The organism is Methylotenera sp., from assembly GCF_029945535.1.
In the GTDB taxonomy this organism is placed as follows: Bacteria; Pseudomonadota; Gammaproteobacteria; order Burkholderiales; family Methylophilaceae; genus Methylotenera.
Map to the genome: position 1 here is coordinate 12,776 of NZ_JAQSCU010000018.1, position 115,343 is coordinate 128,118.

General features: G+C 43.3%; 111 protein-coding genes (1 of these 111 cut by a window edge). 54 read left to right on the forward strand and 57 right to left on the reverse strand.

Features of this window, described 5'->3' with window-relative positions:
- The first annotated feature begins 263 nt into the window (after positions 1-263).
- Complete coding sequence (locus tag PSU72_RS11705; RefSeq protein ID WP_300432730.1) at positions 264-623, forward strand: pilin; 360 nt, start codon at positions 264-266, stop codon at positions 621-623.
- A 107-nt stretch (positions 624-730) separates the two neighbouring features.
- Here PSU72_RS11705 and PSU72_RS11710 read toward each other — a convergent pair whose 3' ends face one another.
- Together PSU72_RS11710 and PSU72_RS11715 are read right to left on the reverse strand one after the other, a co-directional pair.
- Positions 731-1,804 (reverse strand): cyclic nucleotide-binding domain-containing protein, encoded by a 1,074-nt coding sequence (locus PSU72_RS11710; RefSeq protein WP_300432731.1) that lies wholly within the window; start codon positions 1,802-1,804, stop codon positions 731-733.
- Between the two features lie 61 nt (positions 1,805-1,865).
- Positions 1,866-2,645, reverse strand: coding sequence for a 3',5'-cyclic-nucleotide phosphodiesterase (locus tag PSU72_RS11715; RefSeq protein ID WP_300432732.1), 780 nt, complete (start codon positions 2,643-2,645; stop codon positions 1,866-1,868).
- 162 nt (positions 2,646-2,807) lie between these two features.
- On the opposite strand from PSU72_RS11715, the gene PSU72_RS11720 reads away from it, so the two are divergent.
- From PSU72_RS11720 to folE2, 5 genes are all read left to right on the forward strand, one after another.
- Positions 2,808-3,479 (forward strand): alpha/beta fold hydrolase, encoded by a 672-nt coding sequence (locus tag PSU72_RS11720; protein ID WP_300432733.1) that lies wholly within the window; start codon positions 2,808-2,810, stop codon positions 3,477-3,479.
- A gap of 41 nt (positions 3,480-3,520) precedes the next feature.
- Complete coding sequence (locus PSU72_RS11725; RefSeq protein WP_300432735.1) at positions 3,521-3,787, forward strand: exodeoxyribonuclease VII small subunit; 267 nt, start codon at positions 3,521-3,523, stop codon at positions 3,785-3,787.
- Entirely contained in the window at positions 3,777-4,691 is a 915-nt protein-coding gene (locus tag PSU72_RS11730) for a polyprenyl synthetase family protein (RefSeq protein ID WP_300432736.1), read from the forward strand. Before PSU72_RS11725 ends, PSU72_RS11730 begins: the two co-directional genes overlap by 11 nt.
- A gap of 62 nt (positions 4,692-4,753) precedes the next feature.
- A complete protein-coding gene (gene dxs / locus PSU72_RS11735) occupies positions 4,754-6,637 on the forward strand; it encodes a 1-deoxy-D-xylulose-5-phosphate synthase (RefSeq protein ID WP_300432738.1) in 1,884 nt (627 codons plus the stop codon).
- Positions 6,638-6,710: 73 nt separating this feature from the next.
- On the forward strand, positions 6,711-7,514 hold the full coding sequence (gene folE2, locus PSU72_RS11740) for a GTP cyclohydrolase FolE2 (protein ID WP_300432739.1): 804 nt from the start codon (positions 6,711-6,713) through the stop codon (positions 7,512-7,514).
- 102 nt (positions 7,515-7,616) lie between these two features.
- Here folE2 and PSU72_RS11745 read toward each other — a convergent pair whose 3' ends face one another.
- Together PSU72_RS11745 and PSU72_RS11750 are read right to left on the reverse strand one after the other, a co-directional pair.
- On the reverse strand, positions 7,617-9,020 hold the full coding sequence (locus PSU72_RS11745; RefSeq protein ID WP_300432740.1) for a sensor histidine kinase N-terminal domain-containing protein: 1,404 nt from the start codon (positions 9,018-9,020) through the stop codon (positions 7,617-7,619).
- 18 nt (positions 9,021-9,038) lie between these two features.
- Positions 9,039-9,719: a response regulator transcription factor gene (locus PSU72_RS11750; protein ID WP_300432741.1), complete on the reverse strand. Its 681-nt coding sequence runs from the start codon at positions 9,717-9,719 to the stop codon at positions 9,039-9,041.
- A gap of 229 nt (positions 9,720-9,948) precedes the next feature.
- On the opposite strand from PSU72_RS11750, the gene PSU72_RS11755 reads away from it, so the two are divergent.
- The gene (locus PSU72_RS11755) at positions 9,949-10,173 is read left to right on the forward strand and encodes a hypothetical protein (protein ID WP_300432742.1); all 225 of its coding nucleotides are present in this window, start codon (positions 9,949-9,951) and stop codon (positions 10,171-10,173) included.
- A gap of 145 nt (positions 10,174-10,318) precedes the next feature.
- Here PSU72_RS11755 and PSU72_RS11760 read toward each other — a convergent pair whose 3' ends face one another.
- From PSU72_RS11760 to PSU72_RS11780, 5 genes are all read right to left on the reverse strand, one after another.
- The gene (locus tag PSU72_RS11760; RefSeq protein ID WP_300432744.1) at positions 10,319-10,978 is read right to left on the reverse strand and encodes a TIGR02281 family clan AA aspartic protease; all 660 of its coding nucleotides are present in this window, start codon (positions 10,976-10,978) and stop codon (positions 10,319-10,321) included.
- Positions 10,975-12,159 carry an MFS transporter gene (locus PSU72_RS11765; RefSeq protein WP_300432746.1) on the reverse strand — a complete coding sequence of 395 codons (1,185 nt, stop codon included), beginning with the start codon at positions 12,157-12,159 and terminating at the stop codon, positions 10,975-10,977. The genes PSU72_RS11760 and PSU72_RS11765 overlap by 4 nt, the downstream gene beginning before the upstream one ends.
- Positions 12,160-12,279: 120 nt before the next feature.
- Positions 12,280-13,374, reverse strand: coding sequence for a chorismate synthase (aroC, locus tag PSU72_RS11770; RefSeq protein ID WP_300432747.1), 1,095 nt, complete (start codon positions 13,372-13,374; stop codon positions 12,280-12,282).
- A 50-nt stretch (positions 13,375-13,424) separates the two neighbouring features.
- Positions 13,425-14,132 (reverse strand): type 1 glutamine amidotransferase, encoded by a 708-nt coding sequence (locus PSU72_RS11775; protein ID WP_300433297.1) that lies wholly within the window; start codon positions 14,130-14,132, stop codon positions 13,425-13,427.
- 44 nt (positions 14,133-14,176) lie between these two features.
- Positions 14,177-14,728 carry a pseudouridine synthase gene (locus tag PSU72_RS11780; protein ID WP_300432748.1) on the reverse strand — a complete coding sequence of 184 codons (552 nt, stop codon included), beginning with the start codon at positions 14,726-14,728 and terminating at the stop codon, positions 14,177-14,179.
- 45 nt (positions 14,729-14,773) lie between these two features.
- Here PSU72_RS11780 and icd point away from each other — a divergent pair, with 45 nt between their 5' ends.
- Complete coding sequence (gene icd / locus PSU72_RS11785) at positions 14,774-16,030, forward strand: NADP-dependent isocitrate dehydrogenase (RefSeq protein WP_300432750.1); 1,257 nt, start codon at positions 14,774-14,776, stop codon at positions 16,028-16,030.
- Positions 16,031-16,138: 108 nt separating this feature from the next.
- Here the strand turns inward: icd and PSU72_RS11790 are convergent, their stop codons facing one another.
- Complete coding sequence (locus tag PSU72_RS11790) at positions 16,139-16,342, reverse strand: cold-shock protein (RefSeq protein WP_013147304.1); 204 nt, start codon at positions 16,340-16,342, stop codon at positions 16,139-16,141.
- A 336-nt stretch (positions 16,343-16,678) separates the two neighbouring features.
- Between PSU72_RS11790 and pilB the strand changes: the two genes are divergently transcribed.
- On the forward strand, positions 16,679-18,397 hold the full coding sequence (gene pilB, locus PSU72_RS11795; protein WP_300432751.1) for a type IV-A pilus assembly ATPase PilB: 1,719 nt from the start codon (positions 16,679-16,681) through the stop codon (positions 18,395-18,397).
- A 14-nt stretch (positions 18,398-18,411) separates the two neighbouring features.
- Positions 18,412-19,635 (forward strand): type II secretion system F family protein, encoded by a 1,224-nt coding sequence (locus tag PSU72_RS11800; protein WP_300432752.1) that lies wholly within the window; start codon positions 18,412-18,414, stop codon positions 19,633-19,635.
- Positions 19,636-19,744: 109 nt separating this feature from the next.
- Here PSU72_RS11800 and PSU72_RS11805 read toward each other — a convergent pair whose 3' ends face one another.
- The 6 genes from PSU72_RS11805 to PSU72_RS11830 form a co-directional block, all read right to left on the reverse strand.
- Positions 19,745-20,473 carry a DsbC family protein gene (locus PSU72_RS11805; protein WP_300432753.1) on the reverse strand — a complete coding sequence of 243 codons (729 nt, stop codon included), beginning with the start codon at positions 20,471-20,473 and terminating at the stop codon, positions 19,745-19,747.
- Between the two features lie 73 nt (positions 20,474-20,546).
- Positions 20,547-21,755, reverse strand: a complete 1,209-nt coding sequence (locus PSU72_RS11810; RefSeq protein WP_300432755.1) for an FAD-dependent monooxygenase — start codon at positions 21,753-21,755, stop codon at positions 20,547-20,549.
- On the reverse strand, positions 21,752-22,921 hold the full coding sequence (locus tag PSU72_RS11815; protein ID WP_300432756.1) for an FAD-dependent oxidoreductase: 1,170 nt from the start codon (positions 22,919-22,921) through the stop codon (positions 21,752-21,754). The genes PSU72_RS11810 and PSU72_RS11815 overlap by 4 nt, the downstream gene beginning before the upstream one ends.
- Positions 22,922-22,934: 13 nt before the next feature.
- On the reverse strand, positions 22,935-24,257 hold the full coding sequence (locus tag PSU72_RS11820; protein WP_300432757.1) for an aminopeptidase P N-terminal domain-containing protein: 1,323 nt from the start codon (positions 24,255-24,257) through the stop codon (positions 22,935-22,937).
- Positions 24,258-24,280: 23 nt separating this feature from the next.
- Positions 24,281-24,958 carry an N-acetylmuramate alpha-1-phosphate uridylyltransferase MurU gene (murU, locus tag PSU72_RS11825; protein ID WP_300432759.1) on the reverse strand — a complete coding sequence of 226 codons (678 nt, stop codon included), beginning with the start codon at positions 24,956-24,958 and terminating at the stop codon, positions 24,281-24,283.
- A 10-nt stretch (positions 24,959-24,968) separates the two neighbouring features.
- On the reverse strand, positions 24,969-25,982 hold the full coding sequence (locus tag PSU72_RS11830) for a phosphotransferase (protein WP_300432761.1): 1,014 nt from the start codon (positions 25,980-25,982) through the stop codon (positions 24,969-24,971).
- A gap of 194 nt (positions 25,983-26,176) precedes the next feature.
- On the opposite strand from PSU72_RS11830, the gene PSU72_RS11835 reads away from it, so the two are divergent.
- From PSU72_RS11835 to PSU72_RS11895, 13 genes are all read left to right on the forward strand, one after another.
- Positions 26,177-28,633, forward strand: coding sequence for an LPS-assembly protein LptD (locus PSU72_RS11835; protein WP_300432762.1), 2,457 nt, complete (start codon positions 26,177-26,179; stop codon positions 28,631-28,633).
- 28 nt (positions 28,634-28,661) lie between these two features.
- Positions 28,662-29,999, forward strand: coding sequence for a peptidylprolyl isomerase (locus PSU72_RS11840; RefSeq protein ID WP_300432763.1), 1,338 nt, complete (start codon positions 28,662-28,664; stop codon positions 29,997-29,999).
- A 28-nt stretch (positions 30,000-30,027) separates the two neighbouring features.
- Complete coding sequence (gene pdxA, locus PSU72_RS11845) at positions 30,028-31,035, forward strand: 4-hydroxythreonine-4-phosphate dehydrogenase PdxA (protein WP_300432764.1); 1,008 nt, start codon at positions 30,028-30,030, stop codon at positions 31,033-31,035.
- A 14-nt stretch (positions 31,036-31,049) separates the two neighbouring features.
- The gene (rsmA, locus tag PSU72_RS11850) at positions 31,050-31,847 is read left to right on the forward strand and encodes a 16S rRNA (adenine(1518)-N(6)/adenine(1519)-N(6))-dimethyltransferase RsmA (protein WP_300432765.1); all 798 of its coding nucleotides are present in this window, start codon (positions 31,050-31,052) and stop codon (positions 31,845-31,847) included.
- Positions 31,848-32,062: 215 nt separating this feature from the next.
- Entirely contained in the window at positions 32,063-32,716 is a 654-nt protein-coding gene (adk, locus tag PSU72_RS11855; protein ID WP_300432766.1) for an adenylate kinase, read from the forward strand.
- A gap of 50 nt (positions 32,717-32,766) precedes the next feature.
- On the forward strand, positions 32,767-33,270 hold the full coding sequence (locus tag PSU72_RS11860) for a hypothetical protein (protein ID WP_300432767.1): 504 nt from the start codon (positions 32,767-32,769) through the stop codon (positions 33,268-33,270).
- A 568-nt stretch (positions 33,271-33,838) separates the two neighbouring features.
- The gene (gene leuS, locus PSU72_RS11865; protein ID WP_300432768.1) at positions 33,839-36,280 is read left to right on the forward strand and encodes a leucine--tRNA ligase; all 2,442 of its coding nucleotides are present in this window, start codon (positions 33,839-33,841) and stop codon (positions 36,278-36,280) included.
- Between the two features lie 3 nt (positions 36,281-36,283).
- Positions 36,284-36,784, forward strand: coding sequence for an LPS assembly lipoprotein LptE (gene lptE / locus PSU72_RS11870; protein ID WP_300432770.1), 501 nt, complete (start codon positions 36,284-36,286; stop codon positions 36,782-36,784).
- Positions 36,785-36,790: 6 nt separating this feature from the next.
- Positions 36,791-37,819 carry a DNA polymerase III subunit delta gene (holA, locus tag PSU72_RS11875; protein ID WP_300432771.1) on the forward strand — a complete coding sequence of 343 codons (1,029 nt, stop codon included), beginning with the start codon at positions 36,791-36,793 and terminating at the stop codon, positions 37,817-37,819.
- Positions 37,820-37,836: 17 nt separating this feature from the next.
- Positions 37,837-38,205 carry a DUF5329 domain-containing protein gene (locus PSU72_RS11880; RefSeq protein WP_300432772.1) on the forward strand — a complete coding sequence of 123 codons (369 nt, stop codon included), beginning with the start codon at positions 37,837-37,839 and terminating at the stop codon, positions 38,203-38,205.
- Positions 38,198-39,460 (forward strand): glutamate-5-semialdehyde dehydrogenase, encoded by a 1,263-nt coding sequence (locus PSU72_RS11885; protein WP_300432774.1) that lies wholly within the window; start codon positions 38,198-38,200, stop codon positions 39,458-39,460. The genes PSU72_RS11880 and PSU72_RS11885 overlap by 8 nt, the downstream gene beginning before the upstream one ends.
- Positions 39,461-39,471: 11 nt before the next feature.
- Positions 39,472-40,125: a nicotinate-nucleotide adenylyltransferase gene (nadD, locus tag PSU72_RS11890; RefSeq protein ID WP_300432775.1), complete on the forward strand. Its 654-nt coding sequence runs from the start codon at positions 39,472-39,474 to the stop codon at positions 40,123-40,125.
- A gap of 103 nt (positions 40,126-40,228) precedes the next feature.
- Positions 40,229-41,803, forward strand: a complete 1,575-nt coding sequence (locus PSU72_RS11895) for a M48 family metalloprotease (protein WP_300432776.1) — start codon at positions 40,229-40,231, stop codon at positions 41,801-41,803.
- A 205-nt stretch (positions 41,804-42,008) separates the two neighbouring features.
- Here the strand turns inward: PSU72_RS11895 and bioD are convergent, their stop codons facing one another.
- The 5 genes from bioD to bioB are packed head-to-tail and all read right to left on the reverse strand — an operon-like array spanning position 42,009 to position 46,596.
- Positions 42,009-42,665 (reverse strand): dethiobiotin synthase, encoded by a 657-nt coding sequence (bioD, locus tag PSU72_RS11900; RefSeq protein WP_300432778.1) that lies wholly within the window; start codon positions 42,663-42,665, stop codon positions 42,009-42,011.
- Positions 42,666-42,682: 17 nt separating this feature from the next.
- On the reverse strand, positions 42,683-43,591 hold the full coding sequence (gene bioC / locus PSU72_RS11905; protein ID WP_300432779.1) for a malonyl-ACP O-methyltransferase BioC: 909 nt from the start codon (positions 43,589-43,591) through the stop codon (positions 42,683-42,685).
- A gap of 4 nt (positions 43,592-43,595) precedes the next feature.
- The gene (gene bioH, locus PSU72_RS11910; protein ID WP_300432780.1) at positions 43,596-44,402 is read right to left on the reverse strand and encodes a pimeloyl-ACP methyl ester esterase BioH; all 807 of its coding nucleotides are present in this window, start codon (positions 44,400-44,402) and stop codon (positions 43,596-43,598) included.
- Complete coding sequence (gene bioF / locus PSU72_RS11915; RefSeq protein ID WP_300432781.1) at positions 44,399-45,556, reverse strand: 8-amino-7-oxononanoate synthase; 1,158 nt, start codon at positions 45,554-45,556, stop codon at positions 44,399-44,401. Before bioF ends, bioH begins: the two co-directional genes overlap by 4 nt.
- Positions 45,557-45,570: 14 nt before the next feature.
- Positions 45,571-46,596: a biotin synthase BioB gene (gene bioB / locus PSU72_RS11920; protein ID WP_300432782.1), complete on the reverse strand. Its 1,026-nt coding sequence runs from the start codon at positions 46,594-46,596 to the stop codon at positions 45,571-45,573.
- Between the two features lie 77 nt (positions 46,597-46,673).
- Between bioB and PSU72_RS11925 the strand changes: the two genes are divergently transcribed.
- Complete coding sequence (locus PSU72_RS11925; protein ID WP_300432784.1) at positions 46,674-47,390, forward strand: ComF family protein; 717 nt, start codon at positions 46,674-46,676, stop codon at positions 47,388-47,390.
- A gap of 60 nt (positions 47,391-47,450) precedes the next feature.
- Positions 47,451-47,915 (forward strand): tRNA (uridine(34)/cytosine(34)/5-carboxymethylaminomethyluridine(34)-2'-O)-methyltransferase TrmL, encoded by a 465-nt coding sequence (trmL, locus tag PSU72_RS11930; RefSeq protein WP_300432785.1) that lies wholly within the window; start codon positions 47,451-47,453, stop codon positions 47,913-47,915.
- Between the two features lies 1 nt (position 47,916).
- Here the strand turns inward: trmL and PSU72_RS11935 are convergent, their stop codons facing one another.
- From PSU72_RS11935 to PSU72_RS11960, 6 genes are all read right to left on the reverse strand, one after another.
- On the reverse strand, positions 47,917-48,435 hold the full coding sequence (locus tag PSU72_RS11935) for a metal-dependent hydrolase (RefSeq protein WP_300432787.1): 519 nt from the start codon (positions 48,433-48,435) through the stop codon (positions 47,917-47,919).
- Positions 48,435-49,427 carry an NAD(P)H-dependent glycerol-3-phosphate dehydrogenase gene (locus PSU72_RS11940; protein ID WP_300432788.1) on the reverse strand — a complete coding sequence of 331 codons (993 nt, stop codon included), beginning with the start codon at positions 49,425-49,427 and terminating at the stop codon, positions 48,435-48,437. Before PSU72_RS11940 ends, PSU72_RS11935 begins: the two co-directional genes overlap by 1 nt.
- The gene (locus PSU72_RS11945; RefSeq protein WP_300432790.1) at positions 49,428-49,886 is read right to left on the reverse strand and encodes an SH3 domain-containing protein; all 459 of its coding nucleotides are present in this window, start codon (positions 49,884-49,886) and stop codon (positions 49,428-49,430) included. It abuts the gene before it with no gap.
- 32 nt (positions 49,887-49,918) lie between these two features.
- Positions 49,919-50,398 carry a protein-export chaperone SecB gene (secB, locus tag PSU72_RS11950; RefSeq protein ID WP_013147273.1) on the reverse strand — a complete coding sequence of 160 codons (480 nt, stop codon included), beginning with the start codon at positions 50,396-50,398 and terminating at the stop codon, positions 49,919-49,921.
- Positions 50,399-50,503: 105 nt separating this feature from the next.
- Complete coding sequence (grxC, locus tag PSU72_RS11955; protein ID WP_300432792.1) at positions 50,504-50,761, reverse strand: glutaredoxin 3; 258 nt, start codon at positions 50,759-50,761, stop codon at positions 50,504-50,506.
- A gap of 1 nt (position 50,762) precedes the next feature.
- On the reverse strand, positions 50,763-51,257 hold the full coding sequence (locus PSU72_RS11960) for a rhodanese-like domain-containing protein (protein WP_300432793.1): 495 nt from the start codon (positions 51,255-51,257) through the stop codon (positions 50,763-50,765).
- A 209-nt stretch (positions 51,258-51,466) separates the two neighbouring features.
- On the opposite strand from PSU72_RS11960, the gene gpmI reads away from it, so the two are divergent.
- Complete coding sequence (gene gpmI / locus PSU72_RS11965; RefSeq protein ID WP_300432794.1) at positions 51,467-53,023, forward strand: 2,3-bisphosphoglycerate-independent phosphoglycerate mutase; 1,557 nt, start codon at positions 51,467-51,469, stop codon at positions 53,021-53,023.
- Position 53,024: 1 nt separating this feature from the next.
- Positions 53,025-54,296 carry a peptidoglycan DD-metalloendopeptidase family protein gene (locus PSU72_RS11970; protein ID WP_300432796.1) on the forward strand — a complete coding sequence of 424 codons (1,272 nt, stop codon included), beginning with the start codon at positions 53,025-53,027 and terminating at the stop codon, positions 54,294-54,296.
- Positions 54,297-54,380: 84 nt separating this feature from the next.
- Here PSU72_RS11970 and PSU72_RS11975 read toward each other — a convergent pair whose 3' ends face one another.
- The 7 genes from PSU72_RS11975 to clpB form a co-directional block, all read right to left on the reverse strand.
- Entirely contained in the window at positions 54,381-54,680 is a 300-nt protein-coding gene (locus tag PSU72_RS11975) for a hypothetical protein (protein WP_300432798.1), read from the reverse strand.
- Between the two features lie 154 nt (positions 54,681-54,834).
- A complete protein-coding gene (gene lysM, locus PSU72_RS11980) occupies positions 54,835-55,332 on the reverse strand; it encodes a peptidoglycan-binding protein LysM (RefSeq protein ID WP_300432800.1) in 498 nt (165 codons plus the stop codon).
- 144 nt (positions 55,333-55,476) lie between these two features.
- Positions 55,477-55,851 (reverse strand): DUF4157 domain-containing protein, encoded by a 375-nt coding sequence (locus tag PSU72_RS11985; RefSeq protein WP_300432802.1) that lies wholly within the window; start codon positions 55,849-55,851, stop codon positions 55,477-55,479.
- Positions 55,852-55,854: 3 nt separating this feature from the next.
- The gene (locus PSU72_RS11990) at positions 55,855-56,274 is read right to left on the reverse strand and encodes a secondary thiamine-phosphate synthase enzyme YjbQ (protein ID WP_300432803.1); all 420 of its coding nucleotides are present in this window, start codon (positions 56,272-56,274) and stop codon (positions 55,855-55,857) included.
- Between the two features lie 51 nt (positions 56,275-56,325).
- The gene (locus PSU72_RS11995; protein WP_300432804.1) at positions 56,326-56,901 is read right to left on the reverse strand and encodes a hypothetical protein; all 576 of its coding nucleotides are present in this window, start codon (positions 56,899-56,901) and stop codon (positions 56,326-56,328) included.
- A gap of 13 nt (positions 56,902-56,914) precedes the next feature.
- Complete coding sequence (locus tag PSU72_RS12000) at positions 56,915-57,814, reverse strand: lytic transglycosylase domain-containing protein (RefSeq protein ID WP_300432806.1); 900 nt, start codon at positions 57,812-57,814, stop codon at positions 56,915-56,917.
- 81 nt (positions 57,815-57,895) lie between these two features.
- Positions 57,896-60,487: an ATP-dependent chaperone ClpB gene (gene clpB / locus PSU72_RS12005; protein ID WP_300432807.1), complete on the reverse strand. Its 2,592-nt coding sequence runs from the start codon at positions 60,485-60,487 to the stop codon at positions 57,896-57,898.
- A gap of 182 nt (positions 60,488-60,669) precedes the next feature.
- Between clpB and PSU72_RS12010 the strand changes: the two genes are divergently transcribed.
- The 3 genes from PSU72_RS12010 (at position 60,670) to PSU72_RS12020 (ending at position 63,883) form a co-directional block, all read left to right on the forward strand.
- Positions 60,670-62,991: a cation-translocating P-type ATPase gene (locus PSU72_RS12010; protein WP_300432808.1), complete on the forward strand. Its 2,322-nt coding sequence runs from the start codon at positions 60,670-60,672 to the stop codon at positions 62,989-62,991.
- The gene (gene ccoS, locus PSU72_RS12015; protein WP_013147258.1) at positions 62,991-63,134 is read left to right on the forward strand and encodes a cbb3-type cytochrome oxidase assembly protein CcoS; all 144 of its coding nucleotides are present in this window, start codon (positions 62,991-62,993) and stop codon (positions 63,132-63,134) included. Before PSU72_RS12010 ends, ccoS begins: the two co-directional genes overlap by 1 nt.
- Before the next feature lie 89 nt (positions 63,135-63,223).
- Positions 63,224-63,883, forward strand: a complete 660-nt coding sequence (locus PSU72_RS12020) for a sulfite exporter TauE/SafE family protein (RefSeq protein ID WP_300432810.1) — start codon at positions 63,224-63,226, stop codon at positions 63,881-63,883.
- Positions 63,884-64,069: 186 nt separating this feature from the next.
- On the opposite strand, the gene PSU72_RS12025 is transcribed toward PSU72_RS12020, so the two are convergent.
- On the reverse strand, positions 64,070-64,606 hold the full coding sequence (locus PSU72_RS12025) for a hypothetical protein (protein ID WP_300432812.1): 537 nt from the start codon (positions 64,604-64,606) through the stop codon (positions 64,070-64,072).
- 496 nt (positions 64,607-65,102) lie between these two features.
- Positions 65,103-66,311 carry an exo-alpha-sialidase gene (locus PSU72_RS12030; protein WP_300432813.1) on the reverse strand — a complete coding sequence of 403 codons (1,209 nt, stop codon included), beginning with the start codon at positions 66,309-66,311 and terminating at the stop codon, positions 65,103-65,105.
- 181 nt (positions 66,312-66,492) lie between these two features.
- Between PSU72_RS12030 and PSU72_RS12035 the strand changes: the two genes are divergently transcribed.
- The 4 genes from PSU72_RS12035 to PSU72_RS12050 all read left to right on the forward strand — a co-directional run bounded on the left by PSU72_RS12035 (position 66,493) and on the right by PSU72_RS12050 (position 69,055).
- A complete protein-coding gene (locus PSU72_RS12035; protein ID WP_300432814.1) occupies positions 66,493-67,458 on the forward strand; it encodes a TonB-dependent receptor in 966 nt (321 codons plus the stop codon).
- Positions 67,459-67,712: 254 nt separating this feature from the next.
- Positions 67,713-68,054, forward strand: coding sequence for a metalloregulator ArsR/SmtB family transcription factor (locus PSU72_RS12040; protein WP_300432816.1), 342 nt, complete (start codon positions 67,713-67,715; stop codon positions 68,052-68,054).
- Positions 68,051-68,515 carry an ArsI/CadI family heavy metal resistance metalloenzyme gene (locus PSU72_RS12045; RefSeq protein WP_300432817.1) on the forward strand — a complete coding sequence of 155 codons (465 nt, stop codon included), beginning with the start codon at positions 68,051-68,053 and terminating at the stop codon, positions 68,513-68,515. Before PSU72_RS12040 ends, PSU72_RS12045 begins: the two co-directional genes overlap by 4 nt.
- Before the next feature lie 39 nt (positions 68,516-68,554).
- A complete protein-coding gene (locus PSU72_RS12050) occupies positions 68,555-69,055 on the forward strand; it encodes an arsenate reductase ArsC (RefSeq protein WP_300432819.1) in 501 nt (166 codons plus the stop codon).
- Between the two features lie 82 nt (positions 69,056-69,137).
- Here PSU72_RS12050 and PSU72_RS12055 read toward each other — a convergent pair whose 3' ends face one another.
- Positions 69,138-69,638, reverse strand: coding sequence for a TlpA disulfide reductase family protein (locus PSU72_RS12055; protein WP_300432820.1), 501 nt, complete (start codon positions 69,636-69,638; stop codon positions 69,138-69,140).
- Between the two features lie 307 nt (positions 69,639-69,945).
- Between PSU72_RS12055 and PSU72_RS12060 the strand changes: the two genes are divergently transcribed.
- Both PSU72_RS12060 and PSU72_RS12065 read left to right on the forward strand, forming a co-directional pair.
- Positions 69,946-72,972, forward strand: coding sequence for an EAL domain-containing protein (locus PSU72_RS12060; protein WP_300432821.1), 3,027 nt, complete (start codon positions 69,946-69,948; stop codon positions 72,970-72,972).
- Between the two features lie 25 nt (positions 72,973-72,997).
- Entirely contained in the window at positions 72,998-74,281 is a 1,284-nt protein-coding gene (locus PSU72_RS12065; RefSeq protein WP_300432823.1) for an HD domain-containing phosphohydrolase, read from the forward strand.
- Between the two features lie 21 nt (positions 74,282-74,302).
- Here PSU72_RS12065 and PSU72_RS12070 read toward each other — a convergent pair whose 3' ends face one another.
- Positions 74,303-76,675, reverse strand: coding sequence for a TonB-dependent receptor (locus PSU72_RS12070; RefSeq protein WP_300432824.1), 2,373 nt, complete (start codon positions 76,673-76,675; stop codon positions 74,303-74,305).
- Positions 76,676-76,850: 175 nt separating this feature from the next.
- Here PSU72_RS12070 and PSU72_RS12075 point away from each other — a divergent pair, with 175 nt between their 5' ends.
- The 6 genes from PSU72_RS12075 to PSU72_RS12100 all read left to right on the forward strand — a co-directional run bounded on the left by PSU72_RS12075 (position 76,851) and on the right by PSU72_RS12100 (position 85,533).
- Positions 76,851-78,134 (forward strand): ATP-binding protein, encoded by a 1,284-nt coding sequence (locus PSU72_RS12075; RefSeq protein WP_300432825.1) that lies wholly within the window; start codon positions 76,851-76,853, stop codon positions 78,132-78,134.
- Positions 78,135-78,181: 47 nt separating this feature from the next.
- On the forward strand, positions 78,182-78,754 hold the full coding sequence (locus PSU72_RS12080; RefSeq protein WP_300433298.1) for a response regulator transcription factor: 573 nt from the start codon (positions 78,182-78,184) through the stop codon (positions 78,752-78,754).
- Between the two features lie 56 nt (positions 78,755-78,810).
- Complete coding sequence (locus tag PSU72_RS12085; protein ID WP_300432827.1) at positions 78,811-79,767, forward strand: DUF808 domain-containing protein; 957 nt, start codon at positions 78,811-78,813, stop codon at positions 79,765-79,767.
- A gap of 302 nt (positions 79,768-80,069) precedes the next feature.
- Entirely contained in the window at positions 80,070-82,997 is a 2,928-nt protein-coding gene (locus tag PSU72_RS12090) for a transporter substrate-binding domain-containing protein (RefSeq protein ID WP_300432828.1), read from the forward strand.
- A complete protein-coding gene (locus tag PSU72_RS12095) occupies positions 82,994-83,359 on the forward strand; it encodes a response regulator (protein WP_300432829.1) in 366 nt (121 codons plus the stop codon). The genes PSU72_RS12090 and PSU72_RS12095 overlap by 4 nt, the downstream gene beginning before the upstream one ends.
- A gap of 29 nt (positions 83,360-83,388) precedes the next feature.
- Complete coding sequence (locus PSU72_RS12100; RefSeq protein WP_300432830.1) at positions 83,389-85,533, forward strand: EAL domain-containing protein; 2,145 nt, start codon at positions 83,389-83,391, stop codon at positions 85,531-85,533.
- An 11-nt stretch (positions 85,534-85,544) separates the two neighbouring features.
- Here the strand turns inward: PSU72_RS12100 and PSU72_RS12105 are convergent, their stop codons facing one another.
- From PSU72_RS12105 to murJ, 5 genes are all read right to left on the reverse strand, one after another.
- Positions 85,545-85,856 (reverse strand): DUF1905 domain-containing protein, encoded by a 312-nt coding sequence (locus PSU72_RS12105; protein WP_300432831.1) that lies wholly within the window; start codon positions 85,854-85,856, stop codon positions 85,545-85,547.
- A 39-nt stretch (positions 85,857-85,895) separates the two neighbouring features.
- Complete coding sequence (lspA, locus tag PSU72_RS12110) at positions 85,896-86,360, reverse strand: signal peptidase II (RefSeq protein ID WP_300432832.1); 465 nt, start codon at positions 86,358-86,360, stop codon at positions 85,896-85,898.
- Positions 86,361-86,495: 135 nt separating this feature from the next.
- Positions 86,496-89,324: an isoleucine--tRNA ligase gene (gene ileS / locus PSU72_RS12115; protein WP_300432833.1), complete on the reverse strand. Its 2,829-nt coding sequence runs from the start codon at positions 89,322-89,324 to the stop codon at positions 86,496-86,498.
- A gap of 32 nt (positions 89,325-89,356) precedes the next feature.
- Positions 89,357-90,253 carry a bifunctional riboflavin kinase/FAD synthetase gene (locus PSU72_RS12120; protein WP_300432834.1) on the reverse strand — a complete coding sequence of 299 codons (897 nt, stop codon included), beginning with the start codon at positions 90,251-90,253 and terminating at the stop codon, positions 89,357-89,359.
- Positions 90,254-91,798: a murein biosynthesis integral membrane protein MurJ gene (murJ, locus tag PSU72_RS12125; protein ID WP_300432836.1), complete on the reverse strand. Its 1,545-nt coding sequence runs from the start codon at positions 91,796-91,798 to the stop codon at positions 90,254-90,256.
- A 186-nt stretch (positions 91,799-91,984) separates the two neighbouring features.
- On the opposite strand from murJ, the gene rpsT reads away from it, so the two are divergent.
- Complete coding sequence (gene rpsT / locus PSU72_RS12130) at positions 91,985-92,320, forward strand: 30S ribosomal protein S20 (protein WP_300432837.1); 336 nt, start codon at positions 91,985-91,987, stop codon at positions 92,318-92,320.
- Positions 92,321-92,428: 108 nt separating this feature from the next.
- Here the strand turns inward: rpsT and PSU72_RS12135 are convergent, their stop codons facing one another.
- The 6 genes from PSU72_RS12135 to rplU all read right to left on the reverse strand — a co-directional run bounded on the left by PSU72_RS12135 (position 92,429) and on the right by rplU (position 97,321).
- Complete coding sequence (locus PSU72_RS12135; RefSeq protein ID WP_300432838.1) at positions 92,429-93,592, reverse strand: 5-(carboxyamino)imidazole ribonucleotide synthase; 1,164 nt, start codon at positions 93,590-93,592, stop codon at positions 92,429-92,431.
- Between the two features lie 56 nt (positions 93,593-93,648).
- A complete protein-coding gene (gene purE, locus PSU72_RS12140; RefSeq protein WP_300432839.1) occupies positions 93,649-94,146 on the reverse strand; it encodes a 5-(carboxyamino)imidazole ribonucleotide mutase in 498 nt (165 codons plus the stop codon).
- Between the two features lie 72 nt (positions 94,147-94,218).
- Positions 94,219-95,382 carry a glutamate 5-kinase gene (gene proB, locus PSU72_RS12145; RefSeq protein WP_300432840.1) on the reverse strand — a complete coding sequence of 388 codons (1,164 nt, stop codon included), beginning with the start codon at positions 95,380-95,382 and terminating at the stop codon, positions 94,219-94,221.
- 1 nt (position 95,383) lies between these two features.
- Positions 95,384-96,472 carry an Obg family GTPase CgtA gene (gene cgtA / locus PSU72_RS12150; protein ID WP_300432841.1) on the reverse strand — a complete coding sequence of 363 codons (1,089 nt, stop codon included), beginning with the start codon at positions 96,470-96,472 and terminating at the stop codon, positions 95,384-95,386.
- Between the two features lie 189 nt (positions 96,473-96,661).
- A complete protein-coding gene (rpmA, locus tag PSU72_RS12155) occupies positions 96,662-96,922 on the reverse strand; it encodes a 50S ribosomal protein L27 (protein ID WP_300388398.1) in 261 nt (86 codons plus the stop codon).
- A 33-nt stretch (positions 96,923-96,955) separates the two neighbouring features.
- The gene (gene rplU / locus PSU72_RS12160; protein WP_300388396.1) at positions 96,956-97,321 is read right to left on the reverse strand and encodes a 50S ribosomal protein L21; all 366 of its coding nucleotides are present in this window, start codon (positions 97,319-97,321) and stop codon (positions 96,956-96,958) included.
- Positions 97,322-97,543: 222 nt separating this feature from the next.
- Here rplU and PSU72_RS12165 point away from each other — a divergent pair, with 222 nt between their 5' ends.
- Complete coding sequence (locus PSU72_RS12165; protein WP_300432843.1) at positions 97,544-98,542, forward strand: polyprenyl synthetase family protein; 999 nt, start codon at positions 97,544-97,546, stop codon at positions 98,540-98,542.
- Between the two features lie 40 nt (positions 98,543-98,582).
- Here PSU72_RS12165 and PSU72_RS12170 read toward each other — a convergent pair whose 3' ends face one another.
- Positions 98,583-98,963 (reverse strand): hypothetical protein, encoded by a 381-nt coding sequence (locus PSU72_RS12170; RefSeq protein WP_013147228.1) that lies wholly within the window; start codon positions 98,961-98,963, stop codon positions 98,583-98,585.
- A gap of 231 nt (positions 98,964-99,194) precedes the next feature.
- On the opposite strand from PSU72_RS12170, the gene PSU72_RS12175 reads away from it, so the two are divergent.
- The 5 genes from PSU72_RS12175 to PSU72_RS12195 all read left to right on the forward strand — a co-directional run bounded on the left by PSU72_RS12175 (position 99,195) and on the right by PSU72_RS12195 (position 102,393).
- On the forward strand, positions 99,195-100,067 hold the full coding sequence (locus PSU72_RS12175) for an A24 family peptidase (RefSeq protein ID WP_300432845.1): 873 nt from the start codon (positions 99,195-99,197) through the stop codon (positions 100,065-100,067).
- 4 nt (positions 100,068-100,071) lie between these two features.
- Positions 100,072-100,686 carry a dephospho-CoA kinase gene (gene coaE, locus PSU72_RS12180; protein ID WP_300432846.1) on the forward strand — a complete coding sequence of 205 codons (615 nt, stop codon included), beginning with the start codon at positions 100,072-100,074 and terminating at the stop codon, positions 100,684-100,686.
- A gap of 98 nt (positions 100,687-100,784) precedes the next feature.
- A complete protein-coding gene (zapD, locus tag PSU72_RS12185; RefSeq protein ID WP_013147225.1) occupies positions 100,785-101,543 on the forward strand; it encodes a cell division protein ZapD in 759 nt (252 codons plus the stop codon).
- A 121-nt stretch (positions 101,544-101,664) separates the two neighbouring features.
- Positions 101,665-101,877: a DNA gyrase inhibitor YacG gene (locus PSU72_RS12190; RefSeq protein WP_300432847.1), complete on the forward strand. Its 213-nt coding sequence runs from the start codon at positions 101,665-101,667 to the stop codon at positions 101,875-101,877.
- A gap of 6 nt (positions 101,878-101,883) precedes the next feature.
- Positions 101,884-102,393, forward strand: coding sequence for a copper chaperone PCu(A)C (locus PSU72_RS12195; RefSeq protein WP_300432848.1), 510 nt, complete (start codon positions 101,884-101,886; stop codon positions 102,391-102,393).
- Here the strand turns inward: PSU72_RS12195 and PSU72_RS12200 are convergent.
- The 5 genes from PSU72_RS12200 to cysS form a co-directional block, all read right to left on the reverse strand.
- Positions 102,383-103,375, reverse strand: a complete 993-nt coding sequence (locus PSU72_RS12200; RefSeq protein ID WP_300432850.1) for a Nudix family hydrolase — start codon at positions 103,373-103,375, stop codon at positions 102,383-102,385. The genes PSU72_RS12195 and PSU72_RS12200 overlap by 11 nt on opposite strands.
- A gap of 12 nt (positions 103,376-103,387) precedes the next feature.
- Positions 103,388-104,263, reverse strand: coding sequence for an ATP-binding protein (locus PSU72_RS12205; protein WP_300432852.1), 876 nt, complete (start codon positions 104,261-104,263; stop codon positions 103,388-103,390).
- Entirely contained in the window at positions 104,264-105,490 is a 1,227-nt protein-coding gene (gene argJ, locus PSU72_RS12210) for a bifunctional glutamate N-acetyltransferase/amino-acid acetyltransferase ArgJ (protein ID WP_300432853.1), read from the reverse strand.
- Between the two features lie 105 nt (positions 105,491-105,595).
- Positions 105,596-107,248, reverse strand: a complete 1,653-nt coding sequence (locus PSU72_RS12215) for a diguanylate cyclase (RefSeq protein WP_300432855.1) — start codon at positions 107,246-107,248, stop codon at positions 105,596-105,598.
- Between the two features lie 100 nt (positions 107,249-107,348).
- Positions 107,349-108,737 carry a cysteine--tRNA ligase gene (gene cysS, locus PSU72_RS12220; RefSeq protein ID WP_300432856.1) on the reverse strand — a complete coding sequence of 463 codons (1,389 nt, stop codon included), beginning with the start codon at positions 108,735-108,737 and terminating at the stop codon, positions 107,349-107,351.
- A 175-nt stretch (positions 108,738-108,912) separates the two neighbouring features.
- Here cysS and PSU72_RS12225 point away from each other — a divergent pair, with 175 nt between their 5' ends.
- The 5 genes from PSU72_RS12225 (at position 108,913) to PSU72_RS12245 (ending at position 113,304) form a co-directional block, all read left to right on the forward strand.
- Positions 108,913-109,947: a tetratricopeptide repeat protein gene (locus tag PSU72_RS12225; protein ID WP_300432857.1), complete on the forward strand. Its 1,035-nt coding sequence runs from the start codon at positions 108,913-108,915 to the stop codon at positions 109,945-109,947.
- A gap of 115 nt (positions 109,948-110,062) precedes the next feature.
- On the forward strand, positions 110,063-111,289 hold the full coding sequence (locus PSU72_RS12230) for a L,D-transpeptidase family protein (RefSeq protein ID WP_300432858.1): 1,227 nt from the start codon (positions 110,063-110,065) through the stop codon (positions 111,287-111,289).
- A gap of 49 nt (positions 111,290-111,338) precedes the next feature.
- Entirely contained in the window at positions 111,339-111,932 is a 594-nt protein-coding gene (locus PSU72_RS12235; RefSeq protein WP_300432859.1) for a peptidylprolyl isomerase, read from the forward strand.
- 43 nt (positions 111,933-111,975) lie between these two features.
- Positions 111,976-112,467: a peptidylprolyl isomerase gene (locus PSU72_RS12240; protein WP_300432860.1), complete on the forward strand. Its 492-nt coding sequence runs from the start codon at positions 111,976-111,978 to the stop codon at positions 112,465-112,467.
- A 54-nt stretch (positions 112,468-112,521) separates the two neighbouring features.
- Positions 112,522-113,304 carry a UDP-2,3-diacylglucosamine diphosphatase gene (locus PSU72_RS12245; protein WP_300432862.1) on the forward strand — a complete coding sequence of 261 codons (783 nt, stop codon included), beginning with the start codon at positions 112,522-112,524 and terminating at the stop codon, positions 113,302-113,304.
- A gap of 6 nt (positions 113,305-113,310) precedes the next feature.
- Here PSU72_RS12245 and PSU72_RS12250 read toward each other — a convergent pair whose 3' ends face one another.
- A complete protein-coding gene (locus PSU72_RS12250) occupies positions 113,311-114,942 on the reverse strand; it encodes an HD family phosphohydrolase (RefSeq protein WP_300432863.1) in 1,632 nt (543 codons plus the stop codon).
- A gap of 59 nt (positions 114,943-115,001) precedes the next feature.
- Positions 115,002-115,343: the 3' end of an FHA domain-containing protein gene (locus tag PSU72_RS12255; protein ID WP_300432864.1), read on the reverse strand. It continues 393 nt past the right edge of the window; the window shows 342 of its 735 coding nt (coding positions 394-735); the start codon falls outside the window, past its right edge; the stop codon is at positions 115,002-115,004.

The window sequence follows — 115,343 nt, forward strand, 5'->3', positions numbered from 1 at the left end:
CTACTTTCACGTGGACTCCAGTAAAACCAGGTGTTAAAACGACAACTTGTACTGTCGATACTGGTAACTGTGTAATAAACTAATTTTTAAAAGAGCTTTAAGCCTCGTTGAAATATTATTTCATCGAGGCAATACAACAAGGCCCTTGCATGTCGTGAGGGTTTTTTTCGCCTAATTAATCATAGATGCTCAATAAAAAAGAATAAGTTAACTAATATTTAAGTTAAATTGCGTAAATTTTAATTTTTTTAAAGGATATAAAAGTGAAAAAAATTCAAAAAGGTTTTACATTAATCGAGTTGATGATTGTTATTGCAATTATCGGTATTTTGGCTGCTGTTGCATTGCCACAATATAAAAACTACACCATCAAGTCTGCTGAAACCGCATGCCTTGCAGAAGCAACAGGTACAGCCCGTGGAGTTAGCGCTGCGGCTTCCGCCGCAGATCCTAGTTTAATACCAGTAATTACATTAAAAGCATGTACTGGAACAATTCCTGCAGCAGCTACTGCAGCAGCTGCTGCTGCTTTACAAGGTACTACTTTCACGTGGACTCCAGTAAAACCAGGTGTTAAAACGACAACTTGTACTGTTGATACAGGTAATTGTAAAGTAAATTAAACAACTTTAGTTTCAGTAAAGTAAGGTTTAATCAAGGCACTATAATAACATCTCGAAATATCGATATATCTTTCTGCACCTACTCTAAACACTATATAAGTTAGTAATCATTGTCTTCGTGTTCCGCCCATTAGCACAAATGCCTTTACACTTCCCTGTGCCAACACAAACGCCGCAGCCGAACTACGTCTACCAGTTTGGCAGTAGAGTACATACTCTTTGCCTTTATCTAGACTACTGGCTAATTGACGGATTTCATTGAGTGGTAAATTGATTGCACCGTGAATATGGTCGTATTTATATTCTGAGGGTAATCGTACGTCGGCCCACACTGCGCCAGCATTCACTCTACCCTGCGCTTCTGACATGCTGATTTGGTTAATGATGGGCGCCTTTAATAGCTCTACGAAGTCTTTTTTGTTGAGTCGCAATAATTCACCATCAGTTTTCATGGTGACTGTGGCATTGCGTTTATTATCTGACACTAGCGCTTCTTCGCCAAATGCTCCGCCTTCATTGAGCTCAGCCAAAATAAGCGCTGGTTGGCTTGCATCTACAATTCGCGTTACTTGCGCACAACCGCTTTGAATTAGGTAATAGTAATCGCCTTCGCCGCCTTGCTGAATGATAATCTGCCCTGCGGTGACAGTAATGCTGGTCATACGTTTAAACATCTCTTCTACATTAGCAGCTGGCAGACGGCTAAATATTCCACTTTGTAGATTGAAGGCGCTAAATACGCCAGTTTCATTCATCCAATCGCCTACGCTGCGTGCGGCTTTTTCTGTGATGCTGGGTTGAGCAGTTTTGGCAGGATTGTCGATATTGGAAAGCTGATCCCAAGTCATCATGATATCGAGTAGATCCATGTCTATTCGAAGTATCTCAATATCGGTCAGTGCAATGGTGTCCATAATTTTGGGATCTGCATTGACTGGATGCTTAGTGACCTCATTACCACCACGCAGTCTGACTTTTCTACCATCTTCGTAGCGCAGACCTAAATCACCCTTAATTAAGTACATAGCTTGTGCGGCTTTAGCCATATTCATACGCATCGGGTCGATGTCTTGATTGACCTTCTCAATAAAACATAGCGCAGCAAGCTCTTTTCTGCGGCCTACTGACAACCTAGCAATCGGCTCTAGATGCTCTAATAATGATAAGTCAGCGATTGCCATAATTAAAACCTTAATGGGTACTTTTAAATAAATACTGTGAAATTGATATCACGCTAAAAAACTACAAATGAAACTCTTGCTGTTGTTTAAGCGCCTGAATTGGGTACGCTAAATGACTTTCTGCGACTTCCTGCATGATACTTTCACCCTCACCTGGCTTTAGGTGAGTGATATAAATTTCAACAACATGCTGAGTATGATGCATAGTCAGGTGAGCAAGTTCACTGATTAGTAAAGATGGACATAGATGCTTGGAAAGCTGCGCTAAAGCTAGCTCGCTATTGCTGAATGCGGTTTCAATAATCAAGTACTTAAGATTTTTGATTTTATTAACTTCAACCCATAAATCATCACACACAGTGGTGTCGCCAGTAAATACGAGACTCGCGTCACCACTATCAACATGATAGCCAATAGCAGGAATGACATGATTAGCAGGCAATGGTGTGAATTTCCGACCGCTTAACTCAAGTGTTTCTCCGATTTTAACTTCGTTGTAGCGTAAGAATGGATTGTCCGCACTGGGAATCGCATTGAAATCTGGCCATACTTTCCAGTTAAAAATATGGAGGCGCAATGTTTCTAGGGTTTCTTTATTAGCATGTACGGTGATAGGCTCTGCGCGTATGCCCATGACGGTATCGAGCAAAAAGGGAATAAATGCGATATGGTCTAAGTGTGAATGTGTTACTAAAATATGGTCGATTTTCAGCAGCTCGTCCATAGACAAATCACCCACGCCCGTACCCGCGTCGATCAATATATCTTGATCAACAAGCATGGACGTCGTACGCAGTTCAGCGCCAATTCCACCACTGCAACCTAATATTTTTATTTGCATATAATTTTTTATAGTTATATTTAATACAATGCTATGATTTCACAGCTTATTAACAGCATATAACAGATATTATTTTTTTAATAGCAATCTTATTTTAACCAAACATAACTTCAAGTTTTACCTAAATTGATTGCACTCTTACTTAACGACAAAGCTCCCAAGATGATCTATAAAACGCCTCTAGAATTAGTCAGCAACCATCATGAAAGCAACCTCAAGGTAAATGCCAGCGTCATTTGGTTACATGGCTTAGGTTCGGACGGTCATGACTTTGAGCCTGTCGTACAAAAGCTCAATATTCCCAATGTGCGATTTATATTGCCCCACGCGCCAGAAATGGCAGTCACTCGCAATAGTGGTTATATTATGCCGGCTTGGTATGATTTATATGGAGTGACAGGCAGCAGTAAAGAGGACGAAGATGGTATAAAAAATAGCCAACAATACGTTAACACTCTTATTCAAAAAGAGTTGGATAGAGGCATTGCTGCAGAGCGCATCGTGATTGCTGGCTTTTCACAAGGTGGCGCGATTGCTTTATATACGGCGCTTCGCTACCCAAAGAAATTAGGTGGTGTGATGGCCTTATCTACCTATTTACCAGTTAAAGCCAAGCTGGCAACTGAAGCCAACCCGGCCAATGCAGCAACACCAATCTTTATGGCGCACGGCGTGTTTGATGACGTGATCACGCTGGATATGTGCAAAATATCACTTCAAACATTACAGAGTAATCACTATTCTGTCAGTTGGCATGAATACAATATGGCGCATTCCGTATGCATGGAAGAGATTAGCGATATTCATGGATTTTTAAAGCAGCGTTTGCCATAGGATTTGGTAGAATATCGCCTTAACGCCATTTAAATTTTGCCATGACCGTACCTAAATCCAAAACTGCAGCATCCCTAGAAAACAACACCGTAGCACCAGAGACTTTTGAACTGGCATACGCTGAGTTAGAAAGCATAGTCGCGCGCATGGAATCCGGGCAAATGACTTTAGAGTCCTCATTGGCTGCGTATCAGCGTGGCAACAGCCTACTACAATTCTGCCAAAAATCACTAGCTGACGTTGAACAACAAGTTCAAATTCTGAATGAGCGCAATCAGTTAATACCATTTAAGTCTGATGATGAATAATAGTAATTCATCTGAAACAGCATTGCTGGATTTCATAGCTTGGGCGGCGTCAAAGCAAGGCCGAATTGAAAATGTGCTAAATCACACGTTACCTTCCGCCAACTCAACGCCGCAAACACTAAACAGCGCGATGCGTTACAGCGCTCTAGAAGGTGGCAAACGTGTACGCGCCCTTCTATGCTATGCCGCGTCTGAACTGTGCAACACAGATGCTAAAGTGGCTGACGCTGCGGCCTGTGCCGTTGAACTCATCCATGCATATTCGTTGGTGCATGACGATATGCCCTGCATGGACGATGACGACTTACGTCGTGGTAAGCCTAGCTGTCACAAACAATATGATGACGCTACAGCATTATTAGTCGGCGACGCTTTGCAAAGCTTGGCGTTTGAGGTGCTATCGCAGCCTCAATTATGCTCTCAAACCAATCATCAAATAAGCATGCTCAATATCCTAGCCAAAGCTTCAGGTTCTACAGGCATGGCGGGCGGCCAAGCCATAGATTTAGCTTCGGTAGGCAAAACGCTCAGCCAAACTGACCTTGAACAGATGCATCAACTGAAGACTGGCGCATTGATTCAAGCTGCTGTTTTATTAGGTGGAATCAACGGCGAAATAGAAAAAACTGCCGCAATAAGCACTTATGCAAAAAACATCGGCTTAGCATTTCAAGTCGTCGATGATATTTTAGATGTAGAAGCTGACAGTTCTACACTTGGCAAAACTGCTGGTAAAGATGCGGATAGTAACAAACCTACTTATGTGTCTATATTAGGTTTAGCTGATGCCAAGCTACATGCTCAACAGCTTTATGATAATGCAATTGATGCTTTAACACCTTTTGGTGAGAGTGCCTTACGTTTACGTGAGTTAGCTGGATTCATTACACAGCGTAGATTTTAAATCTTCATCTTTTTTAAAATCATCTTTTAATCATTAATTTTCTAATAGCGACTCTATAACTTGTGACTTCACTACTCAACAGCGTAATACTGAACACGATAGATTCACCGCTGCAACTGCGCCAACTTGAGCGTAAGCAGCTTGTTCCGCTCGCCCAAGAGTTACGCACTTTTCTTATCAATAGTGTTGCAAAAACTGGTGGTCATTTATCGTCTAATTTAGGCGTAGTTGAACTGACAATCGCGCTGCATTATGTATTTAACACCCCTGATGACCGATTAGTTTGGGATGTCGGCCATCAAACTTATCCGCATAAAATACTTACAGGTCGCCGTGAGCAGATGCAATCATTACGTAATCCGCAAGGTATTGCAGGGTTTCCACGTCGCACCGAAAGTGAATACGATACTTTTGGCACAGGTCACTCCAGCACCTCAATCTCTGCCGCGCTAGGCATGGCGGTTGCCGCACAAAAAGCTGGCTTAGAAAGACGCGCTGTAGCGATTATCGGCGATGGCGCAATGACCGCAGGGATGGCTTTTGAAGCGCTCAACAACGCGGGTGATATGGATGCTAATCTGCTGGTGATTCTTAACGACAATGATATGAGCATATCCAACAATGTCGGTGCGCTGAATAACTACCTCGCAAAACTGTTATCGAGCCGTTTCTATGGCACTGTTCGTAAATCTGGTAAGAAAGTACTTTCTGCAGTGCCTCACGTCATGGAGTTTGCTAAACGCGCCGAAGAGCACGTAAAAGGCATGGTAACGCCTGGTACATTATTTGAAGAGTTTGGCTTTAACTATATTGGCCCAATTGATGGGCACGATATGGATACGCTTATCGATACTTTAAGCAATATCAAGCAGCTTAAAGGTCCGCAGTTTTTGCATATCGTCACGCAAAAAGGCAAAGGTTTCGAGCCCGCTGAAGATAATCCCAACAAGTTTCATGGTGTAGGTAAGTTCGACCCATTTAATGGTGATGCGCTCACAAGTAACACCAAAAAAACTTATACCCAAGTATTTGGTGAATGGTTGGTCGATATGGCGGCACTAGACAACCGCCTAATTGGCATTACACCGGCCATGTGCGATGGCTCAGGCTTAAACGCTTTTGCAGATAAGTATCCTGACCGTTATTACGATGTAGGCATTGCCGAGCAACACTCACTCACTTTTGCGGCAGGGATGGCTTGTGATGGCTTAAAGCCAGTCGTCGCCATTTACAGCACGTTTTTACAACGAGCTTACGATCAGTTGATTCATGATATTGCCTTACAAAACTTACCAGTATTATTTGCAATAGACCGTGCTGGGTTAGTTGGTGCAGATGGCCCTACGCATGCAGGTAGCTTTGATTTGAGCTATCTCAGATGTATTCCAAACATCGTGATTATGGCGCCTAGTGACGAAAATGAATGTAGGCAAATGCTATACACAGGTTTTCAATATAGCGGCGTAGCGGCTGTTCGCTACCCTCGTGGCAGTGGTGCTGGCGTTGTAGTACAAAAGAAAATGCAGGCGATTGAGATAGGCACAGCTGAGATTAAACGTAATGCCATAAGTGACTCTAAACAAAAGATTGCGATATTAAGCTTCGGCAGTATGCTCAATGCCTGCTTAAAAGCGGGTGAAAAACTTGATGCAACCGTTGTTAATATGCGTTTTGTAAAGCCAATCGATAAAATAATGCTTGAAAAACTGGCAAATGACCACACATTAATTGTCACGGTTGAAGAAAATAGCGTCATGGGTGGTGCAGGCTCTGCCGTGCTAGAAGCTTTGCAAGCGATACAAAACCCAAATAAACCGCCAATTAGAACTTTATGCTTAGGCTTGCCAGATAAATTTATTGAGCACGGCGTGCATGAAACTATGCTGGCAGAATGTGGTCTAGATGCAGAAGGTATTGCATCGACAATTGCGAAGCTAATAACCTAGTGATATACTCAACTACTTCACTATGACTAGCCAATAGCTAGTCATAGCGTGCATTTGCTAAACTGGAAATATAATGAACCAACCTATACCAAGCCCAATTGAAGACGTACAAAACACTCTGGATACGCGTCATATCGCCATTGACAAAGTAGGCATCAAAGCTATTCGCCACCCAGTGGTAGTCAAAGATAAATCGGGCGGAGAACAGCATACCGTTGCTATGTTTAACATGTACGTGCATTTGCCGCAGCAATTCAAAGGCACACACATGTCACGTTTTGTTGAGATTCTCAATGTGAACGAACATGCTATTTCGGTTGAGTCATTTGAAACAATTTTACGTGAAATGGTTAAACGCCTAGAGGCGGAGTCCGGCCATGTGGAAATGACTTTCCCGTACTTTGTAAACAAAGCTGCGCCAATTTCAGGCGTAAAAAGTTTGCTAGATTACGAAGTGACATTTATTGGCGAAATCAACCAAGGCAAGTTTGACATCACAGTTAAAGTACTCGTACCGGTAACAAGCTTATGCCCTTGCAGCAAAAAGATTTCAGATTATGGTGCGCATAATCAACGCTCACATGTCACTGTAACCGCGCTGATTAATAACTTCATCTGGATTGAAGACATTATTGATTTGGTTGAAAAACAAGCTTCGTGCGAGCTTTACGGTTTATTAAAGCGCCCAGATGAAAAATATGTCACTGAGCGTGCTTATGATAACCCTAAGTTTGTAGAAGATATGGTGCGTGATGTAGCAGCCCAACTGAGTAAAGAAAGCCGCATAGTGGCTTATACCGTTGAAAGTGAAAACTTTGAGTCTATACACAACCATTCCGCTTATGCGTTAATTGAGCACGACAAACGCAAACATTAGCATCTTATTTAACTAACATTTTGCACTCAATAAAAAGCCACTACTACAGTGGCTTTTTATTTAAGAGTGGCTTCTTAATTTAAAGCTTATACGTTCAACAAACTAAACCACATTTAACCGAAATATAACTTTTACTTTCGTGCCAGTCTCTTTTTTCATGTCACTGTATTCCAACAAAACGCGTGCTTGATGTTGGTGTGCAATTTCCTGCACGATTGCAAGTCCCAGGCCGCAGCCGTTTTCTGCAGTACCTAGCACACGATAAAACCGTTCAAATACCTTTTGCTGCTCATATGAAGCAATACCCAAGCCATTATCTTGCACGGACAATACAGCCTCATGATTGACGACTACCAAACCTACCGTAACCTTTGCACCTGATTGGTTGTACCTGATTGCGTTGTCGATTAGGTTATTCAATAACTCTTGTAATAAGACATTATTAGCACTGATATTTAACGCTTTAAGTTCACATTTAACACCCAAATCAATATTTTTATCTAAAGCTTTGGGCACCCAATCTGAAGTCACCTCATTCATCAATTTCACCAAATCCACACTAACAAATGCTTGAGCTGCTGCGCCTTCAGGTTCAGCTCTAGCCAAGCTTAGTAACTGATTTGCCAAGCGACCAAGATTGTCACTGCCAGCGCTAATTTGCTTAAGCGCATGCTGAATACTCGCCAAATCACTTTCGCGCAACGCAGCTTCCGCCTGAATCTTTAAACCAGCTAACGGTGTTTTAAGTTGATGCGCAGCATTTGCTAAAAAATGACGTCGTTCGTTCACTGCGCTTTTTTCTTTGACAATCAACTCATTCATTGCATGCAATAAAGGCTGCAACTCTTCAGGTGCATCAAGCTCTTCTAATGGCCTGGTATCAGTTGGCAGCCGCTTGGATATTAAATCTTTCAACTTATCCAGCGAGATTAACCCTCTTTGAATACCTAAATTCACAAGAACAATGATCAATATAATCAATATAATTTGTGGTACTAGCATAATGGCAACAATTTCTCTCGCCATCTTCTCTCTTTTTGTTGTTGATTCTCCTATGACCACAATAGCACTACCTTTTGCACCAACATCCGCCAGCGGGAAATTCAATGCAACCATGCGTAATTTTTTATCTTCAAACTCTGAGTCATAGAACGTTGATTTTCCTTCTGTAGGCAAGACTTTAGGTAAAGCCAGCTGTTCTTCACCAAGCACTACATTGTGCTCTGGATCTAGTATCAGATAATGCCTATAGTCATCATCAATATCGTACTCCAGTAAGTTCAGCGCACTATCTGGCAAATCGACCACCATACTGCCGGATTTAATCTCCACCTCGTCTGCCAATGCTAAAGCAGAGCGAAATAAGCCGCTGTCATAGGCTAGATTTGCAAAGTAGTTGGCTAAATAATAAGCAGAAATAGTACCCAGAAACAAAGTGGGAATGAGTAGAATAAGTAACCAATTCAATAGCTTTTGACGGATAGAATTGCTTTTAATATGAATCATCTGATTTTCGATCTTCGATTATGGATTTTGATTTTCTAACTTAGCTAACAAATAGCCTAAACCACGTATTGTCCGAATCTCGATATCAAATACATTTAATTTTTTACGCAATCGCGACACAATTACCTCCACCGCATTTTCACTAATTTCATCATCCCAACTGCAAAGGTGCTCCATAATTTTCGCCTTACTGACAACCTTGGAGGCCTTCAACATGAGTAGTTCCAACAAAGCTAGTTCACGTGCAGAGAGTGACAGCGCAATGTCTCCCGCCATACATTGGCGGTTAGTGGTATCAAAAGTTAAATCGCCAAAACTAATCTTCGCACTTCCGCCAGATACACCACGGCGAATCAAAGCACGCACACGTGCCTCTAATTCAGCCAGTTCAAATGGCTTAGTTAGATAATCATCTGCGCCTAAATCTAGCCCTTTTACACGATTCTGTGTATCTTCCAAAGCAGTTAAAATCAGCACCGGCGTATTGCTGCCACGCGCTCTAAGTCGCTTTAACACCTCGAAACCACTTAGTTTAGGTAAGCCCAAATCCAGCACTATTACATCGTACTCTTGATACGTCAGTAATTTATTGGCGCCTTCCCCATCAGAAATAACATCAACCGCATACCCAGATTTAACGAATGAGCGTTCAAGCCCATCTTTTAGAATTAAATCATCTTCAACTAGTAATAATCTCAATGCAATCACCTCAAATCAAATGCAACTCACGTAGCAACGAATACATTCTACTCAGTTTAAAAACAAGGAAATAAATATTTTTGAAAATAATTAGCTGTCAGTTTCACGTCAGCTTGATGCTGTAAATTGTATTCCATGGTGGTTGATGAAGTGGTTAACGGATAAAGTTAATCAGTGATTTAAACAATCCATCTGACAGCAAACTTATCATTAATTTCAGGAGATTTAAATGAACAAATTATTAGCATCATTATTCGCAGTTGCAGCACTTTCATTAGCTACATCAACTTTTGCTGCAGACGCTCCTAAACCGGCTGAACCAGCTAAAGTAGTAGCTGCTGCCGCTGAGCCAGCAAAAACAGAAGCGGCTAAACCAGCTGTAAAACATCACCATAAACATGTAAAAAAAGCAGTTGCTGAAGCACCTGCAGCGGCTCCAGTAGAAGCTAAGTAATATTCAAAAGTACTGTTTAACAAACCTTGTTTTTGATTTTTAAGGTTTCAAAAATAAGTGTTGAGATTTATTTCTAGTTAAAAGCAAATAAAACGGGCAGATTTTCTGCCCGTTTTATTTTGTCTATTGAAATTGGAAGATTTATTTAATATTTTTTAGTGAGTGTTAGTGCAATATCTTCACGCTTCATATCCAAGCGATTCAAAGCACTCATGCCCAGCAACACCACCGAGGGTGAACCACCCTCCAACACACTCGCATCTACTTGGCTAAGTGTAATGCGACCAATCTTAAGTGTTGCTATGGTTACTCGATAAGCGGTCACCACCCCATTGGCCGTGCTAACTTGCACAGGCTCGCCTCGTTTGTAATCAATATTCGCGAACTTTGCATCGCCACTATTCATGGCAACCGTTGTTGCGCCAGTATCTAATATGAATTTTAATGATGCGCCATTGATTTGACAGTCAGAAACAAAGTGTCCTTGTGAGTCAGCATACAAAACAGCACTTGCTGAGCCCCCAGACGACTTACCCGCCACTGAAGCGGCTTGTCCCATACCTAATCGCTTGGTACTTCCTTCAATTTGCAAAGTGGCGGCTTGGCTGTCTGCGGAAATTAATTTAACGCCATCGCTGGTTTGACCTACGCTTAAAGTTTTAGGTTTACCACCATTAATCATCAGCACCGCCTTATTGCTGAAAAGCCCGACAATATTGACCTGTGTATCTGCCATACAGATACTAGAACTGAGTAAGCTCATTGTAAGCAACGCCGTCTTTCCAACTTGCAATAACTGATTCATCTAAACATTCCTTGTGAGCCGTGCTGATTACGTGTCAATTTCAAACCCAATCCTATCACTAGCAATCCTAATAAAGGGAATATGGCTGCCAGCATGAAAGTTTTCTCTCCACCAAGATATTGCAATGCATAACCACCAGCCACACCGCCTATGGTACCGCCTATGCCGTAAGCTACACTGTTATATATCGCTTGGCCTTTAGCTTGATGCCGCCCGTTGAAAAATTGGGTAATGACCTCGACTGAAGCTGCGTGAAAACTGCCGAAAGTAGCGGCATGCAAGGTTTGGGCAAGCACCAACAGCCCGATGTTATCTACAGCAAGACCTATCATCGTAAATCGAAGGACAGCGAGCACCAAACTAATCAACAAAATGGTTTTTAAGCTATATCGCGCCATCAGCTTGGGCATCAACATAAAAATTCCGATTTCACAGATAACGCCTACTGCCCAGAGCAGTCCTATCATGCCTTTGCTGTAGCCGTGCTCACTCAAATAGATCGAATAAAAATTGTATAGCACGCCATGCGCGGTCACCATGAGCGCACAACCGATAAGTAAAGCTAATACATTAGGCTGCTTAATGACTTGCCATATTGAAAAGTGGTCATGCGCATGCGGCTCGACCTTGGCATCGGGTAAGGTATAGGTTAGTGCGAACAACGTCATTTGCACCACCAGCAAGAACCATAACAAACTTCTTATGCCAGTAAAATCAATCAGGTATCCCAATATCACAGCAGCCACAATAAAGCCCAATGAACCCCACATACGAATACGACTGTAATGCCCATTAGTAGTCGCTAGATGCGCTAACGTCAGCGACTCTGCCAATGGCAAGGTGGAGCTCGTAAATAAACTTAACGCTGCCATCACAAAAAATAGCCAATAAAACCCATGTGCCCAAAATACTGCCGTAAAGCCACATAGTCCTAAAAAAGCGGTGAGCTTAATCCACTGCGCACGTTTACCTGTATGGTCAGCTAACCAACCCCAAAAATTCGGCGCAAAAATTCGGCTGATTTGGAATAGCGACATCAAAATGCCAATATCAGCTGGACTGAATTGTTCGGACTTTAAATACAAACCCCAATAGGGAACAAACGCCCCAACAAAAAAGTAATAGATGAAGTAAAAACGAGAAAGTCGTGAATGAAGAGCTGAGTGAAGATTTGAAGGCATGCTGAATTATATAGAACGAAGTGATAAAAAAAGTCGGCATTAGCCGACTTTTTATTGGATAGCAAATTAAACAAAGATAACTCGTTACAATATTACATCCATCAATTAAGGTGCGTTAAATTAAATGATTTTGGGCGTTGCACTTATCACATCAGCATTTTGCGCCCTATTTCTTAGCGCATGGTCCATCAACACTAACGCCATCATAGCTTCGGCAATTGGGGTAGCACGAACACCAACGCAAGGATCATGACGACCTGTTGTTTGCATCGTCACAGAATCGCCATTTTTATCAATAGAACGACGCTCTTGTGGAATGCTGGAAGTAGGCTTCAACGCGACATTCACACGAATCTCTTGACCTGTAGAAATGCCACCTAAAATACCACCCGCATGGTTAGTCACGAAACCTTGTGGTGTCATTTCATCAGAATGCACGCTACCACGCTGTGCGATTGAATCAAATCCTGCACCAATTTCCACCCCTTTAACCGCGTTGATGCTCATCATGGCATAAGCAATCTCAGCATCTAGCCTATCAAACACAGGCTCGCCCCAGCCAACTGGCACGCCTTCAGCCACTACGGTAATACGTGCACCTACAGAATCACGTTCAGCGCGAATACCATCTAAATAACTCGCTAATTGTGTCAACACATCGATATTAGGTGAGAAAAAATCATTGTCTTGATGGTTGAGCGCATCCCAACTCACAAATGGAATATCAATTTCGCCCATTTGACTCATGTAACCACGAACAGTTACACCAAAACGCTCTTTTAACCATTTTTTAGCAATGGCACCAGCGGCAACACGCACAGCGGTTTCGCGCGCACTTGAGCGTCCACCGCCTCGGTAGTCACGTACACCGTATTTTTGTGTGTAAGTATAATCGGCGTGACCTGGACGAAAAGTATCCATGATTTTGCTGTAATCTTGGCTGCGTTGGTCGGTGTTACGAATCAATAAACCAATAGGCGCACCTGTGGTTTTTCCTTCAAATACGCCAGATAAAATTTCTACACTGTCGGCTTCTTGACGTTGTGTTACGTGGCGCGAAGTGCCAGGTTTGCGTCTATCTAAATCGATTTGTAAATCTTCTGCGCACAAAGCCAAGCCTGGAGGACAGCCATCTACCACGCCGCCAATGGCTGCGCCGTGTGATTCACCAAAGGAAGTGAGCGTGAATAAAGTTCCGATTGTATTACCCGACATAATGCTTTTCTCTTGTAAGTTTTCTTGATTTTAACATAGGGGCATAGCTATCAGGGCATTAGCCCTTTAATCCACTGCCCATACACTTGTTTGGCAACCTTATTTAGGAAGAAGCAATGCACAGGTAAAGTTTGCTGCATGGCTTCCGCCTGCTGTACAGCTGGGCTTGCGGCAGCTTCCGCAAGTTCATCCGCGCCCAATTCACACCAACTTTTGACCATCTCCGCAGTGACTTCAATATGACTTTGAAACGCCAAGTGCTTACCTATGGAATAAGCTTGATTTTGGCAATGCACACTGGCTAACACATGCGTTGCGCCCTCGGGCAAGCTAAAAGTTTCACCATGCCAATGAAAGCTATTAAAACTTTCAATCTCGCCAAACCAATGCTTAGCGGCTTCATTTTGAGTCACATTTACTTCGCCCCAGCCAATTTCTTTAATGGGATTGGCGCTGATCACGCCGCCAAAAGCCTTACTAATCAGTTGACCGCCCAAACAATGTCCTAATACCGGAATATCCGCCGCCTTTGCTTCACGAATCAAATCAAGCAAAGGTGCAATCCAAGGTAACTCGTCATTCACACTCATTGGACCACCCATAATCACAACGCCGCTATAGTCCAGTATAGAAGCTGGCATAGCACCAACTTCATTGGTATTAACAACCTGCCAAGGGATATTCTGCTGTGTTAAAAAGTCGCCTAAATAGCCAGGCCCTTCATGCGCTACATTTTTAAAAACAATCACTGGCTTTATGTTTGTTGTGCTCATTATTTATAACCTTATTCAATGACCTTCAGCTATTCAATAACCTTGTATTGCCCATTTTGAATACCATCAATCGTATATTGCCCAATGGCGTATCGAATCAACCTTAATGTTGGAAAGCCTATTTTAGCGGTCATACGACGCACTTGGCGATTTTTACCCTCACTAATTTTAATTTCCAACCAACTAGTAGGAATCGCTTGCCTTTCCCTGATGGGTGGATTTCTTAGCCACAGTGATTCTGGCTCCGAAATTAGCCTAACCTGTGCGGGTTTTGCTACGAAATCTGACAAATCAACACCTCGTTTGAGTGGCTCTAAATCCTCAACTGAAGGATCACCCTCCACCTGCACCCAATAAGTTTTAAATTCTTTATGTTTTGGATCACTTAAACGGTGTTGCAACATGCCATCATCGGTTAAAATGAGCAAACCTTCACTATCAGTATCTAATCGCCCTGCTGCATAGACATCTGGTGTTTGGATAAAGTCTTTTAACGTAGGATGTCCCGTTTTTCCATTTCCGGGATCATGCGCACTGAACTGGCACACTACGTTAAAGGGTTTATTGAATAGAATAATCATTAAATAAGCTTAAATTTTCAGAAACTTAACATTAGGAAATCTAAAATGGCTACGAAAAATAATATCACTGGGAAAATCATCGTTCCAGCGACTGGCGAAAAAATCACCGTCAATGCGGATAACTCTTTAAACGTACCCAACCAACCTATTATCCCATTTATTGAGGGAGATGGCATAGGTGCTGATATTACCCCGCCTATGATTAAAGTGGTGGATGCTGCGGTCAAAAAAGCTTACGGTGACGCACGTAAAATTTCATGGATGGAAGTTTACGCGGGCGAAAAAGCCACTAAAGTTTACGGTGCAAATGATTGGCTACCAGCAGAGACCATGCATGCAGTGCGCGACTATGTGGTTTCTATCAAAGGTCCGCTAACCACACCAGTGGGCGGCGGCATTCGTTCTTTAAACGTATCGTTACGCCAAGAACTTGATTTATATGTATGTTTGCGCCCAGTGCAGTATTTCACAGGCGTACCTAGCCCAGTTAAACATCCAGAAAAAACCGATATGGTGATTTTCCGCGAAAATACAGAGGATATTTATGCGGGTATTGAGTGGGCGGCTGGCACTGATGAAGTTGAAAAAGTAATTAAATTTTTAAGCGATATGGGCATGCGTAAAAAAATTCGCTTCCCTGAGTCTTCAGCCATTGGCATCAAACCTGTTTCAATCGATGGCAGTAAACGCCTAGTGCGTAAAGCAATTCAATACGCCATTGATAATAACCGCAAATCACTCACTATTGCCCACAAAGGCAATATCATGAAGTTCACTGAAGGCGGTTTTAGAGATTGGGGTTATGAAGTTGCTAAACAAGAATTCGGCGCAGTAGAGATTGACGGCGGACCTTGGTGCAAACTACCAAATGGCATGATTATTAAAGATTGCATCGCCGATGCTTTCTTGCAAGAAATCTTATTGCATCCACAAGATTATGATGTTGTTGCTACGCTTAATCTGAACGGCGATTACATGAGTGATGCGCTTGCTGCACAAGTAGGTGGCATTGGTATCGCGCCAGGTGCCAACTTGAGCGACACCGTTGCCATGTTTGAAGCTACGCACGGTACAGCACCAAAAATTGCTGGTAAAGACTTAGCTAACCCTAGCTCTATTATTCTTTCAGCTGAAATGATGTTACGCCACTTAGGTTGGGTAGAAGCTGCGGACTTCGTCATTAACGGCGTTGCAAAAGCGATTCTGGCTAAACGTGTCACTGGTGATTTCTCAAGTGAAATGGAAGGCGCAACGCAAGTTGGCACATCTCAGTTTGGTGAAGAAATCATTGCCAATATGTAATACTGCTTTAATTTAGGCATAAAAAAACGGCTCGTAAGAAATTACGAGCCGTTACATAGACTGTAATACTAAAAGTACTTGTACAAATATGTACTTAGTCGCAAAGACTTAAGCCTTTTGAATATTTGAAGCTTGCTTGCCTTTTGGACCATCGGTCACTTCAAAACTTACACGTTGACCTTCTTTAAGACTTTTATAGCCTGCTTCTACAATCGCAGAGAAGTGCGCGAATAAATCATCACCACCATCATCTGGCGTAATAAAGCCAAAACCTTTTGAGTCATTAAACCATTTTACGGTACCTGTTGCCATTTCTACATCCTTACATAATACGACGGGGGGCGCCCCAAAAAGCCTGTCTCAAGAACATAGAGCCGCCTTAAAATTGAAAATTTAAAGCATGCTACAAAACTCGAACCCAAACACCTACATATATTTATAATTTGGAAGTCTGAAAATGTCAAGTTTTTTAGCTTTGTTTAATGATTTCAAGCACATTCATACAACTAGAGGTGCTCGAAATGTAAATTATGTGCCATTTTTATAGTCAATTTTGCGTAAAGTCTTTACAAAAAAAAGTCTAAAGGGCATTATTAGTTTGATAAAAATAAATAGGGAAAGCTTTTACGCTGCTTAAATGTAATATTTATGGCCAATGCACCTACACCAAACAAACTAAGCGGCCTTGCCCGCACCTTAATCCAAGAAAAGCTACTTTCTGAGGATGAAGCAAATGCCATACAAGCGCAAGCAAACTCTGTTAAAAACCCATTCATTACCCAGCTTATTATCAGTAGAAAGTTAACTGCGCAGGTTATTGCCGAAGCTTCAGCGAAAGCATTTGGTTTTCCCTACTTTAACTTAGATGCATTTAACCCAGATTATTTGCCTACCAAGAAAATTGACGCAAAATTAATGCAAACCAACCGCGTGTTGGCATTGCAAGTACGTAACAATATTTTGTACGTAGCTATCTCAGACCCAACTAATTTACATGCCTTGGACAGTGTTCAATTTCAAATGGGTATGGCTTTATCCCCTGTCGTCGTTGAAGATGATAAGCTCGGACGCTGGATAGATAAGATTGTTGAAGCTGGCGACACCAGCATGAAGTCAATGAATCTTGATGACGACTACGACTTAGGTGGTGAAGATGGATCACCAGTTGAAGACGAAGTGCAGACTCAAGAAGTTGATGATGCACCAGTCGTTAAATTTTTAAACAAAATGTTAATAGATGCCATCAATATGGGTGCGTCTGACTTGCACTTTGAGCCGTACGAGAAATTTTACCGCGTACGCTATCGTGTAGATGGCATATTACGTGAGATTACTCAACCACCACTAGCCATCAAAGAGAAACTAGCCTCGCGGATTAAAGTTATTTCCAGCATGGACATCTCTGAAAAACGGATACCGCAAGATGGGCGTATGAAGCTGGTGTTATCCAAAACGCGAACAATCGATTTCCGCGTCAGTACATTGCCGCTTATCAATGGCGAAAAAATCGTGATGCGTATTTTAGATCCATCAAGCGCCACATTAGGTATTGAAGCGCTGGGGTATGAGCCTGCTCAAAAAGAAGCTTTATTAAGTGCGGTAAGTCGCCCTTATGGCCTTGTATTAGTGACGGGACCAACTGGCTCGGGTAAAACCGTATCACTATATACTTGCTTGAATATCTTAAACAATCCTGGTGTAAATATCGCCACAGCAGAAGATCCTTGCGAAATACCATTAGCTGGCATTAATCAAGTAAATGTCAATGACAAACAAGGATTAACATTTGCTGCCGCATTAAAATCATTTCTTCGCCAAGATCCAGACATCATCATGATTGGCGAGATTCGCGACTTAGAAACTGCGGATATGGCGATTAAAGCGGCATCTACAGGTCATATGGTTCTGTCTACATTACATACCAATGATGCGCCTTCAACACTGACGCGCTTGCTCAATATGGGTGTTGCACCATTTAATATCGCTTCAGCTGTTTCACTGATTACAGCACAACGCTTAGCCAGACGTTTGTGCAAAAACTGCAAAGTACCTTTAGATGTACCAAAAGAAGCTTTATTCGGTGTTGGCTTCACTGAAGACGACTTTAAAGATGAGTGGCAACTATATGGGCCTAAAGAAGGTGGTTGCGAACTCTGTAACAACGGTTATAAAGGTCGAGTCGGCATTTATCAAGTGATGCCAATTACTGACGCGATTAGCCGCATCATCATGAAGAGCGGAACCGCACATGACATAGCGGATCAAGCAAAACTTGAAGGAGTGAAAGATTTGCGTCAATCAGGTTTAATCAAAGTAATGCAAGGGTTAACTTCGATCGAAGAAGTCGAAGCTTGTACGAACGAATAATATAGGGAATCACTATGGCAGCAAATATTAAAGCCACGAAAGAGGTCACATATTCTTGGGAAGGCAAAGACAAGAAAGGCAAATCTGTAAAAGGTGAAATACGCGCCACAGGGGAGTCTTTTGTGAGCGCCACTCTGCGGCGTCAAGGCATTACTGTTACCAAAGTTAAAAAACAAAGCAGCTTTACCAGTAAAGGCAGCGTTTCAGATAAAGACATTACCATATTTACTCGCCAACTTGCCACCATGATGAAAGCTGGTGTACCTCTACTGCAATCCTTTGATATTGTAGGCAAAGGTCATAGCAACCCTGCGGTCTCAAAACTTTTGTTAGACATTAAATCTGACGTAGAAACAGGCAGTAGCATGAGTGCTGCCTTCCGTAAATATCCACTTTATTTTGATGCCTTATTTTGTAATTTAATAGGAGCAGGCGAGGCGGCAGGTATTCTAGATACCCTTCTTGACCGGCTAGCTAATTATAAAGAAAAAATTCAAGCCATTAAATCAAAAATAAAATCAGCGCTGTTCTATCCAATTTCTATCGTGGTTGTCGCATTTGTAATTGTTGCAATTATTATGATTTTTGTGATACCGGCTTTCAAAGACTTATTTAGCAGCTTCGGTGCAGACCTTCCAGGACCAACTTTAGTAGTAATGGCAATTTCAGATATATTCGTAGAGTGGTGGTGGGCAATTTTTGGCTCTATCGGGTTTGGTTTATGGTTTTTCTTTTACACATGGAAAAGGTCTTTGAGTATGCAAGCGACCATGGATCGATTGATTCTAAAAGCGCCTATTTTTGGCCCTCTTATTCGCAAGGCCACCATTGCTAGGTGGTCTAGAACATTAGCAACGATGTTCACTGCTGGCGTTCCTCTTGTAGAGGCTTTAGATTCAGTTGCAGGTGCCGCAGGCAACCGTGTTTACTATGATGCAACAAAAAAAATACAGAGCGAAATTAGCACTGGTACCAGCTTGACTGTTGCGATGCAAAACACCAATGTATTTCCAAACATGGTATTACAAATGACGGCTATTGGAGAAGAGTCTGGCGCATTAGACTCAATGTTGAGTAAAGTAGCTGACTTCTTTGAAGCGGAGGTTGATGATGCTGTTGATGCGCTTGCAAGTCTAATGGAGCCAGTGATAATGGTTGTTCTTGGGACATTGATTGGAGGGCTTGTAGTTGCTCTATATTTACCTATATTTAAATTAGGTGCAGTGGTAGCAGGTTAAAAGAAAGCTAAACAACTATAACTCTTAGGTATACAATAAGGATAGCGAGCAAATTAGTCGCTATCCTTAAATTTCCGCTCCTAAATCAGAGCATACGCGAATGGTAAATCTACTTCTTAGCAGCTACCATCGCACGCTCAATTTCCTTATAAGGTTGCGCACCCAGCATGCGTTTACCATCCGAAAATATCAATGTAGGCGTACTGGTTACTCCAAGCGCTTTCGCTAAGTCGCCGATTTTTTCTATCGGCACTTCGCAATTACCAGCTGAGCTAGGTAATCTACCATTCAAAATCCAGTCTTGCCAAGCTTTTACCCGATTACTTGCACACCAAATCGCTTTGGATTTATTAGCTGAATCTGGGTGTAGTTGCTGAATCGGATAAAGGAACGTATAAACAGTCACATCATTGATATTGCTTAACTCATTTTGCTCTAAACGCTTGCAATATGGGCAATCTACATCCGAAAATACGACTAATTTACGACTACCATTGCCTTTAACCACTTTAATCGCCTGATCTAAAGGCAATGTAGAGAAGTCAATTTTGGTTAACTCTTCCATACGTTCGCCAGTAATGTCTTTTTTAGTTTTAGGGTCAACTAAATGTCCTTCTGCAATCAAGAAAGACATTTTTTCATCGGTGTAGATAATCTGACCACCCATAAATACTTCATACAAACCTGCGTAAGGTGTTTTCGCTACGCTCTCTACCTTAAATTTTGGGTAAGCTGCTTCTACAGCTTTTTTTACGCTCGCTTCATCGGCTATTGCAGAGGTTGAAATGCCAGCGCATGCAGCACTTAATAAGGTAAAGCTGACTAATTTTTTGAACATGCAATTTCCTTGATTTTGAATTAACTTAAATTTGATTAATTTGTATGAAAGCATTTAGTTTAATCGCAATATATTAAAGCGATACTGCGTTTGAAACTAACATTTTTTTGATTGCTTGATGGTTAGTCGCAGACAATCCCCAGTTCCTTACTACTTTTATTGCTGCATTCTGACTTCTGAACAAATGATAAAGTGTATCGGTTAACAACACCATATTCAAAATATCAACTTTTCTTTTGCGCGTGTATTGTTTGAGCAGGTGAGTATCATTTAATAATTGATATTGATTTTTAGTTTTCAAAGTATCAAGCAAATCCACCATGTCTCTAAAACCTAAATTAACCCCTTGGCCTGCCATTGGATGAACTTGATGTGCAGCATCGCCGACCAAAACCACACTATTTTGCACCAAGGTGCTCGTCTTTTGTAAGCTCAAAGGAAATCGCATCGCAGGAGTTAATAATTTAAAGTCGCCCAAAATGCCATTGCCAGCCAACCTCACTGTATCGGCAAATTCATCATTACTTAATCTTAACAATGCATCGGCATAGCTGGTTGACACAGACCAAACAATTGAAATTACATTACCTGTCAATGGCAGCCATGCCAAAATACTATTATGATTTTCTGCATCTTGCGCAAACCACTGCCTAGCAATATTGCCATGCGGCTTTGTTGCTGTAAAATTCGCGACTATTGCCGTTTGTTCATAAGACTTTTGCTGCATCGGCATATTCAACTGTTGACGCACCCAAGAGTGGCTACCATCGGCTGCCAACAATAACGTGCTTTCTATCGTTCGATCATGTGATAGACGTAACACCGCTTTATCTGGCATGTTGCTGACAGTCTCACATGAACTGTCAAATCGCGTCTGAATGCCTAAAGCTACAACCTGCTTGAGCAAGGCCTGCATCAGAGATTTCGACTCGACGATGTAGCCTAAAGTATCTGCATTTACATCGCCAGCAGATAGTGTGATTGGCGTCTGCTCGGCTTTTGAACTATCAACCTCGCCAAATATTTCCATAGACTGCATTTTGCCAATACGCGATTGATTCATTAATGTCCATACGCCTAAATCATCTAGCCATTGCGCATTTTTGGGGCTAATCGCATAGATTCTTGCATCCCAACTTTCGTCTGAAAAATCAGTACCCACAGGATTTTTGCTATCAACTAACACCACAGAATAACCTGCTTGGTGCATTGCAACAGCCGCCGCAAGACCGACTAAGCCAGCGCCTACAATCGTCACATCGGTACGTAATATTTCACTCATTTGCCGTAACTCATTTTACTGACCAAATGCTGTTTGATAGGTTTAATCACATCAAACAGGCCTAGACCTGCGCTCCTTAAGAGGTTGATACCAACAATATCATTAGAAAAAATATTCACTAAAAAGTCAGTAAACAACAAACCGTTTTTAGTGTCAGATTGCCGGCTCGTGCGATAGTCGGCCAACATTTTCTGACATCCCAAATCTGCTGGCGCTGCAGTAGCGATTGATTGCGCAAGAGACTCTGCATCTCGCAAGCCTACATTAAAGCCTTGCCCTGCTACAGGATGCATAGTTTGCGCGGCGTTGCCAATAACGACCAAATGAGGTGTGTCAGTCGTTTTTAATTGTGATAGCTTTAATGGAAATGCCATACGTTTTTCTACACTTAAAAATTGCCCCACTCTATCGCCAAACTGTTCGTGAAACTGCGCTAAGAACTCTGCATCACTCAGTGCCAGCAATGCATTAACGTATTCTTTTTTACCCGTCCACACCAATGAAAAGTCACGTGCTCCGTTAGGCAATAAAGCCATTGGACCATTCGCAGTAAAACGCTCATATGCGACATTATTATGTGGCAACTCCGCGCTGATTTTAGAAATCAGCGCATCATGGCCATACTCTTTGGTTTCTTTAACCAGACCTGCAATTTCATCCAAACTGCGACCACCATCAGCCAACACTACTAATCGACTATTTAAAGTATGAGACTCACCTTGATAGGCATAAGTCACACTGGCATGAGTGCTTATATGAGCGATGTGCTCAGCGGAGGCTTCAAACACAAAATTGACTAAAGATTGATTTGCAAGTTCTACATCAAGCGCCTCACTCAGCGCGCCATAAGACAACACATAACCAAGTGCCTCTTGCTTGTAATCGCTCGCTTGCAATTTTGACCGACCAAGACTACCTTTTTGTGACACATGGATAGTATTAATGGCGGTAGCACTTTTCGCCAAGCTGTCCCAAACACCCAACTTTTCAAGAATGCGCTTGCTACCGTATGACAAAGCCAGTGCCCTGCTCTCATTGTAAGCAGCCCTGTGTTTACGTGCCTCTAACACCGTCACTGATACGCCCTGCTTTGCTAGCAGAAGAGCCAAGGTGGCGCCTACTGGCCCGCCACCGACTATGACAATGTTTTCTATAGTGTCGCTCATTTAGTCCTTCATGCTACTTACTGGCCATTAAGGCCTCAATATCGACCACTGTTTTAAGCGCATTTTTAGTCAGCACCTCGCAGCCCTCGTTCGTCACCCGCACATCATCTTCAATACGAATACCAATATTCCAGAAAGCTTCAGGCACATTTTCGGCGGGACGAATATAGCAACCTGGCTCAACCGTCAGCGTCATATTTGGTATGAGCATACGCCAATGATCAGCTTTATCTTTATACTCGCCTGCATCATGTACGTCTAAACCCAACCAGTGTCCAGTGCGATGCATATAAAACTGACGGTAATCGCCATTTTCCAGCACAGCCTCTTTGCTACCTTTGCATAGCTTTAAATCAATAAAGCCTTGCACTAATACCTCTAATGCAGCTTCATGCGGAGCATTCCAATGGTTGCTAGTGTTGACCTTTGCAATCGCTGCGGCTTGTGAAGCCAACACTAGCTCATACACATCTTTTTGTGCAGCAGTAAACTTGCCGTTCACAGGGAAAGTACGCGTAATATCTGAGGCATAGCCATCTAACTCGCAACCCGCATCAATCAGCAATAAATCGCCATTATTCAACTTTGCATTATTAGCGTTGTAATGCAGCGTGCAAGCATTCGCGCCACCCGCGACAATGCTGGTATAAGCAGGCGCTTGCGCGCCATTGCGATAAAACTCGTGTAAAAATTCCGCTTCTACTTCATATTCCATCATATTCGGTTCAGAAAAATTAGACCCGACAAACTGCATGGCACGATTATGCGCTGCTGCTGCAATATCGGCTGAACGGCGCATTAAATCAATCTCGAATGGCGATTTAATTAAACGCATTTCATCCACTAATTGACGCATATCACTCACATCGTCGGGCACGTGAACGCCACTGCGCGCCTGCGTACGCAAGGTGTTCATCCAACCTATCACACGTGCATCCCAACTAGTGTTTTCACCCAAACTGAAGAATAACTTAGGCTGATTCGCCAACAACTTCAGCATCACTGCATCGAGTTCATTGATTGAGTAAGCTTCATCAAATCCGAATTCAGCTTTAGCGGCTTCTGCTCCGAATCGAAAGCCATCCCAAATCTCCCGCTCCATGTCTTTGTCACGGCAAAATAATATGCTTTTAGGTGTCGCGCCAGCCACCAACACGACTAAAGACTCTGGTTCTTTGAAGCCCGTTAAATAGTAAAAGTAACTATCAAACCGGTATGGATAATGACTATCGCGATTGCGAATAGCTTCTGGTGCGGTGGGAATAATGGCAACACCTTCGCCCATCGCGCTCAGAAGCTTAGATCTACGTTGTTGAAATTCAACTAGTTGACTCATTGAGTCGGTTCCTTTTTCATTCGTTAACTCGCGCGCAGTTTTAATGCTTCATCTAAGCTATTCAAACGCTCAGGTGTGCCTATATCATGCCACACACCTTGATAATACTCAGCTGTTGCTTGATTTTCAGCAATTGCTTGCCGCAATAATGGTGCAAGCTTTGCTGGTTCACCGCGTGTCACGCTAGCAAATAAATCCGGGTGATACACACCAACACCAGAAAAAGTCAGCATTTTTTCGCCTATGTTTTTAAGCCTACCAGCTTCTATGGCAAAGTCGCCATTGGGGTGCTGCGGCGGGTTGTTTACCAACACAAGGTGCGCATGGTTATTAGCTTGCAAGGCATGCTTTAAAACACCAAAATCAATCTCGGTAAACGTATCGCCATTCGCCACCAAAAATGGTTCGGTGCCTAGCAAAGGCAAGGCATTGGCAATACCGCCTGCCGTTTCTAAGGCTATTTTTTCAGGACTGTATTGAATATGTATACCCCATTGACCGCCGTCACCCAGCACTTGTTCAATTTGCTCGCCTAAATGCGCATGGTTAATCACAACCTCTTTGAAACCAGCTTTTGCTAATCGTTCCAAATGCCAAACAATCAGTGGCTTGCCACCGACCTTTAACAACGGTTTAGGTGTGTGGTCGGTCAGTGGACGCATACGTTCGCCACGACCAGCGGCAAGTATCATCGCTTTCATAATTTATTATCTAAACCACATATTTAGGACGCGGCACACGTCCTTCAAGCGCATCTAACAGTCGCAACATAGGGCGCAATTCCACATAACGCTCGCAGACTTTGCGCAAATAATGCATCACCAGTGGCATATCTTTTAGGTAGCCATCTTTACCGTCACGGTGGCTAAGTCGCGCAAATATGCCTAACACTTTAATATGTCGTTGCGCGCCCATCCATTCAAAGTCACGATAGAACTCGCTGAAGTCATTGGCAACAGGCAGACCCGCTTTTTTAGCAGGCTCCCAATAGCGTACGGCTAAATCAATAACCTGCTCTTCATCCCATTGAATATAAGCGTCTTTAAGCAAAGACACTAAATCGTAAGTAATGGCGCCATGTACAGCATCTTGAAAATCTAATATGCCTGGCGTATTTTCATGCGTCACCATCAAGTTGCGTGAGTGATAATCACGATGCACGGTGACCTGACCTTGCGATAATATGTTTTTATTTAGGGAGGTAAAGGTCTGTTGCAACCAACCTTGCTGCTCGGCGTTAAGTGTTTGACCTAAATGTTTATTCACATACCAATCTGGGAACAATTGCATCTCACGTGTGAGTAAGGCTTCATCATAAACAGGTAAATCATGACTTTTGCTTGCTAACTGCAATTTGATAAGCGCATTTGTCGCATCAAAATACAGCATTTGCGCGGTCTCATTATTCAAATGCTGCAAGTAAGTATCATTACCTAAATCACTTAAAAGCAAAAAGCCATTCACTAAATCTTGAGCGACCACCTTGGGCACATTTAAACCAGCATCTAAAAACAGCTTAGCCACTTTTACAAATGGCGTGCAATCTTCCTGCGGCGGTGGTGCATCCATCGCGATTAAGGTTTGATTTCCTAAATACGGATTAGCTAAATGCACTCTAAAATAACGCCTGAAGCTAGCATCTGCCGATGCGGTTGTGAGTTTGAAATTTGCATCTGGTAAAGTCTTGCTTAACCAAGCGTTGAGTTGTTGTTGTCTATCATCCACAGCGATCTATCCAATGTTATATAATGTTGCTTTATCGCGCTTTGTCCTATAAAAATACAAAGAGCATTAAAGGGGCAAAACGATTTATTGATTGCCAAAAAGTCCAATTTATGAGATTTTATCACTGATAAAATAAAACCGTCTGCCTATATACTCGTGCCTTACATTCCAACCAACTTCAATGTGTTAACTTCATGCTAAAAAGCCGTTTTTTAAGTGGCTTAACCGCTGCTTTGTTACTTTGCAGCTTACGCTCGCATGCCGAAAGTGAAGTGATTCCTGTTGAATCTTCAACTATAGGCGACACACTTGGTTTAGTTGACACGTCTGATGAAGCGAATGCTGTAAAAGCAAATGCAGATGCGCTGGTGATTGAAGGCGATAAACTAGAGCTACATCTTGATAGAGAGATGCGGGCGATTGGTAACGCTAAAATCAGCCGAGGCAAACAAAATATCACCGGCGACTTAATAGATTACAACGTCCAAAATGACGAACTGCATGTCACTGGCAATGCCAGCATCAATGTCGGCAATGCCCAACTGACCGGGCTTGAGCTACACATGCACCTATCAGAAAGCATAGGCGAAATTAAAGACGCTTCAATCAGCATTATTGAAGATACCGAAAAAACAGATCCTAAGAAAACCCAAGCTAACGTTAAAAGCTCTGAAAAATTCTCTAAAAACCTAGGCAACTTGCAAAGCCAACAAATTGGCGGAGCAAGCTCATACTCATTGGCAACAGAAGTGTCTGATGGCAATCAGTCGCAAGGAGATTCAGATAAAAACGCCTCGCCTCGCTCATCGAACGCACGCGGTGATGCAAAAGCTATTATTTTTGAAGGTCAAGATAGAAAAAAATTGAAAGATGCGCGCTACACCACTTGTGATGCTGGTGTAGATGACTGGTATATTAAAGCCAACGAATTAAACCTGAATGACTACAGTAAGACTGCCGTAGCCAAAAATGCTTATATTGAATTTAAAGGTGTTCCGCTAATTTACACGCCATGGATTAGCTTCTCATTTAACAATCAACGTAAAAGTGGTTTACTTGCGCCAACTTACGGCACCACGACTAAAAGTGGTTTTGAGTTAACTGTGCCTTTCTACTGGAACATTTCACCTAATATGGATGCAACGCTTGCAACTCGAGTTTTGAGTAAGCGCGGCGTACAATTACAAGGTGAGTTTAGATATTTAGAAGATAGTTTTTCGGGTATTGATAACCTTGAGTACCTGCCAAGTGATGACCAAACTGGGCAAAACCGATATTACGTAAACTTAAAACACCAGCAGAGTTTGGGCAAAGGCTGGTCTGCTGGCTATAGTCTGGAGAAAGTTTCTGATGATGAGTATTTTGCAGACCTATCAACGCGCATTGTGACGACTAGCCGTGTGACTCTGCCGCAGCAATTTAATGTAGATTACGCTGACGACACGTGGAATTTTAATGCCCTTGCACAAAAGTTTCAGACTTTAGATAACTTATCCTATCCGTACGAACGTTTGCCACAATTAACATTGAATGGCAACAAAGACTATGGCAATATTAATGCCAATGTATATACTCAGCTAGTAGCCTTCGATACCAATAAAAATGCGCCGACCAAAGTCACAGGCTCTCGTTTTACAATATACCCTAGCATTAGCTTGCCGATGAATCAAACCTATGGCTACATTACGCCTAAAATTGGGATTCACCATACTAGCTATAGCCTTAATAACGATCCAAATAACAACAGCTCGCTAGAGCGCACCTTACCTATTGCAAGCATAGACGGCGGCTTATTTTTCGATCGCGACTTCAAAATTGCTAGCCGTAACTACACGCAAACCATAGAGCCGAGAATGTTTTACGTGTACATTCCAAAATCAAAGCAATCCGATATTCCAATCTTTGATACCAGTGAAACTGACTTAAACTTTAGCTCGTTGTTTAGTGAAAATCAGTACACTGGCAATGATCGTATTAACAATGCCAACCAATTGAGTTTCGCATTAACGTCACGCTTGATTGAGTCAGATACCGGCATACAGCGCTTAACAGCGTCTATTGGTCAACGTTATTACTTTGCCGATCAAACCGTATCACTACCTGATGCCACTTTACGCAAAGGTAACAGCTCCGACATTATTGCGGGGCTTAGTTCATATCTAAAAACCAGTTGGAATGTCGATGCATTTTGGCAATACAACACTGATGACTCCAGATCGGTTCGCACCACACTTTCTAGTCACTATGCGCCTGAACCAGGTAAAGCACTTAACTTAAGCTATAGTTACAGGCGCGATACCCCAGGTGGTTTAACGAGTACAGGTTTAGACCAATTTGACTTATCAGGTCAGTGGCCTTTAGGCAAAGGCTGGTACGGCGTTGGCCGCATCAACTACTCACTGCGTGAAAGCAGTATCATCGAAACACTGGCTGGCTTAGAGTATGATGCGGGCTGCTGGCAAACAAGAACTGTTATTCAGCGTGTAAGCACGGCAACGGCTGATGCAAACTATGCATTTTTCTTTCAACTTGAACTCGGCGGATTAGCCTCAATTGGCGCTAACCCATTATCAGTCATCAAACGCAACATTCCTGGCTATGTGAATACAGGTCTTATTCCTGACACCTATCAACAACCTTATTACGAGTAACCATTTTGCGAACTTCGTATAAACATACATGATTAAACATACAATGATTAAATATTCCGCCATTAAAAGTACAGTTCAATTGATATTGCTTGCTAGCGTGTTTCTTATCGCTAATCAATTCAATGCTCAAGCAGCAGATATTGTTAAGTTGGATCGTATTGTCGCCGTCGTCGATCAAACCGTGATTACTGAGCAAGAGCTGGAAAGCCGCATTGCCACGGTTACTGCACAATTCAAAAAGCAAGGCACGGAATTACCTGAAGAAAGTGTCTTACGTAAGCAAATTTTAGAACGCTTAATTACAGATACTCTGCAAATTCAATATGCTGCCCAAATTGGCCTTAAAGTTGATGACAATCAATTAGATAAAACTGTTGAGAGAATCGCTGACCAAAACAACTTAACACTGACTGAGTTTAGTGAGGCGCTAGCAAAAGACGGTATCAGCATGCGTAAATTTAGAGCGGATATTCGCAATGAAATTACGGTTGCTAGGTTACGTGAACGTGAAGTTGACGGTCGCGTGAACGTAAGCGAATCTGAAATTGACAATTATTTAACTTCACAATCCTCGCTCAACGAAAATACTGATGAATTTGAAATCTCGCACATTTTGATTCGCACGCCTGAAGAAGGTGCCACAGAAGACATTCAAAAAGCCAAAGCCAAAGTGGATGAGGCAGTAAGCCAACTGAATTCTGGCGTTAGCTTTGCCAAAGTATCTGCTAGTTTTTCTGATGCGCCTAACGCTTTAGAAGGTGGTAGCTTGGGTTGGAAAAAAGGTTCGCAAATGCCCGCTTTGTTCTTAGATGCATTAAAAAACATGCAAGCAGATGAGGTATCAGCACCGCTGCGCAGCCCAAACGGCTTCCACTTACTCAAACTTACCAATAAGCGCGGCGGCAATTCTCCGCTAGTGATTCAACAAACACATGCGCGCCATATTTTGATCAAAATTACCGAGGTAATGTCTGACAAAGAAGCTGAAACTAAAATTAATACGATTAAAGAGCGTCTTGATAACGGTGAAAAATTTGAAGTATTGGCTCGGCAGTTTTCAGAAGATTCTACGGCATCAAATGGTGGCGATTTAAACTGGGTAAACCCTGGTGATACTGTTCCACCTTTCGAAAATGCCATGAACGCACTTAAAGATGGGCAAATCAGCGCACCAGTGCGCAGTCAGTTTGGCTGGCATATCATTCAAGTGATGGAGCGTCGCTCGCAAGACATGAGCAAGGAATCTGCTCGCTTAAAAGCCCGTCAAGAAATTCGCGCACGTAAAGCAGATGAAGCTTATCAAGACTGGATCCGTGAGTTGCGCGATCGTGCTTACGTTGAGCTTAGACTTGAAGATAAGTTTTAAGCTACATAATTTTTCCGCTTAGTTTAACGTGACAAAATCACTTCCACGCATTGCAATCACTGCCGGTGAACCAGCTGGCATAGGCGCGGATCTATGCGTATTGTTAGCGCATCAGCCGCTCAACGCCGAAGTGGTCATCATTGCGGATGCCAACATGCTGCAAGCACGAGCTAAGGCACTTAATGTAAGTATTCAAATCCAAGAATACTCTGCGAAATCACATACAGCACATCTCGGTAATGGCGCTATCACTGTGTTACATCAAGCCATCAGCCAACCTTCAGTGGCAGGACAATTAGATGCGCGTAATAGCCAATATGTGTTGGAAACGCTAAAAACTGCAGCATTAGGATGTATGAGTCAAGCGTTTGATGCAATGGTCACTGCGCCCGTACATAAAGGTATTATCAACGACGCAGGCATTGCATTTAGCGGCCACACTGAATTTTTAGCAGAGCTGACCAACACACCACAAGTCGTGATGATGCTGGTGGGTAGTGGCTTACGCGTTGCACTTGCCACCACGCACTTAGCGCTTAAAGATGTGCCCGCCGCCATTACTAAAAACAGCTTAGAAACCACTATTCGAATTTTGCATCACGATTTAGTCAATAAATTTGGCTTGAAGAATCCACGCATTTTAGTAGCTGGTTTAAATCCGCATGCGGGTGAAGATGGTTATTTAGGCCGTGAAGAAATCGACATTATCAACCCAGTGCTAGAAAAGTTACGTACTGAATGCATGCAATTGATAGGTGCGCTGCCAGCAGATACGCTATTCGCAAAACACCACCTAAGCAAAGCCGATGCTGTGCTTGCTATGTACCACGACCAAGGCTTACCAGTACTTAAGCATGCCAGTTTTGGTGAAGGCGTCAACGTAACATTGGGCTTACCGATTATCCGCACCTCGGTTGATCACGGTACTGCGCTAGAATTAGCGGGAACGGGTAATATTGAAATCGGCAGTATGCTAGCCGCCATTGAGTTGGCAATTACACTAGTCAATAACAAATCTAAAAGCAAGCCCAATTAAATTAAGCCCAATCAATGAAACACATCGCAAAAAAACGCTTCGGCCAAAATTTTCTTACTGACCAAGGTGTTATTTCTAGGTTAGTAGAAGCCATATCACCCAAAGTAGATGACTTGATGATCGAGATTGGCCCAGGCTTAGGCGCGCTAACCAAGCCGCTACTGCAAAGGTTAAAGCTTCTACACGTAGTAGAGGTAGACCGCGACATTATCGCGTGGATGCAGACAGAATACGCGAAACCAGCTTACGCAAATAACACCATCAACATTCACAATGCCGATGCGCTCAAGTTTGATTTCACCCAATTAGCTGATAAAAAGTCTGGTCAAAATCTGCGCGTAACAGGCAACCTGCCTTACAACATTTCAACGCCAATCTTATTTCACCTGCTCGACAATGTAAGCGCCATTATCGATATGCATTTCATGCTGCAAAAAGAAGTGGTAGAACGCATGGTAGCCTCGCCCTCGACGGCAGCGTATGGAAGGCTTAGCGTAATGCTGCAATATCGCTTACAAATGGATTATTTAATCACCGTACCGCCAGAAGCTTTTGAACCTGCTCCAAAAGTAGAGTCTGCTTTTGTGCGTTGTGTACCGCATGCCGTGCTACCTTTCGTAGCCAAAGACGAAGCTATCTTCGCTAAAGTCGTGCTGGCCGCTTTCGGTCAGCGCCGTAAAACATTGCGCAACACGTTGAAAGAACTATTAAATGACGAAGGCTTTACCGCACTTAATATTGACTCGCAAAAACGTGCAGAAAATTTAGCCGTTTCAGATTTTGTTGCTATTGCAAATTACTTAAGCAACTAGTAGAAGCGGCGCCCCGTTTAGCAAAACTTGCCAGCTTGCTGGCTTTAGTGTTGATTATCAGCTTTCTCTGGCGCGAAAGCAATATTGCAAATCGCGACGAGACGTCGCTCCTACCATTAAAATTTGATTATCAATGAATCTTAGCAACATAGAGTGCTGATATAATTTAGCCAAATAAAATTTAAATAAACTTAACTACTCATTGGGGAAAAATTTTGCGAATTATTCTATTAGGCGCACCAGGCGCAGGCAAAGGTACACAAGCCACCTTTATTAAACAACACTTTAACATTCCGCAAATTTCAACTGGCGATATGTTACGCGCTGCAGTTAAAGCAGGCACTCCATTGGGTTTAGAAGCAAAAAGCTTTATGGATAGCGGTGGTTTAGTGCCAGATGCAGTGATTATCGGCATGGTAAACGAGCGTATTAAAGAGGCCGATTGTGCAAACGGCTTCTTATTCGATGGCTTTCCACGCACCATTCCACAAGCTGAAGCCATGAAAAACGCAGGCGTAGCGATTGATTATGTAGTAGAAATCGACGTGCCAGACAGCGCAATTATGGAACGCATGACAGGCCGTCGCAGCCACCCAGCCAGCGGCCGTACCTATCACGTAAAATTCAACCCACCAAAAGTCGAAGGCAAAGACGACATCACAGGTGAAGACCTAGTACAACGCGCAGACGAAGCGCCAGATGTAGTGAATAAACGCCTAGTTGAATACCACGACCAAACAGAACCATTAGTTGAATACTATGGCAGCTGGGCAAAAAGTGGCACAGTTGGCGCACCAAAACATGTGAAAATAAATGGTTTAGGCGAACTTGAAACGATTAAAGCTAATATTTTTGCGGCTTTGAAATAGTTATTCAGGTGTGCAAATAAAATCTATTTGCACACCCACACACTTTTGCTATGGAAATTAATGATAAATTAAGATTAAAAAGTTACTTGTTACTTTTGCTAGCAACTATTACTGCTTGCGCACCGGACCAACGCTTAACTGAAGAGTCATTAAGGTATCAATTTAGCAAAAATGAAGCTACTCTCAATAAACTTGCTGAAATGGCTCGACAAGATAAAGACTTAATTTTCATCATGCCAAAAAAAGGTGGTTTTGAAGGTGGGGATTATCACTGGAATCGACAGAAATCCAATCTTAGTGAAACCCGCAGAAATGAATATCGAACATTACTAAAAAGCGCTGCAATAGATGGTGGAATGAGCGTCTATAAAGGGAATCTAGATTTTGATGTTCATGCATTCATTTCTGGAGTTGGATATTTAAATATGGATATTCAGCCTTCTAAAGATGCTCAACTTGCCCGCACAAGAAATGAATGTAAATTTAATAAAGTTCAGCACAAATGCTTTATACATTTAACCAAAAATTGGTATATGAGCTTTGGCACATCGTAGCTAGCGTAGCCCGTATGCAATACGAAGCTAATATTTCCACATCCGCAACTTCCCCGTGTCACACACGGGCTACAAATAACCAACCGGCGTAGGCTATCGAAAACTGAAAGCCATTGCAGTGTATACACTTCGCTAATATTCTCCACCTCAGAATCCCCCTGCTGTCGCGCCGAGTAGCACAGTCTTAATGGGAGATTTTGGTAATTGGATGTTTGAGCGAAGCGAGTTTCCGATTGCCGCCCATTAAGGCGAGCAACGCAGGAAATAAGCGATAGGGGGTAGCCTTTCACAACCGACTTAGTGCTTTAGCACTTAGCGAGGTTGGGATGCCACCTGCCGGTATTCTTTGGTTACTTTCTTTTGGCTAAGCAAAAGAAAGTAACTCGCCAGTCGCGCGAAAGCGACCACACTCAAATACGAATAAATCCTAAATACAAAGCCTCTAGATTCCGACTTTCGTCGGAATAACGGTCTGTTAGAAACGTAACTCCACATCACAGCCTGAATGACGCGCCCCCTGCTTAGAGGTATAATCTTTAAATCTAAAATTAACCTTTAAGTCTCGCACATGCAACAGCAATATCCTTTCAAAGAAGTCGAACAATCTGCCCAAACTTACTGGGAAGCTAACCAAACCTTCGTAGCTTCAGAACAATCCGATAAACCAAAATACTATTGCTTATCCATGTTCCCATACCCAAGCGGACGCTTACACATGGGTCATGTGCGCAACTACACGATTGGTGACGTACTTAGCCGTTTTCATAAAATGAAAGGCTTTAACGTGATGCAACCGATGGGTTGGGACGCGTTTGGCTTGCCTGCTGAAAATGCTGCGATTAAAAATAATACGGCGCCTGCAAAATGGACGTATGAAAACATAGAGCACATGAAAACTCAGCTTAAACAGTTGGGTCTAGGTGTGGATTGGAACCGTGAAATCGCCACTTGTAAGCCTGAATATTACAAATGGGAGCAATGGCTATTTACTGAGCTTTTCAAAAAAGGTCTTATCTACAAAAAAACTTCCACTGTTAACTGGGATCCTGTTGATGGCACTGTACTTGCGAATGAGCAAGTGATTGATGGTCGTGGCTGGCGCAGTGGCGCACTGGTTGAGAAGCGCGACATTCCTCAGTATTTTATGAAAATCACCGCTTATGCTGAAGAACTATTAAACGACTTAGATAAGCTTGATGGTTGGCCTGAGCAAGTTAAAACCATGCAGCGCAATTGGATAGGCAAAAGCTTTGGTTGCGAGGTTGAGTTTCCAATTGTGGGACAAGACAGTAATTTAAAAGTTTACACCACTCGTCCAGACACCTTGATGGGCGCAACTTATGTGGCGGTTGCGGCAGAGCATGCACTTGCAACTCAAGCCGCGCAAAACAACCCTGGATTGGCTGACTTTATCGCGGAATGTAAACGCGGCAGCGTAGCAGAAGCTGACGTTGCGACGGCTGAGAAAAAAGGCATGGCAACAGGCCTGTTTGTCACGCATCCATTGAATGGCGAGCAACTACCAGTTTGGGTGGCAAACTATGTATTAGCGAGCTACGGTGAAGGCGCTGTGATGGCCGTGCCAGCGCATGATGAGCGTGATTTTGAGTTTGCTGGCAAATACAACTTACCAATTAAAGCAGTTATCCAGAGTACGGATAGTGACATATTACCGATGACTGATCACGGCGTATTGTTTGATTCAGGTGATTTCAATGGCTTAGATTTTGATGCAGCAAGTTCTGCCATTGCCGCCGCGCTATCAGCTAAAAACCTTGGTAAACGTCGCACTCAATATCGTCTGCGCGACTGGGGTGTTTCACGCCAACGTTATTGGGGCTGCCCTATTCCTATCATTCACTGCGAAAAATGCGGTGAAGTGCCTGTGCCTGCCGATCAATTGCCAGTAGTATTACCAGAGGATGTGGTGATGGATGGTGTTGGCTCTCCAATCAAAAAAGACCCGAGCTTTTACGAAACGACTTGCCCAACGTGTAGCGGCAAAGCGACACGTGAAACTGACACTTTAGATACATTCTTTGAATCTTCATGGTATTTCGCGCGCTACGCAAGCTTTGATAGCACAACGGCGATGGCAGATGAACGCGCGAACTATTGGTTGCCTGTAGACCAATATGTGGGCGGTATTGAGCATGCGATTTTGCATTTACTCTACGCTCGCTTCTTTAACAAACTGATGCGTGATGTGGGCATTTTAAAAAATGATGAGCCATTCACCAACCTGCTTACGCAAGGTATGGTGCTAAAAGATGGCACAAAAATGAGTAAATCTAAGGGCAATACGGTTGACCCGCAAGAGTTGATTGATACTTACGGCGCGGATACTGCACGTTTATTCATGATGTTTGCTGCGCCGCCAGAACAAAGTTTAGAATGGGCTGATAGCGGTGTGGAAGGCGCAAATCGCTTTTTACGCAGACTGTGGAAGGCATCATATGATCATCTTGAGTTAGGTCAAATTGCAGCTTACACGGCAGGTGATTTATCAGCTGAACTCAAAGCAATCCGCTTGCAATTGCATAGCACTATTGAAAAAGTGGCAGATGACTACGGTCGTCGCCACAGCTTTAACACGGCGATTTCATCTGTGATGGAAATGATGAATGCCTTAGCAAAACTTGAAGGTAACGACGAAATCACCCGCAGCGTTCGCCAAGAGGTATTGCAGAATGTCGCGTTACTTTTATCGCCTATCGTGCCGCATATTTGCCAAGCGATTTGGGCAGAGTTATGCCCACAAAGCCATATTCTGGATGCTGGCTGGCCGGCAGCAGATCAATCTGCCATGGTGCAAGATAGCGTAGAATACGTCATTCAAGTGAATGGTAAGTTGCGCGGAAGTATTAGCGTAGCGAAAACTGAAACAAAAGAAGCACTAGAAAAGCTAGCATTGCAGCAACCTTTTGTGCAAAAGTTCATTGAAGAAAACATGTCTGTGCGCAAAGTGATTGTTGTGCCAAATAAACTCATTAACGTAGTTGTGGGGTAAGTTATGCAAAGCATCGTACGCCGTATCAGTGTTGTATTTTTACTTGCGTTAGCGCTCTCAGCCTGCGGATATCAGCTGCGCGGCGTGGCTGATTTATCTTTTAAAAATCTGTATATTCAAGGTGCGCCACTGAGCATTTCGAAAGATTTAAAAAAATCGCTGAAAACCAACGGTATTCAAATTGTAGATAGTGCCGAGCAAGCTGAGCTATTACTTGAATTATTGAGTGAAGCCAATGAAAAACGGATTCTATCCTTGAGCGGAACTGGTGTGGTGCGTGAATACGAACTGAACTATCGTGCCAGCTTTAGAACTCGTGCGCCGGCTAGCCCTACTTGGAGCGCCCCACAAACTGTGCAAACACGTCGCAGCTTTTCATATAACGATACTGACTTACTTGGAAAAGGCGATGAAGAGGCTATGCTGAATCTTGATATGCACAAAGATGCGGTGCGCGAATTGATGCGTCGACTAACGGCCATTAAGCCCGCAGCCGAGCAATAGTTTCACATGCAACTAGTATTAGCGCATCTAGAAAAACATCTCACACAAAGCTTAAAACCGCTTTATATACTAGTGGGCGATGAACCGCTGGCGCAGCGTGAAAGTCTAGATGCGATTAGAGCGGCCGCACGTATGCAAGGTTATGATGAGCGTACCACTTTAACGGTTGAGCGCTACTTTAATTGGCAGCAAATTCAATCTTATGGGCAATCTATCTCGCTATTTGCAAGCCAGCGTTTATTAGAAATTAATATCCCCTCTGGGAAACCGGGTGTGGATGGCGGCAAAGCACTGCAAGCTTTGGCTAACAAAGCAATTCCCGACACTTGTGTGGTGATTATTCTACCTAAACTTGAACGCGACGCAGCCAACAGCGCATGGTTTAGCGCACTAGAGAAAAACGCTGTCACCATATCGCTGAATGAAGTTGATGCTGCAAACCTACCCAAATGGATTGCTAGCAGGCTCGCGTTACAAGGTCAGCACACTAGCCAGCAAACATTAGAGTTTTTAGCGCATCAGGTTGAAGGTAACTTGTTGGCAGCTAATCAAGAAGTGCAAAAATTAGGCTTGCTCTACCCGCAAGGTGAATTAAGCGATGCCACTGTGCGCGAGGCTGTACTCAATGTTTCGCGCTACGATGCGTTTCAATTAGGCGAAGCTGTGCTGGCAGGCGACGCCGCAAGAACTGTGCGTATATTACAAGGTCTACAAGATGAAGGCGAAAATGCCGTTGCTGTGATGAGCCCACTCATGTGGGTGCTGCGACCATTGGTGCGTATTAAACAAGCTGAAATGCGCGGTGAAAATATCATGAACGCGATGACGAATGCGCGGATTTATGGTGATAAACAAGCTTTAGTGAAGCGCGCCTTGGCTAGATTAAATCTCAAACAACTAGAAGCCGCGCTACAAAAACTGGCTGATATTGATAAAACGGCCAAAGGCGTGATGCTGGGTGATGCTTGGCTAGAAATCTCCAGATTGTGTTTTGGCTTGGCTAGAGTTGGTTCAAGTAGAACTAGACTCAAATAAAACAAGATTAAAGTGAAATGAAGAAAATACTTTTAGCGTTACTATTTACATGTTCAACCAATGTGTTCGCCACAAATATAGCCCCATCGACCCAGCAAGAGATTCAATATCTGCTCAAAGCATTAGAAAGTTCAGACTGCAAATTTAATCGTAATGGCAGCTGGTATGTCGCAACTGAAGCCAGTGCGCATTTACAAAAGAAATATAAATACCTTGCCGATCACAATTACATCAGCACAACAGAGAGCTTTATTGACATTGGTGCGTCAAAAAGTAGTGCCAGTGGGAAGGCGTATGAGGTAAAGTGTGGGGATAGCAAACCTGTGGAAAGTAAACAATGGTTTATCAACACACTAAAAACTTACCGTACAGAAAAACATGACTAACAATATTCAAGAATATATGCAAAATATGGGTGTTGAGGCGCGCAAAGCTTCGCGACTGATGGCGAGTGCCGACACCAATGTTAAAAATCTGGCACTTACGCATATTGCCAAAGCAATCTTGCGTGAAAAAACAGCCCTGCTCGCTGCGAACAAGCTCGATTTAGATGCAGCCCGTGCCAATGGCTTAGATGATGCCATGCTGGACAGACTCACCATCACTGAGAAATCTATCAACACTATGGTAGAAGGCTTAAACCAAATCGCCAGCTTGGCGGATCCAATTGGTGAAATGACTGATTTCAAATATCGCCCAAGCGGAATTCAAATCGGCAAAATGCGTGTGCCACTTGGCGTGATTGGCATTATTTACGAAGCGCGTCCAAATGTGACGGTAGATGCTGCGGGGCTTTGCATTAAATCTGGCAATGCAGCAATTTTACGTGGTGGCTCTGAAGCGATTCATTGCAATCAAGCATTAGCTAAATTAGTGCATGAAGGCTTGGCTGCTGCCGGCTTACCTACCTCTGCTGTGCAAGTTGTCAAGACGACCGACCGCGCTGCAGTGGGCGAATTAATTACCATGAAGCAATACGTAGACGTGATTGTGCCACGTGGCGGCAAAGGCTTGATTGAGCGTATTTCTAACGATGCGCGCATCCCAGTCATTAAACATTTAGATGGCAACTGCCATGTTTACGTAGATGATGATGCCGATTTTGATAAAGCATTACGCATTCTAGAAAACAGCAAAACTCAGCGTTTGGGTACTTGCAACACTGCTGAATCATTACTGGTTGCCCGTTCAGTGGCTAAAGAAATGTTGCCAAAACTGGCTGATATGTTGATTTCACACGGCGTTGAAATTCGTGGTTGCGCGGAAACATTGGCACTGGTGCCACAGGCAAAAGCAGCGACTGAAGAAGACTATTACACTGAATATTTAGCTGCGATTATTTCTTGCAAAGTAGTGGATGGTTTAGATGAAGCGATTGCGCACATCAACCAGCATTCAAGCCAACATACTGAAGTGATCGTAACCGAAAACTACACCAAAGCCCGTCGCTTCTTGCGTGAAGTGGATTCCAGCAGCGTGATGGTGAATGCCTCTACTCGTTTTGCTGATGGTTTTGAATATGGCTTGGGTGCTGAAATAGGCATTTCTACAGATAAACTACACGCACGCGGCCCTGTTGGTTTAGACGGCTTAACTTCGCTTAAATATGTTGTTCTAGGCGACGGTCACGTAAGAGCTTAAAAGGTTTAAAAGTGCAAACGATAGGCTTGCTGGGCGGCACGTTTAATCCCATTCACTTTGGTCATTTGCGCATGGCGCAAGAACTGGCTGACTCACTCAGTTTGAATGCAGTAAAATTCATCCCTTCCGCTAATCCACCACACAAGCCACCGCCGCAAGTTTCTGCTGAACACCGCACGGCTATGGTACAGCTGGCTATTGCCGACAACCCGCAATTCCAGTTTGACGGCCGCGAGTTAAGCAGAACTGGCGCTTCATACACGATAGAGACTTTAGAGAGTTTGCGCGATGAATTGGGCGATGGCACGAGCTTGATATTAATCATGGGCAGCGATGCGTTTACTAAATTTAATACATGGCATCGTTGGCAAGAGATTATTAAGCTGTGCCATATTGCCTTGGTGCAAAGACCTGCGTCTACCAACAAAGAGCCACTAACAAAAGAGTTAGAAACCTTTTTACACAATCATTACACAGAACATGCGGAAGACTTGCATGAAAGTAGCGCAGGCCTGATTACGATGCAAGCCATCACCCCGCTGGAAATATCTTCAACGGCTATTCGACAAGCTTTACAACTCAAGCATTCTGCCCGTTATTTAATGCCAGAGAACGTGCTAGATTATATTGCTGCTAAGCAGCTGTTTAGCGCGGTTTCAGCTTAATCATATTTTACTTCTCACCTGATAAACACTATTAACGTACTGGCATTTTTGCGCTATGCTTCTGATAGTGTTAAAAAAATCACCATAGCAAACGGACACTCTCATGTTGAAACAGTCACTTTCTAAAAGCTTAACTTTAATGTTAGTGACAGCAATTAGTTTGCTCACCACAGCTTGTGGCACAAATCCAGTGACTCATAAAAAAGAGTTTCAGCTAGTTTCAGAATCGCAAGAAATCTCTATGGGCACGCAGAATTATGGCCCTGCAAGGCAATCTCAAGGCGGCGACTATGTGATAGATCCAGAACTGACCGCTTATGTGCAAAGTGTAGGCAACAAACTGGCTGCGGTATCTGACCGAAAATTGCCTTATGAATACACCGTGTTGAATGATTCCATACCCAACGCCTGGGCGATGCCTGGCGGCAAAATCGCGTTTAATCGCGGGCTACTTTATGAGTTGAATAGCGAAGCTGAACTCGCTGCTGTGATGGGGCACGAAATGGTGCATGCCGCAGCACGTCATGGGGCAAAAAGCATGGAGCGCGGTATATTCATGCAAGGCGCGATGATTGCTGTTGGTATAGGCACCCAAAATAGCGATTATGCGAATTTGATTGTAGGCGGTGCACAAGTTGGCGCGCAACTAGCCACAAGTAAATATGGACGCAATGCCGAAAGCGAGGCGGATTTATACGGCATGCAATATATGAAAAAAGCCGGATATGACCCGACTGCTGCCGTTACCTTACAAGAGACCTTTGTACGTTTAAGTGCCGACCGAAAAAGTAATTTTATTGATGGTTTATTCGCAAGCCATCCACCGTCTGAGATTCGTGTAGCAGCCAATAAAGACACGCTCGCACAAATAGGCGCAGGTGGCGATTGGGGTAGAGAAATATACGCGCAAAAAGTTGGTAAGTTGAAATCAACGCAAGCAGCTTATAAAGCTTACGATGAAGGTGTAAAAGCACTTGCTGCAAAAGATACGGCAAAAGCCACCACACTTGCTAAACAAGCGATTGCTGGTGAACCTCGTGAAGCACGTTTTCAGGAGTTGCTGGGCGATATTGCCTTATCTCAAAAGAAGCCTGCCGAAGCTTTAACCTATTACAACAAAGCTATTCAGGTGCAGCCCGGTTACTTTAAACCGCATGTGCAAGGTGGCATTGCTTTGTACGACTTGGGGCGTAAAGCCGAGGCTGAACAATATCTCGCAAAAAGCAACACGCTATTACCCACGGCGCCTAGCCATTTTCTGCTAGGTAAAATGGCTGAAGAGCGAGGTGACATGCAAAGCGCACTTAAAAACTACGCAGTTGCTGCAGATTCAAACTCTGAAATTGGCAAACAATCTAGCGCGGAATACGTACGTTTAGATTTACCTCAACATCCTGCAAAATATCTGCAAGCCGCGCCGCAAGCAGATAATTTCGGTAATTTATACGCTGTAGTTGCCAATCCAACGCCATTAGCCGTCAACCGCGTACAGGTCAGAGTAATTCAATATGATGCAAAAACGGGGCGCGCAATTGCCCAGAGTCAGCCCATGTTGATTAATGGCAGCATCGCATCGAATAAACGAGGGCAAGTGGCGGTGAATGGGGTGAGGATTGCAACTCAGCAAGAGTTGCAGCTTTATAAAGTGGTGATTGAGGCTGCAGAGTTGGCGAAATAGTGTCGGCAAATAATTTGAAAACTTCGCACGAAACAAAAGTTCTAACAAAATTTAATTACTCCCGTCATTCCCGCGTAGGCGGGAATCCAGTCAACGTGGATGTTAGCTTTAGTTAAGCCAACAAAAATTCGTGCGCATCACCTTGTCTGGATACCAGCCTCCGCTGGTATGACGAATATAGGAAATTGGTTAACCGGCTGAATCTTTAAGTTGTAAGATGGCGTATATCCAACTGACCCTGCCAACGCACAACACTTAAGCATGGCGCAGCAATCCGTTGTTGCAAGCTATTTAAGTTCTCATCAAACATCGCAAAGTTGGGTTCTATCTCGTTGGCAATCCATCCGGCTAATTTCAAGCCACGCGCTTGAATTGCCTCCACGGTAAGAAGCGCATGGTTAATGCAACCTAAGCGTATGCCTACAACCAGTATCATCGGGATATTTAACAACACCGCTAAATCAGCCAGTGTTTGTGTTTTGTTAAGGGGCACACTGAAACCACCCGCACCTTCAACAACAACCACATCAGCCAAGCTTATTAGTTGCTCATAGGCTTGTTGAATGACGTTTAAATCAATTTGAACGCCAGCTTGTTCAGCGGCAATATGTGGGGCAATAGCTGGTGCGAAACGATAAGGGTTGATTAAATCTAGATCTGCGCTGATGTTGCTCGCTGAGATTAAAGCCGTGACATCCTCGTTAATCAACTCGTTCTTTTCATTGAGTTCACACCCAGAGGCCACAGGTTTCATACCTATAGCTTTTAAACCTTGCGCCGCAAAGTACTTTACCAAAGCGCTTGCCACATAGGTTTTACCTACGTTGGTATCAGTGCCGATGACAAAGTAAGATTGCGCCATATTGATATTCTGCAGATTTATTTATTTCTAGGTCTAAATGTGACGGGCGAAACGCCATCATCAAACTTTGGTTTATCTTGCCCACGCCAAGCATGCCCGTAGACGACTTCAAACGTGGCAGGTAGTTTGCCGTCCACACGAAACTGCTCGTAATTGGCTTCTAAATTCTGTAAGAAGCCACGACCAAGTAAGCCACGCGCACGTCCATCGGTAGCGTTATGTGCGCCTATGCTTTTTAAGTCGCGCATGACGCTTTTAACGTCATCGTAAGTGAGCGTGAATCGCTCTACATCTAACACTGGCGCACTGAAACCAGCGCGCACCATAGCATCGCCAATATCGTGCATATCAAGGAACCGGCTCACACTGGTCGTGCCATTGTGTCCGCTCGTGGCAACGCGCAACTCTTTGAGCGTATCGGGGCCAAAGGTGCTGAACATCAGCAAGCTTTCTGGCTGCAACACTCGGTGGAACTCTTGCAAAGCTGCATCTAGATCATTACACCATTGAATCGCCAAGTTTGACCAGATTAAGCCCACACTTGCATTCGCCAAAGGCAGTGACTCAATATCGGCACACAACAAATTCTGTTTAGCGCCGCCTAGCAAGTTTTTCACTTGCCCGATTAAGCCATTATTTGGATTGGTACTGCGGGTTTTTTGCAGCATAGGTAGCGCAAAATCAAGTGAAATCACTTGCGATTTTACGAAGCGTTTTTGCAAAGCATGGCTGGCTAACCCTGTGCCACAACCCGCGTCTAATATGGTTTGTGGATTTAATTTAACTAAATCTAAGCGGCTAAGCATTTCTTCGCGCACTTGCTTCTGCAAGATTGCTGCGGCGTCATAAGTTTCGGCAGCACGGCCGAATGAAGCACGCGCGCGCGCTTTATCAATGTAGTAACTATCGGTCAATTTTGCTTCCATATTGTTAAGCGCTTGCAGGTTCTAAAAACTGAACAACAGCATCCACAAATTGCTCTTGGTGCGATAAAAAAGGCGCATGTGAGGCGCCAGAAATCACGCGTAAGTAACCCACAGGCAAATTCTGCATCATCCAATGTGCGGCTTGTACAGGCGCGAGCGTATCTCTATCACCATGAATCAACAGCGTGGGCTTTCTTAAGCGCTCAATTTCCGCACGTAAATCTGTCTCTAGCAATATACCCAAGGCGCGCTGTAAAGTTTGACTGGTTGGCGCTGGGCGCTCCTCAAGCTTCCTGCGTAACAGCCTTACCGTTAATCTTGCACTTTTATCGCCCATACATTGCAGTGTTAAGAATTGCGTGAGTGTTTTGTGATAATCCGTATCCATACTATCGGCGAAGCGCTCAAACACTTCAGGTGCAATACCTGAAGTCCATTTGGCTTGCGTCATAAATTCTTCTTTATTCACAAAACATGGCGTAGACCCAACCAGTACCAATCTGCGAACCGCATCAGGCTGATCTATTGCAATGCGCATAGCAACCTGCCCGCCCCATGACCAACCAATCACATCTGCATTCGCAGGCAACATTTCCGCCACTTTTTCTGCAATGATATGCAGGTGGTAAGGCTCAGTTGGGCGACTTAAGCCCATGCCTGGCAAATCCACAATATGCAGCGTAAATAATTTACTTAGGCTTTTAATTATCGGCTGCCATACCGCGCCACTCATGCCCCAGCCATGCACTAGCACTAGGTTTGGACCGCTGCCTGTGGTTTCCATATAGATATTAGCAGGGACAATATTCATAGCGTTTGCTCTGCCTGCTGAATGGCCGAAATCAGCTGTTTAATATCGTCTAGTGAGTGTGCAGCCGATAACGAAATACGTAATCTAGCTGTACCTACTGGCACGGTAGGTGGACGAATGGCTGGTACTAAGATACCTAAGCCTTGCAAATATTCACTTAACGCGAGTGCTTCAAGATTGTCGCCAACGACTAAAGGTTGCACAGATGTTTCAGATGGCATTAACTGCCATTTCTTGCATTGCAGATTGTCTTTAAAATAGTTAATCAAGCTGCGTAAATGTGTACGTAAATCATCACCCTGCTCAATCAAACTGACTGAAGCAGATAAGGTCGCTGATAATGCTGGTGGCGCGGGTGTTGAGTACACATAACTTTTGGCAGTTTGAATCAGGTAGTCAATCACCACACTTTCACCCGCAACAAAAGACCCAGCCACACCAGCAGCTTTGCCTAAAGTTGCCATCATAATAATGCGTGGAGATTTCAGTTTAAGATGGTTTAGCGAGCCTTGACCATGCTCACCCAACACACCAAAGCCGTGAGCATCATCAATATACAAATAAGCATCGTACTTTTCGCAAAGTGCTAAATACTCAGCTAATGGCGCCATATCGCCATCCATACTAAATACTGCATCAACGGCAATCAGTTTATGCCGCGCTGTACTAGCTTTAAGTAGATTTTCAAGCGCAGTTACATCGTTATGCGCAAAGCGGTTGAACTCGGCCAGCGAATAATAACCGCCGTCATTCAAGCATGCATGATTTAATTTGTCCGCAAAAATCGCATCCCCACGCCCTACCAATGCGCCTAATGCGCCTATATTTGCCATGTAACCTGCAGAAAATAACAATGCCGCAGGCATATTCACAAACTTAGCTAACTGCTTTTCCAAGTCATCATGGTAACGATGATGACCTGTCACAAGCCCTGATGCGCCGCTACCGACACCTGAATCGCCGGCTGCTTTTTGCATGGCGGCAATAAGTTTTGGGTGGTTTGCTAAGCCCAAATAATCATTACTACAAAATGATAAGTAAGGCTTATTATTCGCAACAATGTGCTCAGCCTGCGGAGAATCGAGCAAACGCCTTTGGCGCAGCAAACCTTCCGCTTTGCGTTTATCTAACGCGAGTTGTAAAGAAGCAAGCATGTTAGACATTTACCCTAGATTTTATTGATGCCTAATTTTTCGAATAATTTCATATCAGTCGAAGCTTCAGGATTCGCTGTCGTCAGCAACTTTTCGCCGTAGAAAATACTATTGGCACCGGCTAAAAAGCACATACTTTGTATGCCTTCGCTCATGCTTTGACGACCTGCTGACAAACGCACATAGCTAGTTGGCATAGTGATACGCGCCGCGGCAATGGTGCGCACAAATTCAAAGGAATCTAACTCTTCAGTGCCATGTAGCGGCGTACCTTCAACTTGCGTCAGTAAATTGATAGGCACACTTTCAGGCGGACGCTCCATATTCGACAATTGCGCCAACAAGCCAGCACGTTGATTGCGCGTTTCGCCCATACCAATAATGCCGCCGCTGCATACGTGGATATCTTGGCTGCGCACGCGATCCAATGTGTCTAAGCGGTCTTGATAAGTACGTGTAGTAATTACATCGCCGTAAAACTCTGGCGCGGTATCCAAGTTGTGGTTGTAGTAATCCAAACCAGCTTCTTTTAACTGTTCAGCTTGACCATCTTTTAACATACCCAAAGTCGCGCAAGTTTCTAGGCCCATCGCTTTGACTTCCGCAATCATTTTCAGCACAGGCTCTAAATCGCGCTGTTTAGGTCCACGCCATGCAGCGCCCATACAGAAGCGGCTGGCGCCATTGTCTTTAGCCTCTTGCGCGGCTGCCACTACATCTTCGAGCTTCATCAAAGGCTCATTTTCCACCTCAGTGTGGTAACGTGCCGCTTGTGGGCAATAACCGCAATCCTCTGAACAGCCGCCAGTCTTAATCGACAGCAAGGTACTCACCTGAACTGCATTTGGATTAAAATTCGCACGATGCACGGTTTGCGCCTGATACATTAAATCACTGAAAGGCAACTCAAATAATGCGACAATATCCGCTACACTCCAACGGTCAACTGTATTGGTTTCACACGAATGATTAAGATTGGCTTTTAGACTATCCGTATTAATAACGGCATGTGTGACGCCTTGTTGTGAGGTTTCGAGCATGTGCAGTTCCTTTTTTTAGAAGCTTAATTTATAGCGAGATTATACCTTGTCAATGAAAAGTGACGCAAATTTTGAACATGCGATTAAAATTTAAGCAATTCCTGCATAACGGCGTTTCAAATAAACTATTTAATCGTTTATTCAAACAGCGCTGCCTGCTGTGCGCTGCTAATGATGGTTCAGAACTTGGCTTATGTGGCGGCTGTTACAAAGACTTGCCTTGGCACAGCGCGCCACAATGCCCGCGATGCGGCTTGTCTTCAAATGGATTGATATGCGGCAGCTGCTTAAACTCACCGCCAGATTTTGACGCAACCCACAGCTTGTTGACCTATGACTTTCCCTTAGACGCTATGATGCAGCGCTACAAATACGGCAGCATGCTCAACTTAGGTCACATTTTTGGGAAAATGATGAGTAATAAAATCAATCAATCCAGCGTAGACTTAGTGATAGCAATGCCTATGCACCCAAAGCGCCTCAAAGAACGTGGTTTTAATCAAGCGCTAGAAATCGCCAAAATCATCACAAAGAGTAACCCTGAAAAATTAGACTATCACTCCGTACAACGCCAAAAATTCACGCCTCCACAAGCCAGCCTGCCATTGAAGGAGCGTGTTAGAAATATTAAAGGGGCATTTAAAGTGAGTAATCATTTGAACGGCAGGCGCATAGCCATTGTCGATGATGTAATGACAACAGGCGCCAGCCTAAACGAGTTAGCTAAAACATTAAAACAAGCGGGTGCTGCCCATGTAGAATGTTGGGTAGTAGCAAGAACGCTGCCAAAGTAATTAACTTACCTTCACTCCTATTTTCATAGGAGTGAGAATTTAAAGAAAGTGTCATTTCAAATGTTTCACATCGTATTATTTGAGCCGGAAATTCCACCAAACACCGGTAACATCATCAGGCTCTGTGCCAATACTGGTGCGGCTTTACACTTAGTAAAACCTTTGGGATTTAGTCTAGATGACAAACAGCTCAAACGCGCTGGTTTGGATTATCACGAGTATTCAACTATGCAAGTGCATGAAAATTGGGATGCCTGCAAAGCCGCGCTGGCTGGCAAGCGCCTATTCGCCATCACCACCAAAGGTAGTACGCGGCATAGCGATATTCAATTTAAAGCAGATGATGTATTTGTTTTTGGCCCAGAAACGCGCGGATTGCCTGAAGAAATACGTGCAGAGTTTACAGCCGAGCATAGACTGCGCTTATCTATGCTGCCGGATAGCCGTAGCCTGAATTTATCTAACTCCGCTGCCGTGTTACTTTATGAGGCTTGGCGACAAATGGGTTTTGAGGGTGGCGTATAACTTATTTACGCCGTATGCCGCGCAAAGTGAATAGCAAAATAATCGATGGTAACCACACCCACAGAAGTTCTGACTTCATTACCGCGAAACCGCGCTCAGTAAAGAAACGGCTGACGCCTATCGGTGAAACGGCAATCGGCCGAAAATCAAAGAAGACGCGTTCATTAGAGTAAGGCCAATACAGCGCCACACCTAAGCCGCCATTGGTGCACATATCTAATAAGGGATGAGAAATTGTGGCTAGAAAAACCATTAAACCAACTAGCCATACCTTACTTTTGAGTTGGCGGCTAAAACACATGGCCACAATGGCAACGCACACGGCAAAGGTGATAGAGTGTGCAAAACCTCTGTGACCCCATTGTGAAGAATACGCGATGCCAAATTTAAAGGCTAGCGTATCGAAGTCTGGCAATATGGCGCAAAAGGCTGACAATACTAATAAGCGGCGGCTAATGACTTTACCTAAGCCCAAGCTTGCAGCAATGGGAACGACTGCGTGAGTAAAAATGGACGGCACTAAATTGCCTCTGGTTTTTGCTCACGTCCGAGTAAGTCTGTCACTGCATCTTTTGCACTTTTACCGTTGGAAAGCGCTTGATTGACTTCGTAAGTAATGGGCATATCAACACCTATCGTACTCGCCCGACGCATCACTTCACGTGCAGTATTCACGCCTTCAGCAACATGGCCTAAGCCTTGCAGAATATCCGCTAATGACTTGCCGCTCGCCAATTGCAAGCCGACTTCACGGTTTCTGGAATATTGTCCAGTACAGGTTAAAATCAAATCCCCCGCACCTGCTAAACCCATAAAAGTTTCTGTGGAAGCGCCAAGTGCTACGCCAAAACGGGTCATTTCAGCCAGACCACGAGTAATCATGGCTGCACGCGCGTTATTGCCGAAACCCATACCATCAGAAATACCTGCTGCAATCGCCATCACGTTCTTAACCGCACCGCCAACTGAAACGCCAATCACATCTGTGGTGTGATAAACACGCAGGTTTGCGCCATGAATCAACAGAGCCGCTTCATTGGCAAACGCTTCATCATTAGCAGCAAGAGTGACGGCGGTAGGTAATCCACGCACCAATTCCGCCGCAAAACTTGGGCCTGAAAGTGCACCCCATTTTTGCTCGCTGCCTAGCTCTTCTAAAGCCACTTCATAAGGAAGTTTGGCGGACAATGGCTCTAAACCTTTGTGCGCCCAAATAATCGGTAATTTGCATCCGAGCGCTTTGATGTCTTGTAATATGCCTCTAAATCCCGCCGTTGGAACAACAGATAATATTAGATCGGCACCCTGAAGCGCAGTAGCTAAATCATCCTCTACTAGTAACTGGTCGTTAAATTTAAAGTCACCTAAATAAAGCGGATTAGCACGCGCTTTGCGCATACCAGACACATGACCTGCATTACGCGCCCAAAGTGACACTTGATGGCGTTGGCTAATGCTCATGGCTAGCGCCGTTCCCCATGCACCAGCGCCAAGAACGGCTATTTTAGTCATTTATTCGAAACCCCAGGTTGATGATATTAAAATGTATCCAGCAACCCCATCACGATGCTTGATTTTAAGCCAGCCATTGCTAAGCTTGGCATCTGCGACTTCAAGCACTACATCTTTTTCAACCGTAGCCACTAAGTTTGAGGTGGTATCAGCCGACTGTCTGATTTCAGCTTTACTTGTAGTGACCATTACCGTACGTTTATTCGAGAGCTGCTTTGCTTCTACCCAGTTAAGCGCACCTTGTGCATCGCGCACTTTAAGCCAATCACCTAAATTGACGATAACTTCAACAGGGTAGTTTTGGCTTAACAATAAGACTTTTTTAGCAGCATTGGACGGCGCATCATAAAGCACAGCTTTAGATACTGCGACTGAACGAAAATCTAGCGCTGATGCCGTTGCTGGCAGGAGCGCTAGAATAGATAAAACAATCAGTAGTTTTTTGCTGCTTTTAATCATAGAAAATATCATAGAGTAAAGCAGCGTCTAAACTATTGTTTAGTTGCAGATTGAGCAGCTTCAGCTTGTTGCTGTTTTTGCTGCGCGAACAATGCTTCAAAATTGATTGGGTTTAATAATACTGGTTGGAAACCAGCACGAACCACTAAATCAGAAACTGCTTCGCGTGCATATGGGAACAAGATGTTTGGGCAAGTGATACCTGCAATCATCTCGATATTTTCTTCTGGCACATTGCGAATTTGGAAAATACCCGCTTGTGTCACTTCAACCAAAAACACCGTTTTATCTTCGATTTTTGAAGTAACAGTTACTTTAATCGCCACTTCAAATACGCCTTCTTCAAGCACTTGTGCAAAATTACCTAGCTCAATACTTACTTGTGGTTGCGTGCGATCAGTAAAGATTTGTGGTGCATTTGGAATTTCTAACGACGCATCTTTTACATAGATTTTTTCGATGCTGAAGCCTGGTTGAGCTTGTTCTTGTGCTGCGTTATCTTCTTGAGCCATGATTTTCTTTAGTTTCTAATTAAATAAAAGGTTAAATGAGTAGTTTTTTGCTTCAAAACGGTATTTTAGCAGAAATTATGGACTTCACTTCAAGTTATCAGTTGCCTAAGAACCTAGAAGTGGGTCTAATCCGCCCGCCAAATCTAGCGCGCGCAAATCATCAAAACCGCCAATATGACGGTCATCAATATAAATCTGTGGCACGGTGCGGCGGCCTGTTTTCTGCATCATTTCATTTCGTAACTCAGGTTGCAAATCAATACGCACTTTATTGATATCAGTGACGCCTTTGCTAGTTAACAAGCGTTCGGCATTGATGCAATACGGGCATACAGCAGTCGAATACATAGTGACTTTAGCCATATTAGCTTACCTCATTTGCTGCATCATCATTTGCAGCTTTTTTATTGCTCGCAGCCTTACTGGCCGCCGGTTTCTTTGAAGCCGCTTTAGTCACAACAGGCAATTTAGCCTCAAGCCAAGCCGACAAGCCACCTTGCAAGTTATTCACCTGCGTAAATTCAGCTTTACGTAAAATGTCGCACGCTTTAGCTGAGCGCATGCCTTTTTGGCAATTCACCAAAATTGGCTTATTTTGATATTTTTTCAGCTCACCAATTCTGGCTTGCAAGTCAGCAAGCGGAATATGCGTGGCATCTGCAATATGACCACTGGCGAATTCCACGTCATCACGCACATCTAATACAAAAGCATTAGAGCGATTAATCAGCGTCACCGCTTCTGCAGGGTTTAGATTAGGCACGCCGCCTGCACTTTTTCTGAATGATGGCAATAACAACATAATGCCTGAACCTATCGCCAAACCAATTAACAAGATATTACTTTTAAAAAATTCCACGTACTTCCTCTCAATGATTAACCCTTAGAATTTACTTTTAGAATATGGGGCTGCTGATCGCCAAATTCAACGCCAACGACACACTAAATTTGCGGACTAACTTTTACTCACATTTATACTCACAGCTATAGAGTAATTTTACGTGTAAATGCGCTAAAATAGTGACATTACATGCACATTATTCAAACAAATATTTAGGTTTAATATATATGTCAGCCCCACAAAATACCACCCCAGTATGCTTGCTCATTTTAGATGGTTTTGGCTATCGTGAAGAAGCTTCAGACAACGCCATCGTGCAAGCCAACAAACCCAATTGGGATAGCTTATGGAAACAGTTTCCACACACATTAATCGATGCTTCTGAACATTATGTAGGCTTGCCAGACGGTCAAATGGGCAACTCTGAAGTTGGGCATCTGAACATTGGCGCGGGTCGCGTAGTATTTCAAGACTTCGAACGCATCAACAACAGCATCGCCAGTGGTGACTTTTTTAATCATCCAGAGTTATCTGCTGCATTAAAAACCATCAAACAAAATGATAAAGCGCTACATATATTTGGACTGCTTTCTGATGGCGGCGTTCACAGCCATCAAGATCATATTCATGCCATGATAGAAATGGCAGCAAAACAAGGTGTAAGCAAAGTTTATGTGCATGCGTTTTTAGATGGCAGAGATACGCCACCAGTAAGTGCCGCTCCTTTTATTGAGGCTTTAGAAAACAAATGTACTGCGATTGGCGTAGGTAAAATTGCCTCTATCAGTGGGCGATTTTACGGCATGGATAGAGATAAGCGCTGGCCTCGCGTTGAAGCAGCTTATCAATTATTTACTGAAGGTGTTGGTGAATTTACCGCTGAATCCGCCATGACTGGCTTAAACGACGCCTATGCACGCGGTGAAAATGATGAGTTTGTAAAAACGACAGCTATTCATAAGGCTGGTGAAAAACCTGTACATCTAGAAGATGGCGACTTAGTGGTTTTTATGAACTTCCGCTCTGACCGCGCACGTCAATTAACGCATGCTTTGTTAGCGGAGCACTTTGACGGCTTCCACCGTCGTCACGTACCAAAGTTAGCAGGCTATTTTACATTAACTATGTATGACAAAAATGAAACTAAATCGACGGTTATTTTTCCATCAGTCGACGTCAACAATACCTTTGGCGAATACATCTCCAATTTAGGCTTAACTCAGTTACGCATTGCCGAAACTGAGAAATATCCGCATGTAACTTTCTTTTTTAACGGCGGCGAAGAAAAAGTATTTGCTGGTGAAGACCGCATTTTAGTACCATCACCAAAGGTGGAAACCTACGATTTGCAGCCAGAAATGAGCGCATTTGAAGTCACCGAAAAACTTGAAGAAGCGATTTTAAGCAAAAAATACAATGCCATCATTTGCAACTATGCAAATGGCGATATGGTGGGTCATTCAGGCAACTTAGCTGCAGCCATCAAAGCGATTGAGACTTTAGATACTTGCATCGGACGCGTAGTGAATGCGATGCAAAGTATAGGCGGCGAAGTGATTATCACCGCTGACCACGGCAATGCAGAAACCATGTTTGACGTTGAAAATAACCAACCGCATACGCAACATACGCTTAACAAAGTGCCGCTGATTTATATTGGACGTAATGCTACGCTTTCTGCCAGTGGTGCATTATCAGATCTTGCGCCAACCTTACTCACCATGATGGGCGTTACTCAGCCTAGTGAAATGACAGGTAAGAACATCATCACTTTTGCTGTTTAAGATGAAGCATAAGCATTCTAGAGCTACGTTAGCTTGCACTTCACTTTTTGTGTTGATGTTGGCTTGCGCACCTTATGCGAATGCGAATAAAAAAGAGCAGTCAAAGCAAAACCTAAACGATGTGCAGCAGCGTTTAGAAGCGCTAAAAAAAGAGTTAGATAACTCGCAAGAAGCGCATAAGGATGCGGCTGACGCACTGAAAGAAAGTGAATTGGCGATTAGTGCAGCCAATAAAAAGCTATTCGAAATCAACCAAAAACAACAACAAAACAAAAAGACGCTCTCGCAATTAAAATCTGACTCAATCAGCACCAACCAAGCGCTAGAGCAGCAACAAAACTTGTTAAGTTCGCAGCTGTACCAGCAATATATACACGGCCAACAAAGCTATCTACAGATGATTTTGCAGAGCGAAAACCCTAGCGAAATCGCGCGTGATGTGGAGTATTTTTCATACGTTGCTAAAGCACGCGCATCACTCATCAACAAGATGCAAGGCAACTTAAATAAAATCAGCAAGCTCAATGATGCAACAGCTTCTGCTTTAAAAGAAGTCGCAGATTTGAAGCAAAAACAAGTCGATGAAAAACGTGCTTTAGAAAGTCAAAAGCAAGCAAAATCTAAAGTAGTCAGTAGTTTATCGCAACAAATTGCGGCGCAACGCAGTGAAATTAAAAAGTTAACGCGTGATGAAAAGCGACTTTCTGAATTGGTTGAGCGACTAGCAAAAATCATTCCGCCAACACCCAAGAAAGTTCGCCCTAAACGTGAGCCTACAACAACCACGAATACGGCAGAAACGCCTACAAGCAATAAGCCACCTAAAGAAGTGCTAGCCAACAACACAGAGCCTAGCCAAGAGTTTTCTGGCGCAAGTTTTGCTGCGCTTAGAGGCAAGTTGCGCCTACCTGTGCGCGGCGATGTGATGAATCGCTTTGGCTCTAGTCGTGAAGATAGTGGTATTTCATGGAAAGGCTTATTCATTAAAGCCAATGAGGGTGCAGAAGTGAAGTCTGTCGCCACTGGCCGGGTGGTATTTGCCGATTGGTTACGCGGCTTTGGCAACTTGATTATTTTAGACCATGGCAATGGTTATATGAGCCTATATGGCAACAATCAGGCAGTGTTAAAACAAGTGGGTGACAATGTACGAGCAGGCGACGTGATTGCATCGGTAGGCAATAGCGGCGGCAATCAAACGAACGGTCTTTATTATGAGTTGCGTAGCCAGAGCCGTCCATTTGACCCTCTCAGTTGGAGTCGAGTAAATTAGGATCTAGTAAAAATATCAATAAAAAAAGCACGCCTGAGCGTGCTTTTTTTATTGAATAGCGGTATTGCTGCTATTTTAGAATGATTACTTAGCGGCTGGCGCGGCTGCTGCAGGAGCGGCTTCAGTAGTCGTTGCGGCAGCTGCAGCCGCATCTACCGCTGCTGCATCAAGCGTAATACCTGGAACGCGCTCTTCAGCTGTTGGCTCATAGCCACCAGGACCTGATGACGCTTCAACTGCTGGTGCTACCGGAGCAGGCGCTTCAACCGCTGGGTTTGTTGCTGGCGCTGGCGCTTCAACTGGTGCAGCAGCTTTTTCGCCACAGCCAACCAACAATAAACTTGTAACACTTACTACCAACAAAGAACGTAAAAGTACTGACATTGTATTTCCTTTTTTTATATTTAAAAAAATCAAGAATCCTTGAACAAAACAAGCTTCAAGGATTTAAATAGCCTGCTAAGTTCGCAAGCAATCATTTTAACTCAACTTTAATTCTTTGTAATTAAATACTTAACTACGCTAAATATAACGGTATTTATGCTGGAATGCGCAAAGATTGACCCGGGTAAATTTTATCTGGGCTGCTTAACATAGGTTTATTCGCCTCAAAAATTTTCATATAATCATTGGCATTACCATATTGCGCTTTAGCAATATGCGAAAGCGTATCGCCACTTACAACCGTGTAAAACACTGGCTCGCTAGCTGCTTCAACAACACCCAGCTGATCTTGCACATTCTCTACGCCAGCTACATTACCGCAGCAAAGTAAGATTTTTTCTTTGTCCTCTTGCGTTGCCGCCATACCTTGCACGATGACCGTAGCTGATGCGCCATCAAAACCGATGCTCAGATCTTGTGCAGTTAAATTCATTTTTGCCACGTAAGCTTTAATAGCATCTGCTGCGGCTGTGTTTGCTGCGTCTACATTGACTGGTGTTGGGTCTGCTTTTGCGACAACTTCTGCAGCTTTTGCATCACCAATACCTAATAATTTTTCACCTGCATTTTTAATAAATGAAAACATGCCCATTTCGCTTCTCCTCAATTTAAGTGACACTCAAGTAAGTGACATCCAGTAAAAATAAATCAACTTAACAATCTATAGCCTAATATGGGCATGGTCAACGTTAGCCCCATGAATTCACACTTCTTTACAATTAGCGATGAAGCTTATTTAAAGAGATGCTTGAGCCGACGCCATTTGTGCCCTTACCGCAGCGCCTTTGGCATAGGCTTCGACTTCATAAGGATTTTGTCGATAACCTCTGCGTGCTGCCCATAAATACTTAAATATAGTCATTCCAGACAAGTATTGCTCAACGTGAGTAAGCTCATGTGCCAGCAACTCGATGCCTTGCAGGGTATTGAATCGATAAGCGTGTTCACGCAAATAAATCCGATGACCTAATACCACCGCACACATGTTTTTACTTAGCCAAAAAGGCGTATGACCTTCGATAAGACGCACTTTTTGCAAGGTACTAGACTGAAAATAGGGCTGATATAACTGAGATTCAGCCGTACTTAACGGTCGTCCCTGTTGCCACATAAATTACTCACCAATCAAATGTAAAATCACTCTACGTGTACTTGCTACACGCCTATGCTCATACAAAAAAATGCCTTGCCATTGACCTAAAGCCGCTTTGCCATCGATAAGCGGTATCGATAAACTGGTTTGTGTCAGTGCCGTACGCACATGCGCAGGCATGTCATCTGGCCCTTCAATAGTATGAATAAATAATGGGTCGCCATCAGGCACCAAACGCTTAAAGAATGCTTCCAAATCCACGAGTACATCGGAATCATAATTTTCATTAATTAAAAGACTGGCGGAAGTATGTTGAATATAAAGCGTGATGAGTCCTGTAAGAAAGCCACTATGCTTAGCCCAAGAAGTGACTTCCGGCGTAATATCGTAAAGCTTTCTGCCTTGCGTGCTGACGCTAATTTGATGTGTAGTTTGTTGCATAGCAGCTCAATTGGATTTTCATCTTAATAGTTAGGCATAGCTTAACTTCCGTTACCAACAGCCTAGGGGGAAACCAAAGCTCGCACCAAACCTAGAACGATACCCGAAACGTGATCCAAATCCCCCATAGCCATAAGGACGCCCATAGTAGCCGTAACCACAGAATGGGTCATACATGCGCTGTTGTCTTTCTAGCAATTGCTGTTGTTTGAGTTTATCTAACTCTGCGCGTTTAGCTTTTTCACGCTGGTTGATTTCTTCAGCAACATTATTCTTAAGAGCAAGCTCTCTGCTGGTATGAATGTAGTCTAATACTTTTTTATCTACACCCTGCTTATTTAAGTCAACAATCTGGCTCGGTGTTAAATCATAGGATGAGTTGCTGGTGCGGATTTTTTCGATAAGCACATCTGCAGTCACGCCACTTTTTGTTAAGCTCACTAAATCATCTAAACTCAAGCTTGCGACTGGCTTGGGCATAATTCTAGCGAGTTCTTCTTCTGAGATTCTGTCGATTTTCTGCGAACCAGCGCTTGAGTATGGGCTATTACTTGCGCAAGCGACCAAAACTAAGCAGGCAGCAAAAATAAAAACTGGTTTGCAGCGAGAGATAAAACTGGTCATCATGAGCTCCTTCGCGTCATAAACGGCGCTTTGCATTTATAGCGTTTAAAGCTGGTGAAGGTGCGGTAATTTGAGCATCATAAGCATGCGTTTTAAATGGATAACGAGCTTGCACTTTTTTAACATACTGCTTGGTTTCAGCAAAAGGTGGAATGCCTTTATACTTATTCACAGCGCCTTCACCTGCGTTGTAGGCTGCTATAGTAAGTGCGACATCGCCTTTATAATAAGCGAGTAACCAGCGTAAATAGGCAACGCCACCTTTAATATTCTGCGAGGCGTTGTAGGCGTTTTTTACGTTGAAACGCTCGGCAGTATCGGGAATTAGTTGCATCAAACCTTGTGCCTCTTTATTTGACGTAGCCACATTCTCGAAGTTCGATTCCACTGAAATAATGGATAGCACTAGCTTTTCATCGACTTTGTACCACTTAGAAATCGTATTGACCAAGCGCAGCACCCAACGTTTGTTTTTTGGCAAGTTCGCAATGTATTGATCGATCTCTGGCGTTTCTTTAACTAACGTAACGCCAGATAGTCCTTTTTCTGGCGCAACGTCATCGAGAACACAGGGCGGCGTTGCAGAGGTTTTAATCTCTAACGTTTCGAGCATTTTCTGCGCTTCGTAATGTCCGTGAGTGGAAGCGATTCCAAATAAATTAGCTGCATAATCACGGTTTTCTGGCACACCGCGCCCAAACGCATAAAGCATCCCTAACCTGTAGACCGCCTCTGCGCTGCCGTAGCGAGCTGCTTTGCAATACATATCCGCAGCCTTCCAGACACCATCGGGATCATCTTCATCGCCGACCAGTACATTGGCGCGCATCAATAAATCTTTGATAACTGGCGGCTCGTTGTCAAAAGCTTCTAACTCTTGCGCGCTAAATTCGGCATGTGCAAAGCCTGCTGTCATTAAACAAACAGCAAGCATTGCACTAAGAAAACTAGGTTTCAGCCGTTCTTTTAACAAATACAGCCCTTAACTTTTGACCCATCAAACCGCGGATTTTGAGAATACAATCTTACCTGCTTTAACGTCTACCTTAATAGTATCTTTAGCTGCAAAATTACCGGATAGTATTTCGCGAGAGAGTGGATTTTCAATCTCAGACTGAATCGCGCGTTTAAGTGGCCGCGCGCCATAGACTGGATCAAAACCCGCATTGGCAATTTCGGTAATTGCAGCATCGGTAAGCTCTAATTGCATATCCATTGCCGCTAAACGTTTTGCCAAATATTGCAACTGAATCGCCGCAATCGCTTTAATATTATCTTCGCCCAATGCGTGAAAAACGACTACCTCATCGATACGGTTGACGAACTCTGGTCTGAAGTGCGCTTTTACTTCGCCCATGACCGCAAGTTTCACTACTTGGTAATCTTGGTCGGCCATACTTTGTATCATCTGGCTACCTAAGTTAGACGTCATGATAATCACGGTGTTTTTAAAATCTACAGTGCGGCCTTGACCATCTGTTAGGCGCCCATCATCCAACACTTGCAGCAATACGTTAAACACATCTGGGTGGGCTTTTTCAACCTCATCTAACAAAATCACACTATAAGGTTTGCGACGCACAGCTTCTGTCAGCGTACCGCCTTCTTCATAACCCACATAGCCAGGAGGCGCACCTATCATGCGAGATACAGAATGCTTCTCCATAAACTCACTCATGTCGATACGAATTAAATGGTCTTCGGAATCAAACAAAAAGCCTGCTAAGGCTTTGCACAGCTCAGTTTTACCGACACCAGTCGGGCCTAAGAATAAGAAGCTACCGTAAGGACGATTTGGGTCACCTAAGCCTGAACGTGAACGACGAATCGCGTCTGATACTAAGCGCACCGCTTCATCTTGTCCCACTACACGTTCATGCAGTTTAGTTTCCATCGTTAATAATTTACCACGTTCACCTTGCATCATTTTAGAAACAGGGATGCCTGTAGCGCGGCTCACCACTTCGGCGATTTCATCTGCGCCCACTTCAGTACGCAACATTTTGTGCTTAGTTTGAGTTGAAGTCGCTTCAGAATTAGAAGCTTGCTTTAACTGAGCCTCAAGCGCTGGCAATTTACCATATTGTAGTTCAGAGACTTTTTGCCATTCACCTTTGCGCGTGGCTTCTTCCATCTCAAATTTGATTTTTTCAATCGCCTCTTTGATATGTGCAGAACCTTGTACTTGGGCTTTTTCAGCTTTCCAAATTTCTTCTAAATCATTGTATTCACGCTGAACACGAACTAGCTCTTCTTCTATCAAACTAAAGCGCTTCTTGCTGCCCTCATCTTTTTCCCGACGCACCGCCTCACGTTCAATCTTTAATTGAATCATGCGACGCTCGAGCTTATCCATCACTTCTGGCTTAGAATCAATTTCCATTTTGATGCGCGAAGCCGCTTCATCAATCAAATCAATCGCTTTATCAGGTAAGAATCGATCTGTAATGTAGCGATGGCTTAACTCAGCAGCAGCAACAATTGCGGGATCTGTAATTTCAACGCTGTGATGCACCTCATATTTTTCTTTCAAACCACGTAAAATCGCAATGGTGGCCTCCACAGTAGGCTCATCCACCAATACCTTTTGGAAGCGACGTTCTAGCGCAGCATCTTTTTCTATATATTTACGGTATTCATCTAAGGTAGTTGCACCTACGCAATGTAACTCACCGCGTGCCAAAGCGGGCTTTAACATATTGCCGGCATCCATCGCGCCTTCTGCTTTACCCGCACCAACCATGGTATGAATTTCATCGATAAAGACAATCGTTTGACCTTCATCTTGCGCCAGCTCTTTTAACACCGACTTTAAACGCTCTTCAAAATCGCCTCGATACTTAGCGCCCGCCAACAAAGCTGCCATATCTAATGACAAGACTTTTTTACCTTTGAGCGAATCTGGCACTTCACCATTGACGATTCGTTGCGCCAAACCTTCTACAATCGCAGTTTTACCCACGCCTGGCTCACCGATTAATACAGGGTTGTTTTTTGTACGACGCCCAAGAATTTGAATCGTACGACGAATCTCATCATCGCGACCAATCACAGGATCTAGCTTGCCCATTCTGGCGCGCTCAGTTAAATCTAAGGTATATTTTTTTAGGGCTTCACGGTTAGATTCCGCATCAGATTCATTCACTTGCTCGCCGCCACGTACTTCATTAATCGCTTGATCCAACGCAGATTTCGACAAGCCATTGGCTTTAAGCAGTTTACCCACTTCGCCTTTATCGTCGCATAAGGCGAGTAAAAACATCTCACTAGCAATAAAACTATCACCACGTTTCAGTGATAATTTATCAGTCACATTCAGCAAATTATTCAGGTCGCGCGATATCGCCACCTCACCAGAACTATCAGATGATTTTGCTAAATTGCCTATAGCCGCAGTAAGCGCTGTTTTAAGCGGCGCCAAATGCACACCTGCATGCGCCAATAAAGAAGATGTGCCACCGTCTTCTTGCATCACTAACGCAGAAAGTAGGTGTAAGGCCTCTATGGTTGGGCTATCATTAGCGACTGCTAAGCTTTGTGCATCGTTAAGCGCTTGTTGAAATTTTGTAGTTAGTTTATCAAAACGCATGTTTAACTCCATTTCAGTTGATATACATCTAACGTGGGGCTTAGTGGCTGATTTACAATATGTAATCAGATTTACAGCTAGCTAAATTTCTTAAACTTCTTGATAAAAAAGTACTCTTAGTTTAATTGATTAGATTGAGTTTTAATTTTATTTAGCACTTCGTCATATTGTTTGGAGTCACTTTGCTAACTAGCGCTTCTACCACTGGAATTTTTGCCACCGAGTCAAACACACCCAATCCTTCTTGGGTGATTTTAGATACTCAAGATCAATGGCAGGCATTTAGCCAACCTGCGGGGAATGACCCCACCAATTCACTAGTAGAGTCTAGTCTCTTGCTAGATGGTTTACGCTGCGCAGCTTGTTCTGGCACCATAGAACGCGGTTTAGGTGAATTGCCGGGCGTGGTCAGCGCGCGAGTGAGCATGTCAAAAAAACGTGCTTCTGTCATTTGGTCGCCCGCCTTAACTAAACCTTCAACTATACTCAGCGCTATTCAAGCCATGGGTTACAGCGCTAACCCGGCTTCACATAATGAAAATCAGCTAAACGCCACTAAAAAAAGTCGTGCGGCATTTTGGCGTTGGTTAGTCGCCGGCTTTTGCATGATGCAAGTGATGATGTATGCCAGCCCAAGCTACTTTACCAAAGCTGGCGACATTACGCCTGATATTGCCATCTTGCTCAATTGGGCATCATGGATTTTGAGCCTGCCTGTATTACTATTCTCCAGCAGCACGCTCTTTGCTAATGCATTCCGCGATTTAAAACACAGACAAATAAGTATGGATTTACCTGTAGCTTTGGGTATAGCCATCACCTTTATCGTCAGCTCTGCCGCCACTTTTGCCCCTCATGGCTGGTGGGGAGACAAAATCTATTTCGACTCATTGACTATGTTTGTGTTCTTTTTGCTTTCAGCCAGATTGATTGAAGTGAAATTGCACAGCAAAACACTAGGCTCGATGGAGGCTTTAGTCAGCCGCATTCCAGAAAACATCGAGCGACAAAACCTAGATGGTTCATATACTCGCGTGTTAAATAGCCAACTTAAAGTCGGCGATATTGCGCGTGTGCATATAGGCGAAGCATTTCCTGCCGATGGTAAGCTGGTATTGGGTGACACGCGCGTAGATGAATCGCTACTCACAGGAGAATCAACGCCCATACAAAAAAACCTGCATGATAAGGTTGTTGCTGGCAGCTATAACTTAGGTCAAACCGTGAATATCGTGCTGGAAACCATAGGCGAATCCACACAATATGGGCAGATTGTTAACTTAATCAATCAAGCCGCGATTGAGAAACCTAGACTTTCGCAGTTGGCGGATCGCGTTGCAAGGCCATTTTTGTTTTTTGTTATTTTAAGTGCGGCAGTTGCAGCTGCTTTGTTATGGCATATAGACCCAGCTCGCGCATTGATGACTGCCGCGGCGGTGTTAATTGTCACCTGCCCTTGCGCGCTTTCACTTGCCACACCCGCTGCTATGCTCGCCAGTGCCAGCGCCTTTGTGAAACGCGGTATTCTCATTAGACGTCTGCAAGCAATAGAAAGCATTGCGAATATCGATACGGTTATTTTCGATAAAACCGGCACGCTGACTGAAGACCACATCGAAGTGCAATCAATTACACATAAACAAGGGCTTACAGAAAGTGGCGTTTTAGCTTTAGCTGCAGCCGTGGCGCAACACTCTATGCACCCTGTTTCACGTGCTTTGGTCAGTGTAAATCAGCAAAATACTGATCAATCACCAATAACGCTCACTAATATTCAAGAAGTAGTGGGTTCAGGCATTAGTGCTGCCTTACAAGCTAGCGAGACTTATGCAGATTTAATCAATATGCATCTCAAGCTAGGCTCTGCCAAGTTTTGCGGCATAGCGGAGCCAAGCGAACTCTCTCAGCAGGTATTTCTTGCCGATGCAAATGGCTGGTTAGCAACATTTAGCTTGCATGAAGCCGTTAAGCACAATGCTGCACTAGCCATTCAACAATTAAAAGACGCCAATTTAAGCGTAGAACTTTTATCTGGTGACCAAGCGCATACCGTAGTGAATACTGCCAACGAAATCGGCATTACACAATTTCAAGCGGCATGCAGTCCGCAAGACAAACTATCTAGACTGCACGCGCTCAAACAGCAGGGCAAGAACATACTCATGGTAGGTGACGGCTTAAATGATGGTCCAATTTTAGCCAGCGCCCATGTATCTATTGCCATGGGTAAAGGCGTGCCACTCACACTTGCCCATGCTGACTACGTTTTGTTAAACGGCGATATTAGTCAAATACCACAACTGATTCGCCATGCGCGCAAAACCATGACAATCATTAAACAGAATATCGCTTGGGCTATCATTTACAATGTAGTGTGTATTCCTCTTGCATTTTTTGGCGTATTATCCGCTTGGTTAGCGGGTTTAGGCATGGCAGTGAGCTCTATCATCGTTGTACTAAACGCGCTGCGTTTAACCGAATTTTCAGAAACTAAGGCCAAGTAATGGACATCCTATTTATACTCGTACCGCTTTCAGTTGTGATGGGTTTAGTAGTACTTGGCGGTCTTTGGTGGGCGGTTTATCGCGGACAATTTGAAGACATTGAAGAAGAAGGTCGACGGATTTTTGAAGAAGATAAAGAGTAATCAGGTTAGCTTTTCAACTCATACTTAGCAATTGAAATACATTTTAATTCGCAACAAATTACTCGCCTTTCTAATAATCTAAATCACTTATGCAAACAGCACTTATCTATAGCGCGCTAATCATGGGCTTGGCTGGTGGGCCGCACTGTGTGGCCATGTGCGGTGCAGCTTGCACCTCATTCACGCAATCTACAGATAAGCCCTATGCCATTTACTTCTATCACTTAGGGCGAGTATGTGGCTATGCCTTATTAGGCGCAATCGCCACATTTGCCATTCAAAGCATCGCCTGGCTCTCTAGCTACAGCGCCATACTACATCCGCTGTGGACATTTTTTCATGTGCTAGTTTTTTTCTGGGGTTTGATACTAGTCATTTATGCACGTCAGCCAATATGGATAGATCAAGCTGGGCGGCGCATTTGGCAACATGTTAAGAAACTCAGCAAGATCAATGGCGGCTATTTTTATATCGGCATGCTTTGGGCGTTAATGCCTTGCGGCTTACTTTACTCCGCACTCATCATTGCCTCATTCAATGGCAACCCGCTAGGCGGCGCACTCAGTATGGCGGCATTTGCTGCAGGGTCTGCAATTTCATTATTTTTTGCGCCATGGTTATGGCTAAAACTAAAAACAAATCTGGTAGAACCTTACGGCATGCGCCTTGCAGGCTTGTTGCTCAGTAGCGCCAGCGCTTGGGCTATTTGGATGTCGTTGACGCATGACGCCAAAGTCTGGTGTATGTAGGCATTATCTATCATCCCAACCCAGCAGTGACGAGTAAACAAGCCGGCTTCGCAAAATTTAGAACTCTCGACTTCTGTTATTGATTTGAGAGTTTAACAAAAAGGAATCTAAAGAAGGTTAAGCGGTGTTATGTTTAACCATAGCCCACTGGCAAAGGCGGGGTAGACAATCACACTAAAGTATGGCTCACGCACTCACGGCACGCATCCTGTCAATTTTCTCGATAACCGCCTGATAGAGATCATGGTCAGAATCCGGGTTATTTCGGTCTGGGTGGTGAGCACTGCGAATTTTTTTCAATTGATTCACATCGTCTGGCAGGTCATGTACCTTGGTCACTCGGTCACCGTTTTTGAGCATCAAGCGCTGAAGTTCAGCTTCGGCCTCTTCGCGTGTGTCATATAGCTTCTTACTACCAAGACGCCAACTATCCTGATTTTTGCGTGGAGATAGCTTTTCCTTACCATCAAACCATATCCATTTACCAGTATCGGGATCCTGCTCAAACTGAATAGTGGTGATGGTGTAAGTGCGAACAGGCGGCTCGATTTCCATGGCTAGTAAATTGATGACCTTACCAACAGTCTCCACCATTACTAGGTAATACGCGCCTGCCTCATGCGGACAAAACGCACCGCTGTGTGCTGGCTCAAGCTTACTCTCGTTATTTGATGAATTCATTTCAGCCATGCGGCTAAGTGCTCTGCGTTGTGCGTTGGTCACGGGTATTGCTCCTTAAATTAGTTGAAACCCACAGGAGTTGGCACTCGCTGAAGGCATCATGCATTCTGTCTGGCTTGCTCTTGACCTCGTCATCACTGGCGATCAAGAGGCTTATCCACCAAAAAAAAGCCACCTCAAAGGATGGCCTGATTGCTTGCTGTGTTTGGCTCACCGAGTAAGCTTAGAATCTACGACCTGCTAATTAACGGTCGTACTACAAACTTGCTACTGGGGTGGCGCTCAATTAAATAAAGTGCGGATTATACTGCACCAGATGTAAATAAGATGTGTATTGTCGAGTCTAGTGTAGAAAATACCAAAATTAAATGTACATTAATCAATTCATATGCGCTTTGTAGATTAGCCCCTAATATCATTATTTGGATATGTCTCTTAATAGCCACTTTTCGGCTTCTTAGCGTATCAATTTGATTACCTCAGAGCAGGCTGTTTAAATTGAAATCAACATCAACTGCAGAGGTGTTGGTCACACAAATTAAAAACCCAATAAAATCAAACCGTCTTTATCAGTATTCCAAGTTAAGTAAGCTCGATTATCTTTCGTTAGTAAAATCGGATAATCCGTTTTACCTGCACTAGTTGCAAGCTCTTTTGGTGCGCCCCAGCTTCTGCCGCCATCATCAGAAAACATACCCAGTATTTTGTTATTTTTACTTTCAATCTCGCGCCAAACCAGCCAAACATTCTCGCCCATGCTCAATAAAGCTGGATGACCCGCCTGATTACTGTGCTTACCAAACTTTTTCGGTGGTGAAGAAACCCAAGCTTCACCATCCATACGTGCATAAAACAGGCTGGCATCTTTACCTGAATCATCATTGCCACCGTCAAACCATGCCATGTGGTAGCCCCACCAATCTTTCCCTTCGCCACCAACAGCTAGCGCCGCACCATGATGCGGGCAGCCATCAATTTTCCAGCGGCCAAAAGTCGCACGCTTCGTGACAGGCACTTGATTAGGCTGTGTAGGAATTTCAGCCATCATGTGGTCGCGTTCACTGCCTTCAAATACATGACGCCACATCGCCACCACTGTACCGTCTGGCTTATTGGTTAAAGCGATACGACAACACTCACAAGTGCTATCCGCTAATTTTTGCTCAGGTGCGAAACTTGCCCCTTGATTAGTTGAAGTTGCGTAATAAATCGCCGCGCCTTCATAAGGTTTACCTGCGGATTTAGCCGCAATTAGGTCGCGTTTATCAATCCAAGTGACTGTCACTTTTCCTTTAGCATCGCCAGTTTTCGCAACGTTGAGTTCATCAAATCGATGTGTAATCTCAGCTCGATCAGTATGCACAATGGTCGGCTTTTCAAAGCTTTTACCGCCATTGATTGAACGGGAAAACCAAATATACCCTGTAAATGGCTTCTTTAAAGCCTCTGTCCAAGTCAGGTAAATATTACCTTCTGGGCCAATCGCAATTTTAGGCCGCGCCTCACCCTCCGCACCTATTTTTTGTGTACTTGGTGTGACTTGCACGGGGCTAGAAAAAGTTTTGCCTAAGTCGCGACTTGAGCTTACAAGTATTAATCCGTTTTTTTCAAGTACTCGCCATAAACTGCCTTGCGCATCAAACGCCACGCTAATGGCCAGAGAGTTGTCTTGAGATTTAGTGTGATCGTCGTGCGCATTTGCGACGAATGACGAGAAAAACAAACAAAGAGCTAATAATATTTTCATACTGAAAGTTTACTCCATTGAGTATTTAAAACGAATATCGACCCAACATCTATTTATAAAAATAATTTTAACTCATAAAAATAGAGCCTTGCCCCCTGTCCCTGCGGCAATTTGTCACATTTACTCTATAACCATGCTAGTTCATAATCTTGATTATAGTTTCATGTATTGAAAGTAAATCATGTCTTTGCTTACCAAAAATCACCTGCTTGCAGCATCATTTGCAACATTGGCTTTCGCCTCATCAACTGATGCATTTGCATGCTCAAGTTGTGGATGTACGCTCAATTCAGATTGGTCATCACAAGGAATTTCGTCTGGCGAAGGTACCCGTTTTGACATTCGTTTCGACTATTTTAAACAAAGTGATTATCGAAATGGTACTAGTTCAGTAAGCCGCAGCAACATTCCCGTGGGCACAGAAGTGCAAGATACCACCATCAACCGCAACCTGACTTTAGGGCTGGATCATAGCTTTAATCAAGACTGGGCGATTAATCTACTACTACCTATATTTAATCGCTCTCACGGTACTTACGGCGAGGATGGCGATTACCCAGACCCAGCTGCACTCATCACGTCATCATCTAAAGGCATAGGCGACCTGCGCGTGACAGGCCGTTATCAAGGCTTAAGTGCAGACCGCAGTAGCGGTGTTACATTTGGCTTGAAGTTACCTACAGGTGAAACCAATGATACTTTTAATGACGGCTCACCTCTTGATAGAGGTTTGCAACTAGGTACTGGCACTACAGACTTATTACTAGGCGGCTATTACTTTGGTAGCATCAATCGCGACTGGGATTATTTTGCGCAAGCCACGGTTCAAATAGCACTTAACAAACATGATGACTTTCGTCCAGGCAATGGCTTAAATGCAACAGCAGGGGTGCGTTACATGGGATTTGAATCATTTATTCCACAACTGCAACTCAATACTCGTATAGAAAAACGTGAGTCAGGCGCTGAGGCCGACGTAGATAATAGTGGCGCGACGTTGATTTACATTAGCCCTGGCGTTACCGTGCCAATCAACAAAACAGTACAAGCATTTGGTTTTATACAAGTGCCTATTTATCAGCATGTGAACGGCTACCAAGTTGAGCCAAATGTGTTACTTTCAACTGGTTTGCGTTTCAGTTTTTAAGCTCAAATTTTAATTTGGATTTCGACTAAAAACTAAATAGCATCCCATTTCTGCGACTGATTTTATATTTCGTTGCGGAGGTAATATAACGCGTTACATGATTGATTTCAAATTTCCACTTCTGGTTAACTGACGCTAGAAGTCGGATTTTACCCCCCCCAAGTGGTCATTAAACTACAATTAAGCGCTATCTAAAATAATCATATTGAATAGTTTCTTGACAACACTTCTATATTTATGGAAATATAGAATATATGAATATTAAATCAGCAGTATTACAACTTTCATCAATTGCCCAAGAAGCGCGTTTAGAGATATTCAGGCTACTTGTTCAGGCTGGCGCAAATGGTCTACCAGCCGGCAATATTGCTGAAACCCTAAAAATTCCAGCAAGTACATTGTCATTCCACCTGAAAGAACTCAGCCACGCGGGGCTTATCAACTCTCGTCAAGAAAGCCGTTACATATACTACTCAGCCAACTATGACGCAATGGATGGGCTGCTAGCTTACCTTACAGAGAACTGCTGCGCTGGTGCAAAAGTATGTGCTCCTAACTCAACGTGCAAAACTGAACAAAAGGAACTATCACTATGAAAAGAATGCATCTACACGTCTCAGTAGACGATTTGAATGTCAGTATCGGTTTTTATAATAGCTTATTTGGCGCAGAACCTAGCGTCTTAAAATCTGACTACGCAAAATGGATGCTTGATGACCCTTTAGTCAACTTTGCTATCAGTAAACGCGGTGCCAAAGCGGGCTTAGACCACATCGGCATTCAAGTGGAAAACGATACCGAGCTATCAGAAATTAAAGAGCGATTGGAGAAAGCCGACCTTAGCTTGCTGACTCAAGAAGGCGCTACCTGCTGCTACGCAAAATCAGATAAGCATTGGGTGCAAGACCCGTCAGGTATTGCATGGGAAACTTATAGAACACTTGAAAGTGCGCCTACTTTTAATGATAGTCCAGAGCATATTGATAGCGCCACAGCTTGTTGTGCACCTGCGACTGAGAAAATTCAATTCATTTCAAGAAAAGCTAAAACTTGCTAATCTTATTTAAACAATTAAGATTTATTAGAAAGGTAATCTATGTCTGACAAAGTGTATAACGTACTTTTTTTATGTACTGGCAATTCAGCGCGTAGCATCATGGCAGAAAAGTTAATGGAGCATTGGGGTAAGGGTAAATTTAAAGCCTATAGCGCAGGTAGTCATCCGAATGGCAAAGTAAATCCATTTGCAATTCAAACTATCAAGAGCCACGGCTTATCTGTTGAAGGGCTAAGAAGTAAAAGCTGGGATGAATTTGCCGTTGAAGGTGCACCACACTTAGATTTCGTTTTTACTGTTTGTGATAACGCAGCGGGTGAGATGTGCCCTTACTGGCCCGGTCAACCAATGACTGCACACTGGGGCGTTGAAGACCCAGCCGCCGTTGAAGGTACAGATGAAGAGAAGCTTGAAGCATTTAGAAAGGTTTCAGGTTATTTACAAAATCGCATTAAGTTATTTACTGCACTACCAATTAGCAAATTGGATAGTATGAGAATCAAAGAAGAGATTGACGCAATCGGCAAAACAATGGATTAGTTAATATCAAGTATGTAAAGGCCAGATCAATAGCTGCTTTTGATTAAACCAATCACAGAAATCAGATACCCAGAACAAACCGCTACTTTTCCTCAAGTAGCGGAGTAACTATTTTATCTAGCAGTGGCAAGTCTATGCCTGCCGCGCCGTACCAGCCATCTTTACGCAAGACTCCTTTGCGATCAATCACAAAGGTTAATGGTAAACGCCAGATTCGACCATAGCCTTTGTGCTGACTTTCACTCTCTAGCGCCGCATCAAAAGTAAAGTCACGCATGACTTCGCGCACTTTGGCTAAATCCGCAGGGTAATCTAAGCTCACGGCAATCATCCTTAAACCATGATTTTTATGCTTTTGATAATAACTTTCGAACGCGGGCATTTCTTGTCTGCACGGCGGGCACCAAGTGGCCCAAAAGTTCACAATCACCACCTCACCTTTTACAGATTCAGTTGAAAACGATTTACCGTCTAGCAGCTTTGCTGTGAGGATTGGCGCGAGTTTGCCCTCTTCAACCGCATAGGCAGAAGTGTGTATACCCGCCAAAAGTACTAAAAGTGATAATCTGAAAATTGAAACCATATTGCACATCATCTAAATATTGTTAGCAAATACTAGCATAGTCCAATATTGCCTTAGCTAAGCATTTTTAAAAACCCCAATCGCTTATGGCGCTTAGTCGCTAACTTATAAATTAGCGCCACTAAGTACTTTTAATTCAAAGATGGCTTTACGAGTCAAAGTGTATATTTACATTCAAGCTTTAGTCATTATGGCCGATAAAAACATATCGCACATATTCAGCATATTTGCACCTAATGTTGAATATATTTGCTAGTGGCTATGTTTTAAGGAAACTTAATAAGCCTTTTTTGAAATGTATAAGTAATTGAAAAACTTAAATAAATTAGATCAGTTGCAATCTACTCCAGATAGCGCAAGCCATCTGAGTAGATTCATGTCTAAAGAGCTTGCACTGGCCTGGCATTTATTAGGCTCATTGCAAGGCGTTGCTATTCTTGCCATTGATGAAAAATGTAACGTTAGCTATGCAAACCCCTATGCTAGAGATATTTTCAGCCTAAATGTAAAACAGGTTGCGGCCAGAACTGGCCAATTACCTAAAGCTGTACATAAACGCATCATTTCAGAATTAAAAAAGGCTAGCACCAGCTTTGTATTGCAGTACGCCGCAGGGGATGAGCTACGCACCTTGCAGGTATTCACTTCGCACAACAAAGCTTTTGAAGATTTACACTCTGGTTATGTGCTACACATGCATGATGTGACTGAACGTGTCAGCACAGAATTACAATTAAGACACACCGAAAAACTATTACGCAATTTGATTGATGCAAGCCCAGATTTGATTTGCTTCAAAGATGAGAAAAACCGCTGGTTAGAGGCCAATGCTAGCAGCATAGATCTTTTTCAACTGGATCACCTGGACTATCAACACAAAACCGATATGGAGCTTGCTACTCTATCTCACCCTGCATTTAAAGAAGCATTTCGTCACTCAAAAGTTTCTGACGATCAAGCTTGGAAATTAGGTCGCTCTATCAGAAATGAAGAGGTAATTTCATTGCCACACGGTGGCGCAAAAGTGCTGGATGTAATTAAAGTACCATTATTTAACGATGATGGCAGTCGCCACGGCTTAGTCACGCTTGGGCGTGATATTACCGAGCGCAAAATGGCTGAAAGCCATCTGCGCGACCGTAGCGCTATTCTAGATGCGCTTATTTCATGCGATTGGTTATTACACTCCGCCGAATCTTGGCAAACGGTTGCAGTGACCGTGTTGCAACAGTTATGCCTTGCCTTGCGGTTTACTCGCGCGACTATACTTAAAAATGTGGAACCTGGTAACAAAGAAGTGGCTAATACAGCTAAATCTGGGCATTCAAAAATACTCTATAGATGGTCAGTGCCGGGCTTCAGTAATACTGACAATGCGCTTGAGGCCATTAACTTTGATGATGTGCGTTTAAGTCGTTGGAAAGATGCGCTTCAGCTTGGCGACCCTGTTTTTGGTGACATTCGTGATCTGCCAAGTTCAGAGCGACAAATACTTGAGCAGCATGATACGCAATCTATTGCGATCGTCCCGCTTTTTTCAGACAAACTATGGTGGGGCAATATCATCATTGAGCGTTGCCATGATTTGATTAAAACCACGCCACAAGAGCTTGGCTCGTTAATGGCGATAGGTCGATCTTTAGGCGTCGCAATACAAAGAGAGAGTGCTGGCAAACGCTTACACCAAGCTAAAATCGCTTTTGATAGTGCCAGTGAAGGCATAATGATCACCGATGACAAAGTGCGCATTGTCGCTATTAACAAAGGTTTTACTGAAATTACTGGCTACTCTGAAGAAGAGGTGCTTGGTAAATCACCAAAAATATTGCAATCTGGAAATCAGGATGAGCGCTTTTATAAAGAGATGTGGACCACCTTAAAAAAAGAAGAGCGCTGGCATGGTGAGGTATTCAATAAACGTAAATCTGGTGAAAATTATTATGAATGGCTAACGATTACTGCGGTGAAAGATAATGCTGGTAAAGTCGTTAATTACGTTGGCGTTTTTGCTGACATTACTGATGTAAAGCACTCACAAAATAGGCTGCATGAGCTTGTTAATCATGACCCACTCACAGGCTTGCCTAACCGCCGCCTGTTAAATGAGTTGCTAGAACATTCCATTAAGCGCGCTGAACGCGATAACCATAAAATAGCCTTATTGTTTATTGACTTAGATCGGTTTAAAGCCGTTAACGATACGCTAGGCCACCAAGTAGGCGATAAATTATTACTCGAAGCTTCTAGGCGCATTAGCTTGTCTATGCGTGATAGTGACGTAGTAGCGCGGTTAGGCGGCGACGAGTTTGTTGTGATGATGGATATGATTAATAAGCCTAGCGATGCAGCGCTAGTGGCTAAAAAGATTATTCATGCGCTGCAAATTGAATTTAATATTGATGGCCATGAAATTTACATCAGTGCGAGCGTCGGCATCTCCACCTTCCCGAAAGACTGTTCGGATGTAGAAGGCTTAATTAAAGCCGCTGATATTGCAATGTATCAAGTCAAAAATAAAGGCAAAAACAACCACTGCTTCTATTCTGACGATTTGAGTAAAAACGCGGTAGAGCGTTTTACTCTGGAAGGTCAGCTACGCCATGCATTAGTGCGTAAGCAGTTTGAGCTTTATTATCAACCGCAAGTTTCACTTGTCACTGGCGAGATTATAGGTGCTGAAGCGCTGATACGCTGGAACCACCCTAAATTAGGCTTAGTTTCTCCAGCCACGTTTATTCCAATGGCTGAAGAAACTGGCTTGATTGTGCAAATCGGCGAATGGGTGCTGCGTGAAGCAGCCTATCAAATGGTACGCTGGCATAAAGCTGGCCATGCTATTCAATGGATTTCGGTCAATGTATCTGGCGTACAAATTATGCGTAGCAACTTCGCCGATACCGTTTATGGCATTTTGATGGAAACGGATTGCAACCCGCACATGTTGGAACTTGAAATCACCGAAAGCACGGTGATGCAAAATACTGAGTATGTGATTGATACATTCAGTCGCATCAAGCAACTTGGGCTTAAATTAGCTATCGATGATTTTGGTACAGGCTACTCATCACTCTCCAACCTCAAACGATTACCACTCGACAAGATAAAAATAGACCAATCTTTTGTACGCGACCTACCAGATGATTTAGATGATGCCGCCATTGCCAATGCCATTTACGCCATGGCTGGCAGCTTAGGCTTTAGTGTGATTGCCGAAGGTGTAGAAACCCAAGCGCAAGCCGACTTTTTAAGGGCTATGGGTTGCAAAGAAGCACAGGGCTATCTCTATAGCAAACCAGTTACCGCCACAGAATTTTCAAAACTACTAACAAAATAAGAACTAAGAACAACGAGGTAAAACTATGCATAACGAACATCATTTTATTGACGTTTCACAGTTACAAGTGGGTATTTATGTACACCTAGATTTAGGTTGGATGGATCACCCATTCACGCTAAGCAACTTCAAAGTAAAAGACGAAGAGCAAATCTCTATTATTAAGAAAACTGGCCTGACCAAATTACGCTACGACCCAAAACGTAGCGATTGCCAGCCATTACCAGTAAAAGTAAATACGCCAGCAACTGCGGAAATAGTCGAGAAAGAAACTCAATCCATACCAGCACCAGCAAACAGCGTAGACAACGCAAAGCAGCGCCTTAAAGAACTGCACCAAGCCATTAATGTGTGTGAAAGAAAGTTTATCAATACCAGCAATATTGCACGGCAAGTGACGCGCAATATTCTTACGGACTCTAAAGCTTCAATTGAGCAGGCGGCAGTGATTGTCAATGATCTGGTCGACACCGCATTAATGGAAGGTGATGTTGCCGTTCACGCACTCAATGGTAATCGCTCAAGTGATGCCAACTACATACACCCGCTCAATGTGACTGTACTTGCGCTGATTATGGCTAAGTCTATCAATATGTCTAAAGAAGATGCGCGCTTATTAGGCATGGCGGCTTTATTTCATGACATTGGCAAGGCGGAAATATCAGATAAGATTTTGCTTAAAAAAGACCCGCTAACAAAGTCAGAGCAATCACACTTTGAACAGCATAGCGAAATGGGCGCGCGCATGGCACAAGAGGTTGGCCTGCCAGTGCGTATTGGTAAAATTATTATGCAACACCATGAACATGCCGATGGCTCAGGCTACCCAAAACATTTGCGTAGCGAGCAAACTGACCCGTTTGCCAGATTAATTGCGATAGTGAATGGTTATGACAATTTATGTAACCCAAACAATATTGCGCTAGCCAAAACACCGTATGAAGCACTCGCGCACATGTACGCCAGCCAACGCGCTAAATACGATGAGTCACTGCTCAAACGCTTGATTAAATCGCTGGGCATTTATCCGCCTGGTAGCATCGTACAGCTTTCTACAGGTAGCTATGCCACTGTGATTTCTGTAAACCCAAACAAACCGCTCAGGCCATTTGTAATGGTGCATGACCCGCTGACAGATAGGCACGAACCACAAATAATAGATTTACGCGAAGAACCTAGCATCAGCATCAACGCCTGTTTACGCCCAAGTCAATTACCGGCGGATGTGCTTGAATACTTGAACCCACGTAAGCGAGTCAGCTACTTTATAGATTTGGACTTATCTAACGCTGAAGACTCGCAAGCTTAATATCCTTGGCTTGATGAGCAGTTAATAGTCATATTTCAGTTGTAAATAGCCGGTACGCTGTGGATAAGGATGAAAAACATAAGCTTTGTAATTATTTAAATTGTCTACGCCAATGCTCGCAGTTAATTTATCGGCAAACTTATAATTAGCTTTCACATCCACAATAAAAAATTTGCTCGCCGCGCCATAAGTGTCAGGGTTGCTGTCGCTATTATCTAAAGCATTATATTGCCTACCACTGTAACGTGCTGCCAAGCTATAAGTTAGATGGCTACCTTGGTGATAAGTAGCCACGGCTTTAAACATACTTCTAGGAATGCGAGTTGGTTTGTTACCCACCGTGCTAGGTGCATTATCGTTGCGTAACACCTCTGCATCAGTGAAGGTTGCGCTACCTAATAAATCTAGGCCTTGTACCAGCACATCTTGCCATTGCGTTGCTAATTCGAGACCACGCGTACGAATATGCTCCACGTTTTGCGTATAACTACAGCCTGCCGATCTTGTACAAGTACCTGTATCGTAAGGAATTGCGCTGCCCACGGCAAGAAATTGTGTAATGAGGGCATCAAATTTATTCTCGCTAAATAAACTCGCGCGCAATAGGCCGTTATCAAAACGACGCTCTGCAGAAAACTCACCTGCAATGACTTCTTCTGGTTTCAAGTTTGGATTACTTTGAACAAAGTAAGAAACAGCGCCATTTTGCAAAGGCTGGAACAACTCACCTACAGTAGGAAAGCGAAACGCCTGCCCGAATGAAGCACGGAACCCCCACTCTGGTTGAGGTTCGAAGCTCAGGGAAACTTTTGGCGAAAATTTATTCACTGACACATCTTTATAATTAGCAGTGTTTAATATACCGCCAATGGTAATTTTATTTTGTCCATCGTTGGCCTCCCAATGCTCGGCGCGACCACCAAAAGTCAACGCCCATTGTGGGTTCATCTGCCATTTATCTTGAGCGTAAAGCGCTTGAGTACGGGTGTCACCACGCGCCGCAGAAAACAAGCCGCCCTTCACACCAGTTGACCAATCCGCAGTGTCATTTGTCTCGCTACGCAATTCGTATTGATCCACATGGTAACCAATATCAATCGTGTGTTGTCCTGAGTAATTTCTTTGCGGACGCAAAGTGGTGCGCGCATCAAACACTGTCCAGCCTGTGCCTGCTTGGTCTGTCACTCGACCAATTCGATTGAGATAAGGATTGCCCGCTGCGATAGTGCCGCCTGTAGGTGCATTTGAGAAACTATTCTTATCTTGATGAAAGTCATAATCTGACAGTGTCAGTTGCCAATCAAAAAAATCTTTACTGTTAGACTTTACATCTAATGCTTGCATAATGTGTAAAGACTCAGCCTCGGCAGGGCTCATGCCAGATATATCATAGCGTTGACTGTTAAAATTAACCTGTCCGTTATAAACCGCATTTCCAGCGGCATCTTTAACATAGCTTTTCACCTCTGTTTTGCTATCCAAATTCCATACGCCCAAGGTATATGCTGCCTTAATAGTAGGCGTGATGTCATAAGCTACTTTGAATTTGATGTTGGTTTGCTCAGAGTCATCAATGCTGTTAGCCCCGAAAATGACACGGTCTTTGTTCACTTCACTTTTGTCTTGATACGCACCTGTCACGATTGGGCTTACTCCGGGAGCCGTAGTAGAGCGATTGGCGGTTGAAAATCCCATCGGCTGGCTTCGATTATCCAGCCTATCCACACCAAACCAAAAAGACAAATCATTCACTTTATTGCCAAACGATGCTGTTAAATGATTTCCATTAAAGCTTTCGTTCGTGCCGTAATGTTTATAACTTTGCGTAAAAGCCTGCGCACTAGCATGCGCCTCAAATTTATCCGGCATTCGTGTCACTTGGGTAATCACACCGCCAAACGAGTTGCCCGCATACAATGCAGAAAAAGGGCCGTACATCATACTGATGCTTTCAATTTCTTCTGGTGTGACCAGCCCCCAGCGCGGAGAACCAAAATTTCCCTGCAAAAAGTTAGACAACAACACGCCATCTGCATACAACATGTTTTGCGCGCTAGCTAGCGAACCTACTGTGCGGGTGGCAATATTACCGTTACGATCACCAATAAAGCGCTCTCGCACCTGCATACTAGGCATATATTTCAAGGTTTGTGAGGAGGTTGCAGCATTGAGATTTTCTTCAATTTGTTTTTTATCAAAAGTTTCAACGGTGGCTGGATGCTTAAAAATACGACTATCAATCATCGGTGCACGCACCTTGACCGCATCTAGCACAATGATAGTTTCAGTATCTACCTGCGCTTGCTCAGACTTATTTTCGACCGCAGCATCTTCGGCCATCAACAAGCCGCTGTCACAAACCAAAACTACAGCTAATGTTAATTTCTTAAACATAGCCTTCCCCTTGAAGTATTTTTTATCGTGAAATTGTATTAGAGAAATTCTTATAGCGGAATGTGGCATATTGCCGCGCGACAATTTGTCACAGGTGAATTATCAACAGGCTTAAGGTATTATTTTCATTACCGTTTTATAATGAAAACCACTTTGGCTAAATCACCCTAAACGCATGCATACTGCACAACAATCCATCAGCAACGCAACACGCCTCAATATGCAGCGTTTAATGATGTTGCGCGGCGTGGTGATGGCTTGCCTGAGCTTAGTTCTGCTGGCTTTATATCAAGCATCTATCCCCTTGCCTTATGCACCACTAATCTCAGCGATAGCTTCATTGGGGCTATTTAGCTTAATTGCTTGGTGGCGTCTAAGAAAAACCACGCAAACCTCACAACGTGAATTAGTGCTGCAGTTACTAGGCGACATTGCCGCACTATCGCTGCTGTTTTACTTTAGTGGTGGCTATAGCAACCCTTTTATTTGGATGTACTTACTGCCGATAACCGTTGCTGCGGTTGCACTAAGGGCGGCGTATGCTTGGCTAATTGCAGGTTTAAGCATTACTTGCTACACCTTGCTGATGTTTTATCACGTACCGCTTTCACACCTGCACATGCACACGCATGGCGATGCGAAGCTGGATATTCACTTGGTCGGTATGTGGATAGGCTTTGTAGTAAGTTCGGTGATTGTGGCGATATTTATTGCACGGATTGGGCAAAATTTACGTGATTATGATAAAAAAATTGCAGAAGTCCGCGAAAAAGCACTTGAAAGCGAACGGATGTTAGCGCTTGGTACACTTGCCACCAGCGCAGCTCACGAACTAGGCACGCCACTAGCAACAATGGCGATAGTCAGCAAAGAACTTACGCAGGAATATGCTAATCAGCCTGGGCTACTAACGCAACTCAACATATTGCAGAAACAAGTGTCGCGCTGCAAAGAAATCTTATCGAGCATCACTCGCAATGCTGGACAAGCGCGCGCCGATGCGGGGCAAGGTTTACCGTTACGAGAGTTTTTACAAGATGCCATTCAACGCTGGCGTGATACCCGCCCCGCGACAGAACTTGTGGTGACTATGCCAAGCAATATGATTGACCCTATGATTGTGATGGACAGAACCTTAACGCAGGCGATACAAAACATGCTGGATAACGCAGCGGATGAATCCCCCGAACGCGTGCTATTTAATGCCGAATGGAATGACAAAATACTGAGCATTCAAATTAGAGACTTTGGCAAAGGCTTGAGTGCGGAAACTAAAAAACAGCTAGGCACACCATTTTTCACCTCTAAAAATGAACAAGGCATGGGGCTGGGCGTGTATCTCACGCAAACCACTCTCGCGCGCTATGATGGTGAACTGACCCTGAATAACCATGTCGAAGGCGGTGTATTGGCTACGCTCAACTTACCACTTAAAAAATTAAGCTTAGAAAAAATGTGAGTCATTAAATGAACCCTCTAGATACAAAAGACAACGTTGTTAATAATATGGTTGAAAATGATGGCACTGGAAATGACACGGTCGAAAAAGCCACCTTACTTTTAGTAGATGACGACCAAGATTTTTTAAACGCGCTTGCACCTGCCATGCGCAAACGTGGCTTTTTGGTGAGCTTAGCGAATAGCGCAGAAAGCGCTTTTGAGCTGGCTAAAAATGACCCGCCAGAATTTGCCGTGGTTGATTTAAAAATGTCAGGCAACTCAGGTCTAGTGCTGGTTCGGCAGCTGGCTAGCCTGAATGCTGGCACACGCATAGTCGTGCTTACAGGCTTTGCCAGCGTTACCACGGCGGTAGAAGCAATCAAACTGGGCGCAACGCATTACCTTGCAAAACCAGTAGATGCAGATGAAATTGTCGCCGCTTTTGAAAAACAAACAGGCGATGATGAGGTAGAATTAGCGTCCAACCCATTGCCAATAGAACGCTTAGAATGGGAGCATATTCAACGCGTTTTAGCAGAGCATAATGGTAATATCTCAGCCACAGCGCGCAGTTTGAATATGCATAGACGCACCTTGCAAAGAAAGCTTAATAAGCATCATACCAGTTACACTAAATAACAAACTCAGTTAGAAAATCGTAGTTAAAAATCGAAATAAGAAACTAAGGAACACGCATGGCAGCAGGCAGCTTACTCGCACTTTTAGATGATATCGCAACCATCTTGGATGACGTTTCAGTCATGACACAAATGGCCGCAAAAAAAACGGCTGGTGTATTGGGCGATGACCTCGCGCTAAATGCCCAACAAGTCAATGGCGTTGCGGCAGAACGTGAACTGCCCGTTGTGTGGGCGGTAGCAAAAGGCTCCCTCGTCAATAAGTTAATATTAGTGCCGACTGCACTCGCCATTAGCTACTTTGCACCGTGGGCGATTACGCCTTTACTCATGCTTGGCGGCGCGTACTTATGTTTTGAAGGTTTTGAAAAGTTAGCGCATAAATTCCTACATGGCACAAAAGCTGAAGAAGCACATCATGTCGCATTAGAGCAAGCTGTCGCCGACCCTAAAGCTGATCTTGTGGCACTAGAAAAAGATAAAATCAAAGGCGCCATTCGCACTGACTTTGTATTATCGGCAGAAATCATTGTCATCTCATTAGGTACTGTCGCGACGGTAGATTTTACCAAGCAAGTCATTGTCGTCTCAGCCATCGCAATCATCATGACCGTTGGCGTATATGGCTTAGTTGCTGGCATTGTGAAGCTTGACGACCTTGGCTTACACTTAATGCTTAAAAAAGGCAGTAGTTTTTATAAACAACTTCTGCGTAAAATTGGCGAAAAACTATTAGCTGCAGCCCCTTATTTAATGCGTCTTTTAACGATACTTGGCACTGCGGCTATGTTTGTTGTCGGCGGCAGCATTATCGGCCACGGCATTCCGGTTTTGCATCACTTTAGCGAACACCAAGCTGAAGCTTTGCGCACATTACCTTTCATCGGCAGCTTCTCAGCAATTGTTTTGCCGATGCTAATAGATGCAATAGTCGGTTTAGCGGTAGGTGCCATTTGCGTTGTGCTATTTGAAGCCGTGAATAAATTCTTACCTAAAAATCCTAAAACAAATTGACTCAACCATCGCGCGTTATTGATTAATGCGCCGTTCTTTTAGTGATGACAAGTGCCTCATCATAAAGCAATTTCGCTTCAAAACTCAACTGACAAAACAGTCAACTAATTTACAATTTTTAACATTAAATGCTATAGTTTATTTAAAAAATCTAAACGACTAGACCTCTAAATGACTAGATATCTGAAATACTAGATTTCTAAACTACTAGAAGTCTAAATAATCATGTAAATGTTTTTGAGTAGGGGTGTTTTTTGGTCAAAAGTAGCATCTTTAGGCATACCATACTTTGCATTTTAACAATGTGGATGCTGCTATTAGGACAAGGCGCCCAATCCGCTGGAAACTTGCTCACAACTGATGAGCGCGCCTGGTTAAATGCGCACCCAGACATCTCGCTGACCATGTGGGATGACTACGCCCCCATCTCTTTTCACGGTGAAAATGGCAAGCTGCAGGGCTTTATGCCAGATTACATTGAGCTGCTAGAGTCAAAATTAAATTACAAATTCAAACTAGTAGTTCCGACTAAAGAGGAGTCTCTTAGTAACGGTAAGCGTGGTGCGCGTGAAGACGTCATTTCACTTCTAGCAGACACGCAAGATCGCCGTGTATATTGGAACTTTACCCCGACTTTACTTAGCTTTCCTTTAAACATTGTTACGCGCAACGATGCTCCAAAAGACATGACTTTGTCGCAAATTAACAATATGAAGTTAAGCGTAGTCCAAGGTTATGCTAGTCAAGAGTTTGTACAAGAAAATTACCCGCAGATAAAGCTAGACCTGGTGAATAACACCTGCCAAGGCTTACAACATGTTGCCTTTCACGAAAGCTTTGCAATGTTGACTGATCTGCCAGTGGCAAGTTGGTGCTTAAAAACGCAAGGTTTGATTAATATTAAAGTCGCAGGTAAGTCTGAGTTTAAATATGAAATGAGCCTCGCCGTAAGAAATGACTGGCCAATATTGTTTAATATCATTAAAAAAGGTATGAAGGCGGTCACCAAGAGTGAGCGGCAAGTTTTACACAACCGCTGGTTAGATCAAGATGCATTCGAACAAAGTTGGATGTATTCAAATCGAGTGTGGCTCATTGCACTTGTGTTATTTCTTTTGCTATCTGCGCTTATCAGGGTGTATGTGTGGGATAGCAATATGCAAAGCAATGTACTGCAAAGAATGACAAATGTCTCTGATGACGACAAAGAGCTAGAGCACATATCAGAGGCGAGTAGCGGTTTAACGCCGCGTATTTTAATTTTGCTGTGTATTATTTTAACCCTACTCGGTACGCTTATCACTACTGAACAATGGGTAAGCCATCAAGATAGAATTTTATTAGGGATTTTGGTTGCTGCATTGATGTTAATGATGCTATTTGGTGGCTACAAACTAGGCAGTATTAGACGAAATGAAGAAAATGAAAGCCTTTTTGAGCAACTTGCCAGTCAAGTTAAAACACGGCAAACGGCGGAGAAGATTGCCAAAGAACAAACACTGCGGCTGTTCAAGCAACAAAAAGCGATTCAAACTTTAACCCAAACGCAAACCAAAGAAAATATTGAAGAAATTTTCAAAGAGATTGCACAAGTTTCTGCTGAAACATTGAATGTTGAAAGAGTCGGCATTTGGCTGCTAGATTCAGATAAGCAAATGTTGGAATGTGTAGATTTATACTTAAAAACTAAAAGTCTCCACACCACAGCTAATCCTTTATTAGCTAAAGAACTGCCCACATATTTTCAGTTTATCTCACAAAATAGAGTGTTGGCCGCTAACGATATTATGTTGCACCCTGCCACCGTCGAGTTTCGACAAGGTTATGCACAAGAAAATAATATTGGCGCCATGCTTGATGGCTCTATTTGGCTAAATGGCAATATGATAGGCACCGTGTGTTGTGAGCATATAGGTAATCCCCGTGAGTGGACTTTAGACGAACAAGGCTTTGTTGGCTCGATCTGTGATGTAGTGCGCCTCACTATTGAAACGGATAGGCGCCATCAAGCCGAACAAGCGCTACTGCAACATAGTGAAGAATTAGAAGTAATGGTAGAGGCCAGAACGCTCTCCTTGCAAGAAAGTGAACAGCGTCTTACTTCCGTCATCAAATATGCGCCAATTCCTATCCTCACTATCAAAATGGATGGCGAGATTATTGAGTTTAATCCAGAAGCAGAAAGAGTCACTGGATTTAGCCGATCTGAAGCCATAGGTAAGAATTTTATTGATATATTTGTTGTAAAAGAATCATTCAAAAAAGCGATTGCCATCGGCATTGGCACAAAACGAGGTGAAGCTTTCCGTAATGTAGAATTGATTTTTAAATGTGCTGATGGCAGAAAAATAGAGTTTGAATGCTCTATCGTTAAAGCAGGTAAAAATGGCGGTAGCGATGTTGGGCAGATGATTGCGATTGGCCAGGACATTACGCAGAAAAAAGTATTACAAGCATCCTTAATTAAAGCACGTGAAAGCGCTGAGTCTGCTGACCGCATTAAATCTATGTTTGTTGCTTCAATGTCGCATGAGCTCAGAACGCCGCTCAATTCAATCATCGGTTTTCTAGGCGTAGTGCTGCAAGGCATGTCTGGCGATCTTAACATCAAACAAAAAGATCAACTTGGCCGTGCTTACCACTCCGCCAAACATTTACTCTCGCTCATTTCTGATGTGATTGACATCTCAAAAATAGAAGCTGGGTTTTTAGAAATACATACCGAATCGTTTGCTTTAAAACCTATGTTTAATGAGGTGGTGAATGTCATACATCATATCGCTGACGGTAAACATTTAAATTTACACATTGACTGCAGCGAAGACATCGTTCTAGAAACAGACCGCAAAAGACTTTATCAGGCGATTTTAAATGTCGTAAGCAATGCCGTGAAGTATACAGAAGCAGGCTCAGTAACTGTTGAAGCAAAAATAATCAATGAAGAGTTAATCATCACTACTCAAGACACTGGCATTGGCATTAGCCCGTCTGGCCTAGAGCAACTGTTTAAACCATTTGAGCGAGCCGAATCACACCTCAAAATAAAAACATTAGGTACTGGATTAGGTTTATATTTAACACGAAAAATTCTAACGCAATTGTTGGGCGGTAGTATTGAAGTAGAAAGCCAAGTGGGTGTAGGTAGTACGTTTACCATCAGAGTGCCGGTTAAAATATCCGAACAGACATTACTCAATAATCAGTCAATTTTAGAAGATCAGCCTTTATGACAACTGCACTGATAATAGAAGACAATGAAAATAACTTAGAGTTAATTCGCTTCATTCTTGAGCAATCGCAATATAAAACACGATTTGCCATGACGGGCTTGGAAGGTGTGCAACAAGCACTTACAATGCCGCCTGATTTTGTTATTTTAGACATACAACTCCCTGACATTAATGGTTTGGAAGTGTTAAAAAGAATTCGCGCGCATCCTGTCGGTAAAGACATTCCTATTATTGCCATGACTTCGTACGCCATGTCTGGTGATAAAGAGAAACTGCTAGCGGCAGGCTGTACAGCCTACATAGAAAAACCAATAGATCCAATACTTGTGATTGGTCAGATACAAAAAGCGATTGCTAGATAAGCGGTCAATAGCTCAAGAGAACATTATTAATGAAAATATTAGTCGCTGAAGATGACGAGAACTCAAGGCACTTACTAGAAGTAGTGCTCACTAGCAAGGGCTATGAAGTGGCAAGTTTTGACAATGGCTTAAAGGCACTAGCTTACTTAAAAACTAACCCAGTCGATTTAATCGTTTCTGACATTTTAATGCCCGAAATGGACGGCTATGGCTTGTGCCGTGAGGTAAAGCAAAACCAATTTTTACAAAAGATTCCTTTTATCTTTTACACGGCAACTTATACTTCAGATCAAGATGAGCGTTTTGCGATGTCTTTAGGGGCAACCAAGTTTTTGGTTAAACCGATGATGATGGAAGATTTGCTACCCGTGATTGCTAAAGTCATTAATGCGGGGCAGCAAGCCAGCCCACAAGCAAGTAACAGTAAGTCACACTTTGGGCCATTGCGCTTAGACAAGCAGCACGCTGATATCATGCGTATCAAGCTAGATAAGAAGCTGATTGAACTGAATGAAGAAAAACAAAAATTGATTGCCAGCGAAGCCCGCTTCAGAGACTTTGCCGAAGCTTCAGCTGACTGGTTTTGGGAGTCTGATGCTCAATTAAAAATCCAGGCTTTAGCTGGAAGCCCTGCTGGACTTGGATTCTACAGCCTGGTAGATTTAGCACAAACCTGCCATAGCCACTCTTCCAGCGAAATGCTTGAAACGCTAAAATCGCATAAACACTTTTCTGACTACGTTGTGCATTTTATTGATGAGTCAGGCAAACTAGTTTATTTGCGCGTTTCAGGCAAACCTATATTTGACACAGAAAAAAACTTTATCGGCTACCGCGGTGTTGGGCGCGATGTAAGTGAAATGATAGCTCTTAATCGCCGTGTAGAATTTTTAGCCTCACATGATGAACTGACTGGCTTGCCAAACCGCAATTTATTTAAGCAAAGACTCAATCATGCGGTTGTAAAAGCTAACAGAACAAATAGCCAAGTGTTACTGCTATTTTTTGATTTAGACCACTTTAAATTAGTCAACGACACGCTTGGACACGAAGCTGGCGACTTACTACTCATGATGGCAACCAAACGTATTTCAGAGTGCATCCGCGCCTCTGACACACTATGTAGGCTGGGTGGTGATGAGTTTGTGATGATCATGGAAGAGGCATCCCCACAAGATGCCCACCGCTTGGTACGTGACATTATTGCTAAATTCACAACGCCATTCGAGCTTTATCAGCAACGCGTTTACTGCACCATGAGCGTAGGCGTTAGCGTTTACCCAGATGACACCGTAGACCCACAGTCCTTACTGGTCTTTGCTGACCTTGCTATGTACAGAGCCAAACAAAACGGCCGTAATTGTTTTGAGTTTTACACCACCAATCTGAATTTCATTGCCCACCAATGGTTGGATATGGAAAACGGTATTCGCCATGCTTTAAAAGATAACCAACTCTTTTTAGAATTTCAACCCCAGGTAGAAAATACAAATCAGAGCCTCATCGGTATAGAAGCATTATTAAGATGGCAGCACCCTGAGCGCGGCTTAATCTCACCATTAGAATTTATTAAAATTGCCGAACAATCATCCTTGATCAACCTAATTGGTGATTGGGTGCTAGAAACTGTATGCCAGCAAATCCGCACATGGCTAGACCAAGGCTATCAAGTACCACGCGTGTCGATTAACATTTCAGCACGCCATTTGCGGTCTGATAGTCTCATCCAATCACTAAAAACAGTACCCGCTAAATATCAAATTCCAACGAATATGTTATGCATTGAAATTACCGAGCATGCTTTGCTAGATGATATTGATATAGTAAAGAAAAATATGCGCTTCATTAAAGAGGCTGGCTTTAATATCTCTTTAGATGATTTTGGCATGGGGCACTCATCACTCATGTATCTAAAACGCTGGTCGGTTGATGAAGTGAAGATTGATCGTAGTTTTATCGACGGCTTACAAAACAGCGAGGAAGATCGTGTGATTGTGAAAGCAATTGTTGCGCTGGCAGACGCGCTGAGTTTAGATATAGTAGGTGAAGGGATTGAAAATGAATTTCAAGCTGATATTGTCAAAGCCAGTGGCTGCAAGGTTGTGCAAGGCTTCTTTTATTCAATACCGTTGCCCGCAGCAAAAATAGTCACTTGGTTTAAAAAAGAAAACTAAGCTCAATTAAGTCAGATGCTGATTTGCAATAGCACTTCAACATCATCACCCGCCGCTATTTTCTGTTTTTTACGCACTTCAGCTTTTATAGGCAGAATATAAGCATCTAAGCTACCAGATGGAAAAATCGAAGTCTCCCAAACTGTGCCACCGATATTGGCAGAGACTCGCACAGATCCCCAACCGCGGCGTTTACCAAAATGGTTATCGCTAAAGAACTTTATTTCTTCAGACTTATCCTGCGGCAAAGTGATGAAGTGCCACGTACCCTTACCCTGCCATAACCAACATTTTCCAATAAACGTGAAGTTTATATCTATCATGTTAAGTCACAATTTAGCTTAAAAATATATTGAGTATATTTAGCTTGGCTTTTTAAAACTATCCAGCAGTAACAACCCCACCCCCACACAAATTGCGCTATCCGCCACATTAAAAGCAGGCCAATACATTTGTTGGTAATGGAAGTTCAGAAAGTCGATGACATAACCTAGTGTCACGCGGTCATACAAATTGCCGATTGCCCCACCCAACACCAAGGCTAAACCCACACAAAACAGCTTTTCAGTACGATGCTTCTGAATAAGATAAGTAATCACAATAATGGCAATCACAGAAACACCTGCAAAGAACCAACGCTGAATACCGCCAGCATCGTGCAAGAAGCCAAAAGCTGAACCTTCGTTGTGATAATGCACCAAGTCAAAAAAGCTTGTGAAGGTGAGCATTTCGCCGTAAGCAAAAGCGCCTTGTATTAAATGCTTGGTGTATAAATCAAGCGCCACGACAACGGCACTAATACTTAACCATTTATAAATTGATCCCATTATCAAATCCCGTCATTCCCGCGCAGGCGGGAATCCAGACAATTTTCCAAAATCGTAACATTTACAAACATTCCAGTACCCGTTGCCTGACTGGATTCCCGCCTGCGCGGGAATGACGAGGTACGAAAGCGACTGTTAAGCATATTTACGCACCTCGCCTTTACCAAATAAGTTACTAACACAACGACCACAAATATGCAGATGTTCAGCGTCAGCACCTACGTCCGCGCGGTAATGCCAGCAACGATCGCATTTTTTACTTTCGCTACCAAGCACATTAAACATTAATGGCATCGGATGTTTTGCTGGGTCTCTTTGTAACACTGTAACTTTTGATGTTATAAATACGAACTTTAAATCATCTTTAAGCTTTTGTAACGACTCTAATATCTCGTTTTCAGCGAATACATGAACCTCTGCTTGTAAAGAAGAGCCTACAATTCCCTTCTCTCGCTTTTCTTCTATAGCCTTGTTTGCAAAAGCACGTACAGTAATTACATTTTCCCAATCCAAAATATCTCTCTCACTCAAACCGTGTTTTGGTAATTCATACCAAAAATCTTCAAACACTGTTTTATCAGCTTCTAAACCTAACGTTTGCCAAATCTCATTCGCAGTAAAGCTCAAAATCGGTGCCATTAAACGCATCATGCAATGTGTAATATGATGCAATGCACTTTGTGCGGCACGACGTGCAGGTGAGTTTTCACCTGCTGTGTAGAGCCTATCTTTAAGAATATCTAAATAGAAGCCGCCCAAGTCCTCTGAGCAGAAGCTCACAAATTTTTGTACGGCTAAATGAAACTCGTAACGGTCATAATCAGCCAATACTTCTGTTTGTAGCTTTTGCGTTAAATGCAGCGCGTAACGGTCAATCTCTAACCACTCACTCACTGGCAGCAAGTCTTTATTTGCATCAAAATCAGCGATATTCGCCAGCAAGAATTTCATCGTATTACGAATGCGGCGATAGCTTTCCGCAACACGTTTTAAAATTTCATCTGAAATCGTGAGTTCGCCAGAGTAATCCGTTGAAGCTGTCCATAAGCGCAGAATATCAGCACCATAGGTATCCATCACCTTTTGCGGCGCAACCACGTTACCTTTGGATTTACTCATTTTGTGGCCAGCGCCATCCACTACAAAACCGTGCGTCAGCAAGGCATTGTATGGCGCGCGACCATCAATGGCACAGCCAGTAAGCAGGCTAGATTGAAACCAGCCACGATGTTGATCTGAACCTTCAAGATACAAATCTGCTGGGAAAGCTAATTCAGGGCGGCGCTTCAGCACAGCTGCATGCGTTGCACCAGAATCAAACCAAACATCCAAGGTATAGGTGACTTTTTTATAGTCAGCTGCATTTAATGCTGCATGCTCTGCCAAGAAAGTTGCCCCATCTAAGCTAAACCAAGCTTCAACGCCGCGCTTTTCTACAAGTAATGCAGCTGCCTCAAGCAACTCTGCAGTTTGTGGATGCGGGTCGCCCGTCTCTTTATGCACAAAGAATGGCATAGGCACGCCCCAGTTACGTTGGCGCGATACACACCAATCAGGACGATTTTTAATCATCGCCTCTAAACGCGCACGACCCCAAGCTGGGAAGAACTCAGTCGCATCTACCGCTTTATTGGCATATTCGCGCAAGCTAATGCCAACGGCGTCTTGCGCGTACATACCAATAAACCATTGGTGCGTAGCCAATTGCATCAGAGGCGTTTTATGGCGCCAGCAATGCGGGAAACTGTGGTTCAAGCGAGCACTTGCGAGCAAAGCACCGCTTTCTGTCATGGCAGCCAAAATCACCTTGTTAGCTTCTTTTCTGTCTAATCCGCGAATCGCCGCAAATTCAACCAAGTCGCTATTAAAGAACTTGCCATCGCCACCCATTAAAATACGTGGCTTTTCATTTGGGAAGTTAGCTTTCATCACCAACCAGTCATCGTTACCGTGCGCGGCAGCGGTATGGACTAAGCCTGTACCTGCATCAGTCGTCACGTGGTCACCACAGATGATGGGCACTTGGCGGTTGTCGAAAGGGTGTTGTAAAACTAACTTTTCTAACGCAGCTCCTAAGCAGCTAGCAAGCACTACTGCATCAATTTCAGCATAACGCTCTAAAGTTACTTTCGCCAAATCTTGCGCCAAAATCAGCAACCCACGACTTGTTTTGACTAAGTCATAAGTTAAATTTGCGTTCACCGAAACCGCTTGATTAGCAGGCAATGTCCAAGGCGTAGTTGTCCAAATTACCGCATAAGCATTACCTGATACCTCTACGCCAAATGCTTTACCCAATGCGGCGTTATCAACAACCTTAAACCCAACATCAATCGCAGGCGAATTCACATCTTCATACTCAACCTCAGCTTCAGCCAACGCCGAACCGCAGTCCACGCACCAATGTACGGGCTTGCTGCCTTGGTATAAATAACCATTTTTTTGAATGTCGCCCAAAGCGCGCATGATGTCGGCTTCAGTTTTGAAATCCATCGTTAAATACGGATTATCCCAATCGCCCAACACACCTAGACGAATAAAATCTTTCTTTTGGCGCGCGACTTGTTCTGCCGCATATTCTCGACATAACTCACGAAACTTGGCTGGATCTATATTTTTACCGTGATTTTTTTCAACCACCAACTCAATTGGCAAGCCGTGACAATCCCAGCCTGGCACGTAAGGTGCATCAAAACCGCTCATGGTTTTAGATTTGATAATGATGTCTTTTAAGATTTTATTGACCGCGTGGCCGATATGAATATCGCCGTTAGCATACGGAGGGCCATCATGCAGAATGAATTTTTTAGCGCCTTTGCGGGCTTTACGAATTCTTTGATACAACTGTTTATCTTGCCATTCCTTAAGCCAAGCTGGCTCGCGCTTAGCTAAATCGCCACGCATAGGGAACGTGGTTTCTGGTAGGTTTAATTTGTACTTTGAATCTTTAGCTTCTTCAGTCATGGTTTATTTCTTAATAGATTACTGATTAATATTTATTTCTTAAAAAAATCTCTGGCGGATTCAACATCCAGCGCAATTTGTGTCTTCAAGGCATCTAAGCCGTCAAATTTCTGCTCATCGCGAATTTTATGCAAAAACTCTACGTGCACATGTTTACCGTATAAATCCGCATTAAAATCTAACACATTCACTTCTAACATCAGCTTTGAAATGCCGCCTACTGTCGGTCGCACACCTAAATTTGCCACACTATTCATACCATCTAATTTTACTGCATACACGCCCGTCAACGCAGGGCGCTCATGCCGCATATGCACATTAGCCGTTGGGAAACCAAGCTGACGCCCTAGCTTAGCGCCATGCACCACTTTGCCACTCATACTGTAAGGGCGACCTAATAACACACTGGCTTCATGCAGCGCGCCTGTCGCCAGCGCAGAGCGGACGCGGGTGCTAGAAACACGCGCACCATCCAAATCAACCTGTGGCAAACTAATGAGGTTGAACTTCGCTTCTAAAAAGTCTAATACTGAGCCAGCGCGCATGGCACCAAATCTAAAATCATCGCCTACCAAAATTGCTTGTGCATTCAAGGAATCACGCAAAATATTTTGTATGAATTCTTGTGGCGTTAACTTAGCTAAACGTCGATTAAAACGACATACATAAGTGGTTTCAACCCCAGCTTCAGCAAAATGCTCAAGCTTTTCACGCAGTGAACTTAAACGCGCTGGTGCAGTTTCTGGCGCAAAGAACTCACGCGGATGCGGTTCAAAAGTCATCACCGCAGAAGTCAGGTTAAGTGCTTTCGCAGTTTCATTAAGCTTTTGCAATAACGCCTGATGCCCTAAATGCATGCCGTCAAAGTTGCCTATCGCCAACGCACAAGGCTGCTGTTGCTGTGTAGGAATATGGCGAAATATTTGCATTTAGTGCGTAACTCTTCGAATGTAATCGCGCGGCTTAAATCCTAGCAGCATTAGCGTTGCAAAATAACTCACGCCACCAAGCATGACTAAACCCGTAAGATAAATAAGTCGCTTCATTAATCCATAATGTAACCACGCACCTGTATCGCCCATGGCAAAATAAAGCGTGACGCCCATTACGCTAAGCGCAGCTAAAAGTTTAAGCAAAAATATCGCCCAGCCAGCTTGCGGCTGAAAAATATTATGCTGACGCAAATGATAGTAAAGCAATGATGCATTGATACAAGCACCCAAGCCAATTGCCAAGGCTAGGCCAGCATGCTGCAAAGGCAATACAAAAATAAACAATCCGTTCATCAATTGCGTAATCACCAATGTGAAAACAGCAATTTTAACTGGTGTTTTAATGTTTTGTCGCGCATAAAAACCTGGCGCTAGAATCTTCACTAAAATCAAACCTAGCAAACCAACGCTGTAGGCTACAAGGGCTTGCTGTGTCATCACAACATCAATGGAGGTAAATTTACCGTAATGAAATAAGGCCGTGACCAAAGGTGTGGCGAGCACAGCCAATGCAACTGCCGCAGGCGCTGCTAAAATAAAGGTTAAGCGCAGGCCCCAATCCAACAATTGTGAGTATTCACTCTCATCCTTGCCCGCATAGGCTTTAGATAAGCTAGGCAGCAATATAGTACCAAGCGCAACACCTAGTACGCCCGTTGGAAACTCCATTAGCCGATCTGCGTAATATAGCCAGCTCACACTGCCAGTTTTTAAGAATGATGCGAATATCGTATTCGTAATCATAGAAATCTGCGCCACTGATACGCCTAGCACCGCAGGACCCATCAACTTTAGAATGCGCCATACGCCATCATCAGCTGCATGAAAATCAAGTTTAGGTAATAAGCCAATTTGTTTTAAAAATGGTATTTGAAAAATCAACTGCAGAAACCCACCAAAAAACACTGCCCACGCCAACACTTTAATTGGCTCAGCAAAATGATCGGCAAAAAACAGAACCGCAGCAATCATGCTGACATTGAGCCAAACTGGCGTAAATGCAGGAATACCGAATTTATTATAAGTATTGAGCACGCCACCAGCCATTGAAACTAGCGAGATAAAGAAAATATAAGGAAAAGTAATGCGCAACAACTCAACCGTCAGTTGCATCTTAGGTTGGTCAGCGGTAAAACCAGGCGCGATAAGCGAAACTATCCATGGCGCAGCCAACATACCAAGCAAAGTCACAATCACCAGAATCAAACCTAACCATGTAGCAACACGGCTAATCAAGTTATGCGTTTCATCAAAACTACGCTGACTTTTATACTCAGCCAAAATAGGCACGAAGGCTTGGCTAAATGCACCTTCAGCTGAAATTCTGCGTAATAAGTTAGGAATTTTGAATGCTACGATAAATGCATCGCTCAACATACCCGCGCCAAATACCCGTGCAATCAAGGTATCTCGCACAAAACCCAATATACGAGACACAAAAGTCATGCTGCCAACTTTGGCTAATGCTTTGAGTAGATTCATAATTTAAATTGGGAGAATTTGACTTATTAACAACATATTAAGCGATTTTATCATGCCAATAGACATCATGCGGCAAATAGCAATGATATTTACTTCATTTAAACTTGCAATGTGTTTAGAAAATAGCTATGATTATGGGCTTCGTATTTTGAATAGCTTTTAGCACCTTTTAGGAAAGAACCATAGATGGCAAATACCGCACAAGCAAGAAAACGTGCTCGTCAAGCAGTTAAGCAACGCGCTCACAATGCAAGTTTGCGTTCTACTTTGCGTACCGCGATTAAAAAAATTATTAAAGCTGTAGAAGCTGGCGATAAAGTTGCCGCTACTGCTGCATATAGCGAGAATGTAAGCGTGATTGACCGCATTGCGGACAAAAACATCATTCATAAAAATAAAGCATCACGTCATAAAAGCCGCTTAAATGCTGCAATTAAAGCGATGTCTGCTGAAGCTCCAGTAGCTGTAGCTGCGAAAGTGAAAGCTGCGCCTAAGGCTAAAGCTGCACCTAAAACAGCTTAATAGTTGTATTTAATAAAAAAGCCTCGCAATGCGAGGCTTTTTTATTACCTGAAATTAATTAAGAATTTCTGAAATGAAGAATCCCTAATCCATTTTTAGAGCATTACTTCACTCTCCAATTTTCAATTCTGCGCGCACTTGCATTGCTTGCTTAATCGCTTCGTCACGACTCACATTAATCACGGTAAAGTGCCCCATTTTTCTACCCGCACGCGCTTGCTGCTTACCGTACAAATGCATTTTCAACATTGGATTATTTAATGCCACTTGCCATTCAGGAGCAGAATCAATGTCTTCAGGCCAGATATCACCCAATAGATTGACCATCACAGCTGAGCTATGCTGTCTTGAGCTACCTAATGGCAAACCAGTCATCGCACGCACTTGCTGCTCAAATTGATTCGTCACACAAGCATCGATTGTATAGTGCCCAGAATTATGTGGCCTAGGTGCAATTTCATTCACTAATAATTCACCACCGCAAACAAAGAACTCTACACCCAGTACGCCTGTATAAGCTAATTTCTCAGCCACAAGAATCGCTAATTTTTGCGCTTGATGACTGATTGCATCACGACCACGTGCCGGTGCAATTGAAACGTCCAGTATTCCATTGAGATGGCTATTCTCTGATGTTGGGAATGTAGCGACATTGCCCTGTACATCACGCGCCAACACGACTGAAACTTCATAATCAAGTTTCAACATTTTTTCTAGCACACACTCTTCGCGCTCAAATTGCGCAAATGCAGCTTGTGCTTCATGTTGATTTTTGACTCTAGCCTGCCCCTTACCGTCATAACCAAAACGTGCAACTTTTAGAATAGCTGGGTAAATATCACTGTCATCAATCGGTAAATCTTCTACCTCATTAATGACTTCGAATGGCGCAACTGGTAAGCCAGCATGTTTAAGAAAGTTTTTCTCACTTACACGATGCTGCGCAATCGCAACACTATAAGCACTTGGACGCACAGGTTTAGTTTCAGCTAAAAAAGAGAGTGAATCTGCTGGTACATTTTCAAATTCAGTACTAATTGCTTCGCAGGTGTTAGCTAGCTTTAATAAAGCGCCTTTATCATCAAATGCTGCGCAAATATGTACATCGGCAATCTTGCCTGCTGGGCTATTCGCATCAGGGTCTAACACAGTGACTTTGTAACCCATTTCGTGGGCAGCAACTACAAAAAAACGACCGAGTTGACCGCCTCCGAGCATGCCTAGCATTGCAGGTGGAAGAATGACTGGTGTTTGTTCTTGATGATGGTTCATATATTGAATACAGATTGATTGATATTAAAACTTAATAATATTTCAGTTGATGATATTTAAGGCTTGTCGCTCAATTCCATAGCATGTACTTTTGCAGCCTGCTTAGTGCGGAATTCGGTTAATTTTTTAGCTAAAACCGCATCATGATTGGCTAAAATTGATGCCGCAAATAAACCAGCATTCGCCGCACCAGCCTCACCAATTGCAAAGGTAGCTACAGGTATGCCTTTAGGCATTTGCACAATAGAGAGAAGCGAATCCTGACCTTGCAAATGTTTAGAAGGCACAGGCACGCCTAATACTGGCAAAGTAGTTTTAGCCGCCACCATACCCGGCAAATGCGCAGCACCGCCTGCTCCAGCGATAATCACTTGATAGCCTTTTTGTGCCGCAGTTTCTGCAAAACTAAACATTAAATCTGGTGTGCGATGCGCTGAAACCACATCTGCCGTGTAAGGAATATCAAAATCCGCTAGCATCTGGGCAGCCGCTTTCATAATGGGCCAGTCACTATCAGAGCCCATAATTATCGCCACTAAAGGTTGTTTATTCATTAACATTCCTTTGTTATTCTTTATGTATCAAATTCACAAAAAATTAAAATAATAAGTATTTTTGGCTGAGCGTTACAACAAGACTAAATTGTCTCTGTGTATCAATTCCGCCTCTTCCACATAGCCCAATATTTTCTCAATGTCTTTGCTAGATTTTCGCATGATTCTAGTCGCTTCCATGGCTGAGTAGTTGACTAAACCACGCGCCAACTCTACGCCATTTTCATCGCAACAAGCAACGACTTCGCCGCGCTCAAAGCTACCTTCAACAGCTGTTACGCCAATTGGCAATAAACTTTTGCCATCTTGCTTGATGACCTTTACCGCGCCTGCATCGAGCGTTAATTTACCGCGTAACTGCAAATGATCGGCTAACCATTGCTTGCGCGCGGTCGTTTTCATTTCTGTGGTTTGCAGATGCGTACCAATTACTTCACCAGCGGCTAAACGAACCAGCACGTTTCTTTCACGACCTGAGGCAATGATAGTATTTGCACCACTTCTGGAAGCGCGCTTTGCAGCAAGAATCTTGGTTAACATTCCGCCAGTGCCAACACTGCTACCAGCACCGCCGGCCATCTGCTCTAGTGTTACATCACCAGCTGTAGCATGCTGTATAAACTTGGCATCTTTATCTTTACGCGGGTCAGCAGAATACAAACCTTGCTGATCCGTTAAAATCACTAAAGTATCAGCTTCGATTAAATTAGCTACCAATGAACCTAAAGTGTCATTATCACCAAAGCGAATTTCATCGGTCACTACCGTATCATTCTCGTTAATGATCGGGATGACCTTTAAATCAAGCAAAGTACGCAAAGTACTGCGTGCATTCAAATAGCGTTTTCTATCAGCAAGATCGTCGTGAGTTAACAACACTTGCGCCGTATGTAACTGATGCTGAGTAAAGCAGCTTTCATACATCTGCACCAAACCCATTTGACCTACGGCTGCAGCTGCTTGCAACTCATTCACAGCAGCTGGGCGTTTTTTCCAACCCAATCTTTGCATGCCTTCAGCAACGGCACCACTGGAAACCAATACAATCTGCTTACCTTGTTGCACTAAAGCGGCGATTTGCGCTGCCCAAGCAGCAATTGCCACTTGGTCTAAACCATTACCGTTATTAGTGACAAGGCTAGAGCCAACTTTCACTACGATCACTTTGGCTTCAAGCAAAAGTGACGGTGAATTAGATGAAGGCGAAGCTAGCAATTGTGATTCCACAGCAGTCATTCTAGTCGTCTTTTTTTGTCACAGTTTTACTTGCCGCGCTTTCGTTAACCAAGCCTGTATCAGCCAACGCATCTTCAGCTTCTCGCTTATTTTCTTCGATATGCTGCATGATTGCGTAGGTAAGCTCTTTACAACCAACACCGCTAATAGCTGAAATCGCGAATACGCGACCTTTCCAACCATAGTCTTTAACGAACTGTTTTACGACCTCTTGTGACTCTGGCAACATATCGATTTTATTCAACACCAACCAGCGTGGCTTGTCATAAAGCGCTTCATCATACTTACGAAGCTCTTCAACAATCGCTTTTGCTTCATAAACTGGGTCAACAGCTTCATCAAATGGCGCGATATCGACCAAATGCAATAGTAAAGAAGTACGTTGTAGATGGCGTAAAAACTGATGGCCTAGTCCCGCACCTTCAGCCGCACCTTCAATGATGCCTGGAATATCAGCAATCACAAAACTACGTTCCGTATCTACGCGAACCACACCCAAATTAGGATGCAAGGTGGTAAAAGGATAATCAGCCACTTTAGGTTTTGCTGCAGACACTGAGCGAATAAATGTAGATTTACCCGCATTTGGCATGCCTAACAAACCAACATCAGCTAACACTTTAAGTTCTAAATAAAGCTCAAACTCTTCGCCTACATCACCCTTAGTACATTGGCGTGGTGCGCGATTCAAACTAGATTTAAAATGCACATTACCCAAACCGCCTTTGCCACCGCCAGCCATCTGCGCACGTTGGCCGTGCTCACTCAGATCCACTAGCATTTGCTCGCTGGCTTTATCTGAAATAACGGTACCCACTGGCACACGCAACACCATATCTTCGCCTTTTGCGCCGTAACACTCAGCACTGCGGCCATTTTCGCCACGTTGCGCTCTAAATGTACGGGTATAGCGATAGTCTACCAAGGTGTTAATATTGCGATCAGCCTCAACAATGATAGAGCCACCACGGCCGCCGTCACCGCCACTTGGGCCACCCATTGGCTCGTATTTCTCACGACGAAACGTAGCAACGCCGTTACCACCGTCGCCTGCGTAAATTTTGATTGTTGCTTCGTCTATAAATTTCATTTTTTGAACTAATGCAGAAGTGCTTTAATTTTTAAAACAGTTATAAAATTAAAACAACCCTGTCATTCCTGTATGTCTGTAAAGGTCTTTCAGTGGAACAAAGCAGCTTAAACTGACTATTCACACATGAGAGTTTACCAAATAAAAAAGCCCCATCAAACGATGAGGCTTTAATAAAGTTATTTTAACTTAAGCTGCAACAATAATGCTTACAGTGTGGCGTTTTAAAGCGCCTTTAATTGCAAATGATACTTTACCGTCAGCTTTAGCGAACAAAGTATGATCTTTGCCCATGCCAACATTTTCGCCTGCGTGCATTTTTGTGCCACGTTGACGAACAATGATGCTACCTGCTGTCACTACTGTTTCACCAAATGCTTTAACACCTAGTCGTTGTGAGTGTGAATCGCGACCGTTACGGGAACTACCGCCTGCTTTTTTGTGTGCCATGATTTAATCCTTAAGTCTTATGTATTGCTTCAATTATTCTGCAGCTTTAGCGGCTTTTGCTTTTGCTGGTTTTGCAGCAGCTTGACCTGCAGCTAAAATTTCGCCGATTTGGATTTCAGTAAAACTTTGGCGATGACCTTGTGTTTTACGATAATGTTTACGACGACGGAATTTGAAAATCATTACCTTGTCACCACGGCCATGTGAAAGCACGGTTGCTTTTACAGTTGCGCCGTTAATGATAGGTGAACCGATGGTTGTGCTTTCACCATCTGAAACCATTAAAATTTGATCTAGCGTAACAGTACCGCCAACTTCAACTTCTAATTTTTCAACTTTTAATCTTTCGCCTGAAATTACGCGATATTGCTTACCACCAGTTTTAATTACAGCATACATGATTGAGCCTTAAATTACGCTTTCTAAAGAACTCGGCATTATACGCAAATAATCTAGCAAAGCAAACCATAATCGCATGCAATTTCAAAAAACTGCAGCATTAATGTTAATCAGTAATTATCTCACGATTTATATAGCTGTTACCAGTATATAAAACAGCTATAACTGAACCTTAAAAGTTGGCTGTGATAAAATATTCGCTACTTTTTAAGGTTCATTATCGTGACGCAAAGCAACACTCCCTCTAGTAGTTCGCCATTAAACACAATTCAATCTTGCATCGCTGCTGATATTCAAGCGGTGAATACAGTCATCACCCACTCTTTACACTCTGAAGTTACCTTGGTTAATCAGGTCGCGCATTATATTGTGAATAGTGGTGGGAAGCGCTTACGCCCTATATTAGTACTACTTTCTGGCGGGCTTTTTGGAGAAGTGAAAACTGAGCATCATCAATTGGCTGCAGTTGTTGAGTTTATTCATACGGCCACATTGCTGCATGATGATGTAGTGGATGAGTCATCAAAAAGACGTGGGCAAAATACTGCGAATGCCATTTTTGGTAATGCAGCCAGCGTGTTAGTTGGCGACTTTGTATACTCGCGCGCTTTCCAAATGATGGTTGCTGTGCAAAATATGCGCGTCATGGAGGTGTTAAGCAACGCTACCAACGTGATTGCCGAAGGCGAGGTGCTGCAATTATTAAATATACACAACGCAGATGTGACAGATGAAGCCTATCTACAAGTCATCCATTACAAAACCGCTAAACTGTTTGAAGCGGCTACACGCTTAGGCGCCATTATCAGCAACGCTTCACCCCGCGATGAAGAGGCTTTGAGTCAGTACGGCATGCACATTGGTACAGCATTTCAGCTCATTGATGACGTTCTTGATTTAAGTGGTAATGCATCAGAGATAGGCAAAAATTTAGGTGATGATTTAAGCGAAGGCAAACCCACATTACCCTTGCTATACGCAATGCGCAACGGTACAGCTAGTGAAGCTGAAACCATAAAGCGCGCCATTGAACATGGTGGTTTAGATGACCTTGCCACTGTATTAACGGCTGTTGAACGAACTGGTGCACTAGGTCATGTGCGTAAGGTAGCCGCTAAAGAATCTGAGTTAGCCTGCGCGGCTATCGCACATTTTGCAGATTCGTCTTATAAGCAGGCGATGTTAACCTTAGCGGAGTTTGCCGTAACTAGAAATTATTAAATGACCACTATCCATTTGATTGAGCATTACTAACTCAAGATTAATTCAATGTAATTTTCTCACCACTATCTGCATGATAATAGCTTAAGTGTGCACACTCGTTTACACCTGAAGTTAACGACCCGTCAAACAAAGACTTACCATCAACATCCACAATGGCGTAGCCGTTATGGTACAAAGTGACTTCAGCTAGCTTAGGTACATGCTTTGTATCGCGAGTTGAGCCTTGACGCATGGCAAAGCTAATGCAATTTTCTTCCTCTTCTTCAGAGTACACTTCCCAGTCGCGGCCGCCGGCTAACTGTGAAAGCCATGTGGGCAAATCAACCTCTACACGGCAAACAATAGGCTCATCCCACGCAGGATGATTGAGCTCAGCCTGTAATAGCTCAATAGTGTTTTGTTGATTTGTGTCTGTCATTTAGTTTCCTTCTTGGCCGTTACGCCAAATATAGCCATCAAATAGATCTTGATGCAAACATTATAATATGACCTTTATACTTGTGACGGCTTGCTGCAATTTCAAGTGCTTAAATTTTGCATATAAAATTTATATGAATTCCAGCTAGTTTTATTGCCACAAGTATTTAACGGTGCGATGATGCGATAAGTTTACAGTGGCAAGCATGTATTTTTAATTTAAAGGATTGTTATGTTCAGCGGATTTTCTGATATTTCTGGTTTGCTACAAGGGAACACCACGCTTTTTATTTCAATATCAGTTATTTTTGGCCTAATGGTCGGCAGTTTTTTGAATGTGGTGATTCATAGATTACCTAAGATGATGGAACGCGAATGGCATAACAACTGCCTTGAACTGCAAGGCAAGGAAATTCCAGAAGCAACTAAATACACCCTCGCCCACCCTCGTTCAGCCTGCCCAAACTGCGGGCATAAAATTACCGCATTAGAAAACATTCCAGTGATTAGTTACTTACTCTTACTAAGAGGAAAATGTAGCGGCTGCAAAACCGCAATCAGCATGCGCTACCCTTTAATCGAAGCGCTGACAGGTTTATTGATTGGCTTAGTCAGTTGGAAATTCGGCTATACCAGCCTCACGCTATTCGCATGGATTTTCACCTTCGCACTGATCTCGTTAACCTTTATTGACTTCGACACACAGTTATTACCTGATGACATCACGCTACCATTATTATGGCTAGGCCTGTTATTCAATCTCAACAACGGTTTTACTGACTTAAAATCTGCTGTGATTGGCGCGATGGCTGGCTACCTTATTTTATGGTCAGTTTATTGGGCATTTAAATTAGTGACGGGTAAAGAAGGCATGGGTTATGGCGACTTTAAATTACTTGCGGCAATCGGCGCTTGGTTTGGCTGGCAATTATTACCTGCGGTAATTTTACTGTCCTCAGTACTGGGTGCTGTGATTGGCATTAGTCTGATTGTGTTTACAAAACGTGGGCGTGAAATCCCGATGCCGTTTGGGCCATTTCTAGCTATCGGCGGTATTGCAGCACTGTTTTTAGGACCACAACTCGCCAGTTACTATTTAGCTTAATTCTATGATTGTTGCGCTCACAGGTGGCATAGGCTCTGGCAAAAGTGAAGCTGCCAAGCAATTTGAAGCACTAGGCGTGCCTATTGTCGATGCCGATGTAATTGCCCACGCACTCACCGCAACTGATCAGCCTATACTCAAAGAAATCGTCCGTATCTTTGGCGCAGATTATTTAAACGCCGACGACACATTAAACCGTGCAAAATTGCGCGAGCATATATTTAACGACCCCTCCGAACGCATGAAACTTGAGTTGCTCATTCATCCAGCCATTCACGAGCAAGCTTTAAAGCAGCTTGCAGAGAATGAAAAGCGATTACATCCTGCCTATCAAATTCTAGTCATGCCACTCTTATTTGAAAGCAATCGTTACGACGGAGTGGCTGATAGGATTCTAGTGATTGATTGCGATGAAAGCTTACAAATCAAGCGTGCTATGGCTCGAAGCAATATCAGTGAGTCGGATGTCAAAGAGATGATGAATGCACAAGTGAGTAGAAACGTGCGACTAAAATCTGCTGATGAAATTATCGTAAACGACGGCACACTTGCTGAACTACAAGAAAAAGTCATACGAATTAATAAAAAACTCATTAAAACTTGCATAGTTAGCAAATAAATTTGATAATTCAGTTCAACTTTTAACTTGCACACAATTTCATGATTAAGACGGCACCTTTTTGCTAGTAATTAAATGAACGATTAGTTAAATTATTCATGCCTAGCTACGATTATCCTTTTAATGAACGCATACGCACATTTTTACGTGTAGAGGATTTATTCGCCAAAGTTTTATACAACATTGAAGGTAGCCACGAGTACCAACACCACTGTGCTTTACTTACACTACTGCAAATATTAGATATTATTGACCGCTCAGAGTTAAGATCAGACCTGATGCAAGAACTCAGTCGCCAAAGAGCGGTGATGGATGCGCTACAAGGCAACCCCGCGATTGCCCCACAAAAACTGGCAGAAATTCTGAATGAAATTGATACAGCTACAGAATCACTTCGCTCTGAAAACACTAAGCTAGGTCAAACGCTACGCACTAATGAATGGTTGATGAGTATCAAACAGCGAGCTGGTATTCCTGGCGGCGTTTGTGAGTTTGATGTTCCTTCTTACCATTACTGGCTTGGTCTGGGCGAAGATAGACGTCAACAAGATTTGAAAACCTGGCTTAGTCCATTAGTACCTATGCACGATGCCATTGTGATTATTATGCGTATATTGCGTGGTAGCGGATCGACAACTAAATTGGTAGCTGTTAACGGCGCATACCAGCAAATGCTTGGCGGCAGCAAACCTGCCCAAATGTTAAAAATTGATATTCCAGATAACGTCACGTGCTTTCCTGAAGTGAGTGCGAATAAATACGCGATCAATATCCGCTTCAATATTTTAGACTTTACTCAAAAGCCTCAAAAATATGACGAAGATGTCAACTTTACATTAACGTTGTGCAACTTATAACCTCTGCAAAAGACTAATAAAAGTTGCTATATCTTTAGCGAGCTTTATACCAAAACTCTCAATAAAAAAATTCATTGAATAGTGTCGCATTATCATCAACTAAGAAACACGGCTCAGCAATATGGAAACCACAAAGAAACGATTAGTCGCCTGCCCTCACTGTAAAAAATTATCTGAATTCTCGCCTAGCAATGCCTTCAGGCCTTTTTGTAGTGAGCGCTGCAAAATGATAGATTTAGGACTTTGGGCAAGTGAACAGTATGCGATTCCAGTCGAAATTAAAGAAGATGATCTTGAACAAGAGTTTTCTGACGTCAACTTTTCAAGGCAATAAATTTATATGCTAAATACTTTCTACCAATATTTTGTCCGCCTCTCTTTAGCGTTAATACTAACGCTTACTGGCACACAAGTGTATGCTAAAGAGATCGTTGCGCCAAAAAATCTTGTGTCAATAACAGATGCATGGGTGCGGCCAACTAATCCTGGGCAGGAAGTAGGCGCCGCTTATATGACGTTTTTGAGCAAGCAGGACATGACACTTGTCAGTATAGAAAGTAACGTTACCGATAGTGTAGAGATACACAATATGACCATGGAAAATGGTGTGATGAAAATGCGCATGCTAGAAAACTTAGCACTAAAAGCTGGAGAACCTTACAAGCTTGCGCCTGGTGGCTATCACTTAATGCTATTCGATTTAAAAAAACCACTCACTGTGGGTGAGCAAGTGAATTTTACGCTCCACTTTAAATCTAACAGCAAAATTAAAACTAGTAAAAATACTCCCAACTACAAACAAACCATCAACGTTATAGTACAAGCACCGCCCGAAAACGCTACTCACTAAGCCAAGCACTGCGTAGCATGGCGATGCCATGTGCGCCATGCGATTTTGCTTCGTGCAAGTCTGCGGGCAGCATGCCGCCAAGTGCATAAACCGGCAAAGCGTAGTCCGCAATTAAATCAGCAAACTGATCCCATCCCATAGGCTCTTCATCCGGGTGACTACGTGTCACCTTTACCGGCGACAACATCACATAATCAAGACCTAGTGCCGCTGCGTGCGCTAATTGTTCGGCATTATGGCAAGAGGCACCGCATAGCATTGCCTCTGGCTTTGCCTGCACCTGCATTAGATCAGTAGAGTTAAAATGTATGCCTGCAACATTCAAAGTTGCTGAGGCAGATTGATTGCTGGAGTTAATCAGCACCTTGGCTTTATATGGTTCTGCCAGCTGAGTTACACGTTCGGCGAATGTTTGAAAGGCTTGATTTGAGAGCTGCTTTTCGCGCAGTTGCAGTATTTTTAGCCCATTACCCAAGGAAGTTTTCAGACGTTCAAAAAACAAATCCTCACCTAGTTCACTTAAATTTGTAATGGCGTAACTTGACGGCAAATTCAGCGCAGCGAATATAGGCGCATTAGCTGGCAACATCGGCGAAACTTCAATATTTTCAGGCGGTTGCCAAACTAGCTGCTGATTTTCCAAACCACATGGTTCGCCATCCCATTTTGTAATAGTAAAAAAATGCAGCTTAACGGTTTTAGCTGGCGAATCCAATTGTCCGGCTGCGTCATATTTAGCCTCGTAATCAAAGCTACGCGTTAGCCATGGGTAGAGTGATGTTACCTCTATACCAAGCTCTTCTTGCAGCTCGCGATTTAGCGCCTGCCGTGCCGTTTCGCCCTCTTCCACCTTACCGCCTGGAAACTCCCAATAACCAGCCCAGGGCTTACCAACTGGCCGCTCTGCCAATAAGACCCAACCATCTTCACGCTGGATAACACCTACCGCCGCGTGCGTAATTTTGCGTTTTGTTGTACTCATGCGTTTAATGCGTCAAGCAGAATACTTGGCGGCAAGTTGTTTTCTGCCCGCGTAATCTCGTGCGAATTGGTAAGCGATTCGGCCACTACGCGAGCCGCGAGTATGCGACCACTGTAAGGCCGCGGTGCGAGCCGAATCGTCGAATGTTGAGATTCCATAGTGGCGCAACCACTGCGCGGCTACGGCAAGGTACTCATCTTGATCAAACGAATAAAAAGCCAACCACATGCCAAATCGGTCTGATAAGGAAGTTTTTTCTTCAATGGTATCTCCCGGTCTAATCTCGCCGCCTAAATGCTGTGTTTCTAAACTTTCCGCCATAAATTCAGGTAATAAATGGCGTCGATTAGACGTGGCATACACTAAAATGTTATCTGAAGTCGCCGCCATAGAGCCATCCAACACTACTTTTAGCGCTTTATAGCCAGCATCCCCAACTTCAAAAGACAAGTCATCACAAAACACGATGAAGCGCTCTGAACGGTTACGCAGCAAAGCAGTAATTTGCGGCAAATCAGTTAAGTCTTGCTTATCTATCTCAATGATACGCAGCCCATCTTGCGAGAACTGGCTTAACAAAGCTTTAACGATAGACGATTTACCAGTGCCGCGTGCGCCCGTTAGCAGCACATTGTTTGCGGTATAGCCTTTAACAAACTGTGCTGTATTTCGGACGATTTCAGTTTTTTGCTGGTCGATATTATGCAAATCATCCAGCTGAATAAGGTGCGGATGAGGAATCACTTCCAAATAACCATGCCCTTTATTATGCTGCCAGCGCCATGCAATGGCTGACCAATCAGGCTCACTTGGGGCACTTGGAATAAAGGCTTCTAGGCGTGTTAATACGCCTTCAGCACGCTGAATCAACTGGCTAAAATCGCTCATTTATGACCTATAGTCCGCGTTGATTTTGACGTAATCATAGCTAAAGTCGCAGGTCCAAACTGTGCATGAAGCATTACCTCGCGCTAAATCTACACGCACTAAAATTTCAGGTTCTTTCATGACAGCTGAACCTTGCTCCTCTAAGTAAGCTGCAGCTCTGCCGCCATTTTCAGCCACTAACACATCACCTAGATAAAGTTTCAGTGCGTTTACATCGAGATTATCGACACCTGCATAGCCAATCGCCGCCAAGATACGGCCTAAATTAGGGTCAGATGCGAAAAACGCAGTTTTAATCAATGGTGAATGGGCAATCGCATAAGCCACTTTACGACATTCAGCTTCATCACGACCTCCTTCAATTTTCACGGTCATGAATTTAGTTGCGCCTTCGCCATCACGCACAATGGCTTGGGCTAACTCAATAGCCACATCACTCATCGCATCACGCAGAGCAATAAAATCTGAGCTACCTTCGTTAATTTCTGTATTGCCAGCCAGATTAGTTGCCATCAAAATCAAGCTGTCATTAGTCGACGTATCGCCGTCCACCGTAATACAGTTAAATGATTTATTCACGGCATATTGAATTATGCTTTCAAGCGCAGACTGGCTCACAGCAGCATCGGTCGCAATATAACCCAACATAGTCGCCATGTTCGGATGAATCATGCCAGAACCCTTGCTGATGCCCGTAATTGTGACTGTTTTGCCGCCAAGCTGAATTTGACGCGATGTGCCCTTGGCAACAATATCCGTTGTCATAATCGCTTCAGCCGCATTCAGCCAATTATCTTCTTTTAGATTGGCTATCGCCGCTGGTAAGCCTGCAACGACTTTATCGACGGGTAACGGCTCTAAAATTACGCCGGTTGAGAATGGTAATATTTGGTTGGCTTGCAAATTTAGTAATCCGGCTAATGCTACACAAGTTTGTTTTGCCCGATTCAAGCCTTCTTCACCAGTACCTGCATTTGCGTTGCCTGTATTCACTAACAAAGCGCGTATACCTGACTTTTGCGCAATAAAGTCTTTACACAAAATCACCGGTGCAGCACAGAACTGATTTAAGGTAAATACACCAGCCACTTTGCTACCTTCAACCAAAGTCATCACTAGTACATCCTTACGGTTTGGTTTACGCACATGCGCTTCTGCAAAACCTAATTGAACGCCTTTAACTGGCAAGAGTGATGCGGCTTCTGGAGAGTTTAATTTAACGGGCATAGCAATTTTCCATAATGATCAATGTGAATATTTTAACGTATTAGTGAGTTTGTACTGAATATATCAGGCAAGATTTTGAGTATATAAAACTTTAATGAATGAAACTCAAAGCCCAATAGCTTCTTGTGATTCAGACTGATATCGCTCTACGCGATTCCGACCTAAGCGCTTGGCTTGCAACAATGCATTGTCTGCAGCTTCAATAATCTCAAAAACACTACCTAAGTCAGGATAAGAAGCTGTTCCTGCACTAAATGTAGCGTGAATGACGCCGCCTGCATAGTGATGTGTGAAGCGTGCAAAATCTTGTCTAATTTTGTCAATAATGACTGCAGCTTGGCTGGCATCAACACCTGGCAAACCAATAATATATTCTTCACCGCCATAGCGCCCAATCAGGTCAATTGAGCGCAAACGCCCTTTGAGTAAATAAGCCAAGGTGCGTATCACCAAATCACCTACGGGATGCCCATAGGCGTCATTGATGGATTTAAAATGGTCAATATCGAGCATGACTATCGCCATTTCCTGGCCTAGCGGCAAATCACGCAACATCGAGGCCAATTTAGTCTTGGAACTTGCATGGTTAAGCAAACCTGTTAAACCGTCCATTTGTGTAGAACGCTGCATCTCGCGAAAGCGTGAAATTTTAGCTTCTACCACTGCGGCTAATAGCACTGGGTTAAACGGCTTCATTAAAAACTGGTCGCCACCTAGCCTGAGCGCCTCAACTTGCATGCTGACTTCAGTTTCAGCAGATAAATATACAATAGGAATTGTCGCATAGGCTTCAGTTTGACGTAGTACGCGAGTAGCTTCCACACCATTGAATTTTGGCATGTGCATATCCATCAGAATCAAATCTGGCGTATATATCTCAAGCGCATCAAATAGTTTATCTGGGCTATTAATAGAAAAAGTATCTATGTCATACTGAGCCAGCGTCCTCTCTATCGACGCTAAAGCCACTCTAGAGTCTTCAACGACCAGCACGTGGCTTTTTTCTTGCGGGGCAGTTTGTACTAAATCTAAGATACGACTGAGTACCATAGTTGAGTGATTTTTAATGGGGATAGTCGCATCCACCCCAGCACGCATTAACTTTACAATCGACTCAGGCTTTAATGGTTCGCCCAAATACAGCATCTGGCTAGAGAAAAATTGTTGATGTAACTGAGCAATGAGTGCGAGTTGCTGCTCAGTCGCATCACTATTCACACTCATGAAAATAACGGCTAAAGGCGCGCTGTCGATTGCAGGCTGATCTTCCCAAGCAATAATTTCAATCTTAAAGCCAAAAAAAGATAATTGTGTTTTGAGTTCATTCGCAACATCAAAACCGTGATTGTCGGCCACCACTAAGACATTGCGCGGCTTTATCCATTGATCATCTTTAGCATCAATATACGCTTTACTGTGCCAACCCTCTTGATGGCGACAGGCTTCTTGCGACAAGAACATTGATTCAACCGTGCTATTGAGCGTGTCAATTTTCTTTTGTATGCTTTCTTGATCGTCATTTGAGATTGGATGCGCACTCTCAGTAGAAAGCTTGGCGAAAGCTTCACTTTCAAGCCCTTCACACAAGCGTACTAAGCCAGACATGCGTAATCGATTAAAGCTATCCACCAAGCTATTAACCGCTACGATGAACTCAATAGACTGTTCAAACTTACCTTCAAGCAGATAGCGCTCCCAGTGACTATTCATCGCTGCAAGACGCTCAGAAAACGAGTCTTTAACTATAGTATCCATCATTAATAACCTTTACGGCAATTCAGAAACAACGGTGTATTCAAGTGCGAAGCGCAACACCTGATTTATTAAAGTACGCTTTCGCTGAAAGAGAAGCGAGTCCTTACAGCTTGCGCCAGGTTGTACCCTGCGCGGTATCTTCTAACACAACACCTGCATCCAGCAGTTGCTTTCTAATCGCATCGGCTTCAGCAAAATTTTTGTTCTTTTTGGCAGTTATTCTAGCCAATATCAATCCGTCTACATCAAGCAGTTGCACATCGTCACCCTGCAAAAATACATCGGCATCACGTTGCAATAATCCCAAAACACCCGCTAGGTTTTTGAGTAAGGTGGCCACTTCCAATGATTTGGTTTTATTCACTTCATTCGCTAAATCAAACAATACCGCCATTGCTTCTGGCGTATTGAAATCATCATCCATCGCTTCTTTAAAGCGTGCTGCATGAGGCTGCTGCCAATCAATCGCAGCCTCACCAACCACATGCCCACGTAAAGACGTATATAAGCGCGTGAGCGCTAACTTTGCATCATCTAAATGCTGGTCAGAATAGTTAAGCGGACTACGATAGTGGGCGCGCAAAATGAAGAATCTAACCACTTCTGCATCATATTTTTCCAACACAGTACGTATGGTAAAGAAGTTGCCTAAAGACTTAGACATTTTCTCCTCATCTACCCGCACAAAGCCATTGTGCATCCAGTAATTGACCATTTGGCAAGGCTCGCCATCATGGCTGTGAGCCGCTTCTGACTGCGCGATTTCATTTTCATGATGCGGAAATTGCAAATCTTGACCGCCGCCATGAATATCAAAATGCTCACCAAGGTGATGCGAGCTCATCGCAGAGCATTCAATATGCCAGCCTGGACGACCTTTTCCGCTATTAGGTCCGCCAAAGGGTGAATCCCAGCTTGGTTCATTTGGCTTAACAGACTTCCATAATACGAAATCCATTGGGTCTTTTTTATGTGTATCGACTTCTACGCGCTCACCTGCACGCAAGTCCTCAAGTGACTTGCCTGATAGTTTGCCATAGCCTTCAAAGTTGTTCACTGAATAAAATACATCGCCATTGGCTGCTACGTAGGCAAAGCCTTTTTCAATCAAGGCTGAGATCATTTGTATCATGCCATCAATAAATTCAGTGGCTTTGGGCTCAATATCAGGACGAATGATGCCTAGTTTTGCGGAGTCTTCATCCATTGCTTCAATAAAGCGCTGGGTTAATTGACCTATCGTTTCACCATTCTCATTAGCGCGTTTAATAATCTTGTCATCAATATCTGTAATATTGCGTACATAGGTCACGGCATAACCAGAACTGCGCAACCAACGGCTGACCATATCGAATACCACCATGACGCGCGCATGACCCAAATGGCAATAGTCATAGACGGTCATCCCACAGACATACATGCTCACTTTTCCAGCGACAATTGGCGTGAATGTTTGCTTTTCACGAGCGAGCGTATTGTAAATTTTTAGCATAATCTGATGGTTAAACGAGAATTAAAAGAAATTGTTAATGAATAGTTGTTAAGTAAATGAATGATTTAGAAGTTTTTGCTAAATATATGGCAATAATCTCAAATGAGCTATTGGATGTTAGCTAGGCTATTGATAGAATTACGCTTTGTCATTTAACTAGAAAAAGTATATCACAATGAATAAATATATTTCTTTGCTAAACGCTTTAATCGCACGGTCTTTCTTGGTAGCCGCCGTGAGTTTATTAGCGCCTGCGGCACACGCAGACGAGCTTAAAGACATTTCACAACTTGCAGATCAAGGTCAATCTGCTGTTGCCATTGACCGCTTGAACACCTACATTCTTGCCAATCCAAAAAATGCACAGGCATTGTTTATGAAAGGCGTATTACTTGCAGAGCAAGGTCGTCGCGATGAAGCCATTCGCACATTTACTGATGTGACTGAAAAATTCCCTAACTTACCTGAGCCATATAACAACTTAGCGGTACTTTACGCTGACCAAGGTCAATTCGATAAAGCTAGAAAAGCACTTGAGACTGCAATAAAAACGCACCCAAGCTATGCCACAGCGCATGAAAATTTAGGTGATATTTATGCGCGTATGGCATCTGAAGCTTATGACAAGGCATTGCAGTTAGATACCAGCAATACCCGTGCTGAAGGCAAGTTATCGATGATCAAAGACTTGTTTGGTACAGGTAACAAAACTACGCTTGCGTCTAAAGAGCCGGTAAAAGTAGCTAATCCTATTCGCCCTGCAGATACAAAACCTGCTGACGTTAAAAAAGTAGCGGTGGCTCCGACAAAAACAGCTGTTGAGCCTGCTAAAGTAGAACCAACTAAAAATGTTGAGCCTGCCAAAAATAGCGATGCAGATATTACCTCGGCTGTGAATAACTGGGCGCAAGCATGGTCGGCAAAAAATCTTGATCAATACTTCGCAAGTTATGGCGCAAGCTTCCAACCAGCAAAAGGTGAAAGCCGCAAAGCTTGGGAACAACAACGTCGCGAGCGTATCACTAGACCAGCTAAAATCAATGTGGAAGTGTCTAATGTCAACATCACATCTACTGAGGCCAACAGCGCTAAAGTACGCTTCAAACAGTCATACCGTGCTGATTCTAAACCGATTTACACCACCAAAACACTGGTGATGAAAAAACAAGGTAACAACTGGTTCATTGAGCAAGAAATTGCTAGCAACTAAAACTTAACTGTCACTAGCTTCAATAATAAAGTTGCATGTCATTAATGACGGCAACTTTATTTTGGCTTTTATAGATGTTGCTTCATTGCAGTTTTATAAGGTAATTTGTTGAGAAATGGCTCTAAATAAAGGTTTAACATACGTACTATTAGCGGCGATTACTCTTGTGCCGTGGAATGCGACGGCGGTCAATAGCTACAGTTTGAGCAATTTATTGCATAAACCTGAGTTGCGCTCATTAACTGGACTAGCTGAAAATTTACTGGTAAAAAGTTTGCTGGAGATTACACAAGGCAAAAACCAACAAGCATTAAAGACCGTAGATGAGCTCATCCAAAAAATCCCCAACTTCAAACTGGCTTACCTAGTACGTGGCGATTTACTCATGGCTCAAGCGCAGCATTTGCAGGCTTTTGGTAATGCTAATGTAAATCAAGCCGCAGCAGTTAAAGATTTGCAAGCTGAAGCGCGTGTAAGAATTGAACGTTACTTGTCTAATGAGAATTTAGATAAATTACCTAACCTATTACTTGCACCCAATAATCAACAAAGTCATCTGATTGTGGTTGATACCGACAAGTCGCGCTTATATTTGTATAAAAATAACGGCGGCAATTTGAGTTATGTTGCAGACTATTATGTGACGGTAGGCAAAAATGGCGTTGGCAAACAAACTGAAGGCGACAAGCGCACGCCGATTGGTGTTTATTTTGCCAGTCAAAAATTAACCAAGCCACTCGCTGATATGTATGGCAATGGCGCATATCCGCTGAACTACCCTAACGAATGGGATATGCAGCACAACAGAAGTGGCTCTGGCATTTGGCTGCACGGCACACCAAGCACCACCTATAGCCGGCCACCTAATGCAAGTGACGGCTGCGTAGTATTGACCAACCAAGACTTAAATACCATCGCCCCGATACTGCAAACAGGTAAAACACCTGTGATTATTGCCAATCACTTAAAATGGATAAATGCAGACAACACAAGCGCGGACAAAGAATCGTTACAAAAAGCGATGAATAGCTGGTTAAACGATTGGAAGTCACAAAACACACCCAAGTATCTTTCGCATTACTCGCAAGCTTTCTCTACCGATGGCATTAACTTCCAGCAATGGTCGGACCATAAATTCACGGTGCAAGCAAGTAAGCCAAAGGTTGATATTGCATTATCAAACATCAGTATGTTTGCTTACCCAGATGCAGATAAGAAATTAGTAGTGGTTGATTTTACACAAGACTTTAAAAGCCCGACTTTAAGCAATAAAATGCAAAAACGTCAATACTGGATTAAGGAAGATAACACTTGGAAAATCATCTACGAAGGTTCGGCTTAAGTCGCTATTTTAAGTCACTATCACGTTTGCTTTAACCCTAAGGAAATCTATGCGTAAATTTTATGCTGTTGCCATACTTGCAGTTTCTGCGACTCTTGCGTTGCTTAGCGCTCCAGCAATGGCTGCCAACCCTCAAGTCACATTTGAAACGAATCGCGGCAATTTTGTGGTTGAGCTATACCCGGAAAAAGCGCCTAAAACGGTTGCCAACTTCTTGAAATATGTAAACTCTGGCTTTTACAAAGAAACTATTTTTCACCGAGTCATTAATCGCTTTATGATACAAGGCGGTGGTTTTAATGCCGACATGTCTGAAAAGCAAACACTTGCCCCCATTAGCAATGAAGCGGATAACGGGCTAAAAAATGAAATTGGTACAATTGCCATGGCAAGAACCAATGATCCAGATTCGGCAACGGCGCAGTTCTTTATTAATCTTGAGAACAATGTCCCACTCAACTATCAAGGCCCAGATCCAGAGCTCATAGGATACTGTGTATTTGGTCGTGTGTTAAAAGGCATGGATGTGGTGCGCGAAATTGGCATTACCCCTACCATAAACGTTGGTCCATATTACGACGTTCCAAAATCAGCAATATTAATACACCAAGTTAAAATCAACACTAACGCAACTAACAACTAGGCCTGTATAGGCTTTATTTACACTCTTAAATTAAGGATATTTTGTGGTTAAACTACTTACAAATTTTGGCGAAATTACTTTAGAACTCGACGCAGAAAAAGCACCGATTACCGTTGCAAACTTTTTGCAATATGTAGATAACGGCTTTTATGATGGCACAATTTTTCACCGCGTGATTGATGGCTTTATGATTCAAGGCGGTGGTTTTGATACAACAATGAATCAAAAAGAATCTGCAGACGAAATTAAGAATGAAGCAGACAATGGTCTAGCCAATGACCAATACACCATTGCGATGGCGCGTACTTCCGCACCGCATTCAGCTAGCAATCAATTCTTTATTAACGCTGGCAATAATGACTTCCTGAACCATTCAGCACCTACAAGCAGCGGCTGGGGCTACTGCGTTTTCGGTAAAGTCTCAGCAGGTATGGATGTTGTGGATAAAATCAAAAAAGTGAAAACTGGCAGCAAAAAAGGCCATCAAGATGTGCCTGTAGAGAATGTCATCATTGAAAAAGCAACACGCTGCTAATGCTTGTAGCGTTAAACTGTAATCTAGCAATCATATTGGATTACGCTGTTTAACATGAAAAATCTTGGGGATAAATCGGACAATCAATTAAGCCAGAGCTTAATGGGTCACAGCCTGTTTATCTCCGATTTGCATTTATGTGCCAGTCGACCGCACATTACTACGGTGTTTTTAGATTTCCTAAAAGATACTGCGTCACAAGCAAGTGCGTTATATATTCTGGGGGATTTGTTTGAATACTGGGCAGGTGATGACGATATTCAAGACGTCCATCATCAGCCAATAATCTCTGCTTTTAAACATCTTGCTGATGCTGGAACTAAGCTTTACCTCATGCATGGCAATCGCGACTTCTTGATTTCCAGCGAGTTTTGCGATGCTGCAGGAATGACTTTATTGCCAGACCCTAGCCTTATCAATCTACATGGCAAAACTGTATTACTGAGTCATGGCGATGATTTATGCACAGATGATGTGGAATATCAGAAGTTCAGATTACAAGTGCGTACCGCTAAATGGCAGGAAGATTTTCTGAAATTACCGTTACAAGTCAGAAAAAATCAGATTGAAACTATCCGTATGCGTAGCGAGCATGAAAAATCACAGAAATCAATGCAGATCATGGATGTTAACCAAGCGGCTGTTGAACACTTATTAACAATTCACCACTATCCTGAGATGCTAATCCACGGTCATACACACCGACCTCACGAACATAAAATCCAATTGGATGGTCACAATCTAACAAGGTGGGTATTAGGCGATTGGTATGAACAAGGCAGCTACTTACGTTGTGACCAGTTTGGCTGTAAGGTCTTGTCACTACTACAAGAGTGACCGCATTTAGGGTTGATAGCCTGGAATCTTAGACTCATCAACTTCATCAATCTGCTCAGGCTCCAAGAATTGCTGAGCGTATCTCAAGTAAACTTTTTCACGCACAAAAATATCAAATAAATCAGGGTCTATATGATGATCTACTTTCATCTTACCTAAAATATATAGTGACTCTGATAGTGTTTTAGCCTTCTTATACGGCCGGTCTTTTGAAGTAAGCGCCTCAAAAATGTCCGCAATCCCCATTACACGTGCAGGCACCGACATTTGCTCACGCGTTAACCCTTTTGGGTAACCCCGACCATCCATGCGTTCATGATGTCCGCAGGCGTATTCTGGCACGCGTTTTAAGCCATTTGGATAAGGCAAAGAATCCAGCATATGAATAGTCACAACGATATGATTATTAATAATCTCTCGTTCTTCTTTAGTCAGCGTGCCACGTGTAATATTTAGATTGTAGACTTCATTTTCACTCAAAAATGGCCTTGAGTCGCCATTTGCATCGACTAATTTATTCGCCGCAATATTAACCACTCGCTGCTGATCTTCATCCGTCATAGACTCGCTACCGAAATTAGACTTTCTCAGAAACTCCAGATCTTCATCACATTTCTGATTATAAGCTAGCAGTTGAGCATCTAACTCAGCGATATCTTGGACTTGTCCATTTTTCAATGCTTCAACTTGCTTTTTCAGGATGTCGCACTCAGCTTGTTTCTTAAGCAACTCAAATCGCTGATCGACTAAATCAATCCGGTCGAATATGCCAGATAACTTAGTTGGCTTATCCATCACAGATTCTGGCGTGGTAACTTTACCGCAATCATGTAGCCAACCAGCAATCTTTAACTCATAAAACTCTTTTTCATTGAGTGTAAAGTCTTTAAGAGGGCCTTCTTTAGCATCGATTGCAGCTTGAGCTAACATCAAAGTAAGCTCTGGTACACGTCTACAATGCCCGCCAGTGTAGGGAGATTTCTGGTCAATGGCTTCCGCCATCAACTCAATAAAGGCCTCGAATAAGCCTTTCAAGCCTTCAATCAAATTCTGGTTGGTCATCGCAACCGCAGCTTGTGAAGCTAACGATTCAACCAAGCTTTGATTGGCTTGTGAGAATGGGATAATCTCATGTGTATCAATATCAATCGCATTGATAAGCTGCAGTACGCCGATGACTTCCGCCTCATGATTTTTCATGGGAATCGTTAAAAATGACTGCGAGTGATAGCCAGTTTTCTCATCAAATTTACGCGTGCCAGTAAAGTCGAAATTCTGTGCGCTATAGGCGTTTTCAATATTAACGGTTTTATCGTTCACGGTCGCGTATGCTGCCACCGTAGTTAAGTTAGGCCTGCCATCGTCTAAATATAAAGGGATAGGCAAAAATGGAATTTCCTTACCTGTCGTACCACCCATCGCAAGCGCTAGGGTTTTATTACGCATGATCTCAAACTTAAGATGCTTATCATCGGTAATGGTGTACAGCGTGCCACCATCTGCGTTGGTAATTTCCTGCGCGCCTAGTAATATCGTTTCTAAAAGACGTTTATTATCTCGCTCAGCAGAAAGCGCGACTCCTATCGTATTAAGGCGCTCAAGTCGTTTTAGTAAATAAGGGTGCTGTTGATCCATCATGCTATTGAATTGATCATAAGGCTTAGGGTAAAGGTGATTTTCATATTGATTAATTCAGACTAAACTTTATCTAAATAAAACTCCATTTTCACGCCAGCAAGCTCTATCACGTCATGGTCACTCAGCTCAAATGCCTGCGAACCTATAGAATTGCCATTGACGATAGGAAAAACTTTGCCTTCAACATGCGTAACGAAGTAACCCTGTGGACGTTTAGTGATTACCGACACTTGCACACCTGTTTTACCCAAGGTGGTAAGTGCTTTATTAAGAATCAGCTCACGCCCTACACTAGTGCCGTTTAACACTTGTATTCTGCCAACAGCCATCGCAGGCGCTGACTTTTCAGCTAATGGTAATACTGACCTCTCTGAGATGACTGGGTCCGGCGCTGCGGTACT

Coding starts and splice junctions, on each gene's coding strand:
- PSU72_RS11710 (WP_300432731.1), bottom strand. CDS start 1,804: ATGGCAATCGCTGACTTATCATTATTAGAGCATCTAGAGCCGATTGCT.
- PSU72_RS11715 (WP_300432732.1), bottom strand. CDS start 2,645: ATGCAAATAAAAATATTAGGTTGCAGTGGTGGAATTGGCGCTGAACTG.
- PSU72_RS11720 (WP_300432733.1), top strand. CDS start 2,808: ATGATCTATAAAACGCCTCTAGAATTAGTCAGCAACCATCATGAAAGC.
- PSU72_RS11725 (WP_300432735.1), top strand. CDS start 3,521: ATGACCGTACCTAAATCCAAAACTGCAGCATCCCTAGAAAACAACACC.
- PSU72_RS11730 (WP_300432736.1), top strand. CDS start 3,777: ATGATGAATAATAGTAATTCATCTGAAACAGCATTGCTGGATTTCATA.
- folE2 (WP_300432739.1), top strand. CDS start 6,711: ATGAACCAACCTATACCAAGCCCAATTGAAGACGTACAAAACACTCTG.
- PSU72_RS11745 (WP_300432740.1), bottom strand. CDS start 9,020: ATGATTCATATTAAAAGCAATTCTATCCGTCAAAAGCTATTGAATTGG.
- PSU72_RS11755 (WP_300432742.1), top strand. CDS start 9,949: ATGAACAAATTATTAGCATCATTATTCGCAGTTGCAGCACTTTCATTA.
- PSU72_RS11760 (WP_300432744.1), bottom strand. CDS start 10,978: ATGAATCAGTTATTGCAAGTTGGAAAGACGGCGTTGCTTACAATGAGC.
- PSU72_RS11765 (WP_300432746.1), bottom strand. CDS start 12,159: ATGCCTTCAAATCTTCACTCAGCTCTTCATTCACGACTTTCTCGTTTT.
- aroC (WP_300432747.1), bottom strand. CDS start 13,374: ATGTCGGGTAATACAATCGGAACTTTATTCACGCTCACTTCCTTTGGT.
- PSU72_RS11780 (WP_300432748.1), bottom strand. CDS start 14,728: ATGATTATTCTATTCAATAAACCCTTTAACGTAGTGTGCCAGTTCAGT.
- icd (WP_300432750.1), top strand. CDS start 14,774: ATGGCTACGAAAAATAATATCACTGGGAAAATCATCGTTCCAGCGACT.
- PSU72_RS11790 (WP_013147304.1), bottom strand. CDS start 16,342: ATGGCAACAGGTACCGTAAAATGGTTTAATGACTCAAAAGGTTTTGGC.
- pilB (WP_300432751.1), top strand. CDS start 16,679: ATGGCCAATGCACCTACACCAAACAAACTAAGCGGCCTTGCCCGCACC.
- PSU72_RS11800 (WP_300432752.1), top strand. CDS start 18,412: ATGGCAGCAAATATTAAAGCCACGAAAGAGGTCACATATTCTTGGGAA.
- PSU72_RS11805 (WP_300432753.1), bottom strand. CDS start 20,473: ATGTTCAAAAAATTAGTCAGCTTTACCTTATTAAGTGCTGCATGCGCT.
- PSU72_RS11810 (WP_300432755.1), bottom strand. CDS start 21,755: ATGAGTGAAATATTACGTACCGATGTGACGATTGTAGGCGCTGGCTTA.
- PSU72_RS11815 (WP_300432756.1), bottom strand. CDS start 22,921: ATGAGCGACACTATAGAAAACATTGTCATAGTCGGTGGCGGGCCAGTA.
- PSU72_RS11820 (WP_300432757.1), bottom strand. CDS start 24,257: ATGAGTCAACTAGTTGAATTTCAACAACGTAGATCTAAGCTTCTGAGC.
- murU (WP_300432759.1), bottom strand. CDS start 24,958: ATGAAAGCGATGATACTTGCCGCTGGTCGTGGCGAACGTATGCGTCCA.
- PSU72_RS11835 (WP_300432762.1), top strand. CDS start 26,177: ATGCTAAAAAGCCGTTTTTTAAGTGGCTTAACCGCTGCTTTGTTACTT.
- PSU72_RS11840 (WP_300432763.1), top strand. CDS start 28,662: ATGATTAAACATACAATGATTAAATATTCCGCCATTAAAAGTACAGTT.
- rsmA (WP_300432765.1), top strand. CDS start 31,050: ATGAAACACATCGCAAAAAAACGCTTCGGCCAAAATTTTCTTACTGAC.
- PSU72_RS11860 (WP_300432767.1), top strand. CDS start 32,767: ATGGAAATTAATGATAAATTAAGATTAAAAAGTTACTTGTTACTTTTG.
- leuS (WP_300432768.1), top strand. CDS start 33,839: ATGCAACAGCAATATCCTTTCAAAGAAGTCGAACAATCTGCCCAAACT.
- lptE (WP_300432770.1), top strand. CDS start 36,284: ATGCAAAGCATCGTACGCCGTATCAGTGTTGTATTTTTACTTGCGTTA.
- holA (WP_300432771.1), top strand. CDS start 36,791: ATGCAACTAGTATTAGCGCATCTAGAAAAACATCTCACACAAAGCTTA.
- PSU72_RS11880 (WP_300432772.1), top strand. CDS start 37,837: ATGAAGAAAATACTTTTAGCGTTACTATTTACATGTTCAACCAATGTG.
- PSU72_RS11885 (WP_300432774.1), top strand. CDS start 38,198: ATGACTAACAATATTCAAGAATATATGCAAAATATGGGTGTTGAGGCG.
- PSU72_RS11895 (WP_300432776.1), top strand. CDS start 40,229: ATGTTGAAACAGTCACTTTCTAAAAGCTTAACTTTAATGTTAGTGACA.
- bioD (WP_300432778.1), bottom strand. CDS start 42,665: ATGGCGCAATCTTACTTTGTCATCGGCACTGATACCAACGTAGGTAAA.
- bioC (WP_300432779.1), bottom strand. CDS start 43,591: ATGGAAGCAAAATTGACCGATAGTTACTACATTGATAAAGCGCGCGCG.
- bioH (WP_300432780.1), bottom strand. CDS start 44,402: ATGAATATTGTCCCTGCTAATATCTATATGGAAACCACAGGCAGCGGT.
- bioF (WP_300432781.1), bottom strand. CDS start 45,556: ATGCTTGCTTCTTTACAACTCGCGTTAGATAAACGCAAAGCGGAAGGT.
- bioB (WP_300432782.1), bottom strand. CDS start 46,596: ATGCTCGAAACCTCACAACAAGGCGTCACACATGCCGTTATTAATACG.
- PSU72_RS11925 (WP_300432784.1), top strand. CDS start 46,674: ATGCGATTAAAATTTAAGCAATTCCTGCATAACGGCGTTTCAAATAAA.
- trmL (WP_300432785.1), top strand. CDS start 47,451: ATGTTTCACATCGTATTATTTGAGCCGGAAATTCCACCAAACACCGGT.
- PSU72_RS11940 (WP_300432788.1), bottom strand. CDS start 49,427: ATGACTAAAATAGCCGTTCTTGGCGCTGGTGCATGGGGAACGGCGCTA.
- PSU72_RS11945 (WP_300432790.1), bottom strand. CDS start 49,886: ATGATTAAAAGCAGCAAAAAACTACTGATTGTTTTATCTATTCTAGCG.
- secB (WP_013147273.1), bottom strand. CDS start 50,398: ATGGCTCAAGAAGATAACGCAGCACAAGAACAAGCTCAACCAGGCTTC.
- grxC (WP_300432792.1), bottom strand. CDS start 50,761: ATGGCTAAAGTCACTATGTATTCGACTGCTGTATGCCCGTATTGCATC.
- gpmI (WP_300432794.1), top strand. CDS start 51,467: ATGTCAGCCCCACAAAATACCACCCCAGTATGCTTGCTCATTTTAGAT.
- PSU72_RS11970 (WP_300432796.1), top strand. CDS start 53,025: ATGAAGCATAAGCATTCTAGAGCTACGTTAGCTTGCACTTCACTTTTT.
- PSU72_RS11975 (WP_300432798.1), bottom strand. CDS start 54,680: ATGTCAGTACTTTTACGTTCTTTGTTGGTAGTAAGTGTTACAAGTTTA.
- lysM (WP_300432800.1), bottom strand. CDS start 55,332: ATGGGCATGTTTTCATTTATTAAAAATGCAGGTGAAAAATTATTAGGT.
- PSU72_RS11985 (WP_300432802.1), bottom strand. CDS start 55,851: ATGTGGCAACAGGGACGACCGTTAAGTACGGCTGAATCTCAGTTATAT.
- PSU72_RS11990 (WP_300432803.1), bottom strand. CDS start 56,274: ATGCAACAAACTACACATCAAATTAGCGTCAGCACGCAAGGCAGAAAG.
- PSU72_RS11995 (WP_300432804.1), bottom strand. CDS start 56,901: ATGATGACCAGTTTTATCTCTCGCTGCAAACCAGTTTTTATTTTTGCT.
- PSU72_RS12000 (WP_300432806.1), bottom strand. CDS start 57,814: ATGACAGCAGGCTTTGCACATGCCGAATTTAGCGCGCAAGAGTTAGAA.
- clpB (WP_300432807.1), bottom strand. CDS start 60,487: ATGCGTTTTGATAAACTAACTACAAAATTTCAACAAGCGCTTAACGAT.
- ccoS (WP_013147258.1), top strand. CDS start 62,991: ATGGACATCCTATTTATACTCGTACCGCTTTCAGTTGTGATGGGTTTA.
- PSU72_RS12020 (WP_300432810.1), top strand. CDS start 63,224: ATGCAAACAGCACTTATCTATAGCGCGCTAATCATGGGCTTGGCTGGT.
- PSU72_RS12030 (WP_300432813.1), bottom strand. CDS start 66,311: ATGAAAATATTATTAGCTCTTTGTTTGTTTTTCTCGTCATTCGTCGCA.
- PSU72_RS12035 (WP_300432814.1), top strand. CDS start 66,493: ATGTCTTTGCTTACCAAAAATCACCTGCTTGCAGCATCATTTGCAACA.
- PSU72_RS12040 (WP_300432816.1), top strand. CDS start 67,713: ATGAATATTAAATCAGCAGTATTACAACTTTCATCAATTGCCCAAGAA.
- PSU72_RS12045 (WP_300432817.1), top strand. CDS start 68,051: ATGAAAAGAATGCATCTACACGTCTCAGTAGACGATTTGAATGTCAGT.
- PSU72_RS12050 (WP_300432819.1), top strand. CDS start 68,555: ATGTCTGACAAAGTGTATAACGTACTTTTTTTATGTACTGGCAATTCA.
- PSU72_RS12055 (WP_300432820.1), bottom strand. CDS start 69,638: ATGGTTTCAATTTTCAGATTATCACTTTTAGTACTTTTGGCGGGTATA.
- PSU72_RS12065 (WP_300432823.1), top strand. CDS start 72,998: ATGCATAACGAACATCATTTTATTGACGTTTCACAGTTACAAGTGGGT.
- PSU72_RS12070 (WP_300432824.1), bottom strand. CDS start 76,675: ATGTTTAAGAAATTAACATTAGCTGTAGTTTTGGTTTGTGACAGCGGC.
- PSU72_RS12075 (WP_300432825.1), top strand. CDS start 76,851: ATGCATACTGCACAACAATCCATCAGCAACGCAACACGCCTCAATATG.
- PSU72_RS12080 (WP_300433298.1), top strand. CDS start 78,182: ATGGTTGAAAATGATGGCACTGGAAATGACACGGTCGAAAAAGCCACC.
- PSU72_RS12085 (WP_300432827.1), top strand. CDS start 78,811: ATGGCAGCAGGCAGCTTACTCGCACTTTTAGATGATATCGCAACCATC.
- PSU72_RS12090 (WP_300432828.1), top strand. CDS start 80,070: ATGTGGATGCTGCTATTAGGACAAGGCGCCCAATCCGCTGGAAACTTG.
- PSU72_RS12095 (WP_300432829.1), top strand. CDS start 82,994: ATGACAACTGCACTGATAATAGAAGACAATGAAAATAACTTAGAGTTA.
- PSU72_RS12100 (WP_300432830.1), top strand. CDS start 83,389: ATGAAAATATTAGTCGCTGAAGATGACGAGAACTCAAGGCACTTACTA.
- PSU72_RS12105 (WP_300432831.1), bottom strand. CDS start 85,856: ATGATAGATATAAACTTCACGTTTATTGGAAAATGTTGGTTATGGCAG.
- lspA (WP_300432832.1), bottom strand. CDS start 86,360: ATGGGATCAATTTATAAATGGTTAAGTATTAGTGCCGTTGTCGTGGCG.
- ileS (WP_300432833.1), bottom strand. CDS start 89,324: ATGACTGAAGAAGCTAAAGATTCAAAGTACAAATTAAACCTACCAGAA.
- PSU72_RS12120 (WP_300432834.1), bottom strand. CDS start 90,253: ATGCAAATATTTCGCCATATTCCTACACAGCAACAGCAGCCTTGTGCG.
- murJ (WP_300432836.1), bottom strand. CDS start 91,798: ATGAATCTACTCAAAGCATTAGCCAAAGTTGGCAGCATGACTTTTGTG.
- rpsT (WP_300432837.1), top strand. CDS start 91,985: ATGGCAAATACCGCACAAGCAAGAAAACGTGCTCGTCAAGCAGTTAAG.
- PSU72_RS12135 (WP_300432838.1), bottom strand. CDS start 93,592: ATGAACCATCATCAAGAACAAACACCAGTCATTCTTCCACCTGCAATG.
- purE (WP_300432839.1), bottom strand. CDS start 94,146: ATGAATAAACAACCTTTAGTGGCGATAATTATGGGCTCTGATAGTGAC.
- proB (WP_300432840.1), bottom strand. CDS start 95,382: ATGACTGCTGTGGAATCACAATTGCTAGCTTCGCCTTCATCTAATTCA.
- cgtA (WP_300432841.1), bottom strand. CDS start 96,472: ATGAAATTTATAGACGAAGCAACAATCAAAATTTACGCAGGCGACGGT.
- rpmA (WP_300388398.1), bottom strand. CDS start 96,922: ATGGCACACAAAAAAGCAGGCGGTAGTTCCCGTAACGGTCGCGATTCA.
- rplU (WP_300388396.1), bottom strand. CDS start 97,321: ATGTATGCTGTAATTAAAACTGGTGGTAAGCAATATCGCGTAATTTCA.
- PSU72_RS12170 (WP_013147228.1), bottom strand. CDS start 98,963: ATGACAGACACAAATCAACAAAACACTATTGAGCTATTACAGGCTGAG.
- PSU72_RS12175 (WP_300432845.1), top strand. CDS start 99,195: ATGTTCAGCGGATTTTCTGATATTTCTGGTTTGCTACAAGGGAACACC.
- coaE (WP_300432846.1), top strand. CDS start 100,072: ATGATTGTTGCGCTCACAGGTGGCATAGGCTCTGGCAAAAGTGAAGCT.
- zapD (WP_013147225.1), top strand. CDS start 100,785: ATGCCTAGCTACGATTATCCTTTTAATGAACGCATACGCACATTTTTA.
- PSU72_RS12190 (WP_300432847.1), top strand. CDS start 101,665: ATGGAAACCACAAAGAAACGATTAGTCGCCTGCCCTCACTGTAAAAAA.
- PSU72_RS12195 (WP_300432848.1), top strand. CDS start 101,884: ATGCTAAATACTTTCTACCAATATTTTGTCCGCCTCTCTTTAGCGTTA.
- PSU72_RS12200 (WP_300432850.1), bottom strand. CDS start 103,375: ATGAGTACAACAAAACGCAAAATTACGCACGCGGCGGTAGGTGTTATC.
- PSU72_RS12205 (WP_300432852.1), bottom strand. CDS start 104,263: ATGAGCGATTTTAGCCAGTTGATTCAGCGTGCTGAAGGCGTATTAACA.
- argJ (WP_300432853.1), bottom strand. CDS start 105,490: ATGCCCGTTAAATTAAACTCTCCAGAAGCCGCATCACTCTTGCCAGTT.
- PSU72_RS12215 (WP_300432855.1), bottom strand. CDS start 107,248: ATGATGGATACTATAGTTAAAGACTCGTTTTCTGAGCGTCTTGCAGCG.
- cysS (WP_300432856.1), bottom strand. CDS start 108,737: ATGCTAAAAATTTACAATACGCTCGCTCGTGAAAAGCAAACATTCACG.
- PSU72_RS12225 (WP_300432857.1), top strand. CDS start 108,913: ATGAATAAATATATTTCTTTGCTAAACGCTTTAATCGCACGGTCTTTC.
- PSU72_RS12230 (WP_300432858.1), top strand. CDS start 110,063: ATGGCTCTAAATAAAGGTTTAACATACGTACTATTAGCGGCGATTACT.
- PSU72_RS12235 (WP_300432859.1), top strand. CDS start 111,339: ATGCGTAAATTTTATGCTGTTGCCATACTTGCAGTTTCTGCGACTCTT.
- PSU72_RS12245 (WP_300432862.1), top strand. CDS start 112,522: ATGAAAAATCTTGGGGATAAATCGGACAATCAATTAAGCCAGAGCTTA.
- PSU72_RS12250 (WP_300432863.1), bottom strand. CDS start 114,942: ATGATGGATCAACAGCACCCTTATTTACTAAAACGACTTGAGCGCCTT.